The 111849-nt window shown below is 71.4% G+C and carries 104 protein-coding genes and 4 tRNA genes; 43 read left to right on the top strand and 65 right to left on the bottom strand.

Annotated elements, in window-relative coordinates:
• The first annotated feature begins 93 nt into the window (after positions 1–93).
• Complete coding sequence (locus J3P36_RS12295; RefSeq protein WP_210508607.1) at positions 94–1038, top strand: NADP-dependent oxidoreductase; 945 nt, start codon at positions 94–96, stop codon at positions 1036–1038.
• On the opposite strand, the gene J3P36_RS12290 is transcribed toward J3P36_RS12295, so the two are convergent.
• The 7 genes from J3P36_RS12290 to J3P36_RS12260 form a co-directional block, all read right to left on the bottom strand.
• Positions 1025–1804, bottom strand: coding sequence for a glycoside hydrolase family 16 protein (locus J3P36_RS12290; RefSeq protein WP_210508465.1), 780 nt, complete (start codon positions 1802–1804; stop codon positions 1025–1027). The two genes, J3P36_RS12295 and J3P36_RS12290, sit on opposite strands and share 14 nt — an antisense overlap.
• Before the next feature lie 19 nt (positions 1805–1823).
• Complete coding sequence (locus J3P36_RS12285; protein ID WP_210508464.1) at positions 1824–2351, bottom strand: GNAT family N-acetyltransferase; 528 nt, start codon at positions 2349–2351, stop codon at positions 1824–1826.
• A gap of 69 nt (positions 2352–2420) precedes the next feature.
• Positions 2421–3110, bottom strand: a complete 690-nt coding sequence (gene rplA, locus J3P36_RS12280) for a 50S ribosomal protein L1 (protein ID WP_210508463.1) — start codon at positions 3108–3110, stop codon at positions 2421–2423.
• Positions 3111–3121: 11 nt separating this feature from the next.
• Complete coding sequence (gene rplK / locus J3P36_RS12275) at positions 3122–3553, bottom strand: 50S ribosomal protein L11 (protein ID WP_210508462.1); 432 nt, start codon at positions 3551–3553, stop codon at positions 3122–3124.
• Between the two features lie 114 nt (positions 3554–3667).
• Entirely contained in the window at positions 3668–4600 is a 933-nt protein-coding gene (gene nusG / locus J3P36_RS12270; RefSeq protein WP_210508461.1) for a transcription termination/antitermination protein NusG, read from the bottom strand.
• 44 nt (positions 4601–4644) lie between these two features.
• On the bottom strand, positions 4645–4926 hold the full coding sequence (gene secE / locus J3P36_RS12265; protein ID WP_210508460.1) for a preprotein translocase subunit SecE: 282 nt from the start codon (positions 4924–4926) through the stop codon (positions 4645–4647).
• A gap of 94 nt (positions 4927–5020) precedes the next feature.
• Positions 5021–5093 (bottom strand) — tRNA-Trp (locus tag J3P36_RS12260).
• 149 nt (positions 5094–5242) lie between these two features.
• On the opposite strand from J3P36_RS12260, the gene J3P36_RS12255 reads away from it, so the two are divergent.
• Positions 5243–6466 (top strand): pyridoxal phosphate-dependent aminotransferase, encoded by a 1224-nt coding sequence (locus tag J3P36_RS12255; RefSeq protein WP_210508459.1) that lies wholly within the window; start codon positions 5243–5245, stop codon positions 6464–6466.
• Positions 6467–6600: 134 nt separating this feature from the next.
• On the opposite strand, the gene J3P36_RS12250 is transcribed toward J3P36_RS12255, so the two are convergent.
• The 3 genes from J3P36_RS12250 to J3P36_RS12240 are packed head-to-tail and all read right to left on the bottom strand — an operon-like array spanning position 6601 to position 8602.
• Entirely contained in the window at positions 6601–7740 is a 1140-nt protein-coding gene (locus J3P36_RS12250; protein WP_210508458.1) for a UDP-N-acetylmuramate dehydrogenase, read from the bottom strand.
• Entirely contained in the window at positions 7737–8150 is a 414-nt protein-coding gene (locus J3P36_RS12245) for a MaoC family dehydratase (RefSeq protein WP_210508457.1), read from the bottom strand. Before J3P36_RS12245 ends, J3P36_RS12250 begins: the two co-directional genes overlap by 4 nt.
• A complete protein-coding gene (locus J3P36_RS12240; RefSeq protein WP_210508456.1) occupies positions 8147–8602 on the bottom strand; it encodes a MaoC family dehydratase N-terminal domain-containing protein in 456 nt (151 codons plus the stop codon). The genes J3P36_RS12245 and J3P36_RS12240 overlap by 4 nt, the downstream gene beginning before the upstream one ends.
• Positions 8603–9045: 443 nt before the next feature.
• Between J3P36_RS12240 and J3P36_RS12235 the strand changes: the two genes are divergently transcribed.
• Positions 9046–10773 (top strand): glycosyltransferase, encoded by a 1728-nt coding sequence (locus J3P36_RS12235; RefSeq protein ID WP_210508455.1) that lies wholly within the window; start codon positions 9046–9048, stop codon positions 10771–10773.
• Between the two features lie 279 nt (positions 10774–11052).
• On the opposite strand, the gene J3P36_RS12230 is transcribed toward J3P36_RS12235, so the two are convergent.
• Positions 11053–11129 (bottom strand) — tRNA-Met (locus J3P36_RS12230).
• Between the two features lie 35 nt (positions 11130–11164).
• Positions 11165–11236 (bottom strand) — tRNA-Thr (locus J3P36_RS12225).
• Between the two features lie 109 nt (positions 11237–11345).
• Here J3P36_RS12225 and J3P36_RS12220 point away from each other — a divergent pair.
• Positions 11346–13094, top strand: coding sequence for a glycoside hydrolase family 13 protein (locus tag J3P36_RS12220; RefSeq protein ID WP_307807089.1), 1749 nt, complete (start codon positions 11346–11348; stop codon positions 13092–13094).
• 137 nt (positions 13095–13231) lie between these two features.
• Here J3P36_RS12220 and J3P36_RS16820 read toward each other — a convergent pair whose 3' ends face one another.
• The 3 genes from J3P36_RS16820 to J3P36_RS12205 all read right to left on the bottom strand — a co-directional run bounded on the left by J3P36_RS16820 (position 13232) and on the right by J3P36_RS12205 (position 16119).
• On the bottom strand, positions 13232–14047 hold the full coding sequence (locus tag J3P36_RS16820) for a M23 family metallopeptidase (protein WP_210508454.1): 816 nt from the start codon (positions 14045–14047) through the stop codon (positions 13232–13234).
• A 228-nt stretch (positions 14048–14275) separates the two neighbouring features.
• The gene (locus J3P36_RS12210; RefSeq protein ID WP_210508453.1) at positions 14276–15145 is read right to left on the bottom strand and encodes a M23 family metallopeptidase; all 870 of its coding nucleotides are present in this window, start codon (positions 15143–15145) and stop codon (positions 14276–14278) included.
• Between the two features lie 158 nt (positions 15146–15303).
• Positions 15304–16119: an inositol monophosphatase family protein gene (locus tag J3P36_RS12205; protein WP_210508452.1), complete on the bottom strand. Its 816-nt coding sequence runs from the start codon at positions 16117–16119 to the stop codon at positions 15304–15306.
• 136 nt (positions 16120–16255) lie between these two features.
• Here J3P36_RS12205 and J3P36_RS12200 point away from each other — a divergent pair.
• Positions 16256–16337: transfer RNA gene (locus J3P36_RS12200), tRNA-Tyr, on the top strand.
• A 69-nt stretch (positions 16338–16406) separates the two neighbouring features.
• On the opposite strand, the gene J3P36_RS12195 is transcribed toward J3P36_RS12200, so the two are convergent.
• Together J3P36_RS12195 and J3P36_RS12190 are read right to left on the bottom strand one after the other, a co-directional pair.
• Complete coding sequence (locus J3P36_RS12195; protein ID WP_210508451.1) at positions 16407–16781, bottom strand: DUF1304 family protein; 375 nt, start codon at positions 16779–16781, stop codon at positions 16407–16409.
• Positions 16778–17449 carry a hypothetical protein gene (locus tag J3P36_RS12190; RefSeq protein WP_210508450.1) on the bottom strand — a complete coding sequence of 224 codons (672 nt, stop codon included), beginning with the start codon at positions 17447–17449 and terminating at the stop codon, positions 16778–16780. Before J3P36_RS12190 ends, J3P36_RS12195 begins: the two co-directional genes overlap by 4 nt.
• Positions 17450–17557: 108 nt before the next feature.
• Between J3P36_RS12190 and J3P36_RS12185 the strand changes: the two genes are divergently transcribed.
• Both J3P36_RS12185 and cls read left to right on the top strand, forming a co-directional pair.
• Positions 17558–18046 (top strand): YajQ family cyclic di-GMP-binding protein, encoded by a 489-nt coding sequence (locus J3P36_RS12185; RefSeq protein WP_210508449.1) that lies wholly within the window; start codon positions 17558–17560, stop codon positions 18044–18046.
• A 131-nt stretch (positions 18047–18177) separates the two neighbouring features.
• On the top strand, positions 18178–19641 hold the full coding sequence (gene cls / locus J3P36_RS12180) for a cardiolipin synthase (protein ID WP_210508448.1): 1464 nt from the start codon (positions 18178–18180) through the stop codon (positions 19639–19641).
• A 640-nt stretch (positions 19642–20281) separates the two neighbouring features.
• Here the strand turns inward: cls and J3P36_RS12175 are convergent.
• Genes J3P36_RS12175 through J3P36_RS12165 form a run of 3 tightly spaced genes read right to left on the bottom strand, consistent with a single transcriptional unit; the run spans position 20282 to position 23439 of the window.
• Positions 20282–21631, bottom strand: a complete 1350-nt coding sequence (locus J3P36_RS12175) for an FAD-dependent oxidoreductase (RefSeq protein ID WP_210508447.1) — start codon at positions 21629–21631, stop codon at positions 20282–20284.
• Between the two features lie 33 nt (positions 21632–21664).
• Positions 21665–22726, bottom strand: coding sequence for a polyprenyl synthetase family protein (locus J3P36_RS12170; RefSeq protein WP_210508446.1), 1062 nt, complete (start codon positions 22724–22726; stop codon positions 21665–21667).
• Complete coding sequence (locus J3P36_RS12165) at positions 22723–23439, bottom strand: class I SAM-dependent methyltransferase (RefSeq protein WP_307807080.1); 717 nt, start codon at positions 23437–23439, stop codon at positions 22723–22725. Before J3P36_RS12165 ends, J3P36_RS12170 begins: the two co-directional genes overlap by 4 nt.
• Positions 23440–23529: 90 nt before the next feature.
• Between J3P36_RS12165 and J3P36_RS12160 the strand changes: the two genes are divergently transcribed.
• Positions 23530–24759 (top strand): isochorismate synthase, encoded by a 1230-nt coding sequence (locus tag J3P36_RS12160; RefSeq protein ID WP_307807079.1) that lies wholly within the window; start codon positions 23530–23532, stop codon positions 24757–24759.
• A gap of 337 nt (positions 24760–25096) precedes the next feature.
• On the opposite strand, the gene menD is transcribed toward J3P36_RS12160, so the two are convergent.
• Together menD and J3P36_RS12150 are read right to left on the bottom strand one after the other, a co-directional pair.
• Positions 25097–26749, bottom strand: coding sequence for a 2-succinyl-5-enolpyruvyl-6-hydroxy-3-cyclohexene-1-carboxylic-acid synthase (gene menD / locus J3P36_RS12155; RefSeq protein WP_210508445.1), 1653 nt, complete (start codon positions 26747–26749; stop codon positions 25097–25099).
• Positions 26742–27137 (bottom strand): PLD nuclease N-terminal domain-containing protein, encoded by a 396-nt coding sequence (locus J3P36_RS12150; protein ID WP_210508444.1) that lies wholly within the window; start codon positions 27135–27137, stop codon positions 26742–26744. Before J3P36_RS12150 ends, menD begins: the two co-directional genes overlap by 8 nt.
• A 53-nt stretch (positions 27138–27190) precedes the next feature.
• On the opposite strand from J3P36_RS12150, the gene J3P36_RS12145 reads away from it, so the two are divergent.
• Positions 27191–27478 carry a DUF4229 domain-containing protein gene (locus J3P36_RS12145; protein WP_307807078.1) on the top strand — a complete coding sequence of 96 codons (288 nt, stop codon included), beginning with the start codon at positions 27191–27193 and terminating at the stop codon, positions 27476–27478.
• A gap of 8 nt (positions 27479–27486) precedes the next feature.
• Here J3P36_RS12145 and J3P36_RS12140 read toward each other — a convergent pair whose 3' ends face one another.
• The 3 genes from J3P36_RS12140 to J3P36_RS12130 form a co-directional block, all read right to left on the bottom strand.
• Entirely contained in the window at positions 27487–28485 is a 999-nt protein-coding gene (locus J3P36_RS12140; protein WP_210508443.1) for a 1,4-dihydroxy-2-naphthoate polyprenyltransferase, read from the bottom strand.
• 205 nt (positions 28486–28690) lie between these two features.
• Positions 28691–29830 carry an AMP-binding protein gene (locus tag J3P36_RS12135; RefSeq protein ID WP_210508442.1) on the bottom strand — a complete coding sequence of 380 codons (1140 nt, stop codon included), beginning with the start codon at positions 29828–29830 and terminating at the stop codon, positions 28691–28693.
• A gap of 5 nt (positions 29831–29835) precedes the next feature.
• On the bottom strand, positions 29836–30720 hold the full coding sequence (locus J3P36_RS12130) for a 1,4-dihydroxy-2-naphthoyl-CoA synthase (protein WP_210508441.1): 885 nt from the start codon (positions 30718–30720) through the stop codon (positions 29836–29838).
• Positions 30721–30868: 148 nt separating this feature from the next.
• On the opposite strand from J3P36_RS12130, the gene J3P36_RS12125 reads away from it, so the two are divergent.
• The gene (locus J3P36_RS12125; RefSeq protein ID WP_210508440.1) at positions 30869–31189 is read left to right on the top strand and encodes a hypothetical protein; all 321 of its coding nucleotides are present in this window, start codon (positions 30869–30871) and stop codon (positions 31187–31189) included.
• A 122-nt stretch (positions 31190–31311) separates the two neighbouring features.
• Here J3P36_RS12125 and J3P36_RS12120 read toward each other — a convergent pair whose 3' ends face one another.
• On the bottom strand, positions 31312–31854 hold the full coding sequence (locus tag J3P36_RS12120; RefSeq protein WP_210508439.1) for a MarR family winged helix-turn-helix transcriptional regulator: 543 nt from the start codon (positions 31852–31854) through the stop codon (positions 31312–31314).
• A 63-nt stretch (positions 31855–31917) separates the two neighbouring features.
• Here J3P36_RS12120 and J3P36_RS12115 point away from each other — a divergent pair, with 63 nt between their 5' ends.
• A complete protein-coding gene (locus J3P36_RS12115) occupies positions 31918–32889 on the top strand; it encodes an o-succinylbenzoate synthase (protein WP_374100722.1) in 972 nt (323 codons plus the stop codon).
• A 20-nt stretch (positions 32890–32909) separates the two neighbouring features.
• On the opposite strand, the gene ccsB is transcribed toward J3P36_RS12115, so the two are convergent.
• Genes ccsB through J3P36_RS12090 form a run of 5 tightly spaced genes read right to left on the bottom strand, consistent with a single transcriptional unit; the run spans position 32910 to position 37458 of the window.
• Complete coding sequence (ccsB, locus tag J3P36_RS12110; RefSeq protein WP_307807077.1) at positions 32910–33875, bottom strand: c-type cytochrome biogenesis protein CcsB; 966 nt, start codon at positions 33873–33875, stop codon at positions 32910–32912.
• Positions 33876–33884: 9 nt separating this feature from the next.
• On the bottom strand, positions 33885–35498 hold the full coding sequence (locus J3P36_RS12105; protein ID WP_210508437.1) for a cytochrome c biogenesis protein ResB: 1614 nt from the start codon (positions 35496–35498) through the stop codon (positions 33885–33887).
• Positions 35482–36231, bottom strand: coding sequence for a cytochrome c biogenesis protein CcdA (locus J3P36_RS12100; RefSeq protein ID WP_210508436.1), 750 nt, complete (start codon positions 36229–36231; stop codon positions 35482–35484). The genes J3P36_RS12105 and J3P36_RS12100 overlap by 17 nt, the downstream gene beginning before the upstream one ends.
• A 1-nt stretch (position 36232) precedes the next feature.
• Positions 36233–36823 carry a TlpA disulfide reductase family protein gene (locus tag J3P36_RS12095; protein ID WP_210508435.1) on the bottom strand — a complete coding sequence of 197 codons (591 nt, stop codon included), beginning with the start codon at positions 36821–36823 and terminating at the stop codon, positions 36233–36235.
• Positions 36820–37458, bottom strand: a complete 639-nt coding sequence (locus J3P36_RS12090; RefSeq protein ID WP_210508434.1) for a histidine phosphatase family protein — start codon at positions 37456–37458, stop codon at positions 36820–36822. Before J3P36_RS12090 ends, J3P36_RS12095 begins: the two co-directional genes overlap by 4 nt.
• A gap of 144 nt (positions 37459–37602) precedes the next feature.
• Between J3P36_RS12090 and aspS the strand changes: the two genes are divergently transcribed.
• Positions 37603–38913 carry an aspartate--tRNA(Asn) ligase gene (gene aspS, locus J3P36_RS12085; RefSeq protein ID WP_307807076.1) on the top strand — a complete coding sequence of 437 codons (1311 nt, stop codon included), beginning with the start codon at positions 37603–37605 and terminating at the stop codon, positions 38911–38913.
• Positions 38914–39000: 87 nt separating this feature from the next.
• On the opposite strand, the gene J3P36_RS12080 is transcribed toward aspS, so the two are convergent.
• The 4 genes from J3P36_RS12080 to J3P36_RS12065 form a co-directional block, all read right to left on the bottom strand.
• A complete protein-coding gene (locus J3P36_RS12080; protein ID WP_210508432.1) occupies positions 39001–39255 on the bottom strand; it encodes a glutaredoxin family protein in 255 nt (84 codons plus the stop codon).
• 74 nt (positions 39256–39329) lie between these two features.
• Positions 39330–39428: a 30S ribosomal protein bS22 gene (locus J3P36_RS12075; RefSeq protein WP_003792170.1), complete on the bottom strand. Its 99-nt coding sequence runs from the start codon at positions 39426–39428 to the stop codon at positions 39330–39332.
• 106 nt (positions 39429–39534) lie between these two features.
• Entirely contained in the window at positions 39535–39723 is a 189-nt protein-coding gene (locus tag J3P36_RS12070; protein ID WP_210508431.1) for a helix-turn-helix domain-containing protein, read from the bottom strand.
• A gap of 157 nt (positions 39724–39880) precedes the next feature.
• Positions 39881–40345, bottom strand: a complete 465-nt coding sequence (locus J3P36_RS12065; protein WP_210508430.1) for a helix-turn-helix transcriptional regulator — start codon at positions 40343–40345, stop codon at positions 39881–39883.
• Between the two features lie 61 nt (positions 40346–40406).
• Here J3P36_RS12065 and J3P36_RS12060 point away from each other — a divergent pair, with 61 nt between their 5' ends.
• Positions 40407–41822 carry a TrkH family potassium uptake protein gene (locus J3P36_RS12060; protein ID WP_210508429.1) on the top strand — a complete coding sequence of 472 codons (1416 nt, stop codon included), beginning with the start codon at positions 40407–40409 and terminating at the stop codon, positions 41820–41822.
• Positions 41815–42483: a TrkA family potassium uptake protein gene (locus J3P36_RS12055; RefSeq protein ID WP_210508428.1), complete on the top strand. Its 669-nt coding sequence runs from the start codon at positions 41815–41817 to the stop codon at positions 42481–42483. The genes J3P36_RS12060 and J3P36_RS12055 overlap by 8 nt, the downstream gene beginning before the upstream one ends.
• Positions 42484–42525: 42 nt before the next feature.
• Here the strand turns inward: J3P36_RS12055 and proC are convergent, their stop codons facing one another.
• Entirely contained in the window at positions 42526–43377 is an 852-nt protein-coding gene (proC, locus tag J3P36_RS12050; RefSeq protein WP_210508420.1) for a pyrroline-5-carboxylate reductase, read from the bottom strand.
• Between the two features lie 35 nt (positions 43378–43412).
• On the opposite strand from proC, the gene J3P36_RS12045 reads away from it, so the two are divergent.
• Positions 43413–43709: a hypothetical protein gene (locus J3P36_RS12045; protein ID WP_210508419.1), complete on the top strand. Its 297-nt coding sequence runs from the start codon at positions 43413–43415 to the stop codon at positions 43707–43709.
• A gap of 6 nt (positions 43710–43715) precedes the next feature.
• Here J3P36_RS12045 and tadA read toward each other — a convergent pair whose 3' ends face one another.
• Positions 43716–44150 carry a tRNA adenosine(34) deaminase TadA gene (tadA, locus tag J3P36_RS12040; RefSeq protein ID WP_210508601.1) on the bottom strand — a complete coding sequence of 145 codons (435 nt, stop codon included), beginning with the start codon at positions 44148–44150 and terminating at the stop codon, positions 43716–43718.
• A gap of 68 nt (positions 44151–44218) precedes the next feature.
• Between tadA and upp the strand changes: the two genes are divergently transcribed.
• The 4 genes from upp (at position 44219) to J3P36_RS12020 (ending at position 47954) form a co-directional block, all read left to right on the top strand.
• Positions 44219–44854 (top strand): uracil phosphoribosyltransferase, encoded by a 636-nt coding sequence (upp, locus tag J3P36_RS12035; protein WP_210508417.1) that lies wholly within the window; start codon positions 44219–44221, stop codon positions 44852–44854.
• A gap of 319 nt (positions 44855–45173) precedes the next feature.
• On the top strand, positions 45174–45869 hold the full coding sequence (locus J3P36_RS12030) for a winged helix-turn-helix domain-containing protein (protein ID WP_210508415.1): 696 nt from the start codon (positions 45174–45176) through the stop codon (positions 45867–45869).
• Positions 45870–46265: 396 nt separating this feature from the next.
• Positions 46266–46718: a MarR family winged helix-turn-helix transcriptional regulator gene (locus tag J3P36_RS12025; protein ID WP_307807074.1), complete on the top strand. Its 453-nt coding sequence runs from the start codon at positions 46266–46268 to the stop codon at positions 46716–46718.
• Between the two features lie 420 nt (positions 46719–47138).
• Positions 47139–47954 (top strand): hypothetical protein, encoded by an 816-nt coding sequence (locus J3P36_RS12020; protein ID WP_210508413.1) that lies wholly within the window; start codon positions 47139–47141, stop codon positions 47952–47954.
• Between the two features lie 26 nt (positions 47955–47980).
• On the opposite strand, the gene J3P36_RS12015 is transcribed toward J3P36_RS12020, so the two are convergent.
• A complete protein-coding gene (locus J3P36_RS12015; protein ID WP_210508411.1) occupies positions 47981–48979 on the bottom strand; it encodes a hypothetical protein in 999 nt (332 codons plus the stop codon).
• 66 nt (positions 48980–49045) lie between these two features.
• On the opposite strand from J3P36_RS12015, the gene J3P36_RS12010 reads away from it, so the two are divergent.
• Positions 49046–50086: a class I mannose-6-phosphate isomerase gene (locus J3P36_RS12010; protein ID WP_210508409.1), complete on the top strand. Its 1041-nt coding sequence runs from the start codon at positions 49046–49048 to the stop codon at positions 50084–50086.
• Between the two features lie 64 nt (positions 50087–50150).
• Entirely contained in the window at positions 50151–52220 is a 2070-nt protein-coding gene (locus tag J3P36_RS12005) for a hypothetical protein (protein ID WP_210508407.1), read from the top strand.
• A 57-nt stretch (positions 52221–52277) separates the two neighbouring features.
• On the opposite strand, the gene J3P36_RS12000 is transcribed toward J3P36_RS12005, so the two are convergent.
• The 3 genes from J3P36_RS12000 to J3P36_RS11990 form a co-directional block, all read right to left on the bottom strand.
• Entirely contained in the window at positions 52278–53108 is an 831-nt protein-coding gene (locus J3P36_RS12000) for a carbohydrate ABC transporter permease (RefSeq protein WP_210508405.1), read from the bottom strand.
• Positions 53105–54043: a carbohydrate ABC transporter permease gene (locus J3P36_RS11995; protein WP_210508403.1), complete on the bottom strand. Its 939-nt coding sequence runs from the start codon at positions 54041–54043 to the stop codon at positions 53105–53107. The genes J3P36_RS12000 and J3P36_RS11995 overlap by 4 nt, the downstream gene beginning before the upstream one ends.
• 85 nt (positions 54044–54128) lie before the next feature.
• On the bottom strand, positions 54129–55457 hold the full coding sequence (locus tag J3P36_RS11990; protein WP_210508401.1) for an ABC transporter substrate-binding protein: 1329 nt from the start codon (positions 55455–55457) through the stop codon (positions 54129–54131).
• A 276-nt stretch (positions 55458–55733) separates the two neighbouring features.
• Here J3P36_RS11990 and J3P36_RS11985 point away from each other — a divergent pair, with 276 nt between their 5' ends.
• From J3P36_RS11985 to J3P36_RS11975, 3 genes are all read left to right on the top strand, one after another.
• Positions 55734–56789 carry a LacI family DNA-binding transcriptional regulator gene (locus J3P36_RS11985; RefSeq protein ID WP_307807073.1) on the top strand — a complete coding sequence of 352 codons (1056 nt, stop codon included), beginning with the start codon at positions 55734–55736 and terminating at the stop codon, positions 56787–56789.
• Positions 56790–56885: 96 nt separating this feature from the next.
• The gene (locus J3P36_RS11980; protein WP_210508397.1) at positions 56886–59588 is read left to right on the top strand and encodes an alpha-L-rhamnosidase; all 2703 of its coding nucleotides are present in this window, start codon (positions 56886–56888) and stop codon (positions 59586–59588) included.
• The gene (locus J3P36_RS11975) at positions 59585–62395 is read left to right on the top strand and encodes a family 78 glycoside hydrolase catalytic domain (RefSeq protein WP_210508395.1); all 2811 of its coding nucleotides are present in this window, start codon (positions 59585–59587) and stop codon (positions 62393–62395) included. Before J3P36_RS11980 ends, J3P36_RS11975 begins: the two co-directional genes overlap by 4 nt.
• A 104-nt stretch (positions 62396–62499) precedes the next feature.
• Here the strand turns inward: J3P36_RS11975 and J3P36_RS11970 are convergent, their stop codons facing one another.
• The 4 genes from J3P36_RS11970 to J3P36_RS11955 form a co-directional block, all read right to left on the bottom strand.
• Positions 62500–63495, bottom strand: a complete 996-nt coding sequence (locus J3P36_RS11970; RefSeq protein ID WP_210508393.1) for an aldo/keto reductase — start codon at positions 63493–63495, stop codon at positions 62500–62502.
• Between the two features lie 103 nt (positions 63496–63598).
• On the bottom strand, positions 63599–64480 hold the full coding sequence (locus tag J3P36_RS11965; RefSeq protein ID WP_246854636.1) for a carbohydrate ABC transporter permease: 882 nt from the start codon (positions 64478–64480) through the stop codon (positions 63599–63601).
• Complete coding sequence (locus J3P36_RS11960; RefSeq protein WP_210508391.1) at positions 64477–65358, bottom strand: carbohydrate ABC transporter permease; 882 nt, start codon at positions 65356–65358, stop codon at positions 64477–64479. The genes J3P36_RS11965 and J3P36_RS11960 overlap by 4 nt, the downstream gene beginning before the upstream one ends.
• Positions 65359–65430: 72 nt before the next feature.
• Positions 65431–66699 carry an ABC transporter substrate-binding protein gene (locus J3P36_RS11955; protein ID WP_210508389.1) on the bottom strand — a complete coding sequence of 423 codons (1269 nt, stop codon included), beginning with the start codon at positions 66697–66699 and terminating at the stop codon, positions 65431–65433.
• 151 nt (positions 66700–66850) lie between these two features.
• On the opposite strand from J3P36_RS11955, the gene J3P36_RS11950 reads away from it, so the two are divergent.
• Positions 66851–67822, top strand: coding sequence for a LacI family DNA-binding transcriptional regulator (locus J3P36_RS11950; protein ID WP_210508387.1), 972 nt, complete (start codon positions 66851–66853; stop codon positions 67820–67822).
• 34 nt (positions 67823–67856) lie between these two features.
• Here J3P36_RS11950 and J3P36_RS11945 read toward each other — a convergent pair whose 3' ends face one another.
• Complete coding sequence (locus J3P36_RS11945) at positions 67857–68933, bottom strand: family 43 glycosylhydrolase (RefSeq protein WP_210508385.1); 1077 nt, start codon at positions 68931–68933, stop codon at positions 67857–67859.
• A gap of 80 nt (positions 68934–69013) precedes the next feature.
• On the opposite strand from J3P36_RS11945, the gene J3P36_RS11940 reads away from it, so the two are divergent.
• The 9 genes from J3P36_RS11940 (at position 69014) to J3P36_RS11900 (ending at position 80341) form a co-directional block, all read left to right on the top strand.
• A complete protein-coding gene (locus J3P36_RS11940) occupies positions 69014–70021 on the top strand; it encodes a LacI family DNA-binding transcriptional regulator (RefSeq protein WP_210508383.1) in 1008 nt (335 codons plus the stop codon).
• 79 nt (positions 70022–70100) lie between these two features.
• Complete coding sequence (rhaI, locus tag J3P36_RS11935) at positions 70101–71267, top strand: L-rhamnose isomerase (protein ID WP_210508381.1); 1167 nt, start codon at positions 70101–70103, stop codon at positions 71265–71267.
• Positions 71255–72175, top strand: a complete 921-nt coding sequence (locus J3P36_RS11930; RefSeq protein WP_374100721.1) for an alpha/beta hydrolase — start codon at positions 71255–71257, stop codon at positions 72173–72175. Before rhaI ends, J3P36_RS11930 begins: the two co-directional genes overlap by 13 nt.
• Complete coding sequence (locus J3P36_RS11925; protein ID WP_210508378.1) at positions 72172–74208, top strand: bifunctional aldolase/short-chain dehydrogenase; 2037 nt, start codon at positions 72172–72174, stop codon at positions 74206–74208. The genes J3P36_RS11930 and J3P36_RS11925 overlap by 4 nt, the downstream gene beginning before the upstream one ends.
• Entirely contained in the window at positions 74208–75647 is a 1440-nt protein-coding gene (locus J3P36_RS11920; protein WP_210508377.1) for a rhamnulokinase family protein, read from the top strand. Before J3P36_RS11925 ends, J3P36_RS11920 begins: the two co-directional genes overlap by 1 nt.
• 306 nt (positions 75648–75953) lie before the next feature.
• Positions 75954–76589 (top strand): DUF2291 family protein, encoded by a 636-nt coding sequence (locus tag J3P36_RS11915; protein WP_210508376.1) that lies wholly within the window; start codon positions 75954–75956, stop codon positions 76587–76589.
• Entirely contained in the window at positions 76586–78154 is a 1569-nt protein-coding gene (locus tag J3P36_RS11910) for a sugar ABC transporter ATP-binding protein (RefSeq protein ID WP_307807072.1), read from the top strand. The genes J3P36_RS11915 and J3P36_RS11910 overlap by 4 nt, the downstream gene beginning before the upstream one ends.
• On the top strand, positions 78151–79293 hold the full coding sequence (locus J3P36_RS11905) for an ABC transporter permease (RefSeq protein WP_246854635.1): 1143 nt from the start codon (positions 78151–78153) through the stop codon (positions 79291–79293). The genes J3P36_RS11910 and J3P36_RS11905 overlap by 4 nt, the downstream gene beginning before the upstream one ends.
• 55 nt (positions 79294–79348) lie before the next feature.
• Positions 79349–80341 (top strand): D-ribose ABC transporter substrate-binding protein, encoded by a 993-nt coding sequence (locus tag J3P36_RS11900; RefSeq protein ID WP_210508375.1) that lies wholly within the window; start codon positions 79349–79351, stop codon positions 80339–80341.
• A gap of 233 nt (positions 80342–80574) precedes the next feature.
• Here J3P36_RS11900 and J3P36_RS11895 read toward each other — a convergent pair whose 3' ends face one another.
• Positions 80575–81864 (bottom strand): MFS transporter, encoded by a 1290-nt coding sequence (locus J3P36_RS11895; protein ID WP_307807071.1) that lies wholly within the window; start codon positions 81862–81864, stop codon positions 80575–80577.
• Between the two features lie 408 nt (positions 81865–82272).
• Between J3P36_RS11895 and J3P36_RS11890 the strand changes: the two genes are divergently transcribed.
• Positions 82273–83877, top strand: coding sequence for an ABC-F family ATP-binding cassette domain-containing protein (locus tag J3P36_RS11890; RefSeq protein ID WP_210508373.1), 1605 nt, complete (start codon positions 82273–82275; stop codon positions 83875–83877).
• A gap of 93 nt (positions 83878–83970) precedes the next feature.
• Here the strand turns inward: J3P36_RS11890 and J3P36_RS11885 are convergent, their stop codons facing one another.
• The 9 genes from J3P36_RS11885 to J3P36_RS11845 all read right to left on the bottom strand — a co-directional run bounded on the left by J3P36_RS11885 (position 83971) and on the right by J3P36_RS11845 (position 91011).
• Positions 83971–84579 (bottom strand): hypothetical protein, encoded by a 609-nt coding sequence (locus J3P36_RS11885; protein WP_246854634.1) that lies wholly within the window; start codon positions 84577–84579, stop codon positions 83971–83973.
• A 14-nt stretch (positions 84580–84593) separates the two neighbouring features.
• Positions 84594–85745: a zinc-dependent alcohol dehydrogenase gene (locus J3P36_RS11880; RefSeq protein WP_210508370.1), complete on the bottom strand. Its 1152-nt coding sequence runs from the start codon at positions 85743–85745 to the stop codon at positions 84594–84596.
• Positions 85746–85857: 112 nt separating this feature from the next.
• Positions 85858–86691, bottom strand: coding sequence for an ABC transporter permease (locus J3P36_RS11875; protein ID WP_210508369.1), 834 nt, complete (start codon positions 86689–86691; stop codon positions 85858–85860).
• Positions 86688–87524, bottom strand: coding sequence for an ABC transporter permease (locus tag J3P36_RS11870; protein ID WP_210508367.1), 837 nt, complete (start codon positions 87522–87524; stop codon positions 86688–86690). The genes J3P36_RS11875 and J3P36_RS11870 overlap by 4 nt, the downstream gene beginning before the upstream one ends.
• The gene (locus J3P36_RS11865; protein WP_210508595.1) at positions 87521–88447 is read right to left on the bottom strand and encodes an ABC transporter ATP-binding protein; all 927 of its coding nucleotides are present in this window, start codon (positions 88445–88447) and stop codon (positions 87521–87523) included. Before J3P36_RS11865 ends, J3P36_RS11870 begins: the two co-directional genes overlap by 4 nt.
• 108 nt (positions 88448–88555) lie before the next feature.
• Positions 88556–89575, bottom strand: a complete 1020-nt coding sequence (locus tag J3P36_RS11860; RefSeq protein WP_210508365.1) for a PHP domain-containing protein — start codon at positions 89573–89575, stop codon at positions 88556–88558.
• Between the two features lie 26 nt (positions 89576–89601).
• Positions 89602–89928 (bottom strand): transcriptional regulator, encoded by a 327-nt coding sequence (locus J3P36_RS11855; RefSeq protein ID WP_307807070.1) that lies wholly within the window; start codon positions 89926–89928, stop codon positions 89602–89604.
• Positions 89918–90340, bottom strand: coding sequence for a hypothetical protein (locus J3P36_RS11850; protein ID WP_210508357.1), 423 nt, complete (start codon positions 90338–90340; stop codon positions 89918–89920). Before J3P36_RS11850 ends, J3P36_RS11855 begins: the two co-directional genes overlap by 11 nt.
• A gap of 71 nt (positions 90341–90411) precedes the next feature.
• Positions 90412–91011 carry a hypothetical protein gene (locus J3P36_RS11845; RefSeq protein ID WP_210508355.1) on the bottom strand — a complete coding sequence of 200 codons (600 nt, stop codon included), beginning with the start codon at positions 91009–91011 and terminating at the stop codon, positions 90412–90414.
• Positions 91012–91207: 196 nt separating this feature from the next.
• On the opposite strand from J3P36_RS11845, the gene J3P36_RS11840 reads away from it, so the two are divergent.
• The 3 genes from J3P36_RS11840 to J3P36_RS11830 all read left to right on the top strand — a co-directional run bounded on the left by J3P36_RS11840 (position 91208) and on the right by J3P36_RS11830 (position 94734).
• On the top strand, positions 91208–92527 hold the full coding sequence (locus J3P36_RS11840) for a S1C family serine protease (RefSeq protein WP_210508353.1): 1320 nt from the start codon (positions 91208–91210) through the stop codon (positions 92525–92527).
• A gap of 43 nt (positions 92528–92570) precedes the next feature.
• Positions 92571–92978 carry a DUF1801 domain-containing protein gene (locus tag J3P36_RS11835; protein WP_210508351.1) on the top strand — a complete coding sequence of 136 codons (408 nt, stop codon included), beginning with the start codon at positions 92571–92573 and terminating at the stop codon, positions 92976–92978.
• A gap of 106 nt (positions 92979–93084) precedes the next feature.
• Entirely contained in the window at positions 93085–94734 is a 1650-nt protein-coding gene (locus J3P36_RS11830; protein WP_210508350.1) for a sulfatase-like hydrolase/transferase, read from the top strand.
• A gap of 14 nt (positions 94735–94748) precedes the next feature.
• On the opposite strand, the gene J3P36_RS11825 is transcribed toward J3P36_RS11830, so the two are convergent.
• From J3P36_RS11825 to J3P36_RS11815, 3 genes are read right to left on the bottom strand one after another with little or no spacing between them, the layout of a single operon-like run.
• Complete coding sequence (locus tag J3P36_RS11825) at positions 94749–95762, bottom strand: formylglycine-generating enzyme family protein (protein ID WP_282595164.1); 1014 nt, start codon at positions 95760–95762, stop codon at positions 94749–94751.
• Positions 95763–95776: 14 nt separating this feature from the next.
• Positions 95777–96115 carry a DUF202 domain-containing protein gene (locus tag J3P36_RS11820; RefSeq protein ID WP_210508348.1) on the bottom strand — a complete coding sequence of 113 codons (339 nt, stop codon included), beginning with the start codon at positions 96113–96115 and terminating at the stop codon, positions 95777–95779.
• Positions 96112–96471, bottom strand: coding sequence for a YidH family protein (locus J3P36_RS11815; RefSeq protein ID WP_210508346.1), 360 nt, complete (start codon positions 96469–96471; stop codon positions 96112–96114). Before J3P36_RS11815 ends, J3P36_RS11820 begins: the two co-directional genes overlap by 4 nt.
• A gap of 97 nt (positions 96472–96568) precedes the next feature.
• On the opposite strand from J3P36_RS11815, the gene J3P36_RS11810 reads away from it, so the two are divergent.
• A complete protein-coding gene (locus J3P36_RS11810; protein WP_307807069.1) occupies positions 96569–97189 on the top strand; it encodes a TetR/AcrR family transcriptional regulator in 621 nt (206 codons plus the stop codon).
• 59 nt (positions 97190–97248) lie between these two features.
• Here J3P36_RS11810 and J3P36_RS11805 read toward each other — a convergent pair whose 3' ends face one another.
• The 6 genes from J3P36_RS11805 to J3P36_RS11780 form a co-directional block, all read right to left on the bottom strand.
• On the bottom strand, positions 97249–98763 hold the full coding sequence (locus J3P36_RS11805) for a family 43 glycosylhydrolase (protein WP_307807068.1): 1515 nt from the start codon (positions 98761–98763) through the stop codon (positions 97249–97251).
• Complete coding sequence (locus J3P36_RS11800; RefSeq protein ID WP_210508344.1) at positions 98760–101228, bottom strand: beta-glucosidase; 2469 nt, start codon at positions 101226–101228, stop codon at positions 98760–98762. The genes J3P36_RS11805 and J3P36_RS11800 overlap by 4 nt, the downstream gene beginning before the upstream one ends.
• Positions 101229–101362: 134 nt before the next feature.
• On the bottom strand, positions 101363–102241 hold the full coding sequence (locus J3P36_RS11795; protein ID WP_210508342.1) for an ABC transporter ATP-binding protein: 879 nt from the start codon (positions 102239–102241) through the stop codon (positions 101363–101365).
• Positions 102238–104064 carry a dipeptide/oligopeptide/nickel ABC transporter permease/ATP-binding protein gene (locus J3P36_RS11790; RefSeq protein ID WP_210508337.1) on the bottom strand — a complete coding sequence of 609 codons (1827 nt, stop codon included), beginning with the start codon at positions 104062–104064 and terminating at the stop codon, positions 102238–102240. The genes J3P36_RS11795 and J3P36_RS11790 overlap by 4 nt, the downstream gene beginning before the upstream one ends.
• On the bottom strand, positions 104061–105002 hold the full coding sequence (locus tag J3P36_RS11785; protein ID WP_210508336.1) for an ABC transporter permease: 942 nt from the start codon (positions 105000–105002) through the stop codon (positions 104061–104063). The genes J3P36_RS11790 and J3P36_RS11785 overlap by 4 nt, the downstream gene beginning before the upstream one ends.
• Positions 105003–105074: 72 nt before the next feature.
• Positions 105075–106610 (bottom strand): ABC transporter substrate-binding protein, encoded by a 1536-nt coding sequence (locus J3P36_RS11780; RefSeq protein ID WP_210508331.1) that lies wholly within the window; start codon positions 106608–106610, stop codon positions 105075–105077.
• A gap of 191 nt (positions 106611–106801) precedes the next feature.
• Here J3P36_RS11780 and J3P36_RS11775 point away from each other — a divergent pair, with 191 nt between their 5' ends.
• The 4 genes from J3P36_RS11775 to J3P36_RS11760 all read left to right on the top strand — a co-directional run bounded on the left by J3P36_RS11775 (position 106802) and on the right by J3P36_RS11760 (position 111785).
• Positions 106802–107734: a nucleoside hydrolase gene (locus J3P36_RS11775; RefSeq protein ID WP_210508329.1), complete on the top strand. Its 933-nt coding sequence runs from the start codon at positions 106802–106804 to the stop codon at positions 107732–107734.
• Positions 107735–107841: 107 nt separating this feature from the next.
• Positions 107842–108444 carry a PadR family transcriptional regulator gene (locus J3P36_RS11770; RefSeq protein ID WP_210508327.1) on the top strand — a complete coding sequence of 201 codons (603 nt, stop codon included), beginning with the start codon at positions 107842–107844 and terminating at the stop codon, positions 108442–108444.
• Positions 108441–109865: a sulfatase gene (locus tag J3P36_RS11765; RefSeq protein ID WP_210508325.1), complete on the top strand. Its 1425-nt coding sequence runs from the start codon at positions 108441–108443 to the stop codon at positions 109863–109865. The genes J3P36_RS11770 and J3P36_RS11765 overlap by 4 nt, the downstream gene beginning before the upstream one ends.
• A gap of 78 nt (positions 109866–109943) precedes the next feature.
• The gene (locus tag J3P36_RS11760) at positions 109944–111785 is read left to right on the top strand and encodes a glycoside hydrolase family 3 N-terminal domain-containing protein (RefSeq protein ID WP_210508323.1); all 1842 of its coding nucleotides are present in this window, start codon (positions 109944–109946) and stop codon (positions 111783–111785) included.
• Positions 111786–111849: the final 64 nt, after the last annotated feature.

Here is a 111849-nt window from a genome sequence, read left to right as displayed (position 1 = left end):
CGCCACGCCCCGGGAAGGAGGACGCCCATGCTGACCGGAGGCAGCGTTCCGAGGATCGCACCGGTGACCACCGTCGTCGAGGTGCCGGGCACCATGCGCGCGATGACGATCGCGGAGCCGGGCGGACCCGACGTGCTGGCGGCGGCCGACGTGCCGACTCCCGTGCGAGTCGGCAGCGAGGTGCTCGTCCGCGTCGTCGCCGCCGGCGTGAACCCGGTGGACGCCAAGACCCGCGCAGGCCGCGGCGTCTCGAGGGCTGCCACCGCGCCGGTCGTGCCCGGCTTCGACTTCAGCGGAGTCGTCGCGGAATCCCCGTACGACGCGTTCCCGCTGAAGCCCGGCGACGAGGTGTTCGGGATGACGGCCTTCCCCCGCGGCACCGGCAGCTACGCGGAGTACGTCTCGGTCCCGGCCCTCAATCTCACCCGGAAGCCGAGCGTGCTCTCCCATGCGGAGGCGGCCGCCGTGCCGCTCGCGGCGCTCACCGCGTGGGGCGCCGTCGTGGAGCTGACGAAGGCGCACGAGGGACAGCGTGTGCTCGTGCACGCCGGAGCCGGCGGGGTCGGCCACTTCGCCGTGCAGTTCGCCGCCTACTTCGGAGCCGAGGTGGCGACCACCGCGTCCGCACGGAACGCGGCCTGGCTCGCCTCGCTCGGCGCGACGACGGTCATCGACTACCGGAACGAGCGATTCGACGAGGCGCTCGATTCCCTCGACGTCGTCATCGACGCCATCGGCGGCGACACCGGGCGGCGTTCGCTCGACGTGCTGCGGCCCGGGGGCTCGATCGTCACCCTGCCGTCGGGCAGCTGGGCGAGCTGGCGCGAGGACGCGAAGACTGCCGGGGTGCGGGCGACGGACTTCTGGGTGGTGCCGGACGGCGGCACGCTGTCCGTGATCGCGCGGCTGATCACCTCCGGCGACGTGAAGGTCACCGCGGACGCGGTGTTCCCCCTCGAGCGGGCGGCGGATGCGCACCGACTGCTCGAGGAGGGGCATGTGCGCGGCAAGGTCGTGCTCCAGGTCAGCGACTACTGACCGGCGCCCACGCCCGCACACGCTCGACCGCGAACTCCTTCGGATACTCGGCCGCAGGGTCCGGCTCGAACTCGAACACGTCGAGCATCAGCTGCAGCGGGTAGTCCGGCGCCTGCCGGCTCTCCTTGACGAGCACTCCGTCGACGTACCAGCGCGCCCGGTTCCAGCCCCACTCCACCGCGTACTCGTGCACCGCCGTCAGGTCGTCGGTGACCGGCACCTTCTCGAAGTCGTCGGCGATCCGGCCGTCGCCGAAGGGGTGGAAGCCCATCCCCACGAGTCCGCGGGCCGGGCCGACCTCCCTCCCGAAGACCTCCATCACGCAGAGCTCGGCGCTCTCCTCGGGGATGCGCTCGACGCCGATCAGCCACAGCGCGGTCATCGTCCGCGGATCCGGATTCGCCCGGCACGTGATCGCCACCGCTCCGCCGCTCGGCGTGAAGGTCCAGCGCTCCGCCTGCTCCTCGCGGACGACGAGGTCGGGCCGGAACCGGTGCTGCCCGTCCGACGACCCGATGGGACCCGACCGGACGCCCGTCTGCAGGTTCGAGACCCGGAGCGGGCCATCCCACTCCGGGGCCCACGGCTGCTGGTCGGCCTCGATGAGCAGCCGCAGGCCGCCGCAGTCGAGCCGATAGCGGGCGCGCGAACGCTCCCTGCTCGACCACTGCGGCAGGTAGTGCGGGATCCACCGCTCCTCGAACGCCGCCGGATCCTGGAAGTCCTCGTCGAGCACGAGTTCGCCCTCGGGCCGGAACGCGGTCATTCCGCCATCATGCCTGGAGCTAGGGCCGAGCGACCATGACGTGGTCGTGCATCAGCTGCGGTCCCACCCGGTAGGTGCGGACACCCGCGATGCCGAACCCGCTCTTCGAGTAGAAGCGGATGGCGCGCGCGTTCCCCTGGTTCACTCCGAGCCACACGGATGCGGCACCGTCCCCGGCCGCCCGGGCGAGGGTCGCCGCCATCAGCTGAGCCGCCACTCCCCCGCCGTAGCGGTCGGCGAGCAGGTACACCTTGCTGAGCTCGACGGTGGGCCGCGCCTCGACGGCGGCCGCCACGTCCGGGTCCGGCGGGTCGCACGCCACGAGCATGGTGTAGCCGATCAGCTCGCCGCCGTCGTCGACGACCAGCACCGTCGTCGCCGGATCCGCCAGGTAGCGGGTGAAGGCGTCCGCGCTCAGATGGGCCGCGATGTGCGCGGCGATGGACTCGGCCGTCGCCTCCGGCGGGCAGGCGAGCGGGAACGTCGCGGCGGCCAGCTCGGCCAGCGCCGCGGCGTCGCCGGGCCCCGCGATGCGGATGCGAGTCATCTGCGTCCTCCGAATACGGAAGAAGCGCCCGGCCCCGTGAGGGACCGGGCGCTTCCCGATGCATGCTGCTTACAGCGCGTTGACGTCCAGGGGAATGCCGGGGCCGAACGTGGTCGACACCGAGCCCTTCTGGATGTAGCGGCCCTTGGCGGCCGACGGCTTGAGCCGCACGACCTCCTCGAGTGCCGCCTTCAGGTTCTCGCCGAGCTGCTCCTCCGAGAAGCCGGCCTTGCCGACCACGAAGTGGACGTTGGCGTGCTTGTCGGTGCGGAACTCGATCTTGCCGCCCTTGATGTCGGACACCGCGCCCGCCGCGTTCGGCGTGACCGTGCCGGTCTTCGGGTTCGGCATGAGACCGCGGGGACCGAGGACGCGGCCGAGGCGGCCGACCTTCCCCATCATCTCCGGCGTGGCGACAGCCGCGTCGAAGTCGGTCCAGCCGCCGGCGACGCGCTCGATGAGCTCGTCGCCGCCGACCTCGTCGGCGCCCGCGGCGATGGCGGCCTCAGCCGCGGCACCGGTCGCGAAGACGATGACGCGGGCGGTCTTGCCCGTGCCGTGCGGGAGGATGACGGTGCCGCGCACCATCTGGTCCGCCTTGCGGGGGTCGACGCCGAGCTTCAGCGCGACCTCGACGGTGGAGTCGAACTTCTTCGACCCGGTGACCTTGGCGAGGCCGACGGCCTCGTTGGGGCTGTAGAACTTGCCGTCCTCGATCTTCTCGGCGGCGGCGCGGTAAGCCTTGCTCTTCTGTGCCATGTTCCTCGTCCTCAGCCTTCGACCGTGATGCCCATGGAACGAGCGGTGCCGGCGATGATCTTCGCCGCGGCATCGATGTCGTTCGCGTTGAGGTCGGGCTGCTTCTGCTCCGCGATCTCGCGCACCTGCGCGGCGGTCAGCTTCGCGACCTTGGCGGTGTGCGGGGTGGCCGAGCCCTTCGCGACGCCGGCTGCCTTCTTGATGAGCTCCGCGGCGGGCGGGGTCTTGAGGACGAACGTGAAGGTGCGGTCCTCGTAGACGGTGATCTCGACGGGGATGACGTTGCCGCGCTGCGCCTCGGTGGCCGCGTTGTACGCCTTGCAGAACTCCATGATGTTGACGCCGTGCTGACCCAGCGCCGGCCCGATGGGCGGGGCGGGGTTCGCGGCGCCAGCCTTGATCTGGAGCTTGATCAGCCCCGTGACCTTCTTCTGACGTGCCATGTGTGTGTTTTCCCTTTCATCGAGCGGCCGGAGCCGCTCTCCCGCGTCCCCGGCGGATCCGGGGTGCGGTGGTCTGGAGGTGCAGCGCCCGAGGCGCCGGAAGTATTCCCCTGCTTAGAGTTTCGTGACCTGGTCGAAGCTGAGCTCGACCGGCGTCTCGCGCTCGAACAGGGAGACGAGGACGGTGAGCTTGCCGCTCTCCGGCTTGATCTCGCTGATCGTTCCGGGCAGGCCCGCGAACGACCCCTCCTTGATGGTGATGGTCTCACCGATCTCGAAGTCGACCTCGGCGGGCAGAGCGCGGGCCTGAGTGGCCGAGCCCTTGGTGCCGGTGGCGCCCTTGGCCGGGGCCTCGGCGACCTGCACGGTGCTCTTCAGCATGTTGAACGCCTCTTCGAAGCGCAGCGGGGTCGGGTTGTGCGAGTTGCCGACGAAGCCGGTGACGCCCGGGGTGTGGCGGACGACCGACCACGACTCCTCGTTGAGGTCCATGCGGACGAGCACGTAGCCGGGGATCCGCACGCGGTTCACCAGCTTGCGCTGACCGTTCTTGATCTCGACGACGTCCTCCATCGGCACCTGGACCTCGAAGACCGAGTCCTCCTGGCCGAGGCTGCCCTTGCGCTGCTCGATGTTCTGCTTGACGCGCTTCTCGAAGCCCGCGTACGAGTGGATGACGTACCACTTGCCGAGCTTCCCGCGCAGCTCGCGGCGGAACTCCTCGTAGGGGTCGAGCGCCGCCTCCTCCGCCTCGTCGTCGGTGGCGGCCACGGCGGCGTCGGCCTCGTCGAGGGAGTCGATCTCGAGAGCCTCGTCGATGACGGCGTCGGCCTCGGGGTCGGCGGCCTGCTCGACGGCGTCGAGGACCTCCTCGAGGTTCTCCTCGTCGTCGGTCACGATGTGGATGTCACCGGGGCCTTCGGGGGAACGCCCGACCTCGCCGACGCCCTGGAGGTCGCCCTCCTGCACCTCGCCGACCTCGGAGTCCTGCTCCTCGGCGGGGACGACGTCGAGGTCGCCGCGGTGGTCGCGATACTCGTTCGACACTTGTTGCTCTTTCTCTGCTGCCGCCTGGGTAGGGCGGGGAGGAATCAGCCGGCGGCGGCCGGATCGCCGAAGACGAACACGACCAGCCAGCTGAAGACGAAGTCGAGGCCGCCGACGATCGCCATCATGATGATGACGAACACCAGCACGACCGCCGTGAACCCGAACAGCTCGCGCCGCGTCGGGGTGACGACCTTCTTCAGCTCGCCGAACACCTGGCGGATGAAGAGCGCGATGCGGGCGAACGGCGACCGTCTGGCCTGCCGCTCCTGCCTCGCAATGGCTACGACGTCCTCGCTGGGCTCGTCGACGACCTTCCGCGCCACGACAACTCCTTGTGTTCCACCTCGGCCGGTTCGAATGGACCGGACCCGGATCCGCTCGATCGCGGATCCATCCGCGCGGTTGCGCGGACGGCTGCAGGGCGGACAGGACTCGAACCTGCAACCTGCGGTTTTGGAGACCGCTGCTCTACCAATTGAGCCACCGCCCTAGGAGGGAAGACACCTCGCCTGCCCCGGAGGGACTGCGCCCGCTGGGCACGGCAAAGGCTGGCTGCTTCCGACCAGTGCCGACAAGTCTAACAGAGGCCGGGTTGCGCCCGACCGCCGTGCGAATCGGCGCCTCGATAGTCTTGCAGACATGGCCGAGCGCACCCGCATCTCCCCCCGAATCGCCGCGATCAGCGAGTCCGCCACCCTCAAGGTGGACTCGAAGGCGAAGGCGCTGCAGGCCGAGGGCCGCCCGGTGATCAGCTTCGCCGCCGGCGAGCCCGACTTCCCGACCCCCGGGTTCATCGTCGAGGCGGCGGAGCGCGCCGTTCGCGACCCCAGGAACCATCGCTACACGGCTGCAGCCGGACTGCCCGATCTGCGGGAGGCGATCGCCGCGAAGACGCTGCGTGACAGCGGGCTCGAGGTGTCGCCGTCGCAGGTGATCGTGACGAACGGCGGCAAGCAGGGCGTCTACCAGGCGTTCGCGACGATCGTCGGCGAGGGCGACGAGGTGCTGCTGCCCGCGCCGTACTGGACCACCTATCCCGAGGTCGTGAAGCTCGCGGGCGGGGTGCCCGTCGAGGTGTTCGCGGGCGCAGACCAGGACTACCTGGTGACGGTCGAGCAGCTCGAGGCGGCCCGGACGGAGCGCACCAAGGTGCTGCTGTTCGTCTCGCCCTCGAACCCGACGGGCGCCGTCTACAGCGCCGACCAGGCGAAGGCCATCGGCGAGTGGGCCGACGAGCACGGCCTCTGGATCATCGCGGACGAGATCTACCAGAACCTCGTCTACCCGGAGGGCCTCGCTGAGGGCGAGAGCCCGGAGGCGGCGGTGTCGATCGTGCGGGCCGTCCCCTCCCTCGCCGACCGGACGATCCTCGTCAACGGCGTCGCCAAGTCCTACGCGATGACGGGCTGGCGGCTCGGCTGGATGGTCGGCCCCGCCGACGCCATCAAGGCGGCGGGCAACCTGCAGTCCCACCTCAGCTCCAACGTCTCCAACATCTCCCAGCGCGCGGCCATCGCGGCGCTCACCGGTCCGCAGGACGAGGTGGAGGCGATGCGCCGCGCCTTCGACCGTCGCCGACGCACGATCGTCGACGAGCTCAACAAGATCGAGGGCGTCGTCACGCCCACTCCCGAGGGCGCCTTCTACGTCTATCCGGACGTGACCGGGCTCCTCGGCCGCGCCCGGGACGGGATCACGCCCACCACCTCGCTCGAGCTGGCCGACCTCATCCTCGACAAGGCCGAGGTCGCGGCGGTGCCCGGCGAGGCCTTCGGCCCGAGCGGCTACCTCCGCTTCTCCTACGCCCTCGGCGACGACGCGCTCCTCGAGGGGATCCAGCGCCTCCAGCGCCTCTTCGCCTGACGCCCCTCGTCCGCCACTTGCGCGGATCAGGAGATTTCGCGCGGATCAGGCTCGGCGCCCGGTTTCGCGCGTGGTTCAGGACGACACGCCGGCGCGGCGGAGGGATCTCCTGATCCGCGCCGAAAGGGCAGCGCCTAGATGCGCACGCCGCCCACCAGGACCGGCTCCGGCTGGAGGAGGACCCCGTACTCGGTCTGCACGAGGGCCCGGACGAAGCGCGCGAGCTCGGCGATCTCCTCGGCGGTCGCCCCGCCGCGGTTGACGATCGCGAGAGAGTGCTTGGTCGAGATGCTCGCCTTCGAGCCGGGCAGCGTGTAGCCGCGGGGGATGCCGGCGTGCTCGATGAGCCACGCGGCGGACAGCTTCACGCGGTGCTCGTGCTCGGCCGGAGCGGGGATCGGCTCGCCGAGCGACGCGATCGTGTCGGCGTCCTCCCCGCTCGTGGGCCAGCGCGGGGCCGCCTCGGGAAGGGTTCGCGCGAACCGCTCGGTCACCACCGGGTTGGTGAAGAACGAGCCGGCGCTCACGGAGTCGGCGTCGGCCGGATCGAGCACCATCCCCTTGCTGCGCCGCAGTGCGAGCACCGCCTCGCGCAGCTCGGCGAGCGGCACCCGATCGCCGAGGGGCACTCCGAGCGCGGACGCGAGCTGCGCGTAGGCGATCGGCGAGCTGAGCGGAGCGCCGCCCGCGGTGGGCGCGTCGAGCTCGAACTCGACCGCGGTGACGATGCCCTGGCGGCCGCGCTTGAAGATGGAGGTGCGGTAGCCGAGCCCGAGCTCGGCGACCGGCAGCCGCATCAGGTCGCCGGTGAGGTAGTCGAGGAAGTGGACGGCGACGACGCTCGTGCCGACCTCCTGGCCGTAGGCGCCGATGTTCTGGATCGGCGCCGCTCCCGTCGACCCGGGGATGCCCGACAGCGCCTCGATGCCCGCGAGGCCGCGCTCGACGCAGTAGGCGACGAGGTCGTCCCAGGGCTCCCCCGCCTCGACGCGGAGGCGGACGCGTCCCGCGGGAGCTCCGGACAGGTCCTCGATGCCGCGCGCGCTCGGCACGAGGACGGTGGCATCCACCCCGTCGTCGCCCGCCACCAGATTCGAGCCGCCGCCCACGACGAGCACGTCCTCCCCCTCGCCCCAGAGGGCGAGGGCGGTCTCGACGAGGTCGTCGGTGGTGCCGGCGCGGACGAGACGGCGCGCGGGGCCGCCGACCCGGAGGGTCGTGAGGGCGGAGAGCGGGACGTCCGTCTCCTCGGAGCTGGCGGAGGAGAGGCTCATGCGGCGGTGACGACGACGACCTGCGCCTTGCCCAGCACGGTCTGGCCCGCGGAGCGCACGGTGAGGTCGATGCGCGCGGTCCCCGCCTCCTCGTCGAGCGCCCCGACCTTCGCGGTCACCTCGAGCTCTGCACCCGTCTCCGGGTCGACGACCACGGGACGCGTGAAGCGCACCTGGTAGTCGCGGACGCGGGCGGCGCCGCCCGCCCAGTCGACGACGGCCTGCACCGCCGCGCCCATGGTGAGCATCCCGTGGGCGAGGACGCCGGGCAGTCCGACGCTCGCGGCCACGTCGTCGCGGTAGTGGATCGGGTTGAAGTCGCCGGAGGCACCGGCGTAGCGGACGAGGGAGTCGCGGGTGAGCGGGATCGTCCGCTCGGCCACGACCTGCCCGACGGTGAGCTCGGTCATCGCTCCTCCTCCTCGGCCCGAACCACGAGAGTGGAGATGGCGGTGACCACGTGGGCGCCCGCGGCGTCGTGGATGGCGGACTCGGCGGTCACCATCGAGTTGCCGCCGAGGCTCTTGACGCCCGTGACGGTGAGGGTTGCGGTGAGCTCGTCCCCGGCGACGATGGGGCGGGTGAAGCTGAAGCGCTGGTCGCCGTGCACGACCCGGCTGAAGTCGATCCCGGCGTCGTCGTCGGCGAGGAGCTGCGCGAGGGTGTGCTCCTGGACGACCACTGCGAAGGTGGGGGGAGCCACCACGTCGGCGAAGCCGGCCGCGCGGGCCGCCTCGGGGTCGAGGCTCACCGGGTCGGCGGAGAACACAGCGCGAGCGAACTCGCGCACCTTCTCCCGGCCGACGAGGTAGGACTCGGTGGGCGGATAGCTTCGGCCCTGGATCGCCGGATTGACTGCCACCTCGTCAGTCTATTTGCGACGTACCCCGATGCCCGGCAGCGGGTGGACGGCGGAGCCTTTCCACGCTCGGGCCGCGCTGCGTGCCGCGCTCCCCCAGCGCGTGTGCGCCCGGAAATGCGAGAGCCCCCGGCGCCAGGCGCTCGGGGGCTCTTCCGCAGTGGTCAGATGCTGCTCACTGGCAGCTGTCGCACTGCAGGAGGTCCATCGGGTCGACGGGAACCGCGTACCCCAGGTCGTTGTCGAAATCCATGAGCTATCTCCCCTTCGATGAGCTGCTGTGTGTCCACCTCGTCGGCTGGTCTCCACTATATAACGGGAATGACAGTCCTGTCATTCCCCTAGATGTAGTGTTTCGCGTCCCGGGCGTGTCCCCAGTTCGGGAGCCTTGATTTCGACCGCGTAGGCTGACCGCGGCCCTTGCGCGGGGCTCGGAAGGGGGCCGATTGAGCATTCCATCAGGACCTCTGCCCAGCGGTCGCCAGTTCGCCCTCACCTGGGGGCTCGAGCGGACGTACGGGGGCATGACCAGCGCCATGCTGCGGCGCTCCCGCGGCTTCGCGCGATTCTCCGGCACCCCCGTCGAGGTCCTCACGTTCGACGCGCGGGACGACTACCCGCAGATCGAGGCGGACCTGCGCAGCGACGGCCGCCTCTCGCCCGAGCTCACCGTCCGCAACCTCTGGGACGATCTCACCCGGATGGCCGCGCCGGCCTCTGCCGCCGGCGCGAACCGGTCGGCTCTGGACGGCTTCGACCCGCTCCCGCCCGGGGGCCGCACCAGCGTGCGTCTCTCGGCGCGGGGAGCCGTCCTGCAGGTCGATCGCCGGAGGGACGACGGGACCCTCGCCGTCAGCGACCGGCGCGACGTGAACGACCCCGGAAAGCCGGGCGGACGCTCGATCGTCCTCTGCGACGCCGAGGGCGAGCCGGTGCTCGGCTTCCCCCGGGCGAACGCCCTCTACTCCTGGTGGCTCGACACGGTGATCGACGGAGAGGAGTCCTTCCTCCTCGTCGACAGCAAGACCGCGGCGGGCGTGGTGGCCGGCTATCGCTCGCCCTCCGCGACGCGCGTCCACATCCTGCACAACTCGCACCTGGCGGGCGAGTCCCGCCCCTGGGGCCGCGTGCGCTCGAGTCGCCGACAGACGCTCACCCGTCTCGAGGACTTCGACGCCGTCGTGGTGCTGTCCGAGCGGCAGCGGGCGGACATCGAGCTCCTCCTCGGCCGCACCTCCGGCCTCGAAGTCGTGCCCAATGCGGCGCCCCTCCCCGACTCCCCTCCGACCAGCCCCCGGGACCCGGCCCTCGGGGTCGTGCTCGCGAGCCTCGACGACCGCAAGCGGATCGGTGACGCCGTGCGGGCGATCGCGGCCGCGCGCGCCGCAGGATCTCCGGTCCGGCTCGACGTGTACGGCGACGGACCGCGTCGCGGCGAGCTCGAGAGCCTCGCGACCGAGCTCGGCGTCGCCGAGCACGTGCGCTTCCGGGGCTACCAGCCTGACGCGGTCGAATCCTTCGGCACCGCGTCGTTCCTGCTGCTCACCAGTCGCGCCGAGGGGTTCCCGCTCGTCCTCGCGGAGGGGATGTCCCGAGGCTGCATCCCGATCAGCTACGACATCCCGTACGGGCCCGCCGACATCATCGATGACGGGCGCAGCGGATTCCTGGTGCCGCCGGGTGACATCGCCGCCCTCGCCGCGCGGATCGCCGACGTCGCGAGCGGCGGTGCCGAGAGGATGCGCCCGGATGCAGTCGCCGCGGCCGCCCGCTTCTCCGACGAGGCGGTCACCGCCCGCTGGGGTGAGGTGCTGACGCGGGCGAAGGAGCGGCACGACCGCCCCGCGCCCGACTTCCGGGTCGAGGTGAAGCGCACGCGGGTACGGCGCAGCCGCTCCTCCCTCGCCGCAACCGTCGACTTCTCGCTGCGCGGGGTGCACGTTCCACCGGCGGACGTCACGCCCGCGGTCGCCCTGCACGGGCCCCGCTCGATCGAGCTGCGCGCGACCGGGTCGGTGCGCCGCACGCTGCGCCATGGGACCTGGCGCGCCGAAATCCGCTTCCCGGCCGAGGCGGCGTCCTGGCTGCCCGAGGACGTCGCCCTCGAAGCCGAGTTCGAGTTGAGGATCGGCGGAGCTGTCCGGCGGACCCCGCTCGGAGGTGGGAACTCCTAGAACTGCGGACTGCCCAGGATCGCTCCCAGACAGTCCGCAGGTTTCCCGAAGGCAACGCCCCGGCTACCCAGAGGGAGCGTCCCCGCCAAGCTAGTGGGGGGAACTCCGCAAATCCACCCCGTTCGGGGGACATTAATCCCCCTGGGATCTCCGATAGGAGCACCCAACCGACCCTTCGGGGACGAGATGCGGGGGCGGGGGCCCACCGCTGGAAGCGTTTCGCGCGGCTGCCCTGCCTCCAGAAACACCAAAGGCCCCTGCCGGGGCCTTTGCCGTTTCTGGTAGCGGGGGCGGGACTTGAACCCGCGACACCACGATTATGAGCCGTGTGCTCTAACCACCTGAGCTACCCCGCCGCGTCTCCACTGCACCTGGCGGCGCGTGGAGGTCGAGCCCCGAAAGGGGATTGAACCCTTGACCTTCTCCTTACCATGGAGATGCTCTACCACTGAGCTATCGGGGCGTGACCCGAGGCTGTAGGACGAGCCCGGCCTCAGGCACCGTACGAGGGTAGCACCTCCCGAGACCCGCTCTTGTCGCAAGCCACGCCTCGTTAGGGTGCTGGGGTGACGATCGCCGAGAACCCTCGCCCGAAGACGCCTGCGGACCTCCCGGCCGCCGAACCGACGGCTACGCGACCGGCCGACGAGTGGTGGCGCTCCGCCGTCATCTACCAGATCTACCCCCGCTCCTTCGCGGACGGGAACGGCGACGGCATGGGCGACATGTCGGGCATCACCGAGCGCCTCGACGCCCTCGCCGAGCTCGGCGTCGACGCGGTGTGGCTCTCCCCCTTCTACCGGTCGCCCCAGCGCGACGGCGGCTACGACGTCGCGGACTACTGCGACGTCGACCCGATCTTCGGGACGCTCGGCGACTTCGACAGAATGCGCGAGCGCGCCCACGGGTTCGGTCTCAAGGTGATCGTCGACCTCGTCCCCAATCACACCTCCTCCGAGCACGAGTGGTTCCAGCAGGCGCTCGCCTCGCCGGAGGGCAGCCCCGAGCGTGCGCGGTACATCTTCCGCGACGGCAAGGGCAAGAACGGCGACGTGCCGCCCAACAACTGGGAGTCGGTGTTCGGCGGCGCCGCATGGACGCGGACCGTGAACGCCGACGGCACCCCCGGCCAGTGGTACCTGCACCTCTTCGACTCGAGCCAGCCCGACCTCGATTGGAACAACCCCGAGGTACACGCGGAGTTCGTCCGCATCCTGCGCTTCTGGCTCGACCGCGGAGTCGACGGTTTCCGGGTCGATGTCGCGCACGGACTCGTGAAGGCGGACGGGCTGCCCGACTTCGAGAAGCCGCTCACCGGCGGCTCGATGGGTGGCGCGGGGGTGCCGCTGACCCCCGAGATCGAGGGCGCCGCGGAGCCGGAGCTCCCCTCGACGCCGTACTGGGCGCAGGAGGGCGTGCACGAGATCTACCGCGAGTGGCGGCGCGTCCTCGACGAGTACGAGGGCGACCGCATCCTCGTCGCCGAGGCCTGGGTCGACCCGCTGACGAAGCTCGCCGACTGGGTGCGCCCCGACGAGATGCACCAGGCGTTCAACTTCGTTTACCTCGAGACGCCGTGGGAGGGTCCGGCGCTGCGCCGCGTCATCCGCGACTCGCTCGACGCGTTCGGCGGCGTCGGCGCGCCGAGCACCTGGGTGCTCTCCAACCACGATGTCGTGCGGCACGCCAGCCGGCTCGCGCTCACCGCCGAGAACCCGCAGGGCGCCGGCATCGGCCCGAACAGCGAAGGCAAGCCGATCCCCGAGGTCGGGATCCGCCGCGCTCGGGCCGCCTCCCTGCTGATGCTCGCCCTCCCGGGCAGCGCGTACGTGTACCAGGGCGAGGATCTCGGCCTGCCCGAGGTCATCGACCTGCCCGACGAGGCGCGCCAGGACCCCACCTGGTACCGCACCGGCGGCGAGCGCTACGGCCGCGACGGCTGCCGGGTGCCGATCCCGTGGGAGGCGGCCGCGCCGGCGTACGGCTTCAGCCACACCGGCGAGTCCTGGCTGCCGCAGCCCGAGGAGTGGGCGGAGCTCGCCCGGGACGTCCAGACCGGCACCCCCGGCTCGACGCTCGAGCTGTACCGCGCCGCTCTGCGACTGCGCCGCGAGCACGGGCTCGGCATCGGCCGCCTCGAGGAGCTCGACGGCTACCCGGACGACGTGGTCGCGGTGCGGATCGGCGACGTGACCGTCATTGCGAACACCGGCGAGACCCCGATCGAGCTTCCGGCGGGCGAGCTGCTGCTCTCCAGCGAGCCGGTCGGCGAGGCCGCTCTCGCGCCGGACACAACGATCTGGCTGCGCCTGCAGGACTGAGCCGCCCCGGCTCCGGCTCCCGGCTCGGGGGCCGGCTGCTCCTCTCGCACAACAGGCGGAAATCCCTCCAACAGGCGGGAGTCGCCTGATCCCGCCTGTTGACGGGATCTCCGCCTGTTGAGGGAGAGGGAGGGCGCTCAGCCCGCGTGGCGCTCGAGCCAGGCGTAGGCGTCGACCGCCTTCGTGCCACCGAGGCGGAGCTCGAAGTGCAGGTGCGGCCCCGTCGAAGCGCCGGTATTGCCGACGAGTCCGACCAGGTCGCCCACGCCGACGGCCTGACCCTCGGAGAGCGGCACCGAGCCGAACTGCATGTGGGCGTAGGTGCTCGTCACGAGGTCGCCGTCGATGAGGTGCTCGATCACGACGTGCACGCCGAGGCCCGAGTCGGACTCGACGACCGTGCGGACGACGCCGTCGGCGATCGCCTGGATCGGGGCGCCGTTGCCGGGGGTGAAGTCGGTGCCCTGGTGCATCGAGGAGCAGCCGGCGCACGGCGACCTGCGGTAGCCGAACCCGTCCGTGACCGGCACGGTCACCGCGAAGGGCCACTGCACGGCCGACTGCCGGTTGTTCCTGAAGCTCTCGACGCCGCCGAAGCGCGCAGCCATCCGGTTCTCCGCCGCGGTGCGGACGGCGTAGCCGTCGCGGACGATGGGACCGGTCTCGGCGAGCGTCGACTCGAGCTGCTGCGCCTCACCGTTCGCGTACTGGGCGAGGCGGACGCTCACGAGGTCGTCGTCGCTCAGCAGCGCGTTCGCGGGCACCGAGGTGACGAACGCCATCGACGCCGCCGCGAGCATCGTCAGGGCCGTGAACAGCGGTCGCGCTGCTCGACGCGCAGGCGAGCGGCGCACCGGGGCCGGCGGAAGCGCGGCCGAGCGGCGGACCCGCGAGCGGCGCACGAGGCTCCGCTGCTCCTCCTCCAGCCGCCGCAGCGAGCGCCGCGAGAGCACCGGGTCTCCTGAGCCGTGCGGGCGCGAACCCGGAGGCGCGGAGAGGGACGGCTGCATCGGTATCGGCGCTCACAGGGGCACGGCGGCGGAGCCGCGGCGGACAGGGCTGGGAGCACCCCCGTTTGCGGGCCCCCTCGACCACCGTAACTCGGCGACATCGATTTCCGCGACGCGGTCGGCTTTCGGCCCCGGCGTGGCGCCGGATCCGAGAGCCGACCTCCGCGAGGCCTAGCCGATGCGGGAGGAGATCCAGGCGTACGCGTCGACCGGCTCCGTGCCGCCGAGCCGCAGCTCGAAGTGCAGGTGCGGGCCGGTGGAGGCGCCGGTGTTGCCGACACGGCCGATCTGGTCGCCCGCACGCACTGCCTGGCCCACCGACACGACGATCGAGCCAGCCTGCATGTGGGCGGAGGTCGTGGTGACGAGCTGGCCGTCGACGATGTGGTCGATGGTCACGTGGTAGCCGAGGCCGCCCGTGGACTCGACGCCGGTCACGACGCCGTCGGCCATCGCCACGACGGGGTTGCCCTCGCCGGGGAGGAAGTCGGTGCCGAGGTGCATGGTGGAGCAGCCGGAGCACGGGGAGACGCGCGGGCCGAACCCGTCGGAGAGCTTGAGCGCACCCTGGAACGGCCACACGATCGCGGTCTCGGTGTTGTTGACGAAGCTCTCGACCTGGGCGAACTCGTCGGCGACCGCCTTCTCGACCGGCGTGCGCTCGGTCACCGTGTAGCCGTCGCGCTCGATGGCGGCGGCCTCGGCCTCGGTGGCCGACAGCGTCTGGGCGGGCTCACTCGGAGCGGCGGCCTGCACGGCGGCGGAGGAGCCGGTCTCCGAGTAGAAGGCGTTGGCCGGCAGCGACGTGACCACGGCCATCGAGACGACGGCGAGCATGGTCCCGGCGGTCAGGACCGGTCGCGCGAAGCGGGCGAAGCGGCGGGGACGACGGGTCTCGTTCGCGATGCGGACGTCGAGGGGCGCGTCGACCCAAGTTGTGCGGCGCCCCTTCTGACGAGCGCCGGGGCCGCCCGCGGGAGGGGCGACCGAAGTGATCTCGAGTTCGGGCAGACGGACGTTCGGATGAGGAGAAGGCAGCACTGAGTACGGTTCTGGATCGGCGCGGCGGAAGTTCCGCCGGAGACGGCAAGATTCGGGCTACCCCCCTTTCGGGGGCCGTCGTAAACCGTAGGTGCGGATCGTGTCAATCCCAATCGAATGATCGGGATTTGGATGTAACACACAGGTTCGCTTCCGCGCTAGGGGCGAAGCGCAGTGATAAGTGTAACGATTTGGTCAGCCAGCGCAGGAGCGGCCGCGACCAGCAGCTCTCGGCTGCCCGGGGCGCCGTTCCGGCCGACGACGGCGGCGCCCGCCTCGCGGGCGATGAGCGCTCCTGCGGCGTGATCCCAGGGGTGCAGCCCCCACTCGTAGAAGCCGTCGAGCCGGCCATCGGCCACGCCGCAGAGGTCGAGTGCGGCGGAGCCGATGCGGCGGAGGTCCCGAGTTCTGCGCAGCATCTCGGCCGCCACCTCGATCTGCGGCTCCCGCGACTTCATGGAGTAGGCGAAGCCGGTCGCGACAAGCGCGCGGTCGAGCGCGACGCCGGTCGTGGCCTGCAGCTCCCGCTCCCCCAGCCGCGCCCCTCCGCCCGCTCGCGCGGTGTACACCTCCTGCGTCACCGGGTTCACCACGGCACCCGCGAGGGCCCGCCAGGTGGCCGGATCGGGGTCGCCCTCGACCACGGCGATGCTGACCGCCCACGCCGGGATCCCGTACAGGTAGTTGACGGTGCCGTCGATCGGGTCGACCACCCACGTGAGTCCGCTCGTGCCGCCTCCGCCTCCCGACTCCTCGCCCAGGAAGCCGTCGTCGGGCCGCGCGTCGGAGAGGAGGGAGCGGATCAGCTGCTCCGTGTCCCGGTCCGCCTGGGTGACGATGTCGATGGGCGCGCTCTTGGTGGCGGCGACGGACACGCCCTCCTGCCGGCGCTGCAGGGCCAGGGCTCCCGCGGCGAGCGCGGTGTCCCGCGCGATGAGCAGCAGTTCGTCGAGTCCGTTCGGCGCGAGCGTCATGCGTCCATCCAATCGCTCCCGGCGGGGCGGCGCGCGTTCCGGGGCGGACGACGGCGGCGATTTCGCGACGGTCGCGGCGACTTGTATCCTTGTCCAGCGCCTCCGGTCAGTTCGCACGATCGGGCCGGAGCAGCCTGGCGAGTTACCCAAGCGGCCAAAGGGATCTGACTGTAAATCAGCCGGCATAGCCTTCGGGGGTTCGAATCCCTCACTCGCCACCGCAACGAAGAGGACCGTCCCGCGAGGGGCGGTCCTCTTTCGTTCCCGGGCCCGTCCACCTCGGGGGCCTACAGCAGCGTCGCCACCAGCGTCGCCGCGGCCACTCCCGCCTGCCCGACCGCTCCTCGCCACAGCTTCGGCTCGCTCACCACGAGAACGATGCCGAGCACCACGTGGGCGGCGGCGACGAACAGCACGAGTGCCCGCCCGACGGCCTCCTGTCCGGTGTTGGCGAGGATCACGCCGACGAGCGCCCCGACGCCGTACGTCATGTTGTAGAAGCCCTGGTTGATGACCCACAGCCGCACCGCCCGCTGGTCGTCGGGCCGGATCCGGAAGATCGGGAACAGGCGCGGGTTCCGGTAGAAGAACGACTCGAGGATGCCGACCGCGATCAGCATCAGCCCGAGGACGACGGCGAGGATCTGCGCGACGGCGTTCACTGCTGCTCCTCGGTGGTGGGTGTCGACCTGAGGGGGCGGTAGGTGCGCCAGAACGAGAAGAACTGGCGACCGCCCGTCGCCATCGCGGCGAGGAGGTGGAGAAGCCCGACCACGAGCCCGATCGTGATCGCCAGCCACATCGGGGCGCCGAGGGCCGAGGTGAGGACGCTGCCGAGGAGCCCGAGCAGCATCGAGACGACCACGATGATGAACATCATGCTGCTGCCCGCCAGCTGGCTGAACGACGACCTGGGGCCGAGGAAGAAGTAGGTGCGGCCCATCCCCTCGTAGTCGTCGTAGGGCGACGCCATCAGGTAGGGCTCGACGCCCGGGTCGAGGTCGAGGTACGCCCCGCGCAGCCGGTTCATGGCGAGGACGTACATGAGGTCCTCCGAGCCGACGTTGAGGACGCGGATCTGGGTCAGCAGCCCGACGATGCAGATGAACGCGAGCACGATGATCGCGAACAGCCGGAACATGTCGCTGAACCCCATCGCCTGACCCACGAGGGCGAGACTCACGAGTCCCGCGGAGACCAGCGTGAGGAACATGTTGATGCGCACCAGCACCTCGCTCTGCGTGGTGCTGCGGGAGGCGAGCAGGCTCCAGTGCTCGGTGGCGAGCAGCTGGGCGCGGTAGGGCGGCGGGGTGTCGTCGGGTTCCGGCATGGTCGCGCGTCCTTCCACCCCCCGCCGAATGCGGCCATGATGCACCCGGCGCCTGCCTCGGGACAATGGCCGTCCGCCTCGGCGCGGGCCGCTGGCTACCATGACTGCATGGCAGATTCCTCGTTCGACATCGTCAGCAAGGTCGACCGGCAGGAGGCCGACAACGCCCTCAACCAGGCGCGCAAGGAGGTCGAGCAGCGCTACGACTTCAAGGGCACCGACGCGTCCGTGGAGTGGACAGGCGAGGACATCCTCATCAAGGCCAACAGCGAGGAGCGGGCCAAGGCCGTGCTCGACGTCCTCCAGTCGAAGATCATCAAGCGCGGCATCTCCCTGAAGAGCCTCGACGCCGGCGAGCCCCAGGCGAGCGGACGCGAGTACCGGATCGTCGTGAAGCTCAAGCAGGGCATCGACCAGGAGCACGCGAAGAAGATCGGCAAGATCATCCGCGACGAGGCGCCGAAGAGCGTCAAGAGCCAGATCCAGGGCGACGAGCTGCGCGTGCAGTCGAAGAGCCGCGACGACCTGCAGTCGACGATCGCGCTCCTCAAGGGCGCCGACCTCGACGTCGACCTGCAGTTCGTCAACTTCCGCTGAACCGGGCCGGATCTGCTCATCCAGGCCGCCTCGGCGGGTCCGGGAACGCCGGATCAGCCCGCCTTGTCGCCGCCTGGCACCCCCCGAAGACGTGAAAGTGCCGCCGCATCAGCGCGGATAGACTCGCGGGCATGAACACCGCCAGTGCCACTCTGGCGGTCACCATCTTCCTGATCGTCGTCGACCTGATCATCCGCATCGGGGCGGTGATCATCATCCCGCGCAACCGGAAGCCGACCTCGGCCACCGCGTGGCTGCTCCTCGTGCTCTTCCTGCCCTACGTCGGGCTCATCCTGTTCCTGCTCATCGGCAGCCCGCACCTGCCGCAGAAGCGGCGCGAGCGGCAGAAGGAGATCGACCGGATCATCCGGGGCACCACCGAGGGCATGGACCGCGTCAACAAGACGCCCACCTGGCCGCCGTGGCTGGAGTCGGTGGCCGAGCTCAACCGCACGCTCGGCTCGATGCCGCTCGTCGGCGGCAACAGCGCCACGCTGCTGCCCGACTACGACGAGTCGATCCGCGCGATGGCGGACGAGGTGGGCCGCGCGCGCCGCTACGTGCACGCGCAGTTCTACATCCTCTCCTCGGACCCGACGACCGAGCCGTTCTTCGCGGCCCTCGAGGCGGCCGTGAAGCGCGGCGTCACGGTGCGCGTGCTGCTCGATCACGTCGCGTCGCTGCAGTACCCCGGCTACCGGAAGACGATCCGCCGCCTGAAGCGGTCCGGCGTCGAGTGGCGCCTGCTGCTGCCGGTGCAGCCGCTGAAGGGCCGCTGGCAGCGGCCCGACCTGCGCAACCACCGCAAGCTCCTCGTCGTCGACGGCACGGTCGCCTACATGGGCTCGCAGAACATGATCGACCGCAGCTACAACCGGTGGATCAACCGGCGCCGGCACCTGCAGTGGAAGGACCTGATGACGCGCCTGCGCGGCCCCATCGTGGCCGGCATCAACGCGATCTTCATCAGCGACTGGTTCGGCGAGACCGGCGAGCTGCTCGTGCGGGAGACGGAGGCGATGGACGACCAGATCGCCGCGCACATGCTCGACTGCCAGGTGGTGCCGAGCGGGCCGGGCTTCGAGGGCGAGAACAACCTGCGCCTCTTCAACGCCCTGCTCTACTACGCGCAGGAGCGCATCATCATCACGTCGCCGTACTTCGTGCCCGACGAGTCGATGCTCTACGCGATCACGACCGCCGTGCAGCGCGGCATCCACGTCGAGCTGTTCGTGTCCGAGATCGGCGACCAGTTCCTCGTCTACCACGCGCAGCGCTCGTACTACCGGACGCTGCTCGAGGCCGGCGTCGTCATCTGGATGTACCGGCGGCCCACCATCCTGCACGCCAAGCACTTCACGATCGACGAGGAGGTGGCGGTGATCGGCTCGAGCAACATGGACATCCGCTCGTTCAGCCTCAACGTGGAGCTGTCCCTCATGGTGCGCGGCCGCGACTTCGTGCAGCAGCTCCGCCGGCTCGAGGACGACTACCGCCGAGCCAGCCGCCGCCTCACCCTCGAGGAGTGGGACGAGCGCCACCCCGTCGGCTCGGTCGTCGACAACCTCGCGCGGCTCACCTCGGCGCTGCAGTAGGCGGCGGGCGTCCTTCCCTCCGCCCAGGAGGAGGCAGGGCCGGGTTCAGCAGGAACGCCGCACGGGTTCAGCAGGTACGCCGCGGTGGGGCTCAGCAGGCACGCTGCGGGGCTCAGCAGGCACGGAGGCGCTTCAGCAGGCAGAACTCAGCCGGTTTCGCCTGCTGGTACCGCTTCGTTCCTGCTGAAGCTATCGGCATCGGCAGGGGTCGGCGAGGACACGAGGACAGGGCCGATCCGCCGCTCATCAGTCCTGCAGCGGCAACGGCCCGGCGTTCAGCAGGCAGGCAGGCGCTTCAGCAGGCAGAAGTGGCCCGGATTCGCCTGCTGAAGCCACTCCGTTCCTGCTGAAGCTGCCGGCATCGGCAGCGGTCGGCAAGAAACGGGCCGATCCGCCGCTCATCAGTCCTGCAGCAGCAACGGCCCGGCGTTCAGCAGGCAGGCAGGCGCTTCAGCAGGCAGAAGTGGCCCGGATTTGCCTGCTGGAGCCCCTCTGTTCCTGCTGAACCCTCGCGGCGTGCCTGCTGGAGCCCTTCCGTTCCTGCTGAACCCGCCCCCGGCTCCTGCTGAACCCGCCCGCCGTTCCTGCTGAATCCGCCCGAAGTTGCTGCTGAACCCCAAGCCCGAACCCGCGGCCGCCGTCAGGAGGCGCGCGAGATCCGCGTCATGTCGTCGCGCGGGACGACCTTGATGCGGGTGCGGCCGACCGCCTCGCCGAGCGAGAGCTCGTGGGCGTCCAGGCGGTGCCAGCCGTCGATGGTGGTGTACGGGACGCCGCGGGCCTCGAGCAGCGCGGGCACCGACTCCTCGGCCGGGTCCTCAGGCGTCCACCAGTTCGCCTGGTCCGACAGCACGTGGCCCAGCGTCTCCATGGCGTCGCTCTTCGTGTGGCCGATGAGGCCCACCGGCCCGCGCTTGATCCACCCGGTGGCGTAGACGCCGTTCACCGGCTCGTCGGCGTCGTCGAGCACCTGGCCCTCCCGGTTCGGGATGACGCCGCGGCGCTCGTCGAACGGGACCTCGGGCAGCGGGGAGCCGAAGTAGCCGACCGCACGGTACACGGCCTGCACCGGCACCTCGCGGATCTCCCCCGTGCCGCGGACGCCGCCCTCGCCGTCCGGCTCGGTGCGCTCCCAGCGGAACGCCTCGACGCGGCCGTTCCCGACGATCTCGAGCGGCTTCGCGTACCAGTGCAGGTGCAGCCGCCGGCTGGCCTTGCCGACCTCGCGCTTGCGCCACTGCTGCAGCACGCGGTCGATGACGAGCACCTGCTTGTTGGTGGCGATCGCGTTCTTGGACGCCTCGTCGTAGTCGAAGTCCTCGTCGTGCACGATCATGTCGACGTCGCGGATCTCGCCCAGCTCGCGGAGCTCGAGCGGGGTGAACTTCACCTGCGCGGGTCCGCGGCGGCCGAAGACGTGCACGTCCGTGACCGGCGACGCCTTGAGGCCGTCGTACACGTTGTCGGGGATCTCGGTCGGCAGCAGGTCGTCGGGGTGCTTCGCGAGGATGCGGGCCACGTCGAGCGCGACGTTGCCGTTGCCGATGACGGCGACCTCCTTCGCCTCGAGCGGCCACTCGCGCGGCACGTCCGGGTGCCCGTCGTACCAGGACACGAAGTCGGCGGCGCCGTAGGAGCCGGGAAGGTCGATGCCGGGGATGTCGAGCGACGCATCCCGCGTCGAGCCGGTCGCGAAGATGACGGCGTTGTAGTGGTGCTTGAGGTCGTCGAGCGTGATGTCGACGCCGTACTCGACGTTGCCGAAGAAGCGGATGTCGCCCCGGTCGAGCACCTCGCGCAGGGCCGAGATGATGCCCTTGATGCGGGGGTGGTCGGGCGCCACGCCGTAGCGGACGAGGCCGTAGGGGGCGGGGAGACGCTCGAACAGGTCGATCGACACGTCGAAGCTGCGCTCGGCCTTCCGGACGAGGTCGGCGGCGTAGATCCCTGCGGGACCCGCGCCGATGATGGCCAGCCGAAGCTTGGTCATGGATTGTTCCTCACTTGTGTTGTCGCGGCCGGGTCAGCTGGACCGCTCGACCATCACGTCCGCGAAGCGCGTGAGCGCCTTCTTGACAGTGCCCTCCGGCAGCGGCTGGATCGCCGCCACGGCGCTCTCGGCCCAGCGGTGCGACTCGGCGAGCGTGATCGCCGTCGCCTCGTGCCTGCGGAGCTCCTCGATGGCCGCAGCCAGGTCGGAAGAGCCGGGGGTCGCGATGCCGGCCTCGATGCGCGCGAGCAGCGCGGCTGCCGCGCCGTCCTGCTCGGCCTGGCGGCGCAGGTGCAGCAGCGGCAGGGTCGGCACACCGGCGCGCAGGTCGGTGCCGGCGAGCTTGCCGGTCTCCTCGGAGCGGGGCGAGAGGTCGAGCACGTCGTCGACCAGCTGGAAGGCGACGCCGATCCGCTCGCCGAAGAGCATCACGGGCTCCTCGTACTCGCGCGGGGCGTTCGAGAAGACGACGCCGAGCTGGGCGGCTGCGGAGATGAGGGAGCCGGTCTTGTCGGACAGCACCTGCAGGTAGTGCTCGACGGGGTCGTCGCCGGGCTGCGGACCGACGGTCTCGTGCAGCTGACCGAGGACGAGGCGTTCGAAGGTGCCCGCCTGCAGCCGGATGGCCCGGTCGCCGAGACCCGCGATGAGGTTGCTCGCGCGGGCGAAGAGGAGGTCACCGGTGAGGATCGCGACGGAGTTGCCCCACACGGCCTGCGCGGTCGGCACTCCGCGTCGCTGCTCCGCCTCGTCCATGACGTCGTCGTGGTACAGCGAGGCGAGGTGCGTGATCTCGACGGCCTCCGCGGCGGTCAGCACGTCGGGGATGATGCCCTCGCCGAGCTGTGCGGTGAGCAGGGTGAGCATCGGCCGCACCCGCTTGCCGCCCGCGGACAGCAGGTAGCGGGTGGCGACGTCGGCGACACTGTCGGCGAAGGACACCTCGCGGAGGATGCCCGCCTCGACCTGCTCGAGACCCCGCTCGATGGCGGCGGCGGTGGCGCGGTCCTCGGCGTTGGTGAAGATGCGCTCGGTCAAGCCGATCTGCGAGGAGAGCGCCTTGCTGCGCCGCGCGACCGGCACTGCGGGGCTCACCGGCCTGCCGTGGCCGGCCGCCGGCCGCGGTGCAGGGCGACGATGCCGGCGGTGAGGTTGCGGTAGGTGACGTCCGCGTAGCCGGCATCCCGGATCCAGCCGCTGAGCGTGCGCTGGTCCGGCCAGTCGAGGATGGAGTCGCCGAGGTAGTCGTAGGCGGGTGCGTTCGAGCTGGTGACCTTGGACACCATCGGCAGCACCCGCTTCAGATAGAGGGAGTAGCCGCGACGGATCAGCCCGTTCGGCGGCGTCGAGAACTCGCAGATCACGACGCGGCCGCCCGGCTTGGTGACGCGGAACAGCTCGGCGAGCGCCCTCTTCGGCTCCTGGACGTTGCGCAGTCCGAAGGACATGGTGACCGCGTCGAACTCGCGGTCGGCGAACGGCAGCGCCTGCGCGTCCGCGTGCACGAACTCGAGGTTGCGCACGCCCGCCTGCCGTCGCCGGCCGACCTCGAGCATGCCCTCGGAGAAGTCGGCGGCGATCACGGTCGCGCCGGACCGGGCCAGGGCGGCGCTGGAGGTGCCGGTCCCCGCGGCGAGGTCGAGGATGCGCTCCCCGCGGCGGGGCGCGACGGCGCGTGTGGTGGCCGCGCGCCAGATGACATCGTTGCCGACCGAGAGGACGGTGTTGGTGCGGTCGTACCGCGCCGACACCTTGTCGAACATCGCGGCGACGTCCGCGCCCCTCTTGCTGAGGTCGGCCTGGTTCACGCGTCAATTGTAGGGGGCGCGGTTCCGCCCCCTCCTGCCCCTTCAGGCTCCTCCCGGGGGGCGAGAAGGGGGCGGCAGTAGGCTGATCCGGTGCTTCCCGCGCCGGCGTCCACCCTGTCGGTGACGACGAGCCCCTACTCGCCGGACGCCCTCCTCCCCCTCGCCGATCCCCGGCGCCCGCTGCTCTGGCTGCGTGACGGCGACGGCTTCGTGGGTCTGGGGGAGGCGCTGCGGCTCGAGTTCTCCGGCCCCGACCGCTTCCGAGACGCCCGGCGGGCGTGGACGGAGCTCGCGGCCCGGGCGGTGGTCGACGACGCCGTCGGCCTGCCCGGCACGGGCCTCGTCGCCTTCGGCGCCTTCGCGTTCGCGGGGTCGTCCGAGAGCGTCAGCGCCCTCATCGTGCCCCGCGTCGTCGTCGGCCGCCGCGGCGGAGTGGGCTGGATCACCCGGATCGACGACGACGGGGACGAGGTGGCCGCCCCCTCGCCGCTCACGACGGAGGGCTACGGGGTCGGCTTCACGGCGGGCCGCATGACCCCGGACGGGTACCGGGCAGCGGTGCGCTCCGCGCTGGGGGACATCGACGGAGGCGAGCTCGGCAAGGTGGTGCTCTCCCGCGACGTGGTGGGCCGACTGCCGGTGGGCGCCGATCTCCGCACCGCGCTGGACCGACTCGCCACCGGCTACCCGGACTGCTGGACCTTCGCGGTCGACGGGCTCGTCGGTGCCAGCCCCGAGACGCTCGTCCGCGCCCGAGGCGGCCGCGTCGCCGCCCGGGTCCTCGCCGGCAGCACGGCCCGCGGAACGGACACCGCCTCGGACGCAGCCCAGGCGAACGCGCTCCTCATCTCGGCGAAGGACCTCGACGAGCACGACTTCGCGGTCGTGAGCGTCCTGTCCTCGCTCGCCCCGTACGCCGGCGAGCTGCGCTCCAGCCCGGCGCCCTTCCCGCTGATGCTCCCCAACGTGTGGCACCTCGCGAGCGACGTCGACGGCCGCCTCGCGAACGGCACCGGCACGCTCGACCTCCTCGAGGCCCTGCATCCCACGGCGGCGGTCGCCGGGAGCCCCACCGACGAGGCGCTGTCCCGCATCGCGGCGCTGGAGCCGTTCGACCGGGGCCGATACGCCGGTCCGGTCGGCTGGGTCGACGCGAAGGGCGACGGCGAGTGGGCGGTCGCGCTGCGCTGCGCCCAGGTCGACGCCGACGGCACGGTCACCGGGTATGCGGGCGCCGGCATCGTCGGCGGCTCGGACCCGGAGCGCGAGCTCGCGGAGACGTCGCTCAAGCTGCGCCCCGTGCTGGAGGCGTTCAGCTAGCGCCCGCCGTCCCCGCACCCTGATGGAGGCCGGGCGGCACGCCCGTCCCGAGATCGCACGAGGTCCCGCGGGACGCGAGCAGCGACCGGCCGGCCCGCAGGCGAAGGTCAGGCGATCGTCGAGGCGCCGGGAAGGCGCTCGGAAGGACTAGTCCCGGCGGCGGCGGAGCTGGGGGGCGAACTGGCGTACGAGGCCGATGACCATCGCACTGCCCGATACGAGCAGGATCGTGAAACCGAGAATGTCGTCCGTCGCCATGGTGCCCCCTTCCGGCCACACCGTACGTGGGGGCCGGAGGGCCGTCCGGCAGACACGCCGCCCTGAGGAAGACGCGCCGTCAGCGAGGCAGCGGCACCTCGAGGATGCTGAGCCCCGGTGGCGGGGCGGTCAGGGCCTTGTCGAGGTCGCCGCGCGAGGTGGCGCGGGCGTGCTGCCAGCCGTACGCGGCGGCGAGGTGAGCGAGGTCGACCTCCTGCGGCGTGAACAGGACGCGGTCGAAGGCGGACCGATCCGCGGTCGCCGCGACCTCGAGGCCGTCGAAGATCGTGCCGCCGCCGTCGTTGCCCACGATGAGCTGCACGCGGGGCCGCCTCTCCCCCGGGGGCAGGAGCAGGCCGCCCACATCGTGCAGCAGCGTCAGGTCGCCGAGGAGCACCCGCGTCGTGCCCGCTGCCGACTTCGGGTCGTCTCCCGCCCCCGCCGCGACGCCGAGCGCGGTCGCCACGGTGCCGTCGATGCCGGAGAGGCCCCGATTCGCATGCACCCGGATCCGCTTGCCCGGCACGTGCCGGTCCGCGTCGCGGATGAGGCGGGAGGCGCCGAGGACGAGGCGGTCGTGCGGCCACGTGGCGCGCCACACGGCTTCGACGAGCGACTGGCGGGTGACCGGCGAGCGCAGGGCGGCCATCTCGGACCGCGCCAGCCTCCCGGCTGCGGAGGGCGACGAGACCGACGGGTCGCCGAGGTAGGGGACGTCGTCCTCGGGCACCGCGGCCCGGCGGCCGGCGAGGATCCACGCGCGGAGCCACGCCGGGTCCTGCGGTGCGTCCGGCAGGACGAGCGCGTCGACGATGCGGGCGGATCGCCCCGGGTCGAACTGCTCAGCGCCGGGACGGCGCACCACCACGGACGGCACACGGGCGACAAGGGCGGGCAGCTCGCGACTGAGCGTCGGCCTGCCGAAGACGACGACCTGCTCGATGGCGGCGGCGAGGTCGGGGTCCGCGAGCACCGCGCGGTAGGCGGGCACGAGGTTCGGTCCGAAGCGGGCGCCGCTCGTGACCTCGGCGATCAACGGCAGCCCGGCGGCCCGCGCGAACGCCTCCGCGGCCGGTCCCGCGCCGCCGCCCGCGAGCACGACCGTGCGCTCCGGCAGGGCGATGCGCTCCGCGGCGGCAGCCGGCCGCTCGGGCAGCTCGACGGCCTCGGCGCCGACGCCCGCCTCCGCAGCCCCGGACAGCGGGTCGCGGAAGGCGAGGTTGACGTGGACCGGGCCGTCCTGGGCGTGCTCGAGCACCTCCCGGGCGAGGGCGGATGCGCGCTGCGGTGCTGCAACCCCCTCGGGCGCCGGCTCGTCCACCGACCACACGGCGGCGGGGCCGAAGATGCCGGGCTGGCGGGTCGCCTGGTTCGCGCCGACCCCGCGCAGCTCGTTGGGGCGGTCGGCGGTGAGGGCCACGAGCGGCACGCCGGAGTGCCAGGCCTCGAGCATCGGCGGATGCAGGTTCGCGACGGCGGTGCCGGAGGTCACGATCACCGGGACCGGCGCGCCGGTCTCCGCGGCGATGCCGAGGGCGAGGAAGCCCGCGTCCCGCTCGTCGATGCGGACGTGCAGGCGGATGCGCTCGTCCTGCTCGAGCCGCGCCGCGGCGAGCGCGAGCGCCTGGGAGCGGGAGCCGGGGGCCACGACGACGTGGCGGACTCCACCCGCGACGAGCTGCCCGAGGAGGGCGGAGGCGAAGCTGCTCGCGGGGCTCGCGCCCTCAGGCATCACGCCGGTCGGGCTTGTCGCCGCCGTCCGTGTCCTTGTCGGGCTCCGGGAGACGCTCCCCGGGAGGAGGCCCGTCCGCGTCGAGGTCGGCGAGCTCCTGCTCGAGGCGACGGATGCGCTCCTCCTGGTCCGCGTCGTGCGCGAGGCGGCGGAGGAACGCGGGATCGTCGTCCGGGGCGACCGAGCGGGCCGCCGGGCGGGCGGGTCCGCGACCGCGGCCGACCAGGAACCAGAGCACGCCGCCGATCACCGGCAGCAGGATGATCAGGAACCAGAGACCCTTGCGCGGCCCGCGCACGCGAGCGCGATCGGTCATCGCGCAGTCGACGAGCGAGTAGATCATGAACGCGGCCGCGATGACTGCCGCGATCACCCAGAACCGGGCCATGGTGTCAACGATAGACGAGCGGCCTGTGCGCGGACCGTGCCTACACTGTCGGGGTGGAGAAGCAGGAGCGGCCGGGCCTCGCCTGGCTGTGGTTCACCCTGCTCCGGGTCGGCATCTTCGCGGTCGTCCTGGCGATCCTCCTCGCCGTGATGCCGGTGGAGCCCTGGATCTCGACGATCGTGGCCGCGCTGATCGCGCTGTGCATCTCGTTCATCTTCCTCAGCCGCCCCCGCGAGAAGCTCGCCGGGCAGCTGCACCGCGCGCGCCGCGGGGAGGCGGAGCCGGTCGGCGACGACGAGGCCGAGGACGCCGCCTTCGACGCTCCCGACAGTTCCCGCTGAGCTGAGGCTCACAGGATGAACGCCGCGGCCAGTCCGGCGCCGTAGACGAGGGCGAGCGCGCTGGTCAGGGCGAGGGCGAGGATGTACTCGCGCGCGGTGCGCGCGGTCGCGACGATGAGCACGGCCGGCCCCGCGAGGAGCAGCCCGAAGAACACGAGGTACGCGAACGGGTAGAAGACGGCGAAGAAGCCGACGATGCCGAACGCGAGCAGCAGCAGCACGCCGAACAGCACGCGGGACGCCGTCCGCCCGATCAGCACGCTGAGGGTGCGCTTGCCCGCCTGCCGGTCCTGGTCGATGTCGCGGATGTTGTTCGCGATGAGCACGGCGCAGGCCAGGAGGCCGATGCCCACGCCCGACAGCCAGGACTCGGTGTTGACCTCGCCCGCCTGGACGTAGGTGGTGCCGGCGGTCGCGACCAGGCCGAAGAACACGAAGACCCCGACCTCGCCGAGGCCCGCGTAGCCGTAGGGGCGCTTGCCGCCGGTGTAGAACCAGGCGGCGGCGATGGCGGCGGCCCCGACGGCGAGCAGCCACCACTGCTGGGAGAGCACGACGAGCGCGAGACCCGCGAGCGCGGCCAGCGCGAAGAACGCGAGCGCGACGAGCAGGACGGTGCGCGGGCGGGCGGCGCCCGCTCCGGTGAGGCGGGCCGGTCCCACCCGGTAGGCGTCCGTGCCGCGGATGCCGTCGGAGTAGTCGTTCGCGTAGTTCACGCCGAGCTGCAGCAGCACGGCGACCGCGAGGCAGAGCGGGATCCGGTACTCGTGGAACACGCCGCCGTCGGCGACGTACGCGGCTCCCGTGCCCGCGAGAACCGGGGCGACCGAGAGGGGCAGGGTCCGCCAGCGGGCCGCGGCGATCCAGTCGGCCGCGGTCGCCTTGCGCGGCGGGGCGACCCGGACGGCGGCGGGACGCCCGGAACGTCCCCTGCCCGCGACGGTAGCCGCGGTGCGCGGGCCCGGCTGGGGTCGTCGCTGCGGGGGACGCTTCTTGCTCTGGGCCACCGGGAAATCCTAGGGCGAGCGGGCTCCGCCTCCTGTCAGCCGGGGGCCGCCGGGTTGCGCCGTCGAAGGGGTGACGAATCAAGGAGATTCGGCGGGAATCGCCCCTGCATCCGCATGACCAGGGTGCCGAGGGGCCGGATCTCCTTGATTCGTCACCACCACGTCCGTGAGCGGCACGCCGGCGTGAGAACGGGCCGCGGTCGGATCAGGCGCCGGAGCGCTCGGTGACGCGGGCGGTGAGGGCCACCCTGTCGGGCTTTCCGCTCGGCAGCAGGGGCAGCGGCGACACCGTCGCGATGCGGTCAGGGCGGGCGGCGGGGCCGAGGACGGCGCCGACCGCGCCGCGGATCACCTCGAGCAGCCCCGGATCGGCGGGTCGCGGCAGGACCACGACCGGCGCCTCCCCCCAGCGGGCGTGCGGCGCGGGCACCACGACCGCGTCGGCGAGGCCGGGGAGCTCGCGCACCACGGCCTCCACCCGGCCAACCGACACCTTCTCGCCGCCGGAGACGAGGACGTCGTCGAGTCGCCCGGTCACCCGCAGCACGCCCTCGCGGAGCTGGCCGGCATCGCCCGTGCGGTACCAGCGGAGGCCGTCCTCATAGACGAACGCGGCTGCCGTGCGCTCGGGATCGCCGAGGTATTCCTCCGCCAGCATGGGTCCGGCGAGCCGCACCTCCCCGTCGACGACGCGCACCTGGGCGGGGCCGACCGGCTGTCCGTCGTAGACGCAGCCGCCGCTCGTCTCGGTCGAGCCGTAGGTCCGGATCACCCGGACGCCGTGGTCGAGCGCCGCCTCCCGCAGCTGGTCGGGCAGGCGCTGGCCCCCGACGAGCACCGCGTCGAGCCGCCGCAGCGCCTCCCGCACCCGGTGGTCGGGAGACGCGAGGAGGTCGCCGAGCTGCGCCGGGACCAGCGCGGTGTAGGCCCGCTCCACCCGCGGCACGGCGAGCACCGCGTCCGCGAAGGCCGTCGGCTCGAGCCGTCCGCCGGGCAGGAGGATCGGGTCCGTCCCCGATGCGATCGCACGCACCAGCACCTGGAGTCCGGCGATGTAGTGCACCGGCAGCGCGAGCACCCAGTGCCCGGGCCCGCCGAGCGTCGCCTCGGTGGCCCCCGCCGCGGAGAGCAGTGCGTTCGCGGTGAGGGCCACGCGCTTCGGCCGCCCGGAGCTGCCGGAGGTCTGCACGACCACGGCGATCCGCTTCGGCACCTGGTCCGGCACGCCCTCCGCGCTCGCGCCCCGCGCGAGCGGCAGGATCGCCGGACCGTCGCCGGACAGCGCGAGCCGGAGGGCGCCGAGCACCTCGGCCGGATCGGCGGGGAGGACGGCGAGGTCGCGCATGACGGTCAGTAGTGCCAGGGGAAGGCGGACCAGTCGGGCGCGCGCTTCTCGAGGAAGGAGTCGCGCCCCTCGACCGCCTCGTCGGTCCCGTACGCGAGCCGGGTCGCCTCGCCGGCGAACACCTGCTGGCCGACCATGCCGTCGTCGACCGCGTTGAACGCGTACTTGAGCATGCGGATCGCCGTCGGCGACTTGCGGATGATCTCGCGCGCCCACTCGAGGGCGGTCCGCTCGAGCTCGGCGTGCGGGACGACGGCGTTCACCGCGCCCGCCTCGAGATAGCGCTGCGCGTCGTGCTCGCGGGCGAGGAAGAAGACCTCCCGCGCGAACTTCTGGCCGACCTGCCGGGCGAAGTAGGCGCTGCCGTAGCCCGCGTCGAAGGAGCCGACGTCGGCGTCGGTCTGCTTGAAACGGGCGTGCTCGGCGCTCGCGATGGTGAGGTCGCAGACCACGTGCAGCGAGTGCCCCCCGCCGGCGGCCCAACCGGGCACGACGGCGATCACGACCTTCGGCATGAAGCGGATGAGCCGCTGCACCTCGAGGATGTGCAGGCGTCCGGTGCGGGCGGGGTCGTCGCCGTACTGGTAGCCGTCGCGTCCGCGGATGCGCTGGTCCCCACCGCTCGAGAACGCCCAGCCGCCGTCCTTGGGGCTCGGGCCGTTGCCGGTGAGGAGCACGACGCCGACGCGGGGGTTCTGCCGGGCGTCGTCGAGCGCGCGGTACAGCTCGTCGACGGTGCGGGGCCGGAACGCGTTCCGCACCTCCGGGCGGTCGAAGGCCACGCGCGCCACCTGCCCGCGCACGTCCAGGTGATAGGTGATGTCCGTGAAGTCCTCGGATCCGGGACCCGGGACCCACTCGCTTTCGTCGAAGAGCTCGGACACGGACATGCCCTCATGCTAGGCCGCGGCGCCGTAGCGCGTGCCGGCTGGTCGAGGCTTACACCACCGGACGCCGGAACACCAGCCCCGCGACCTTGCTAGATGCTCTAGGTAAGTTCTTCCTGTACCGATCAACCTCCCCCGGAAGGGAAGAACCATGACGACCACGCTCGCCACTCGCGCCCCCCGCTGGACCAAGGTCAGCGACGACCTCACGAGCGGAGCCTTCGACGGCAACTACGCGGGGATGATCGAGCGCGTCGGCGAGAAGTGGGAGGCGCGCGACCCCTTCGGCGCCCTCGTGGGCCGCTTCGACACCGAGCAGGACGCCCGCGCCGCCTTCGAGCCCGCCGCACTAACCGCCTCCTACAACGCCCGGGAGCGCCGCGAGCGCATCCTCGCCTCCGTCACCGCGGTGTTCGCCGCCGGCGCCACGCTGATCACCGCGGCCGGCTTCCTCACCCTCGCCGGAGCGTAGAAGCTCCTTCCTGCGACGCCTTCCACGCCGGGTCCATCCGGAGTGGGAGGCGTCGTTCGCGTCCGGCCCCCTCGCCGACCGGAACCGCGTCGACGTGTCCGGAGAAGGGGTGCGCGGGCGGGTCAGGCCTCGGAGTCGGCCGGCCGCGCACTCTCGGACGCGGCCCCGTCGGGGACGTCGATCGCGTCCACCGCCTCCCGCATGCCGTCCAGGAACCGGATCACGACCGCGGCCTCGTCCACGCTCAGCTGTGCCGCGACCTCGAGCATCCGGGCGTGCATCCGGCCGAGGGTGGCGCGGACCTCGTCGTCGGAGGCGCCCGTCGAGGTCACCACGAGGGCGCGCCGGTCCGTCGGATGCGGCGCGCGGCGGATGTGCCCGCTCTTCTCCAGCCGGTTGAGCAGGACGCTCGTCGACGCGGTGGAGATGGCCAGATAGTCGGCGAGGTCCTTCGGGGTCACCGCTCGGTGCTCGCGCTCCGCCCGCAGCAGATAGCGCAGGGCGAGCAGATCGCTCTCCCCCATGTGCATCGACTCGCGGGTCCGCCGGCGCATCGCCGTCTCGGCCGCCCGGTAGGCCCGCAGCGACTCGAGCACCGCGGCGCTCGGCATGCGGTCGTCGGCCCCGTACCAGTAGTGCGGTGCGTCGACGGGATCCGCGGCCATCCGCCCACTCTAGTCGGAACGCTAGAGCGTCTAGCGATCGCCGCCGCCACCAGAATGGGTGTCGTGGCCGCGCCCGCCGATCTGCTCGACAGCCTGCACGTCGTCGACCTGCCGATGCGCCGCCGGTTCCGCGGCCTCGACCGGCGGGAGGCCGCCCTCGTGCGCGGCCCGGAGGGCTGGGCGGAGTTCTCGCCCTTTCCCGAGTACGACGACGCCGAGTCGGCGCGCTGGCTCGCGGCCGCGATCGAGTTCGGGTGGTCCGCTCCCCCGACTCCGCGGCGCGACGTCATCCCCGTCAACGCCACGGTGCCCGCGGTGCCCGCCGACGACGTCGCCGCCGTCCTCGCCCTGTACCCCGGATGCCGCACCGCGAAGGTGAAGGTCGCGGAACCGGGCGGCACCGCCGACGACGACGTCGACCGGGTGCGCGCCGTGCGTGCGACCCTCGGCCCGGAGGGGCGCATCCGCCTCGACGCGAACGGGCGCTGGAGCGTCGACGAGGCCGAACGAGCCGTCCACCGGCTCGCCGAGTTCGACCTCGAGTACCTCGAGCAGCCCTGCGAGAGCGTGGAGGAGCTCGTCGAGCTGAACCGGCGGATCCGCTACCTCGACGTCCCCGTGGCCCTCGACGAGGCGGTGCGCAAGGCCGACGACCCCGCCGCCGCGGCCCGCGCCGGCGCCGGCGGGGTGGTCATCCTCAAGGCCGCACCGCTCGGCGGCATCCGGCCGGCGCTCGCCGTCGCGGCGGCGACCGGACTGCCGGCCGTCGTCTCGAGCGCGCTCGACACGTCGGTCGGCCTCGCGATGGGGGCCGCGCTGGCCGCCGCGCTGCCCGAGCTGCCCTACGACTGCGGTCTCGGCACGGGGTCGCTGCTGGCGGCCGACGTGGCGACGGACCCCCTGGTGCCGGTCGACGGCGTCGTCCGCGTCGGCCGGGTGGAGCCGGACCCGGCGCTGCTCGAGCGCTGGGCGGCTCCGCCGGAGCGGGCCGCGTGGTGGCGCGACCGCATCACCCGCTGCGCGGCGCTCCTGTAGTCAGATCCGGTGAGATCGGATCAGAGGCCCGAGTAGGCGTGCAGGCCCTTGAAGAAGACGTTGACGATGCCGAAGTTGAACAGGACCGCCGAGTAGCCCACGATCGCGAGCCACGCCGAGCGGGAGCCCCGCCAGCCGCGGGTGGCGCGGGCGTGGATGTAGCCGGCGTAGATCGTCCAGATGATGAACGTCCACACCTCCTTGGTGTCCCAGCCCCAGTAGCGGCCCCAGGCGTGCTCCGCCCAGATGGCGCCCGCGATGAGCGTGAACGTCCAGAAGATGAAGCCCACGATGACGACGCGGTAGGCGCTGTTCTCGAGCGCGGTCGAGCTGGGGATCGAGGCCGGCATCCGGAACCTCACCTGCCGCCCCGCCTCACGCCGTGCCTGCATGAGCTGCACGAGGGAGAGGGCGAAGCCGACCGTGAAGAACGCGGTGGCGAGGATCGCGACGAGCACGTGGATGACGAGCCAGTAGGACTGGAGCGCCGGAGGCAGCGGCACGACCTCGACGCGGAAGCCGACGGTCGAAATGCCGAGCAGGAGCACGACGAGCCCGGTGATGATCGCGCCGAGGAAGCGCAGGTCGCGGCGGACGAGCAGCACCAGGAAGACGCCCATGATGAGCAGGGTGCCCGTCATCGCGAACTCGTACATGTTCGCCCACGGCACACGAGCGGCGGCCACGCCACGGAGCACGGTGGCGCCGAGGTGCAGCAGCCAGCCGAGGACGGCGAGCGTGACGCCGACCCGGAGGCTGGCGGATGCCCGCTCCGCGGGCGCCGCGGCGACCGGCGGCCTCTCCAGCGTCGCCGTGCTTCCGCCGGCGCGGGCGCGCGCGATGCGCTCGGCTCCGCTCTCGGCGACGACGTCCGCACGGGCGGAGCGGCGGGCGAGATCGAGCGTGAAGGCGATGAACGCGAGCGCGTACACGCCCATCCCCGAGAAGAGGAGGATCGCGGAGATCTCGTCGAGGGTCTGCGTCACGGCCACAGCCTACGTCGTCCTGCTGAGGGCCGGATCCGCGCCCGCATGCTCCTCGGCCAGCTCGGCGACCGCTGCGGAGAGGCCCGGGTCGTCGCCGCGCGCGAGGCCGGCGTACTCGACCCGCAGGCGACCATCCCCCTCCGTCAGGACCTTCACCCACATGCGGCGGCGGGGCACGAAGAGGGAGGTGAGCAGCCCCGCCAGCACCAGGATCGCGAACAGGAGCACCCAGCCCTGGCTGGGGTCATGGTGGATCTCGAGGGACGCATACCGGCTCACCCCGTCGAACGTCACGCTGCCGAGGCCGTCCGGCAGGTCCGCGGTCTGACCCGGCGCGAGGTCGACGGCGGGCACGTCGGTGCCGCGGCCGGCGATCTGGGTCAGATCGTCCGTCTCGAGCGTGTAGACGGAGACCGGCACACCCTCGTCGAGGCCGAGGTCGCCCTCGTAGACGTTCAGCTGCAGCACCGGATCGGTCAGGTCCGGGTAGGCGGACGTGAGAGCGCCGGTGTCGAGCTGGCCGACGGTCGGATAGAAGAACCCGATCATGCCGAGCTGCTCCGGCAGGCCGTCCGGCACCTTGACGACGCCGATCGAGGTGAGGTTCGTGTCCTGCGGCAGGAACGGCACCGCGCCCGAGAACGCGACGTCGCCGTCGGCGTTCCGCACGGTGATACGCGGCGCGTACCCGTTGCCGAGCAAGTAGACGGTGGTCCCGTCCACGCGCAGGGGCTCGTTGACCTTGATCGTCGACGTCGCCGTCCCCGACTCGCCCGGCTGCTGCACCGTCACGTTGGCCGTGTAGTCGAGCGCCTGGCCGACCGCGTGCTCGTTCTCGGTCTCGTAGACGACGTCGAGGCTGTCGAGGGTGATCCGGTAGGGGTCGAGCGCGACGTCGCTGACGAGCCGGCCGCGGGTGAACGAGTCGTAGCCGGCCACGTAATTGACGAAGGGCTCACCCTCGACGACGATCTTCTGCCCGCTGTAGCCGAAGCTCCCCCCGAGCGCGACCGCCAGGAGGATGCCGACGAGCGAGGCGTGGAAGACGAGATTGCCGGTCTCGCGGAGGTACCCGCGCTCGGCGGAGATCGAGGCGCCGTACCGCTCCGTCCGGTAGCGACGGCGCCGAAGCAGCTGCTCGGCACGGTCGAGCGCGGTGGCGGGGTCGTCGGCGAGGGAGCGCACCTGCACGTCATCGAGCCGCGTCAGCCGGGCCGGCGTGCGCGGCGGCTTCGCGCGGAGCGCCTGCCAGTGGTGCTTCGTGCGCGGCAGCACGCATCCGATGAGCGACACGAACAGCAGCAGGTAGATGGAGGAGAACCACACCGACGTGTAGACGTCGAAGCCCTGCAGCGCGTCGACGATCGGATACAGGTCCGGATGGTCGACCCGGTACTGCACGACGCCGTTGGGGTCGGAGCTGCGCTGCGGGACGAGCGAGCCGGGCACCGCGGCGATGGCGAGCAGCAGCAGCAGGAACAGCGCCGTCCGCATGCTCGTGAGCTGCCGCCAGAAGAAGCGGAGCGAGCCGACGAAGCCGAGCTTCGGTCCGCCGACCGGCTCTCCCGCGTCGTCCGACTCGATGTGGTCGCTGGGGCGGGCGAGGTCAGAGGACCGTGACATAGCCGCCGATCACCGCCCCCAGCTGCAGCATCCAGGTGTTCCAGATGCCCGTGAGCATGAGCACGCCGATCGCGACGAGCAGCACGCCGCCCGCGACGTTGATGGCGCGGATATGCCGGCGCAGGAATGCGACGGAGCGCGTGGCCCAGCCGAAGCCGAGCGCGACCACGAGGAACGGCAGGCCGAGCCCGAGCGCGTACGCGAGGCCGAGGGCCGCGCCGTGCCAGGGCGATCCGCCGTCGAGGCTCAGGCCCAGGATGGCGGCGAGGGTGGGGCCGATGCACGGCGTCCACCCGATCGCGAACACCGCGCCGAGGATGGGGGCGCCCGCGATGCCCGCCACCGGCTGCCAGCGCGGCCGGATCGTGCGCTGGAAGACGCCGAGCCGGCCGACGAAGACGAGACCGAGAGCGATGACCACGACCCCCGCGATGCGGGTGAGCAGGTCGCGCCACTGGATGAGCCAGAACCCGGCCGCGCCGAACGCGATCCCGAAGGCCACGAACACGACCGCGAACCCGAGCACGAAGAGCCCGACGCCCGACGCGAGGCGCAGCCGGCCCTTCCGATCCGCGGCGCTCGACCGGCCGTCCGCGAACCCGCCGATGTACGCCAGGTAGCCGGGCACCAGCGGCAGCACGCACGGCGATGCGAAGGACACGAGGCCGGCGAGCAGCGCGACCGGCAGGGCGAGCACCAGCGGCCCGGTGACCGCGTCCGAGACGGGGCCCATGTCAGTCCGTCTCGGCGACGGTGTCGGTGATGATCGCCCGCAGGATGCTCGGCTCGGTGACCTGACCGAGGATCCGCGCGGCGATGCGGCCCTCGCGGTCGAGCACGAGGGTGGTCGGCACCGCGTTCGGCGGGATCGCGGCGCTGAAGGCGAGCTGCACCGCAGCCGTCCTGTAGTCGAGGAGCGACGGATAGGTGAGGCCGAACGTGTCGGCGAACGCGGCCGCCGTGCCGGCCTCGTCGCGCGTGTTGACGCCCACGAACTGCACGCCGTCGTCGGCGAACTCGTCGGCGAGCGCCTGCAGGTCCGGGGCCTCCGCGCGGCAGGGCGGGCAGCCGGCGTACCAGAAGTTGAGGACGGTGACCTCGCCGATCAGCTCGCCGGAGGACAGGGTGCCCCCCTGGTCCGTCTCACCGCTGAAGTCGTCCGGCGAGCGCCGCTGGTCGGCGACATACGTCTCGACCGTGCCGTCACCGGCGATGTAGTCCTTCTCGCTGCCGGCCCGGTACTGCTCGGCCAGCGGATCGGTGCCGCAGCCGGCGAGGGTCGACGCGGCGAGCACGACGGCGACCGCCGCGAGCAGACGTCTCACACGGCTCCCTCGTCGACGGCGGCGCGGAGCAGGGGTCCGGCCGGGTTGCGGTAGCCGGTCTCGACGAAGCGCTCCCCGCGCTTCGCGACCGTCGTGATGCTCGAGAGGTCGCAGCGGCGGCGGCGCGGGTCGTGGTACAGCCGCTGGCCCGTGAGGGCGCGGTGCACCATCCAGATCGGCAGCTGGTGCGAGACGAGCACGACCTCGCCGTCGTCGACGGAGGCGTGCGCGTCGGCGATCGCGGCCAGCATGCGCGCCGAGATGCTGAGGTACGGCTCGCCCCAGCTCGGCCGGAACGGGTTGCTGACCCAGGGCCACGCCTCCGGGTTCGAGAGCAGGCTGGGGCCGAACTCGAAGCGCTTGCCCTCGAAGCGGTTGAACGGCTCGATGATGCGCTCGTCGGTCTCCACCTGGAGGCCGAAGGCGGCGGCGATCGGAGCGGCCGACTCCTGGGTGCGCTGCAGCGGGGAGGCGATCACGCGGCGCACCGGGCGGTCCTGAAGGGCGTCGGCGGCGCTCTGCGCCATCCGGTGCCCCAGGTCGGAGAGACGGAAGCCGGGGAGACGCCCGTAGAGCACCCGTCCCGGGTTGTCCACCTCGCCGTGGCGCACGAGATGGAGAGCGCTGGCGACCACGATGCAAGTGTACGGACCGCTACGCTGTGCCGATCCTGGGCGGCTCGTCCCGTCGAACCCTACGTTCCTGCGGTCGGGCCGCGTGTTCCTGCGGCCGGGCCGCGGCGGAAGCGGGCGGGTCGGCGACGGCTAGGCTTGTCCGCCGTGAGCGCCCGCACCCTTGTCAAGAACCTCGCCCCCCTCGAGGACGGCCCCGTCAGCGTGGCCGGCTGGGTGGAGAAAGTCCGCGACCAGAAGAAGGTGCAGTTCGTCGTGCTCCGCGACGAGTCGGGCGCCGTGCAGCTCGTCCGTCCCCGCCCCGAGGGCGACGACGACATCTCGCGCGCCATCTCGGGCCTGGCACTCGGCAGCTTCGTCCGCGTCGACGGCGCTCTGAAGCACGACGAGCGCGTCAAGCTCGGCGGCATCGAGGTGAGGATCGAGGGCCTCGACGTGGTCGGCGCCTCGCTCCCCGAGAGCCCGATCGCCGACGACAGCAGCATCGACAAGCGCCTCGACTGGCGCTTTCTCGACCTCCGCCGCCCCGAGCAGAACCTCGTCCTGCGCGTGCAGACCACGTTCGAGCACGCCCTCCGCACCTGGTGGGTGGAGAACGACTTCGTCGAGATCCACACGCCGAAGCTGATGGCGAGCGCGAGCGAGTCCCGAGCCGAGCTGTTCGAGGTCGGCTACTTCGGCGGCACCGCCTACCTGGCGCAGAGCCCGCAGTTCTTCAAGCAGATGGCGCAGCCCGCCGGGCTCGGCCGCGTGTTCGAGATCGGACCCGCCTTCCGCGCCGACCCGTCGTTCACCTCCCGCCACGCGACCGAGTTCACGAGCATCGACGCCGAGATCAGCTGGGTCGACAGCCACGAGGACGTCATGCGCATGCACGAGGAGCTCCTGGTGGCCGGCCTCACGGCGGTGAAGGAGAAGCACGGCGAGGAGATCGAGGCGCTGTTCGGGGTGCAGGTCACGGTTCCGGCGACGCCGTTCCCGCGCATCCCTCTCGCCGAGGCGAAGCGCATCGTCGCCGAGCACGGCTACACGGTGCCCCGCCACGACGAGGACATGGACCCGGAGGGCGAGCGCCGCATCGCGGCCTACGTCAAGGAGACGTACGGGCACGAGTTCGTGTTCCTCACCGACTACGCGTCGAGCATCCGGCCCTTCTACCACATGCGTCACGAGGGCGACGCGGCGCTCACCAACAGCTACGACCTCATCTTCAACGGCACCGAGATCTCGACCGGAGCCCAGCGCGAGCACCGGATCGACGTGCTCGAGGCGCAGGCGCGGGAGAAGGGCCTCGACCCCGAGGAGCTCGGCTTCTACCTCGACTTCTTCCGCTACGGCGTCCCGCCGCACGGCGGCTTCGGGATGGGCCTGAACCGCGTGATCATGCTGCTGCTCGGGCTGCCGAGCATCCGCGAGGTGACGTACCTGTTCCGCGGACCGAACCGCCTCCTGCCGTAAGGGGCGACGCTGCCGCGGGTCGTACGGACAAGTCACGATGGTCTACGGGCGGCGGATGTCCGCAGGACCCGCGGCGCCTCGAAGCGGCTAGCGGAGGGCGTCGTCGACCGTGCGGCGGAGGCGCTCGGGGTCGACGCGCCAGTAGGTGTGCACGCGGCCCGCGACGAGGACGACCGGGATGTCGTCGGCGTAGCGCTCGAGCAGGCCGGGATCGTCGAGGATGCTGCGCTCCTCGAACTCGACCGCGTCCGCCGGGAACTCCTCCAGGACCCGCAGCACCGCCGTCCTCGCGTCGTCGCAGAGGTGGCAGCCGGGCTTGCCGAGCAACGTGACGGGAACCACGGCGAAAGCCTAACCGGGCCCGGAAAGCACGAACGCCGGCTCCCGAGGGGAACCGGCGCGGTGCGAGAGCGCGTCTACTTCTTGTTGCGACGCTGGTGACGGGTCTTGCGAAGCAGCTTGCGGTGCTTCTTCTTCGCCATGCGCTTGCGGCGCTTCTTGATGACTGAGCCCATGAGGCCTACCTTCTTCGGAACGTACGGAGAGCCCTGGTTCCGTACAGAACCGGGAAAACGTGACGGTCCAGTGTATCCGACGTGCGCAGGAGCGTCCCCGGCGAGATCAGGAGGCCCGGTTCACCAGGTTCTGCAGGGCCTCCTCGACGGCCGACTCGGGCACGCGGAAGGACCGGCCGAAGCGGATGGCGGGCAGATCACCGGAGTGCACGAGGCGGTAGACGGTCATGCGGGAGACCCGCATCATGTCGGCGACCTCGGCGACGGTCAGGAAGCGGGCGTCGGCGAGGGACATGGGCCTCTCCTCGATCTGGTGCAGGGTGGGGCAACTCTAGGCGCGGCCGAGAAGCGCTGTAAAGCCGTCCGAAAGGGTGGTATCCGCGCTGAATCCGTGCGAACGGCGCCCCATCGGTCGGGTCAGGGCTGGGCGAGAGCCGCCTGGGGGAAAACGTCTACCGCATGCGCCGGAGCGCCCGAGTCCGGCCGGAGAGCGGGCGCAGCGCGCCCCGCGTCCGGTGCAGAGCGGATGCGCCGCCGGCGCCGATGCCGTGCGCGAGCCGCCGGAGGCGCTCCGGCAGGACGAGCACCGGGGTCGGCTCGAGGAGCGCGACGTCCTCCTGCGGGAGGTCCGCGGTGAGGAACGGCACCAGCCAGTCCTCCAGCTGGCGCAGCGGGCCGAGGTCCAGCCTGTAGTACCGGTGCTGGCCCTGGTCGCGAACGGTCACGAGCGCGGCGTCGCGCAGGACTTTGAGATGCTTCGAGACGGTCGGCTGACTGAGGCCGAGCCGCTGCACGAGTTCACCGACGCTCGACTCACCGCCGTGGGGCGCGCCCGCGCCCTCGACGTACCGCTGCAGGAGAATCTGCAGGAGATCGCGCCGGGTCGGGTCGGCCACGACGTCGAAGATGTCCGCCATGGTGCAAGGGTAGGGGGCGGCATGGGATTGCCCCAGGGCCTTTGTGGATAGAGGAGTCGGCATGAGCGAGGCGCGCGTGGTGCGCGAGCCGCTGCGTGAGCGGCTGAGGGACGGCTTCGCCCATTTCGTGTCCGGGACGCCCGCGCGTTTCGCGATCGTGGTGTTCGTCGCGCTCATCACCCTCTGGACGGTGCTGCTCTCGCTGCCCGTCATGTCGAGCCGCGGCGAGATGACGGGATTGGCGGACTCGCTGTTCACCGCCACGTCCACGATCTGCGTCACCGGACTCACGACGGTCGACATGTCGACGCACTGGTCGCTGCTCGGCCAGATCGTGATCGTCATCGGCACCCAGCTCGGCGCGGTGGGCGTGCTCACCATGGCGTCCGTCATGGGTCTCGTCGTGACCCGCCGGCTCGGCCTCCGCCAGCGCCTGCTCGTCGCCGGCGACGTGAACCCGATGGCGATGCGCAAGGGCGGCAGCGCCAGCACCGGGCTCAGCGAGGTCGGCACCCTGCTCCGCACGGTCGCGCTCAGCACCGTGGTGATCGAGGCCGTGATCGCGGTGATGCTGTACCCGACGATCCTGCTCGAGGGAGTCGATCCGCTCACCGCGGCCGGTGACGCGGTGGCGTTCTCGGCCATGGCGTTCACGAACACCGGCTTCGTGCTGCCGAACACGGGCTTCGAGCCGTTCCTCGACGACCACTGGTTCCTGTCCTGGCTCATGGTGGGCGTCGTGCTCGGCGCCATCGGCTTCCCGGTGATCTACGCGCTGACGACGAACCTGCGACAGCCGCGGCGCTGGTCGGTGCACGTCAAGCTGACCATCGTCACCTCGCTGCTCCTCGTGTTCGGCGGGGCGATCGTCTACATGATCCTCGAGGCCGGCAACTCGGAGTCCTTCGGCACCGAGGGCCCGGCGGAGCTCGCGTTCCAGTCCCTCTTCCTCTCGGTGATGACCCGCTCGGGCGGCTTCGCGACGTTCGACCTCGCCGACATGCGGGAGTCGAGCCTGCTGGTCACCGACATGCTCATGTTCGTCGGCGGCGGCTCCGCCTCGACCGCGGGCGGCATCAAGGTGACGACGCTCGCGGTCCTCTTCCTCGCCGCGTTCGCCGAGGCGCGCGGCGCCGAGTCGATGGAGGCGTTCGAGCGCAAGATCCCGGGCGACGTGCTGCGCCTGGCGGTCGCCATCGTGCTGTGGGGCGCGACCACGGTGGCAGTCGCCACCATCATCCTGCTGCAGCTCTCCGACGCGACCCTCGACTACGTCCTCTTCGACGTCATCTCCGCCTTCGGCACCGCGGGGCTCAGCTCCGGCTTCACCGCGACCCTCGACGATCCGGGGAAGTACGTGATGAGTGCGACGATGTTCATGGGCCGGATCGGCACGGTAACGCTCGCCGCCGCCCTCGCCGCGAGCCAGCGGCGGCAGCTGTTCAACAGAGCCGAGGAGAGGCCGATCGTTGGTTGATCGCATCCCGCACAACGCCCCCGTCCTGGTGATCGGCCTGGGCCGATTCGGAGCGGCGACAGCCGGTCAGCTCGACCGGCTCGACCGAGAGGTGCTCGCCGTCGACGCTGATGCGGGCCTCGTCCAGAAGTGGTCGGAGCGCGTGACGCATGCCGTGCAGGCGGACGCGCGCAGCATCGACGCCCTCCGCCAGCTGGGCGCTCGGGACTTCTCGATCGCGGTGGTGGCCGTCGGCTCGTCGATCGAGGCGAGCGTGCTCATCACCGCCAACCTCGTCGACCTCGGCGTCCCGCAGATCTGGGCGAAGGCGATCTCCCGCTCACACGGCAAGATCCTGGAGCGGATCGGCGCCAACCACGTCATCTACCCGGAGGCGGAGGCCGGCGAGCGCACCGCGCACCTGGTCTCGGGCCGCATGCTCGACTACATCCAGTTCGATGACGACTTCGCGATCGTGAAGATGCACCCGCCGAAGCCGATCCGGGACCTGCCCCTCGGCGAATCCCAGGTGCGCCGCAAGTACCACGTCACCGTCGTGGGCGTGAAGTCGCCGGGTCGCCCGTTCACCTACGCGACCGCCGAGACGGTGGTGTCGACGCACGACCTCGTCATCGTCTCCGGCCACACGACCGACATCGAGCGCTTCGCCGCCATCGCCTGAGGGGCGCGCTCCGAGTCCACCAGTGGGCCGGTGGCGAGGGCCTCACGCGAGGTCGCGGGCCAGCTCCTCGGCGCGGGCCTGAGCGGCGGCGGTCGCCTCGTCGAACACGGCGGCCAGATCCGCGCGCTCGAGCACGGCGATCGCGCGCTCGGTCGTGCCGTTCGGGCTGGTGACCCGGCGACGGAGCTCCTCCGGGGCGACGCCGCTCGAGGCGAGCAGCTCGACGGCGCCGCGGAAGGTGCCCTGAACGAGGAGGGCGGCCTCGTCGTCCGTGAAGCCGCGAGCGCGGGCGGCCGCCTGCAGCTGCTCGATCAGATAGAAGACGTAGGCGGGTCCGGAGCCGGAGATCGTGCTCAGGGCATCGATGCGGTCCTCGGACAGGTCGAGCACCGAGCCGACGGTCTCGAACAGCGTCCGCGCAAGCTGCAGGTGCTCGGCGGAGGCGCGGCTGCCCGCGCTGATCCCCGTGACCCCCAGTCCCACGGTGGACGGCGTGTTCGGCATGGCGCGGACGACGGCCACCGTGTCGGGGAGCCGCCGCTCGATCGCCGCGGTCGTGACCCCGGCCGCGACACTGATGACGAGCGTGCCGGGCGCCAGGTCGCCCGCGATCTCCTCCGCCAGCGCCGCGATGCCGACCGGCTTCACCCCGAGCAGCACGATGGCGGCGCCCTCGACGGCGCGGCGGTTCGCTGACTCGTCCTCCTCGAGGGCGTAGGCGGTGACGCCCGGATGGCGGCCCGGATCGGCGCGGCGGGTGGTGATGCGGATTCCGCCGTCCACGGTGACCCTCGGCTGGCGCAGACCCTGCAGGATCGCACCGCCCATCGACCCTGCACCGAGGATCGCGATGGTCGGCAGTGCGATTTCAGCGGCGTCGGTCACCCTGCCCATCCTAGAATCGCGGCAAGAACGGTCAGGAGGTTCACATGGCTCAGGTGTCCGCCGAGCTGGCCGAGATCGAGCAGGCCATCCTCGAGGTGCCGCAGGTGCGGGGAGTGTCCGCACTGCACGCGCTGGACCGCGGCGACGACGGGCTCGTCATCGTCACGCGGGTCGGCCTCTCGCCGACCCTGCGTCTCGCCGACGTGGTGCTCGCCATCGCCGACGTCGAGCACAAGGTGAAGACGACGGACTCGCGGGTGGCCGCGGTCTTCGTCGAGCCGGACATCGCCGCCGACTCGGGCACGCCGACCGAGACGATCGTCATCCGCGCCCTCGACTGATCGCGGTCAGAGTCGCCGAGCGCGGAAGAAGTCGGTGAGCAGCCGGGCGCTCTCCTCGGCGTCCACGCCCGTCACGACCTCGATGCGATGCGGAAGGCGGCGGTCCCGGACCACGTCGTAGACCGATCCCACCGCGCCCGCCTTCTCGTCCCAGGCGCCGTACACGAGGCGCCCGACGCGGGACTGCAGGACCGCGCCCGCGCACATCACGCACGGCTCGAGCGTCACCACGAGGGTGCAGTCGTCGAGGTTCCAGTCGCCCCGCACCGCCGCCGCCTCGCGCAGGGCGAGGATCTCCGCGTGCGCGAGCGGATCGCCGTCCGCCTCCCGGCGGTTGCGGCCGCGACCGAGCACCGCTCCGCCCGCATCGACGACCACGGCGCCGACGGGGACGTCCCCCGTCGCGAGGGCGGCCTCCGCCTCCGTCAGGGCGGCCCGCATCCAGCCCGCGTAGTCCGGCACCCGGCCTCCTCCCCGGAGGCGGCGCGACCCCGGCTAGATTTGAGCTTATGCGAGTGCATGTCGCCGACCACCCTCTCGTCACGCACAAGCTCACGGTGCTCCGCGACAAGGCGACCCCCTCGCCCACCTTCCGCGCTCTCACCGAGGAGCTCGTGACCCTGCTGGCCTACGAGGCGACCCGCGGCGTGCGCACCGAGCCGATCGAGATCGACACCCCGGTGTCGCGCACCACCGGCCTCGCCATCAGCGACCCGAAGCCGCTCGTGGTGCCGATCCTGCGCGCAGGGCTCGGGATGCTCGAGGGCATGGTGAAGCTCATGCCCAACGCCGAGGTCGGCTTCCTCGGCATGGTCCGCAACGAGGAGACCCTGCAGCCGGCGATCTACGCCGAGCGACTCCCCGACGACCTGTCGAACCGGCAGTGCTTCATCCTCGACCCGATGCTCGCGACGGGCGGCTCCCTGCTCGCCGCCATCGAGTACCTCTTCGAGCGCGGAGCGGTGGACGTGACCGCCGTCTGCCTCATCGCCGCACCCGAGGGCCTGAAGGCCGTCGAGGAGGCGACCCAGGGCCGCAGCCTCACCATCGTGCTCGGCGCCCTCGACGAGCGGCTGAACGAGGTCGGCTACATCGTTCCCGGGCTCGGCGACGCCGGCGACCGCCTCTACGGCACGGTCTCCTGACGCCCCTTCCCCCCGAAAGTCCGCCCGGGTCACTTGACACCCGGCTCCGGCGTCGACCAGGATCGACGCCATGTCTGACAACTCGCGCATCCCGACCTCCTTCGAGGCCCTGGGGAACGCCGGCATGATGATGGCCGGCCGCGCGATGTGCTGTCGAATGTGCCGCTGACGCTCCTCCCCCTCAGCCCGTTCGCACGCCTCAGCCCCCTGCCGTTCCCCCGTGCAGGACGACGAGGCGAATCCTCCGGACTCTCCTGAGTCCTCGCCGCAGCACAGCTCCCGGTCACGGCGACCGGTCATCATCGAAGGTTTCCCGTCCATGTCTCTCGCCACTCTCCCCACCGCTTCCCGCCCGACCGCTCCCCGCACCGCCGCTCCTCGCGCCGAGGCTCCCGCCCCCCGCCTCCGCGCGGTGCCCGAGGGCACCGAGGTCCGCGGCTTCGTCCTCTACGTCGGTGTCGACGAGGCGAAGACCGCCGCGGCCGGCACCGATCTCGCCGCTCTCGTCGAGGCCCTCCGCAGCCTCACCACCGAGCTCGTCCCCGGCGCCCAGACCCACGCCGCCGTCGCCCTCGCCCCGCGCGGCGCCGGCGGACGCGACGTCGACGTCGTCCGCCTCGCCCTCCAGGACCCGTCGGCGCTCGCGAGCCGCACGGCGGACGCCCCGTCCCCCGACGTCGTGCAGGGTGTTGTGATCGACCTCTCCCGGAAGCGCGTCCTGCTCGACGAGGAGACCGCGCCCCTCACCTACAAGGAGTTCGAGCTGCTGCAGTACCTCGTGCTCCGCGAGGGCCGTACCGTGGCGAGGGCCGAGATCATCGCGGCCCTGTGGCCCGACCAGGACGCCGATGCGCCGAACGAGCGCACCATCGACGTGCACGTGCGCCGCCTCCGGTCGAAGCTCGGCGACTACCAGGACATCGTGCGCACTGTTCGCGGCACCGGATACCGCTTCGACCGGCACGCGGACGTCGTCGTGCGCCACGACCTTCGCGGCCCCAGCCCCGACCTGTGATCGGCTGACGGGCCCCTCCACGCGCGAGCGCCGGCGGGGCCCATCCGCTCGCCGCGCCGCCCGCCACTTCTCTCCTGCTGGCGTGTCGAGCCGCAGGCGCGAGAGAATCCGGCACGGCCTGTAGTCGGCCGACCCCGCGAGGCTCGGCCCGGGGAAACTCTCAGAAAAATCGGTCGCTCTCCCACTGGCGGGCCGTTACCCAACCGTTATATATTTCTAGAGCGTTAGTTGTTTGCTGTGGCAGCTACCGCGGAATGTGATTGCAGGACACTCTTGGTGCAAGGGAGAGGGCCGGTCGCTAGCCTCTGCGACCGGCCCTCAATCCTGTCCGGCGCACGTTCGGGCTCGGATTCCTTCTCCTGATTTCCCGCCGTCTAGGCTGGCGGCGGAGGAATCGTGGGCACTGCCGTCGACACCTGGGAATCGCTGTTCCGAGCCCAGGTCGCTGTCATGCGCCGGCTCGTGGCCGACTTCCCGCGCGGCATGTCGTTCAACGAGTACGACGTGCTCTTCAACCTCACGCGTCTTCCCGGCAGGCAGGCGCGGATGCGCGACCTCAACGGCGTCGTGCTGCTCAGCCAGCCGAGCATCAGCCGGCTGGTCGATCGACTGGTCGCCCGCGGGCTCCTCGAGCGCCTTCCGGATCCCACGGACCGGCGCGGCACCGTCGTGCACGTGACGGACGAGGGCTTCCGCACCTTCCGCCGCATCGCCGGGGAGCACTCCCGCTCCATCGAGCGCACGGTCGGCGCCGCGCTGCCGGAGGAGGAGCTCGCCGAGCTCCGCCGGCTGACGGACGCGCTGCGCGCTGGTCTCGGCAGCGAACCGACAGGGCAGCGGGAGGACTGACTCTGCCGGTGGCGGTCGCCCGCCACCGGCATCCAGTCAGCGAACGCCTCCCGCTCGGGTGCCGATGGGTGTTCGGCAACGGCGTTCCTGCCACGAGGTCGACTCGACTGCCTGCCCCTTGCGGGACATCGGGTAGCTTTCGTGTCGGCTGTGTCGAGGTCTCTTCGCTTCGCGCTCCGCACCTCGTTGGCACAGAAAATAACGCCCGAATGCATGTCTGGACGAGAATGTCCCCCGACTGGTGGACACGTCGCGGGTAATTGTCCCCCGCAAGGGTGACGATAAGGCGCATACGCCCGACAGAAGGGATAGCCCGGCGGGAATAGAACCAGGCTCTTCCTCTCCCGGCACGGGTCTGGAATTCTGCACCGCCGCGTCTCCTTATTGCCGCGTACCGGATGCCTAACGCATACTTGCCGGATGCGGTACCCCTTGCTGAAGGCACTGTCAGCAGCGGTGACCGCCGGGGCGCTGGTCCTCGCCGGCGCCGCGCCCGCTCTCGCCGCGCCGGAGCAGCCGAAGCCGGTGACGACCTCGCTCGGCAACGACGTGTCGTGGCCCCAGTGCGACTCCCCGCTGCCGAAGAACGCGGCGTTCGCCGTGATCGGCGTCACCGGGGGGCTCGCGGTCGACTCGAACCCGTGCTTCGCCGACCAGCTCGACTGGGCGGAGCAGGCCACCACCGGAGCCACTGCGCAGCCGTCGGTCGCGCTCTACGTCAACACCGCGAACCCCGGCCGCTCGGCGGTCTGGTGGCCCGACAGTGACCGCACCCGCCAGGGCACCGCCGTGGCGAATCCCTACGGCACCTGCGACGGCGGCGAGGGCGCCGCCTGCGCCTATGTGTACGGCCAGTCCGTCGCGCTCGACGACACCACCATCCGCGGCGTCGAGGACCCGTCCTCCTACCTGTGGTGGCTCGACGTCGAGACGATGAACACCTGGCAGTGGGACCGCGGCGCCAACCGCGCGGTGCTCGAGGGGATGGTCGACCACTTCCACGGCATCGGAGCCGAGGTGGGCCTCTACTCGACCGCCCTGCAGTGGATGTGGATCGCCGGCCGCCCCGACGAGGACAGCAACCTCAACGGCCTGCCGAGCTGGCTCGCCGGCGCGGACAGCGCCGCGGATGCTCGGAAGATGTGCACCACCGCCGCACCCCTCACCGCGGACGGCACGGTCGCCATGGTGCAGTTCATCGCCAAGGGCCTCGACTACAACGTGTCCTGCCGCTAGCGCGGCACCCCGCGCTCCGGCCCGTCCTAGCGGAGCCGCTCCTCCGCGCGAGCCACGGCCTCCTGCGCCCGGTCGGCGCTGAGCCGCGCCCGATCCGCCGCGCGAGCCGCCTCGTCCCGGTCCGTCTCGAGCGACTCCAGCTCGTCCTCGACTCCGCCGAGCCGCCCCTCGAGCTCGGCCAGCTCCGCCTTCAGCCGCCGCACCTCCGCACGCACTCGCTCACGCTCGTCGCGCGCCTCCTCGCGGCGCCGCTCCACGTCGCGGAGCCGCCGGTCCGCCCTCCCGGCCTCCCGGTCGGCCTCCTCCGCGCTCCGCCGGGCTTCCGCGAGCGCCTGCTCCGCACGCTCCCGCTCGGCTCGCTCCTGCTCCTTCCGCTGCCGCTCGCGCTCGCGCTCGGCGCGCTCCTCGTCCTCCTCGGGCCGCGGAACCGCCCGCAGCTTGCCGCGGGCCGCTCCGCGTGGCGCGGGCGCGGGCTCCGGTGCAGGCTCGGCCTTCCGCGTCGGGGCCGGGCCGCCGTCGGGGGCGGCGACCGCGTCGGTGAGGTCGACCGCCTCGACGCCGGTGCCGGTGAGCGAGCGGACGAGCCGGCCCGTGCGCAGCGCGTCCGCCGCCGCAGGGTCGGTCATCGCGGCTTGCAGGGTCTGCTCGAGCTCCTCGACCGCCGCGCTGCTCAGCTGCTGCCCGCGCCCGGATGCGAGGCGTGCGGCCTCCCGACCGAGGGCGGCCACGAGCTGGCGACGCTGCCGCGTGAGCGTGCGCAGCGCCTCAGGGTCGAGGTCCTCCTGGGCCTCCCGCAGCAGAGCGCCGAGCGAGAGGACGTCGCCGATCTGGTCGGCGCGCTCCCGGACGAGCAGGTTGGCTCCCCACGCGGCGACGGACGGCTTGGGCAGCTTGGCGACGAGTGCGGCCAGGTCGCGGTCCCCGGCAGCGCGGACCTCCTTGGCGCGGGCGTTCCGCTGCGCGGTGAAGTCGGACGGCGTGAGCCCGTACAGCTCGTCGGCGAGCTCCTGGAGACCGGCGTCCACGTCCGTATCCTCTCGCATCGCCGCTAGCGTTGCGGATGGCCGCACCAGACCCCGAGGACGACGACGATGACGACTGCCCCCTCTCCCCTCCGCCTGGCCCCGAACCAGCCCGACCGTCCGTACCGCGGCGGCGCGGGCATCGCCGCCTTCCGCGGTTCGCCGCAGCCGAGCGAGTTCTCGCCGGAGGACTTCGTCGGGTCGGCGACCGAGATCTTCGCGGGCGGCGGCATCGGCCTCTCCGCGCTCCCCTCGGGCGAGCTGCTCCGCACGGCCATCGAGGAGGACCCGGCTACCTGGCTGGGCGACGAGCACGTCGCCCGCTTCGGCACCAGCACCGAGCTGCTCGTCAAGCTGCTCGACACCGCCGAGCGGCTGTTCGTGCACGTGCACCCCGACGTCGGGTTCGCGCGCGAGCACCTCTCGCTAGGCCACGGGAAGACCGAGGCGTGGATCGTCGTGGCGGTCCGGCCGGAGGGCGAGGGCTACGCCTGCCTCGGCTTCACGCGCGATGTCGGCGCGGACGAGGTCGCCGCGTGGGTCAGCGGGCAGCGTGCCGAGGCGATGCTCGCCGCCATGCACCGCGTGCCGCTTCGCCCGGGCTCCACGCTGCTAGTGCCGGCGGGCATGGCGCACGCGATCGGCCCCGGCATCACGCTCGTCGAGCTGCAGGAGCCGACCGACCTGTCCGTCCTCCTCGAGTGGCAGGGCTATCGCGGTCTGGGCGAGCGTGACGCGTTCCTCGGCCTCGACCGGAACGTGGCGCTTCGCGCGGTCGACCGGTCCGCGACTCCCGTGGGCCGACTGGCCGAGCTGACGGGCGGTCGCGGGACCGGCGCGGAGGACGTCGAGCGCCTGTTCCCGGAGGAGGCCGACCCCTTCTTCCGCGCCGAGCGCATCCGGGCCGGCGAGGCGGAGGTGCACCTCGACGCCGGCTTCTCGATCCTGGTGGTTCTCGACGGGACGGGAGCGCTCGGCTGGAACGGGGACCGGATGAGCATCGAGCGCGGCGACACGCTCGTGGTTCCACACGGCGCCGGCCCGCTGACGCTCCGCGGGGCCGTCACCGCGATCCGCTGTCGCCCGCCGGCTCCCGCCGCGGAGCCGTGACGGGCCGCAGGCACGCTCGCCTCCGTACCGCCGTCCAGCGCGTATACCGATCTACACTGGCGGAGTGACGGAGCGGTACACGAACGGGCGGAGTGCCGCCGAGATCCGGGAGCACGCGCGCGAGTTCTCACCCGACCTGCTCCCCGACTCCCCCGCCCTCCCTCCAGGCGACGGTGTGTCCTGGCTCTACGCGCCGGGTGAGTTCGAGCTCGCCAAGCTGGAGCGCCTCGTCCGCGAGGGCTTCGCGGCCAACCGCTTCGTGCACTACGCCGCCAACTACGGGTCCGTGCAGGGACGGACGACCCTCCGCCGGCGCCTCACCGGCCGGCCCGGCCAGGTCCTCCTGACGGGTGACGGATCGATCGCGGCGGCATTCGACGACGCGGATCCCGCCCCGCTGCCGCCGTCCCACGACGGCGCCCGCCGCCTCGACGTGCCCGACGGCGCCCGGATGCTCGTCCTCGGCATCCGGGCGCCCGAAGGCGAGCCGGCCGCCGTCGCGGTCGCCGACGACGGCGCGCTGCTGCCCGGGGCGCCCTGGGAGGCGCTTGACGTAAGCGGCGTCTGGCGTCCGGCCCTCGAGCGCATCGGCGCGGCCGGTCGGGCACCGCACCAAGACCGGGAGCCCACCGTCGTGCTCCCGGTCCCTCGCGACGCTGACGGGATCTTCTCCCTCGAGGCCCCCGTGCTGGGCCGACCGGTGATCTCCTGCGCCGGGAGTCCGCGCATCTCGACCGGCGAGTCCCGCGACGAGGCCCTGGCCGCGTCGCCGGACGCCGAGTCGCGGCACGAGCTGCGGCGCCTGCCGGACGGCCGCTGGACCTCGGTGCACCGGCTCGCCTTCCGTCACCTCGTGGTCCTCGACGCCGAGGTTGCGGACGTCACGGTGGAGGCCTCCGTGCGGCCGGCCCCCCGGCGCGGCGCCTTCGTCTGCTCCGACGACCTGCTGAACCGCATCTGGGGAACGAGCGCGTACACGCTCCGGCTCTGCCTGCAGGAGCTCGTGCTCGACGGCATCAAGCGCGACCGGATGCCCTGGGCCGGTGACCAGGCCCTCAACACGCTCGCCAACGCATACGCTCTCGGCGACGGCGCGATCGTGCGCGACGGACTCACCGCCCTGGGCCGTCCGCGGCACGGCTACGTCAACGGGATCTCGGACTACTCGCTCTGGTGGGTCGTCAACAGCGCCTCCTATCGGCGCTGCTTCGGCGATCGCGACCATCTCGTCCGCGAGGCGGGCGTCCTCGCCGGGTTCCTGCGGCACCTGGCCGGCTACGCCGACGAGCGTGGCCTGTTCCGACCGCGCGAGGAGCCGGACGGGTTCGGCGACGCGTCGGCCGGCTCGGTGTTCCTCGACTGGGGGGTGACGATCGACCCCTCCCGCACGTCGACTGCCCTGCAGGTGCTGTGGCACTGGGCGCTCCGCAGCGCGGCCGAGCTCCTCGCCGAGACCGGATCGGCCGATGCTGCCCGGTGGGCGGCGCTGGCGGACCGGGTGCGGCAGACCCTCCTCGAGGAGGCATGGGACCCGGCGGCCGGCGCCTGGCGCGAGTACCTGGAGGGGGGCGGAACGGCGTCGCCGCACGCGAACATGCTCGCCGTCCTCAGCGGCCTCACGCCGCCCGACGCTCCCGGTGTCCGCCGCTCCCTGCTCGCCGCGGAACGGGCCGGCACGCCCTTCATGACCTCGTTCACCCTCCGCGCGCTCGCGCAGACGGGCGAGCACGGGACGGCCCTCGACCGCATCCGCGACCTGTGGGGCGCGATGCTCGACGCGGGCGCCACGACGTTCTGGGAGGAGTTCGACGAGCCGGGAGACGGCCGCTACGCGATGTACGGCCGCCCCTACGGCAAGAGCCTCTGCCATGCGTGGAGCTCAGGACCCGCCGCGCTGCTCCCCGAGCTCGTGCTCGGCATCCGGCCCCTCGCGGACGGCTGGGCCGAGTTCGAGGTGCGGCCGCACCTCGGGGCCCTCGCCTGGGCCGACGCGATCGTGCCCGCGCCGGCGGGCGACATCGTGGTCACGGCGGACGCCTCCGGCACGACCGTCGAGATCCCGGCGGGCACCACGCTCGTCGACGGGGAGCGGCGGCACGCGGGCCCGGCGCGGGTCACCCTGGCTCCCGCCTGAGCCGCCCGGGAACGGCGAAGGGGGCCCGCGGTTCTCCGCGGGCCCCCTTCCGGTCGTTCAGCCCTTGACGGAGCCGGCCGTCATGCCGGCGACGATCTGCCGGTTGAAGAAGATGTACATGATCAGCGGCGGCACCGTGATCAGCAGGATGTCCATGAACAGGAGGTTGAGCGAGCTCACCGACTGGGCCTGGAAGTTGTACGTCGTCAACTGCACCGTCGCGTTCTCGTCCCCCGGCAGGAAGTAGAGCGCATAGGTGAAGTCGTTGAAGACGAACACCGCCTGGACGACGATCACCGTGACGATCACCGACTTGAGCAGTGGGAACACGACACGGAAGAACAGGCGCACCGAGCCGGCCCCGTCGATGATCGCCGCCTCGTCGAGCTCCTTCGGGATCGTGGAGACGAACGCCCGGAAGAGCAGGACGCAGAACGGCACTCCGAACGCGACGTGCACCGCGATGAGCCCCGGCAGCGTCTTGAACAGCTCGAGCCCCTGCAGCACCCAGATCGTCGGCACCACCGCGGGCGGGATGATGAGTCCCGCGAGCACCAGACCGTTCACGAGCGGGTTCCAGCGGGACCGCCGGCGCTGGAGGACGTAGCCGACCATGGCGCTGAGGACGACCATGATCGCCACCGCCGCGACCGTGAGGATCGTGCTGTTGACGAACGCGCGCAGCAGCACGTAGTCCCGAGTCTGAACGACCGCGACGAGGTTCTCGAAGAACGCCCACTGCGTCGGCAGCGTGAACTCGAGCAGCGACGCCTCCTGCTGCGTCTTCGACGCCGTGAGGAAGATGAAGACGAACGGGACGATGAACACCACGATCGAGAGCACGATCGCGACGGTGCCTCCTCCCCAGCGCCAGAGCGTGTTCCTCATGCGTCCTTCTCCCCCCGGTTGAGCCACGCCTGCAGCGGGACGATGAGCGCGGCCACGACGACGAACAGCACGACGTTGCCGGCAGTCGAGAGGCCGTAGAAGCCGGCCTGGTACTGCTTGTAGATGACCGACGCGATGACGTCGCTCGTGAAGCCGGGGCCGCCACCCGTCATCGCCCAGATGAGGTCGAAGGACCGCAGTCCGCCGATGAGCGACAGGGTGACCACCGTCGCCGTCGCGGGACGAGCGAGCGGCAGCGTGATGTGCCAGAAGTTCTTCCAGGAGCTCGCGCCGTCCACCCTCGCCGCCTCGAAGTACTCCTGCGGGATGGCGACGATGCCGGCGATGAAGATCAGCGTCGCGAGGCCGACGCCCTTCCACACGTCGACGAGCGCGACGGAGAGCAGCGCCCACTGGGGGTCGGTGAGCCAGCCGGGCCCCTGGATGCCGATCGCGGCGAGGGTCTGGTTGATGAGTCCGTCGAACGGATTCATCAACACCTCGAAGGTGATGCCGACGCCGATCGTGCTGACGAGCACCGGGAAGAAGACGACGCTGCGGAGGAACCCCCGGGCGATGATCTGCGAGGTGAGGAAGACGCCGAGCAGCATCCCCAGGACGACCTTCAGTCCCGAGGTGAGGAAGGCGTAGATGAAGGTGTTGATGAAGCCCTGCACGAGCGCCTGCTCGCGGAAGAACTGGACGAAGTTGTCGAGTCCGATGAACTCCTGCTCGAACAGGGTCCAGCGGGTGAGCGAGAAGTAGAGGGAGGCGCCGGTCGGCACCAGGAACAGGATCACGTAGAAGACCCCGGCCGGCATGTAGAACCACAGGGGGTACGGGCTCTTGATGCCCTTCCGCTTCTTCCCCGCCGCGTCCCGCCCCTGGTCGGGACCGGCGGTGTCCGCGCCGGGGCGCGCCGTCAGTGTGGTCATCGGATCTCCGTCGATCGATTCACGGGGATGGGGCCGGCCGGAGTCCGACCGGCCCCATGGATTTCGTGCGAGGAGGCTGCGCCTCCTACCAGCCCTCGAGTCCGAGCTGCTGGGCCTGCTTCTTCACGTCCTCGTCGTACTGGGCGGCACCGTCCGCGGCGGAGGTGATGCCCGAGCCGACCGCGACCGTGATCTGCTCGAGGGCCGGTCCCTTGATCGGGGAGAGGAACTCGAGCGCGAGGTTCGTCTTCTCCTCGTCGAACCACTTCTGCTGGTCGGACACGATGGCCGGCACGTCCTCGGGCAGGTCGCAGCCCTCGATCACGAACGGGCCCTGCGGCGCGCTCGTCTCGGCCTGGATGTCGCAGCTCTCCGGGGTGGCGAGGAACTCGAGGAAGGTCTTCGCCGCCTCCAGCTTGTCGCCCTCGGTGGACTTCGGGATGTACACGCCGCCCGGCATCCACACCGTGAGCCCGTTGGTCGCCGCGTCGTCGCCCGGCAGCGGGAACACGCCGACGGTATCGGCCGCCTCCGGGTTCGAGGTCATCAGCTGCGACGCCGCGAAGGTCAGGATCGGGTACTGGGCACCCTCGCCGGTGGCGACCATGCGGACGCCGTCGGCGTAGGTGGCCGACGCGAAGTCCTCGTTGAACAGGCCGGCCTTGAAGGTCTCCTCCAGGTGCTCGAAGCCCCGGATCGCGGGCTCGTCGGAGTACTTCGCCTCGTTGTTCGTGTACTTCTCGGCCCAGTCGGGGTCCTCGGCGAGGACGTTGTTGAAGTCGCCGAGCACGAACAGCTGCGACGTCCACGTGTCGCCGTAGGTCTGCACGATCGGCGCCGCAGCGCCGGCGTCCTTGATGGCCTGGCTGTTCGCGATGAACTCGTCCCACGTCGTGGGGACGGTGAGGCCGAGCTCGGCGTAGATGTCCTTGTTGTAGATGACGGCGCCCGCCATGGCCTGTCCCATCGGGACGCCGTAGACGCCGTTGTCGGTGGAGACGGTGTTGACGAAGTTCTCGTCGAGCTTGCCCACCCACTCCTGGTCGTCGAGGTTGACGAGGGTGTTGTCGGGGGCGAGGGCCTGGAAGAGGGAGCCGGAGTTGTAGGCGAAGACGTCGCTCATCTCCCCGGTCGACAGGCGGGTCTTGATCAGGTTGTCGCCCTCGGCGCCCTGCGGACGCGTCTCGACCTCGACCTTGATGTTCTCGTTCTGCGCCATGAACGCGTCGGCGAGCGCCTCGGCCGTGGCGACCGTGGCCTCCTGGTTGTCGACCAGGTAGGAGAGGGTGACGGAGCCGTCAGCGTTGGCACCGCCTCCGCCTCCGCCGCCGCTGCAGCCCGCGAGAGTGAGGGTGAGCGCGATCCCGCTCGCGCTGAACGCGAGCAGAGTGCGCCGTGATTGCCGGGAGAACATCCTTTACCTCCATGTAAAGACAACTTCGCTGTTGGTGCTCTCTTGAGCCGATGAATCGGTTCAATTCCGAGTCAACGTACGGTCAGGCTAGGGCCGTGTCAAACGGTTCCCGCCTAACGATCCAGTAACGTGTAGAGCGATCTACTCCTGACCAGGAGATTTCCGGCGATGTTGCGCACGGGGGCGCCCCCGGGTTGGGGCATGCGGGGATCGCCGACGCCCCCTGGGGCGTCTCTTCGGCGAAGATGTGAGTCCGAGCAGCGGGACGGAGGCGGCGTGCAGGAGCAGAAGCGGCACCCCACCATCGAGGACGTCGCGCGCACCGCCGGCGTCTCGCGCGCCGCGGTGTCCAAGGTGCTGCGCAACGCCTACGGCGTGAGCCCCGCGATGAAGGAGCGGGTGGACGCCGCCATCGAGCACCTGCACTATCGGCCCCGCGTCGCCGCCCGCGCCATGCGCGGGTCGAGCTTCACGCTCGGCATCGAGATCCCCGACTTCGGCAACCACTTCTTCACCCGGCTGCTCGGCGGAGCGACGCGCGCGCTCGTGGGGACGCCCTACCAGCTGATCATCGCGCCGGCCGAGGGCGGCTCCCAGGAGGGTTACCGCGCCATCGAGGCCCTCGCCGACCGGCAGGTCGACGGCATCGTCGCGATCTCCCCGCTCGTCTCCCCCGAATGGCTGGAACGGCTCGCCGAGCGCACGCCGCTCGTGATGCTCGGCCGCCACGACCGCTCCACGGGCTACGACACCGTGGTCGGCGACGACGCCGCCGGCGCGCGGCTCGTGCTCGACCACCTGCTCGGGCTCGGCCACCGGCGCATCGCCCACCTCACGCGCAGCGAGGACGTCACCGTCCCGAGCTCGGGCACGCCGCACTCCATCCGCCTCGCGGTGTACCTCGAGCGGATGCGCGCCGCCGGGCACGAGAACCAGGTTCGGGTGGTGCGCACCGGGGAGGGCGAGGAGGCCGCCGAGGCCGCGGCGGCGGAGCTGCTGCGCAGCGAGCCGACCCCGACCGCGATCTTCGCCGCGCACGACGAGCTCGCCATCGGCGCTCTGCGCGCCGTCGACGAGGCGGGCCTCGACGTGTCCGTCGCCGGCTACGACGACATCCGGATCGCCGCGCAGCCCGGCATCTCGCTCACTACCGTCGACCAGTCGGGCGAAGAGATGGGCGAGCGCGCCGTGCGGCTGCTGCTCGACCGGATCGCCGGGCGGACCGAGCCGGTGCACGAGGTCTTCGCGCCCACGCTCGTACCGAGGCGGTCGACGCGGGCACCGGCCGAGTCCGTGACCGCCGGGAGTCCCGCGGCTGCAGCGGCGGGGTGACCTGCCGCCAGGACCCGCCGGTCACTTCCCCGCTTTTGCTCTTTGAATCGTTCCAGCTACTCTGACCCGCAGCGACGGCGCTACGAAAGGACACCGGTGTCCGACACCCTCCCTCCCCTCGACTCGATCGACTCCACCACCAGCATCACGGCTCTGCGGAGCCAGTACCCGGACGGGCTGCTCGGCGTTCCGGGCGGCGGGCTGAGGCTCTCCTGGCAGGCCCGCAGCGACGATCCCGCGGCCCGCCAGCTCGGCTTCCAGGTGCGCTGGAGCGGCGAGGAGGACGGCGGGACCGACCCCATCGCGGGCTCGGACGCGATCGGAGTGCCCGCCCCCGGCGGAGCCCTCGGCAGCGGGGAGGTGCGCCGCTACGCCGTCCGGATCGCGACCGCGAACGGCTGGACGGAGTGGGGGCCGGTGCTGGAGGTCGAGGCCGCCCTCGCCCCCGAGGACTTCACTGCCGCCGCGATCGGCGGCGAATCCCCCCTCGCGGGGCGCTCGCCTCTGCTGCGGACGACCTTCGACCTGCCAGCCGCGCCCGTTCGCGCCCGGCTGCGGGCGACCTCGCTGGGCGTGTCCGAGCTGCGGCTCAACGGGGCCAAGGTGAGCGACGAGCACCTGAGCCCGGGCTGGACCGCGTACCAGGGCCGCATCGTCGTGGCCACCTGGGACGTCACCGACCTGCTCAGCGAGGGGCGGAACGCGATCGGCGGCTCCCTCGGCGACGGCTGGTATCGCGGCCGGCTCGGCTGGATGGACCGCGACCGGCACTACGGCGACGACCTCGCGCTGATCGCCCAGCTCGACGTCGAGCTCGCCGACGGCTCCACAGTGCGCGTGACGACCGGTCCGGACTGGCGCACGGCGGGCGGGCCCGTCACCGCGTCGAGCATCTACGACGGCACGGACATCGACCTCCGGCTCGTCGAATCGGGCTGGGACACCGCCGACTTCGACGACGGCTCCTGGCAGCCGGTGCGCGAGATCGAGGTCGACCGCGGGCTCCTCGAGCCGCGCATCACAGGGGGCGTGCGCACCGTCGCCGAGTTCGAGATGTCGCAAGAGCAGCACGACGACCGCGTCCAGCTCGACGCGGGCCAGAACATCGCCGGCTGGGTCCGCCTGGTCGTCGAGGGCACCGCGGGCGACACGGTCACCGTCCGTCACGCCGAGGTGCTCGAGCCGGACGGCACGCTGCACACGCGATCGCTCCGGGGCGCCAGGGCCAGTGACGTCTACATCCTCGCCGAGGACGGCCGGACGACCCTCGAGCCGCCCTTCACCTTCCACGGCTTCCGCTACGCCGACGTCACCGGCGCCCGCGTCGTCACGGCCACCGCGGTGGCCATCAGCAGTGCGGACGTGCCGCGCGGCTCCTTCGAGTCCTCCCACGCCGCGCTCAACCGGCTGCACGAGAACGTCGCCTGGTCGCAGCGGGACAACTTCGTCTCGGTGCCCACCGACTGTCCGCAGCGAGACGAGCGGCTCGGCTGGACCGGCGACGCGCAGGCCTTCGCCCCCACCGCGAACACGCTGTTCGACGTCGAGGCGTTCTGGATGTCCTGGCTCCGCGACCTCGAGCTCGACCAGGACGAGACGGGCTCGGTCGCCGCGGTCGTGCCGAACATCGTGCACGACGGCGACTTCCAGGACCACGGCCGCGGCATCTCGATCATGGGCAAGGCGGGGTGGGCCGACGCCGCGACCATGGTCCCGTGGGCGACCTACCTGACGGTCGGCAGCACCGAGGTCCTCGAGCGGCAGCTCGGCAGCATGCGCCGCTGGGTCGACTCCCTCACGGCGCGCGCGACCGACGGCGGGCTCCTCCCGACCGTGTTCCAGTTCGGCGACTGGCTCGACCCGGACGCGCCCGGCGACGAGCCGTGGGCGGCCAAGGTCTCCTCCGACTTCGTGGCCAACGCCTTCTACGCGCACAGCGCCCGACTGCTCTCCCGCACCGAGAGCCTCGTCGGCGATCCGGACCGCGCAGAGCGGTACGGCAGCCTCGCCTCCCAGGTGGCCGCGGCGACCTGGGAGCGGTGGGGCGAGCACGCGGTCACCACCCAGTCGGGCTGCGCCATCGCCCTCGAGTTCCGCATCGCACCCGACGCCGAGCGCGAGCGCGTCGGAGCCGCCCTCGCCGATCTCGTGCGGAGCGAGGACGGCCGCATCTCGACCGGGTTCCTCGGCACCCCCCTCGTGCTCGACGCGCTCGTCGACACGGGACACGTGGACGAGGCGTACCGGATGCTGCTGCGCCGCGAGGCGCCCTCCTGGCTCTACCAGGTCGACATGGGCGCGACGACCATCTGGGAGCGCTGGGACGCGCTGCGTCCCGACGGCTCCATCCACCCCGGCGACATGGCGACGGACGAGGGCGGGCAGATGCTCTCCTTCAACCACTACGCCTACGGAGCGGTCATCGACTGGGTCTACCGCGTGGTGGCCGGCCTCGCGCCGGTGCCCGAGCACCCCGGCTACCGCGTCGTCCGCGTCGCGCCGCGTCCCTCCGCAGCGGTCGACTCCGTGCGCGCGAGCATCGAGACGCGACTCGGGCGCCTGGCGATCGACTGGCGGCTCGACGGCGACCGGTTCGAGGCCCGCCTCACCATCCCCGTCGGCTCGACGGCGCTGCTCGACCTTCCGACGACGCCCGAGTCCACCGTGACGGTGAACGGCGCCGCGCTCGACGGCCTCGAGCTCGGGCACGGCGAGCACACCATCACCGTCACGGCTCCGGCGGTCGCCGATCCGCTGACCCCCAGCACCCCATCCGACGAGGAGGCACTCAGCCGATGAACGACGTCCCCAGCGTCCGCGTGCAGCGCGTCCGCGCCGAGCGCCGCAACGACGGCGCCCCGGTCGCGACTCCCAGCCCCCGCCTCAGCTGGATCTCCGAGACGGAGGTCCCCGGCTGGATCCAGGCCTCCGCCGAGATCGAGCGAGACGGGGCGATCGCCGAGGTCGAGGGGGATGTGTCCGTCTTCGTGGCGTGGCCGTTCGCCCCGCTCGCCCCGCGCGAGGAGGCGGTCGTGCGCGTCCGCGTCACGGGCGGCGACGGCGTCACCTCCGAGTGGAGCGAGCCGCTGACCATCACGGCCGGCCACCTCGCCGAGGGCGAGTGGACCGCCGGCTTCATCGGGCTCGCCGATCCCGAGCGGCCGGCGCAGCCCGCGCTGCTCCGCCGCGAGTTCGAGGTGCGCGGCGGACTGCGCCGGGCGTTCGCCTACTCGACGGCGCAGGGTGTGCACCGGCTGCTGCTGAACGGGCGGCAGGTCGGCGACGCAGAGCTCGGTCCCGGCTGGACGAGCTACCAGTTCCGGCTCCTCTACGACGTCACCGACGTGACCGCGCTGCTCCGCGAGGGCGTGAACGCGGTGGGCGCCGAGCTGGCCGGCGGCTGGTACGCCGAGGAGTACGGCTTCCGGGACAACGTGGCCCGCTTCTACGGCGAGCACCCCTCCGTGGCGGCGCAGCTCGTGCTCGAGTACGAGGACGGCAGCGTCGACACGGTCGTCACCGACGGCGAGTGGACGGCGACCGGCGACGGCCCGCGCACGGCGAGCAGCATCTACCAGGGGGAGTCGTACGACGCCCGCCTCGAGAAGGACGGCTGGGCGGAGCCCGGCTTCGCCGAGGAGTGGAAGCCCGTCCGCATCGACGGCGTCCAGGTCGTGCCCACGCCGCGAGCGGCCGAGCCGGTGCGCCGCACTGAGGAGGTCGCCGTCGCGGAGGTGCTGCGCAGCCCCTCGGGCGCGGCCATCCTCGACTTCGGCCAGAACCTCGTCGGCCGGCTCCGGATCCGAGTGACCGGCGACGCGGGCACCACGCTCACCCTGCGGCACGCGGAGGTGCTCGAGCACGGCGAGCTCGGCATCCGGCCGCTGCGCCGCGCCGCCGCAACGGACACCTACACGCTGAGCGGCCGTGGCGAGGAGGTCTGGGAGCCCGAGTTCACCTTCCACGGCTTCCGGTACGCGCAGATCGACGGCTGGCCCGGCGGAGAGGTCGACCCCGCCGCCGTGACGGCGGTCGTGCTGCACAGCGACATGCGCCGCACCGGCTGGTTCGACAGCTCGCATCCGCTCGTCAACCGGCTGCACGAGAACGTGGTCTGGGGCATGAAGGGCAACTTCCTGTCGCTGCCGACCGACTGCCCGCAGCGCGACGAGCGGCTCGGCTGGACGGGCGACATCCAGGTCTTCACCCCCACGGCCAGCTACCTGTTCGACTGCGACGCGTTCCTGTCGTCGTGGCTCGAGGACCTCGCGCTCGAGCAGGCTGCGCAGGACGGCGTCGTGCCGTTCATCGTCCCGAGCGTGCTGCCGACCCGCGCGTCGGCTGCGGCCGCCTGGGGCGACGCGGCCGCGGTGGTGCCGACCGTGCTCGCCGACCGATTCGCCGACGTGCGCGTGCTCGAGGACCAGTACGAGAGCATGCGTGCCTGGGCGGACGCGCTGCTCCGCCTCGCCGGGGAGCGGATGCTCTGGGAGGGCCACTTCCAGTTCGGCGACTGGCTCGACCCGGACGCCCCGCCCACCCGCCCGGGCGACGCGAAGACCGACGACGACATCGTCGCGAGCGCCTACCTCCACTGGTCGACGCACCTCGTCGCCCTCGCTGCCGAGCGTCTCGGCCGTGCCGAGGATGCGGCGCGGTACGGCGAGCTCGCGGAGCGGGTGCGGGAGGCGTGGGTGCGCGAGTACGTCACGCCCACCGGCCGGATCGTGAGCGATGCGCCGACCGCGTACGCCCTCGCCCTGCAGTTCGACCTGGTGCGCGACGCGGAGCGGCGGACCACGATCGGCGACCGGCTCGCGTTCCTCGTGCGGGCCGCGGGCTACCACATGAGCACCGGCTTCGTCGGCACTCCGCTCATCCAGGACGCCCTGGTCGGCGCCGGCCACGCAGACGTCGCCGGCCGGCTGCTCACCCAGACCGAGAACCCGTCCTGGCTGTACGCGGTCACGATGGGTGCGACGACCATCTGGGAGCGCTGGGACAGCATGCTCGAGGACGGCTCCATCAACCCGGGTGAGATGACGTCGTTCAACCACTACGCCTTCGGCGCCGTGGCGGACTGGCTGCATCGCTCCGTCGGCGGCCTGGCCCCTGCCGCGCCGGGCTATCAGCGGATCGAGGTCCGGCCCGTCCTGCTCGACGAGATCGACTGGGCGAGCACGTCGCACGAGACCCCCTACGGCCTTGCGAGCGTGGAGTGGCGGCGGGAGGGGACGACCTTCACGCTCGACGTCGTCGTTCCTCCGAACACCACGGCCACCGTGCACCTGCCGGGGGTGGACGAGGCGCGCGAGGTCGGCTCCGGCCGGCACACCTTCACCGCGGAGGTGCCCCTGCCCGAGAAGCCGACCCGGAAGGTGTCCCTCGACACCCCGCTGAAGCACGTCATCGACGACCGCGAGGCGTACTCGGCGATCGTCGGCGCCATCGCGGACGAGGACCCGGAGCAGGCGCGCGAGTATCGCCGGCACACCCAGTGGGCGAGCCACATGCCCCTCGGCCGATCCCTCTTCAACCTGCCGACGCACGTCGCCGACGCCGTGGAGCGGGCGCTCGCCGACGTGCGGAACGGATCGCAGAACTGACCGCCCGCCCGCGTTCGGCAGGACTTCCTGCAGTCAGCAGGAGATCCGGGGCCTTCTGGTCCTGCTGACGGCAGGAAGTCCTGTTCAGCGCGGATGCGGCCGGGTCAGTGCCGCTGCAGGTCCTGCCGCATGATCGCGTAGTAGGAGGGGAGGTCCGGCTCGCTCACGGCGGTCAGGGCGGCGAGAAGCTCGGGCGCCACCTCGGCGTCGCTCGCGCCAACGGTCTGCGCGAGCTGGTCCACCGTGCGCGCGCCCACGATCGCGCTCGTCAGGCCCGGACGATCGAGCAGCCAGGCCAGGGCGACCACGGCCTGCGACTGCCCCGACTCCGCCGCGGCGTGCTGGAGCACCTCGAGGATCGACCAGGTCCGGTCGGTGCCGCGCTTGCTCCAGGCCTCGGCCCCGCGCTCCGGATCGTCGCCGAGGCGGCTGCCCTCCGGCGGCGCGACGTCCCGCGCGTACTTGCCCGTCAGCCATCCGGCGGCGAGCGGCCCCCACGCGACAGAGCCCATGCCGAGCAGGCGGGCGGTCGGCAGGACCTCGAGCTCGATGTCCCGCACGATCAGGCTGTACTGCGGCTGCAGCGAGACGACCGGCGGGATGCCGAGCTCGCGCGTCGCCTGGTCCAGCTCGACGAGCGCGGCGGCCGTGAAGTTGGAGACGCCGCCGTACCGCACCTTGCCTGACCGCTGGGCCCCCTCGAGGAACTCGGCGAACTCCGACAGCGGGTGCTCCCCGTCGGCGGCGTGCGCCTGATACAGGTCGACGTGGTCCACGCCGAGGCGCCGGAGGCTCGCGTCGAGCGCCCCGTCGAGGTACCGCTTCGACAGCGACGCCGGCTTCCCGCCGACCGGGAACCGGCCCTTCGTGGCGAGGATCACCTCGTCGCGCGAGCGGCCCGCGAGCCACTCGCCGATGATCTCCTCGCTGGCGCCGTCCGAGTAGACGTCGGCGGTGTCGACGAAGTTGCCGCCCGCCTCGGCATACGCGTCGAGGATCGCGAAGGACTCCTCCCTGCTCGCCTCCCACCCGAAGGTCATGGTGCCGAGCGCGATGCGCGACACCTCGAGGTCGGACGTGCCCAGCCGCGTCGTCTGCATGGCAACACTCAAGTCGCCCGCGGGCACCGGAGCAACCGCGGATCCCGCGGACAGCTGCAACCCCGTGGACCGTCGTGAGCCATCCGCACGACCCGCGGCGGCGTCAGCCCTTGACGGCGCCCTCCGTGAGGCCGCCCATGACGCGCTGGTTGAGCAGCAGGTAGATGGCGAGCGTCGGCACGATCGAGATGCAGATGGAGGCGAACGTCGGACCCCACTCCGTCTGTCCGAACGTGTTCACGAAGTTCAGCAGCCCGGCCTGGATGGTGCGTGAGCTGTTGTCCGTCGTGAAGGTCAGCGCGAACAGCAGGTCGTTCCAGAAGAAGAAGAACTGCACGACCGCGATGGTCATGATCGCGTTGCGGAGCATCGGAAGGGAGATGCTGAAGAACACGCGGTAGATGCTCGCGCCGTCGATCACGGCCGCCTCGATGACCTCGCGCGGGAGCGATCGGTAGTAGCCGGCCATCATGAACACGGTGAGCGGGAGGCCCGTCGCGGCGTAGGTGAGGATGAGCGCGAGCGGGCTGTTGAGCAGTCCGGCACCGACGTACATGGCGAACAGGGGCAGCAGGATCATCTGCAGCGGCACCATGAGGCCGCCGAGGAACAGCAGCAGCACTCCCCCGCGTCCGCGCCATTTGAGCACCTCGAGGGCGAAGCCCGCCATCAGGCCGGTGATCAGCAGGATGGCGATCGCGGGGAACGTGGCGAGGGCGCTGTTGACGATGTAGGTCGCCATGTTGCCCCGCGTCCACGCATCCACGTAGTTCTGCCAGTGGATCCCGTCGGGAAGAGTCCACATCGGCTTGCCACTGAACTCCGCGGGCGCTTTCAGCGAGGACAGGAAGAGCCAGACCAGCGGCACCACCTCGACCAGGATCAGCACAGCGATGCCGAGCATGCCGAGGACCCGCCCCACAGTGACCCGGGCGACGGCGACGCTGCGCCGCGCGGGAACGCTGCCGGCTGTCATCGCGGTCATACCGTCATGTCCTTTCGAGCCCCACGGAAGATGGCGATCGTCACGACGAGGCTGAGGAGGGTGAGCGTCATCGCGATCGTGCTCCCCTCCCCGTACTGCCCGAAGGCGAACGAGGTGCGGAACATCAGCAGCGTCAGCGGCGTGGTGGCGCCGTTGGGTCCGCCGCCGGTCAGCGCGAAGACCGAGTCGAAGACCTTGATGGCCCCGTTGATGCTGAAGATGACGGTGGAGACCAGCACCGGCAGGATCGACGGCAGCACGATGAAGCGCACCAGCTTCCAGCGGTGCGCGCCGTCGAGCCGGGCCGCCTCAAGCACGTCGTCCGGGATCGCGACGAGTCCCGCGTAGAGGAGGACGGCGTAGAAGCCCATCGACCGCCAGACGTCCATGATGATCAGGACGATGAAGGCGATGTCCGGCTGCCCGAGCCAGTTCATGGTCCCGAGGCCGAGGGCCGCCGTGAGCGAGTTCACCGGGCCCTCCTGGGGCACGAGCGCGAAGAGCTGGACGAACAGCTGGGCGACCGCCGCCGTCGGCAGCACGATCGGGAAGAACACGAGCGTGCGCACGAGTGCCGACGAGCGCTTGAGCACGAAGACGTAGAGCAGCGAGAGGCCGAGCCCCGCGGCCACCTGCAGGACGGTCGCGATGATCGCGTAGCGGACGCTGAATCCGGTCGCCTGCCAGAAGCCGGGATCGGCGAGGACGGTGGCGTAGTTGTTGAGGCCGACCCACTCGAATCCGGTGATCGGGTTGCCGTCGAGGAAGGTGTAGCTCGTCGACCACACGATCGGCACGAGCATGACGACCGTGTAGAGCAGCAGCGCCGGGGCGATGAACAGCAGGATGGCGCGGCGGTCGCCGAGCACTCTCTCCATGGGGAACTCCTCGTGATGCGCGCGGGCCCGGGACGCATCGCCCCGGGCCCGCTGTGCAGCGAACGTCCGACGCTACTGGGCGGCCTGCACCTGCTCCATGAACTGCTGGCCGGTGAGTCCGCCCGACACGAGCGACGCCGCGCCGCTCTGCGAGGCGGCCGTGCCCTCGGGCGACTGCAGCGACTCGAACCACGGGATGAACTCCTCGAGGCCGGCGATCCGCTCGGCGGTCTCGGCGACGAGCGGCGAGTCGGAGGTGGCGTCGGTGGTGAAGCCCGTGATGAGGTCGAGGTCCTCCATCGCGACGGTGCCGTAGTTCTCGACGAGGTACTTGAGGAAGTCCTTCACCTCCGGGGTGAGGGTCTTCGCGTTGACCGCCATCGGGAGGCCGACGTTCGCCGGGGTCTGCTCGATGCCGCCTTCGCCGCCCGCGACCTCCGGGATCGGGAACCAGCCGATGTTCTCGGCCCCGATCTGGTTCAGCTCGGCGTTGTTGAAGTCGGAGACGGCCCACGAGCCGGTGTAGTAGATCGCGGCAGTGCCCTGCAGGAAGAGGTCCTGCGCCGGCCCGTAGTCGAGGGCCTCCGGCGCCTCGCCGAACCAGCCCTTCGACGCGAAGTCGGCGATCTTCTCGGCGCCCTCCACGTACTCGGCGTCGGTGAACTTCGCGTCCCCGTCGGCGACCGCCTTCAGCGCGTCCGGTCCGACGGAGCGCTGGATGTAGCCCGAGACGAGCCGCGTGACCGGCCATCCCGCCTTGCCGGAGGTCGCGAACGGCTGGACGCCGGCCTCCTGCAGCTTCGCGGCGGCGGCCTCGAGGTCGTCCCAGGTCTGGGGCGCCTCGATGCCCTGCTCCTCGAAGATCGCCTTGTTGTACCAGAACCCCTCGACCGCGACCTCGAGCGGGAGCCCGAGGAGGTGACCGCCGTAGAGGCCCTTGATCACCTCGATCGAGAAGGGGCTCAGGTTGTCGAGCACCCCGAGCTCCTCCAGCACGGGCTCCAGGTCGGCGATCTTCCCCGCCTCGTACAGGTCCTCGATCTGCGACGGCGTGCCGATCTGGAAGAAGGTGGGCAGCTGGTCCTGGGAGGCGAGCAGCTGGATCCGCTGATCCATGGAGGCGTCGAGCTGCTCCATCTCGAGCGTCACCCCGTTGCCGTAGTCGTCGACGAGCTTCTGCATCGTGTAGTTGCTGCCGGTGCCCTCGCCCGACCCCGTGAGGAACGAGATCTCGAGAGAGCCGCTGTCCGACGACGACGCCGAGCTGCCGCCACCGGCGCAGCCGGCGAGAGTGAGTGCGAGCGCGGCGCCGGCAGCAGTGACGGCGAAGGTGTGCCGCATGAGGACCTCCTGGTGTCCGTCGGGAACTCCATCGTCCCGATCGGGGAAACTGTAGAGCGATCTACTTGCACGTGTCAACGACGGAGGGCGGCGAGTTGCGGAGGTGCACTACGGTGATCGCCATGCCCCCGACGAGGAAGACCGGAATCGCATGAGCGGCCGGGTCACGAGCACCGATGTGGCGCGCGAAGCGGGCCTCTCGCGCGCCACCGTCAGCTACGTGCTCAACGACGATCCACGGCAGACGATCCCCGAAGCGACCCGTCAGCGAGTGCTCGCCGCGGCGGAGCGCCTCGGCTACCGACCCTACGGCCCGGCCCGCCTGCTCCGCGGAGCCCGCAGCACCCTCGTGCTCATGCTCACGCCGGGCCTTCAGCGCGCGACGGACTTCGTCGCCGCGGGCATCGTCACCCAGCTGGGCATGGCGCTGCGCGAGCACGGGCTCCACCTCGTATGGCAGCTCGGCACCGAGGACGACCGGAGCGCCGCGATGGATCTCGCGCCGGCCGTCGTCCTGTCGTCCGCCGGCGAGGGGGAGCCGGCCTTCGCCGAGCTCACGCAGCAGTTCTCCGTGCCGGTGCTCCCCGCCTTCCCCGGGCTCCCGGGGTTCCTCGGCGGCGCGGCCGTCACCCAGGTCGACCACCTCCTCGAGCGCGGCCGCCGCGTTCTCGCCTACGCCGCGCCCCCGCGAGCCGACCTCGAGCCCACCTCGGAGATCCGCTGGCAGGCGATCGTCACCGAGGCCCGGCGGCTCGGCCTCGCCCATCCCGTCCGCCTCACCCTCTCGGCGAACCGGGGAGAGGCGACGGCGCAGCTCCGTGCCCTCCTCGCCGAGCACCCCGAGGTCGACGGCCTGTGCGCCTACAACGACGAGGTCGCGTTCACAGTGCTCGCGGCCGCCCACGACGCCGGGATCGACGTCCCCGGCAGGATCGCCGTCATCGGCGTCGACAACCACCCGTTCGGCTACCTGGCGGTGCCCGCCCTCTCGACGATCGAGTCGGACGTCACCGAGTTCGTCACCGCCTTCGCCAAGAGCGTGGCGCAGGTCGCGCGCGGCGAGGAGGGCAGGGACGTGCTCCTGCCCTCCTCAGCCCGCGCCGTCGCGCGCGCCTCGAGCTGACGCTCCCCGGCAGGAGCCGGGGAGCGTCAGTCGGTCAGTCGAAGTCCTCGACCCTCCACTCGTCGCGCCAGTCGATGACGGCCATGTCGCCGTCGAAGCGGATCGGCAGCCAGACGTAGTCGGCGATCGAGGTGTTCACCTCGGCGAACTCCTCCATCGGCACGCGCAGGTCGTGGCCCGGAGCGAAGTAGGCCTCGAACGCCTCCCGCGCCTGACGTCCGTCCGCGGTGTAGCGCGGCAGCCAGCGGTCACCGAGCGCGATGTAAAGGTCGCTCTTCCCCGGGTGCTTGAAGACCGAGGAGATCTGCGTCCGGAACGACGTCCTGGCGGTGTCGGTGGGGTGCGGGTCGCCGAGCACGCTGTACGGGCCGTGGTACATGCGCGAGACGGCGACCTCCGACTGGTTCGGGTAGTACCCCGTGGTCCCCGACGTCACCAGGTAGTGCAGGTCCCCGCGGCGGAAGTAGGCGGGCGCCTCACGCACGTACGGCGGCTGGGGCTGCGGGAAGTGCGTCGAGTAGTAGCCCGTCACGTCCGTGTAGTCGTCGGTGAGGTCGGCCACGATGAGCTCGGAGTGCACGCGTTCGAAGACGTAGTAGCCCTTGCCGTCGCTCGGGTCGACGACGAGGTCGAAGTCGCCGGCGTTCATGCCGAGCGGGCGGATCCACTCGCGCACGATGCGGTACGGCCCGAGGATCGAGTCGGCGACGAGCACGGTGGAGCGCTGGCTGATCTCGCCCGGCGTCATCACCTTGATCCAGCACACGAACTGCCGGGTCCGCTCGTTGTAGATGATGTGCGGGCGGTCCAGGTACTGCTTCGGGTGCAGGGGCGAGCTCTCGTCGTCCTCGTCCGGCGGGATGATGAGCCCGCGGTCCTCCCAGTTGTAGAGGTCGGTGGACGAGTAGCAGCGCACGCCCCAGTGCCAGACGCCGCTGCCCGGGGTCGTGAACTCCTTGTTCTCGCCGTACCAGTAGAAGACCCCGTCGACGGCGATCACCGAGCCGCCGTGGGCCTGGATCCGGTTACCGGCGGTGTCGAGCCACACCTTCCCGGGACGGATGGAGGTGCGGGTACCGGGAGGGGCGACGTCGCCCTGCTGAAGTGTCATGGCGGCAGTGTGCCAGAAACCACTTGCACGTGTCACTATGTCGCCGCATGCCATCATGAGCATCCCGGGAAGGAGGGCGAGTGCCGACTGCGAGCGTGCGCGACGTCGCCCTGAGGGCCGGCGTCTCCGTCGGAACCGTCTCCAACGTCCTCAACCGCCCCGACCGGGTCTCGCCCGACGCCGTCGACCGCGTGCAGCGGGCCATCGACGAGCTCGGCTACGTGCGCAACGACGCGGCACGACAGCTGCGGGCGGGCCGGAGCAGCACCATCGGGCTCGTGGTGCTCGACGTCAGCAACCCCTTCTTCGCCGAGGTCGCCCGCGGCGCCCAGGAGGAGGCCGCGGGCCACGGCTTCACCGTCGTCCTCGGCAACAGCGACGAGAACGACGCGCGGGAGGACGACTACCTCGACCTGTTCGAGAAGCAGCGGATCCACGGCGTGCTGATCTCGCCGAACGGCGACGTCGAGGAGCGCCTGCGCCGCCTCCGCAGCCGCGGCACGCCCGCCGTGCTCGTGGACCGGAGGAGCGAGGACGCGTCGGTCAGCTCCGTCGCGGTGGACGACATCGCGGGCGGCCGTCTCGCCGTCGAGCACCTCGTTCAGGCGGGACGGCGTCGCATCGCCTACGTCGGCGGCCCGCTCACCATCCGGCAGGTCACGGACCGCCTCGAGGGGGCGCGCCTCGCGGCCGCGGCCGGCGGCGCCGCGCTCGAGGTCGTGGAGGTCTCGTCACTGAGCGTCCTCGAGGGGCGCCGCGCCGGGGAGCACCTGGCGGCGCGCCCGGCCGGCGAGCGACCCGACGCGATCTTCGCCGCCAACGACCTGGTGGCGGTCGGCCTGCTGCAGGCCCTCGTCATGCAGCGGTCGCTGCGCGTGCCCGAGGATGTCGCGCTCGTCGGCTACGACGACATCGACTTCGCGAGCACCGCCGTGGTGCCGCTGACCTCCATCCGCCAGCCGAGCCGGCTGATCGGCGAGACCGCCGTGCAGATCCTGCTCGAGGAGGCGGAGGACCCCGGGCGTCCGCCCCAGGAGGTCGTCTTCCAGCCCGAGCTCATCGCCCGGGCCTCCTCCGCGGCCCGCTGATTCCGGAGTTGACAGCACCGGATCCCCGCCCGCACAATGAATCGATTCATTCGGCAACGAAGCCCCGTAAAGGACGGCCATGACCGACTTCTCCGCCATCACCGCCCAGCTCGCCGATCAGGCGATCGAGCTCCCGTCCTGGGCGTTCGGCAACTCCGGCACCCGCTTCCGCGTCTTCGGCCAGGCCGGCGTCCCCCGCGACCCGTTCGAGAAGATCGCGGACGCGGCGAAGGTCAACGAGCTCACGGCGCTCGCTCCGACGGTCGCGCTGCACATCCCGTGGGACAAGGTCGACGACTACGCGGGCCTCCGGTCGCACGCCGAGGACCTCGGGGTCGGGCTCGGCACCATCAACTCGAACACCTTCCAGGACGAGGCGTACATGCTGGGCAGCCTCGCGCACTCCGACGACGCCGTGCGCCAGAAGGCGATCGACCACCACTTCGAGTGCATCGACATCATGAACCAGACCGGGTCGCAGGACCTCAAGATCTGGCTCGCGGACGGCACCAACTACCCCGGGCAGGACGACATGCGGGGCCGCCAGGACCGCCTCGCCGACTCCCTGCGGCAGATCTACGAGCGCATCGAGGACGGTCACCGCCTCGTTCTCGAGTACAAGTTCTTCGAGCCGTCGTTCTACCACACCGACGTTCCGGACTGGGGCACCTCCTACGCCCAGGTGACGGCCCTCGGCGAGAAGGCGTTCGTCTGCCTCGACACAGGCCACCACGCACCCGGCACGAACATCGAGTTCATCGTCATGCAGCTCCTGCGCCTCGGGAAGCTCGGCTCGTTCGACTTCAACTCGCGCTTCTACGCGGACGACGACCTGATCGTCGGCGCGGCCGACCCGTTCCAGCTGTTCCGCATCCTCGTCGAGGTCATCCGGGGCGGCGGCTACGGCAAGGACAGCGGCGTCGCGTTCATGCTCGATCAGTGCCACAACATCGAGAAGAAGATCCCCGGCCAGATCCGCAGCGTGCTCAACGTGCAGGAGATGACCGCCCGCGCACTGCTCCTCGACCGCGAGGCCCTCGAAGCCGAGCAGCGCGCCGGGAACGTGCTCGGCGCGCACCAGGTGCTCATGGACGCGTTCTACACCGATGTCCGGCCGGCGCTGGCCGAGTGGCGCGAGTCGCGCGGTCTGCCCGCCGATCCGATGAAGGCGTACGCCGAGAGCGGCTACCAGGAGAAGATCGAGGCCGACCGCGTCGGCGGCGACCAGGCGGGATGGGGAGCTTGACGACCGACGAGGTCGGAGCGCTCGAGGTCGTCGACCGCGAGCTCGACGGACCGCACGGGCCTCTGCGCGTTCGCACCTACGTGCAGGCCGACAACCCGCCGCTCGCGGGCTTCGTCTGGGTGCACGGCGGTGCGTTCGCGTTCGGCGACCTCGACATGCCGGAGGCCGACTGGGTCGCGCGCCGGATCGCGGCGAGCGGCATCCCCGTCGTCTCCGTCGACTACCAGCTGGCGGGCACCAGCGGCTTCCCCGCCGACGCCGGCGTCGAGCCGAAGGACGGCGTCCTCTTCCCGGTCGCATCGGAGGAGGTCTCCTTCGCGTTCGAGTGGGCGGCGCGCTCCGGTGAGTTCGGCGTGCCGGAGGGATCGTGGTCGCTCGGCGGCGCGAGCGCGGGAGCGAATCTCTCCGCCGGCGCGGCACTCCGCCTCCGCGACGAGGGCCGCGCGCAGCCGCGCTCCCTCGTGCTCGCGTACCCGCTCGTGCACGCGGAGCTGCCGCCGCACCGACCGGAGCTCGCCGAGAAGATCGCCGCCCTCCCCTCCCCCGACTTCCCGCCGGAGGCCGTGCTCGCGATCAACGTCAACTACGTCGGCGACCCGGCCGTGCTCGCCTCGCCCTACGCCTTCGCCGGGACGCAGGACCTGCACAGGCTCCCGCCGGTCTTCATCCTCAACTCCGACGCCGACAGCCTCCGGTCCTCCGGTGAGCTGTTCGCATCGGAGCTCGCCGCTGCGGGCGTCGACCTGCTCCTCATCCGCGAGGACGACACACGCCACGGCCACCTCAACGAGCCGGGCACCCTCGGCGCCGTGCGCAGCATCGAGCGCCTCGTCGCCTGGCTCATCCCGAACCCGCTCGTGGGCGTCGCCCATGAGACCTCCCGATCCTCAGGAGCAGCTGCATCATGACCAATCCGACCGTCGCGGCCCTGCTGGCCCGTTCCAACCGGCTCGGCGCCAACCCGAAGAACACGAACTACGCGGGCGGCAACACGTCCGCGAAGGGCAGGGAGACAGACCCGGTCACCGGCGAGGACGTCGAGCTGATGTGGGTCAAGGGCTCCGGGGGCGACCTCGGCACCCTGAAGGAGTCGGGCCTCGCGGTCCTCCGCATCGACCGCCTCCGCGCGCTGAAGGGCGTCTACCCCGGCATCGAGCGCGAGGACGAGATGGTCGCCGCGTTCGACTACACGCTGCACGGCAAGGGCGGAGCCGCGCCGTCGATCGACACCGCCATGCACGGTCTCGTGGACGCCGCGCACGTCGACCATCTGCACCCCGACTCCGGCATCGCCATCGCGACCGCCGCGGACGGCGAGGCGCTGACAAAGGAGATCTTCGGCGGCAAGGTGGTGTGGGTGCCGTGGCGCCGTCCCGGCTTCCAGCTGGGCCTCGACATCGCCGCCATCAAGGAGGAGAACCCCGAGGCGATCGGCACCATCCTCGGCGGCCACGGCATCACCGCCTGGGGCGACACGAGCGACGAGGCGGAGGCCAACTCGCTCTGGATCATCGCAACAGCCGAGAAGTACATCGCCGAGAACGGCCGCAAGGACCCGTTCGGCGACGTCCTCCCCGGCTTCGAGGCGCTGCCCGAGGAGGAGCGGCGCGCGAAGGCGGCCGCCCTCGCGCCGACGCTCCGCGGCCTCGCCTCGATGGACCGCCCGATGGTCGGCCACTTCACCGACTCGGACGTCGTCCTCGACTTCCTCGCCTCCGCGGAGCACCCCCGCCTGGCGGCGCTCGGCACCAGCTGCCCCGACCACTTCCTCCGCACCAAGGTCAAGCCGATGCTGCTCGACCTGCCGGCGAGCGCGTCGGTCGAGGACTCGATCGCGCGGCTCAAGGAGCTGCACGAGGAGTACCGGGCCGACTACCAGGCGTACTACGAGAAGCACGCGACCGCCGACTCTCCTGCCATGCGCGGGGCGGACCCCCTCATCGTGCTCGTGCCCGGCGTCGGCATGTTCAGCTACGGCGCGAACAAGCAGACCGCCCGCGTCGCCGGCGAGTTCTACATCAACGCCATCAACGTGATGCGCGGCGCCGAGGCGCTCTCGACGTACTCCCCCATCTCCGACGAGGAGAAGTTCCGGATCGAGTACTGGGCGCTCGAGGAGGCGAAGCTCCAGCGGATGCCGAAGCCGAAGTCGCACGCGACCCGCGTCGCGCTCGTCACCGGCGCGGCGTCCGGCATCGGCAAGGCGATCGCCACGCGCCTCGCCGCTGAGGGCGCGTGCGTCGTCATCGCGGACCTCGACCTGGAGAAGGCGCAGGCCGCCGCCGCGGAGCTCGGCAGCAGCGACGTGGCGATCGGCGTGCGGGCGAACGTCACCGACGAGGCGCAGGTGCAGGCCGCGATCGACGCGACCGTGCTCGCTTTCGGCGGCCTCGACCTGGTCGTCAACAACGCGGGCCTGTCGCTCTCGAAGCCGCTGCTCGAGACGACGGCCGCCGACTGGGACCTGCAGCACGACGTCATGGCGAAGGGCTCGTTCCTCGTCTCGAAGGCCGCCGCCCGGGTCCTCATCGACCAGCAGCTCGGCGGCGACGTCATCTACATCTCCTCGAAGAACTCCGTCTTCGCGGGGCCGAACAACATCGCGTACTCGGCCACCAAGGCCGACCAGGCCCACCAGGTGCGCCTGCTCGCGGTCGAGCTCGGCGAGCACGGCGTCAAGGTCAACGGCATCAACCCCGACGGCGTCGTCCGCGGCTCCGGCATCTTCGCGAGCGGCTGGGGCGCCAACCGGGCGAAGACCTACGGCATCCCGGAGGAGGAGCTCGGCAAGTTCTACGCGCAGCGCACGATCCTGAAGCGCGAGGTGCTGCCGGAGACGGTCGCGAACGCGGTCGCCGTGCTCACCGGTCCCGACCTGACCCACACCACCGGCCTGCACGTCCCCGTGGACGCCGGCGTGGCCGCGGCGTTCCTCCGCTGATGACGCGGGCGGTCGCCGCGATCGACCTCGGCGCCACGAGCGGGCGGGTCATCCTCGGCACGGTCGGGCACAACGAGCTGCACCTGCGGCACGTCGCCCGCTTCCCGAACACCCCGGTCCGCACGCCGGACGGGCTGCACTGGGACGTCCTCTCCCTCTACTCGGCCGCCATGGCGGGGCTCGGGACGGCGTCGCGGGAGGAGCCGGGACTGCTCGGCGCCGCCGTCGACTCGTGGGCGGTCGACTACGCGCTGCTGCGCGGCGGCCGGATGCTCGGCAATCCGTACCACTACCGGGACGATCGGACGGCGGCGGGCGTCGACGCGGTGCATGCACGGGTGGACGCGGCCGAGCTGTTCCGCCGGAACGGGCTGCAGCACCTGCCGTTCAACACGGTGTTCCAGCTGGCCGCCGAGGCTCGGGACGGCATGCTCGACCTGGCCGACCGGCTGCTGCTGATCCCGGACCTCATCGGCTACTGGGCCACCGGACGCGCGGTGGCCGAGCTCACCAACGCGACCACCACGGGTCTCGTGCCGGTGGGCAGCACCGACTGGGACCGCGAGCTGCTCGGGACTCTCGGGCTGCCGGATGCGCTGCTGCCGGAGATCGTGCCGCCGGGCACGGACCTCGCCGCGGTGTCCGCGGAGGCACGGGCCGAGTTCGGCATCGCGCGGGAGCTCCGCTTCACCACGGTCGGCTCGCACGACACCGCCTCCGCGGTGGTGGGCGTGCCCTCCGCCGGCGAGGACACCGTCTACATCTCCTGCGGCACCTGGTCGCTGGTGGGGACCGAGCTGCCAAGACCGCTCGCCACCCCCGAGGCGCGCGCCGCGGCGTTCACGAACGAGGGCGGCGTCGACGGCCGCACCCGCTTCCTGAAGAACGTGATGGGGCTGTGGCTCCTGAGCGAGTCGCTGCGGACCTGGGCGAAGGGAGGCGAGCAGGAGGACCTCGAGCACCTGCTCGCGGCCGCCGCGGACGCGCCCGTCGACGTGCCGACCTTCGACGCCAACTCCCCGTCGCTGCTCGCGCCGGGCGACATGCCGGCGCGCATCGAGGCGCTCTTCGCCGAACAGGGCGTCGCCGCCCCCGCCACCCGCGGGGAGTTCGTGCGCAGCATCCTGCAGAGCCTCGCGAACGCCTACGCGGACACCATCCGCGACATCGAGCGACTCACCGGTCGCACGATCGGCACCGTTCACCTCGTCGGCGGCGGCGCCCAGAACGCGCTCCTCTGCCAGCTGACCGCGGACGCCGTGGGCGTGCCGGTCGTGGCGGGCCCGGTCGAGGCGACCGCGATCGGCAACCTGCTCATCCAGGCGCGCACACACGGCCTCGTGTCGGGCGACCTGGAGGCGCTGCGCTCGATCGTCGCGTTCTCCTTCCCGCCGCGGGCCTACGCCGCGCGCACCCGCGCCCAGCGCCGCGCGGGCTGAGGTTCTGCACCGGAACCACCCCGGTGATTGAGGAGCCGGCCGCAGGCCGGCGTCTCGAAATCTCGTGACGTGCCCTGCGACGAACCACGGAACGACTGAGTTCTCAGGGAGAGCTCGGCTGATTTCGAGGCGCGCCCTGCGGGCGCTCCTCAATCACCGGGGGGAGGCCGGTAGCGGCGCTCCGCGCGCCTGGGAACGGTCACGACACGCGTTCAATTCGGCAAACCGGTTGACCGGTGCCGGCCTTCTGCCACTAGTCTGGGCACCGCGCGGGGACCACCGCCGCTGTACTGCAAAGGAGCAGCAATGCCCCGTCGAAGCCCGGTTCGGCCCTGGATGGTCGCCGTCGTCGCGCTGGTGATCCTGGCCGTCGCCGCCGCCCTCTCCACCAAGGTCGTCTCCACCGAGCAGGCCCAGGCCGGCGCCGCCGACACCTTCGACCCGGCCACCTACGCGCAGGACCACTTCGAGGCGGACATCGTGCCGTACATCGAGGAGAACGCGGTCGACCTGACCACGCTGCTGACGGACCTCGCGGGCGGCGCCGACGAGGCCGAGTTCGGCAACACGTCGGGCGCGAGCAGCGCCTACGCCTTCCCGGTCACCTTCACCGCGGTCGCCGGCGCACCGACCCCGCCGACCCTCCCGCTGACGGTGCAGGGCGTGCCGGAGGGCACGACGGTCCTGCTGCAGGTGGGGCCCGCGCTCAACGGCACCGCACTGCGCGACGTGAGCGGCACGGTCTCGTTCAACGAGTTCAAGAACCAGCTGGAGTACCAGCAGGTCGCGACCGAGCTCAACGAGCTCGTGAAGTCCGAGGTCCTCGCGAACCTCGACGTGGCCGCCCTCGAGGGCAAGACGATCCAGGTCACCGGCGCGTTCCTCCGCGTGAACCCGGCGCTCGTGTCCGTGGTCCCGACCGCCGTCGAGGTGGTCGAGTGACGACCGCGGCCGCCACCGACGTCGTGATGCGCGCGGTCGGCATCACGAAGGTCTACGGCGGCACGCACGCCCTCAAGGGCGTGGACTTCGAGGTCCGTCGCGGCATGGTCACCGTGCTCTTCGGCGAGAACGGCGCCGGCAAGTCGACGCTCATGAAGATCCTCTCCGGCGTCGAGACGCCGACGAGCGGGCGGCTCGAGCTCGACGGCGAGCCGGTCACCCTCCGGAACACGGTCGACGCGAGCAACCGCGGCATCGCGATCATCCACCAGGAGCTCAGCCTCGCCCCCAACCTCAGCGTCCGCGACAACATCTTCATGGGCCGCGAGACCACCAAGGGCGGTCTCCTCGTCGACTACAAGAGCGAGAACGCCGAGACCTCCCGCCTCCTCGAGCACCTCGAGGAGGAGCTCAGCCCGAAGACCCTCGTCGCCGACCTCCGGCTCGGCCAGCAGCAGGTCGTCGAGATCGCGCGCGCCCTCGCCGGCAACGCCCGGGTCCTGATCATGGACGAGCCGACCTCGGCCCTCTCCGGCAGCGAGGTCGAGGTGCTGTTCCGGGTCATCCGCGAGCTCACCGCCGCGGGCGTCGCCATCGTCTACATCTCCCACCACCTCGAGGAGGCGCTCGAGATCGCCGACCGCGCGGTCGTGTTCCGCGACGGCGCCCTCGTCGCCGAGGCGGATGCCGCGGACATCGACATCGAGTGGATCATCTCCAACATGGTCGGCCGCAGCGCGGAAGGCCTCGCCCCCGACCTGCTCGACGAGTTCGGCGAGCCCGCCCTCGAGCTGCGCGACATCACGATCGCCGACCCGTCCAACCCCTCCCGGCTGAGCGTCGACCGCCTCAGCCTCACCGTGCGCGCCGGCGAGATCGTCTGCCTCTACGGGCTGATGGGCGCGGGCCGCACCGAGCTGCTCGAGGCTCTTGCGGGACGGCTGCCGATCCAGAGCGGCACCGTCACCGTCAAGGGCACTCCGATCGCCAAGCAGAGCATCGCGGAGCGCATCCAGCTCGGCCTCGCGCTCGTCCCCGAGGACCGGCAGCGCGACGGACTCGTCCAGACGATGAGCGTCGGCGAGAACATGTCGCTCGCGAGCCTCCTCTCCTACGTGAAGCGGATGCTGCTCTCCGGCAAGGCCGAGCGCACGGCCGTCGACGGCGGCGTGAAGGACGTCCGGGTGAAGACGTCCAGCCCGTCCGCCTCGATCACGTCCCTGTCCGGCGGCAACCAGCAGAAGGTCGTCATCGGCAAGGTGCTGCTCACCGACCCGCAGGTCCTGCTGCTCGACGAGCCGTCGCGCGGGATCGACGTCGGCGCGAAGGCCGAGATCTTCGGGCTGATGGCCCGGGAGGCCCGCCGCGGCCTCGCCGTCCTGTTCGCCACCAGTGAGGTGGGCGAGGCGCTCACGACCGCGAACCGCGTCGTCGTGATGTCGAAGGGACGCATCGTGCGCGAGATCGACCCGCGCACCTCCAACCGTGAAGAGCTGATGGTGGCGTCCGGCGAGGCCGTCCACGAGGCCGACGCCGGCCACGAGACAGAAGGGGGACAGCGATGACCGCTGTCGACACGCAGACCACCGCACCGGGATCCCCGTCGCCGGGCCCCGGCCGTGCCCGCACCGGCATGCGCAGCGTCGACATCGGCGCGGTGCTGCTCGAGGGCCGCGCGTTCATCGCCCTCGCGGTGCTCATCGTCGTGTTCGCGCTGCTGTCCGACTCGTTCCTGTCGGTCAACAACCTCATCACGATGACGAAGCACGTCGCCTACAACGCGATCCTCGCGCTCGGGATGCTGTTCGTCATCCTCAAGGGCGGCATCGACCTCTCCGTCGGCTCGACGGTCGGCCTCTCCGGCATCATCGCGGGCGTCCTCCTCGAGGGCCTGCAGATCGAGAGCTTCGACGTCGTGCTCTACCCGGCCGTCTGGGTCGTCGTGCTCGCGTCGCTCGCGATCGGCACGCTCGTCGGCTTCATCAACGGCATCCTCGTCACCCGGTTCAACGTGGCGCCGTTCATCGCCACGCTCGGCATGCTCTACGTCGCCCGCGGCGCAGCCCTGCTCATCTCGAACGGCACCACGTATCCGCGGCTCGGCGGCGACCCGGCGCTCGGCAACACCGGCTTCGGCTTCATCGGCGGCGGGCGCCTGCTCGGCGTGCCCAACGGCATCTGGATCATGATCGTCTTCGCCCTCGTCGCGATGTTCGTGCTCCGCAAGACGCCGTTCGGCCGCTGGGTGTACGCGACCGGCGGCAACGAGCGCGCCGCGGAGCTCGCCGGCGTGCCCGTGCGCAACGTGAAGCTCTGGGTCTACATGATCAGCGGCTTCTGCGCCGCGACCGCGGGCATCATCCTCACCTCCGAGCTGACGAGCGCCGCCCCGCAGCTGGGCGAGTCCTTCGAGCTGAACGCGATCGCGGCCGTCGTCATCGGCGGCGCGGCCCTCACCGGCGGCCGCGGCAACGTGCGCGGCGTGCTGCTCGGCGCGTTCGTCATCGGCTTCCTCAGCGACGGCCTCGTCATCGTCGGCGTCTCCACGTTCTGGCAGATCCTCATCAAGGGCGCCGTCATCGTGCTCGCCGTGATGCTCGACCAGGCGCAGCAGCGCATCCAGCGGAACAAGAACGCCGCCCTCGCCGCGGCCAGCAAGTCCGCACCGAAGAAGGATTCCGACACGGCGGTTCCCGCGCCGTGACGGACAGCGACCGGCGATGAGGTCGGTCGTCCCCCACCAAGGAAAGGCACCTCACATGCTCAGACGAACGAAGCTCGCGGCCGCGGCCGCGGCGGCGCTCCTGCTCGCCGGCTGCGCCGGTGGCGGCAACTCCGGTGACAGCGCCGGCAGCGGCGGCGACAGCGGGGGCGGAGACAGCGCCGGCGGCGGCCTGATCGCGATCATCACGCCCGCTCAGGAGAACCCGTTCTTCAAGGCCGAGGCGGACGCCGCCAAGGCCGAGGCGGAGAAGCTCGGCTACGAGACGTCCGTCGCCTCGCACGACGACGACCCGAACAAGCAGTCGGAGCTCATCGACGCCGCCATCAGCCAGGGCGCGGCTGCGATCGTCCTCGACAACGCGGGCGCCGACGCCTCCATCGGCCCGATCCAGAAGGCGACCGACGCGGGCATCCCCGTGTTCCTCATCGACCGCGAGATCAACGAGACCGGCATCGCGAAGGCGCAGATCGTCGCGAACAACGCGCAGGGCGCTGCCGCGGTCGCCGAGGAGTTCGTCGCCGCCCTGCCCGAGGGCGGCAACTACATCGAGCTCACCGGCAAGGAGTCGGACACCAACGCCGGGGTCCGCTCGGAGGCGTTCGCGAGCGTCATCTCCCAGTACCCGAACCTCGTGCAGGTCGCGAAGGAGACGGCGAACTGGAGCCAGGACGAGGCCTTCGCCAAGATCGAGACGCTGCTCCAGCGCGACAGCAACATCCAGGGCATCATCGCCGGCAACGACACGATGGCGCTGGGCGCCGTCGCCGCCGTCGAGGCCGCCGGCCTGCTCGACCAGATCAAGATCGTCGGCTTCGACGGCAGCCCCGACGCGGTCGAGGCGATCAAGGCCGGCAAGCTCGTCGCGACGGGCCTCCAGCCCGCCGTGCTGATCTCGCAGCTCGCGGTGCAGCAGGCCGACAAGTTCATCAAGACCGGCGAGACCGGCGAGGACGAGAAGCAGTCGATCGACTGCGTCGTCATCAACGCCGAGAACGCCGACAGCTACACCCTCTTCGCGCTCGAGTAGGACTCGCTCGCACGACGGATGGCCGGTCCCTTCGGGGGCCGGCCATTCGTCGTTTCGGGTGCGCCTGGCGCCCACTCCGGTGATTGAGGAGGCCGCGCAGCGGCCGTCTCGAAATCACGCGACCTCGCCTGTGGAGCCGGCCGACAGGGGGCAGTCCAGAGGTGCGTCGCGTGATTCCGAGACGCCGACCTGCGGTCGGCTCCTCGATCACCGGCGGGCGGACGCCCTTCCGCTCAGCGGAGCGCAGGCAGCGGCCGTGGTCCTCGCGCGATGCCGACGCTGACGATCGCCGCGACCGCGCAGAGGGCGGCGGCCCCGAACCAGGCGCCCGCGTAGTCACCGAACGCGTCGCGCAGCATCCCCGCGCCGATGGCGGCGAGCGCGGCGCCGAGCTGGTGGGAGGCGAACACCCAGCCGTAGACCACAGCGCCCTCGTCGCCGAACACCTCGCGGCAGAGCGCGGCGGTCGGCGGCACGGTCGCCACCCAGTCGAGGCCGTAGATGACGACGAAGAGGATCATCGGCGGCTGGACCGTCGAGGACAGCAGGAACGGCAGCAGCACGAGCGAGACGCCGCGGCCCGCGTAGTAGATCGCGAGGAGGATCCGCGGGTTCACCCGGTCGGTCAGCCAGCCGGACGCGATGGTGCCGACCACGTCGAAGATGCCGACGACGGCGAGCAGGCCGGCGGCCGTCGTCTCCGGGACGCCGTGGTCGTGCAGGCTCGGGATGAAGTGCGTGCCGACGAGGCCGTTGGTCGTCGCGCCGCAGATCGCGAAGCCTACCGTGAGCGCCCAGAAGGTGCGGACACGCATCGCCCGCCCGAGGACCTCGACCGCCCGGCGAGCGGGGTTGATCGGGCTCTTCGGCGGGTGCACCGGCACCGCGTCGTCCGGCGACCCGAACGGCGTGACGCCGAGATCGGCGGGCGAGTCGCGGAGGAGCGTCGCCACGAGCGGAACAACCGAGATGGCGATGAGGGCGATGATCAGCGACGCGTACCGCCAGCTCTGGTCGGAGGCGACGGCCGCCACGATCGGCAGGAACACCAGCTGCCCGGTCGCGCTGCCCGCCGTGAGCACGCCGGTGACGAGACCCTTCCGCCGCAGGAACCAGCGGTCGGCGACCATCGCGGCGAACACGAGCGCCATCGAGCCCGTGCCGAGGCCGATCAGCAGACCCCAGGTGAGGATGAGCATCCACCAGTCGGTGACGAAGATGCTCGATGCGGCCCCGGCGGCGATGAGCACGAGCGCGGTGCTCGTCACCCGGCGCAGTCCGAAGCGCTCCATGAGCGCGGCGGCGAACGGGGCGGTGAGCCCGAACAGCAGGATGTTGAGGCCGATCGGGATCGACAGCTCGCTGCGCGACCACCCGAACTCGGTCTCGAGCGGCACCACGAGCGCGCTCGGCGCACTGCGGAAGCCGGCCGCGCCGACGAGCGCCAGGAAGGCGACCGCTGCGACGATCCACGCGGGGTGGAGTCGGCGGCGGGTCTTCGGTCGCTCGGTCTGCGCGGTCACCGGACGATTCTGCCCGTCGGGCAGGGCACCTCCGTCCGGTTGGCGGAAGGTCGCCGAAGAATGGCCGACGTCGCCCGTGCTCAGATCCCATTCCGGTGATTGAGGAGGCCGCGAAGCGGCCGTCTCGAAATCAGGCGACGGGCCCGGGGACTCGGCCACGCGCTGGCTGGGTCCAAGGACAAGGTCGGGTGATTTCGAGACGCCGCCTGCGGCGGCTCCTCGATCACCGGAGGGGCGAAGTGTTGCCGGATCCCCATCGCGACTGGCAGACTCGTGCCCGCCCATTCGAGGAAAGGCCTCCGGTGAAGATCGTCGACGGTTCCGCGCCCCTGTCCGCGCGCTGACTCCCGTCGATCCGGCCGCCTCGGCCTCCGCGAGTCAGTGCACCACTGATTCCTCGGGAGCCGCATGTCCTCGGCACGCACCTCATCGCTCGTCCTCTCGGACGTCTCGTTCAGCTGGCCCGACGGGTCCATCGCGCTCGACGGCATCACGGCCGCGTTCGGCCGGGGTCGCACCGGCCTCGTCGGCGCCAACGGATCCGGCAAGTCGACCCTGCTCCGGCTGATCTCCGGCGAGCTCACCCCCACCTCCGGCACGGTGGTCGCCGACGGCATCGTCGACCGCCTCCCGCAGACGCTGACCCTGCAGGTCGGGGAGACCATCGCCGGGCTGCTCGGCGTCCGAGCCAAGGTGGACGCCCTCCGCGCCATCACCGCGGGCGACGCCGACCCGGCGCACTTCGACGTGCTCGGCGACGAATGGGACATCGAGACCCGCGCCGAGGAGGCCCTGCGGGACGCCGGCCTCGGCGGCATCGACCTCGACCGGCCCGTCGGCGGGCTGTCCGGCGGGGAGGCGGTGCTCGCCGCGATCGCGGGCCTCCGCCTGCGCCGCTCCGGGATCACGCTGCTCGACGAGCCGACGAACAACCTAGATCGGGCGGCCCGGGGCCGGCTCGCGGCGCTCGTCGACACGTGGCCGGGGACGCTCATCGTCGTCAGCCACGACGTGGCGCTGCTCGACCGACTCGACGAGACCGCGGAGCTCCGGGACGGCGAGCTCAGCGTGTTCGGCGGCCCGTACTCCGCCTACCGGGAGGCGCTCGAGACCGAGCAGGCGGCCGCCGAGCAGGCCGAGCGCACCGCCAAGCAGGCGCTCTCGGCGGAGAAGCGGCAGCGCCGCGAGGCGGAGGCGAAGATCGCCCGCCGATCCCGAGCCGGCGCGAAGGCGGCCGAGAGCATGCCGAAGATCCTCGCAGGCGCACTCAAGCGGTCGGCCGAGGTGTCGGCGGGCAAGACCCGCGGCACCCTCGACTCCCGGGTGCAGTCCGCGCAGGAGCGGCTCAGCGAGGCGGAGGGCAGGGTCCGCTCCGACGACCGGATCGCGATCGACCTGCCGGATCCGGGCGTTCCCGCCGGGAGGCGCCTCGCCAAGCTGAGGAGCGCGGATGGCAGCCGCGAGATCGTGCTGCAGGGGCCCGAGCGCGTGGCGCTCACGGGCGCGAACGGCGCCGGGAAGACGACCCTGCTCGAGGTGCTCCTCGGCCTCCGCGACCCGGCCGAGGGCCGTCCGTCGGCGACGGCGCACACCGAGCGGATCGCGTACCTGCCGCAGCGGCTCGACGGGCTGGACGACGCGGCGAGCGCGCTCGACAACGTGCGGACGCTCGCACCGACCGTGCCGCCCGGCGAGATCCGGAACCGCCTCGCGCGGTTCCTGCTGCGGGGCGACGCGGCACTGCGTCCGGTGGGCACCCTGTCCGGCGGCGAGCGCTTCCGGGTGGCGCTCGCCCGGCTCCTGCTGGCCGATCCTCCCCCGCAGCTGCTGGTGCTCGACGAGCCGACCAACAACCTCGACCTCGCGAGCCTCGACCAGCTGGTCGACGCGCTCTCGAGCTACCGGGGCGGCCTCCTCGTCGTGAGCCACGACGACGCGTTCCTCCGCCGCCTCGGCATCACGACCGCCGTGGAGCTGACCCCGGACGGCGACCTGAGGCGCTTCGACCTCTGACTCTCCCCGCACGTGAAACGTCCTCCCGGCGGGTGGAACGACACCCGCGGCGAGGACGTTTCTGCCGCGGCGACCGGCCGCAGCGCACGCGGATCAGCGGCGGCGGCGCTTGCCGCGGACGACGCGGAGGACCGCCCAACCGGCGAGGATGTACGGGCCGCCGATGAGGATCGGGTCGAGCCACAGGTGCTTCACGTCGGTGCGGTTGCGGCCGTACCGGGAGGAGAGCCCGTGCCGGCGGACCTCGCTGAGGATGCCCGTCTCGGTGATCGGGTTGTCCGGACGCAGCTGCAGGATCGACGTGAACTGGCTCTCGATCGAGTCGACCCGGTCCGCAAGGATCAGCAGCGCCCAGTGCGCGAACTTCGCCTCGCTGTGCCGCGCGTACGAGTAGCGGCGGATGACCCCCGAGACGCCCTTCGGCGGCTGGGCGGTGCCGAACACCGGGGTCAGGAACGCGTGCTCGATCGAGCGCTCCCGCGGATACGTCTCCGGCTGGTCCTCCGGCGTGGTCCAGTGCGCACCGGTCTCGATGCCCGGCTGCTCCCGCGGAAAGGACGGACGGTCGGCGGGGTCGAGGTCCGCTCCCCAGCCGGGGATGCGGGCGCGGAGAGACTCCGAGCTCTCCCGGGGCGTCGGCTTCTCGGCGGGATAGGCGCCGCGGCCGGGGCCTCCCGGACGCTCTTCGATGATGCTCGCCATGACGGTGCTCCTTCCTAGGCGGCGCTCGGCGGCACGACGACGGTCTTGATGCAGTCGTCGAGCTTCGAGGAGAACATGTGGTACCCCTCCGCGATCTCGTCGAGCGGGATGCGGTGGGTGATGATGTCGCTCGGCTTGAGGTAGCCGTTGCGGATGTGCTCCATCAGCCGCGGCCACTGGCGCTTGACGGGCGCCTGGTTGCCGCGGATGGTGAGGCCCTTGTTGAGCGCGTCGCCGTACTTGACCGCGTTCGGCACCGGTCCGTAGGCGCCCATCACGGAAATGGTGCCGCCCTTGCGCACCGAGTCGATCGCCCAGTTGAGGGCGATGGGCGAGCCGCCCTGCAGCTTGAGCTTCACGCCGGTGATGTGCATGAACAGGTTGCCGTCGGCCTCGGCGCCGACGGCGTCGATCGCCCGGTCGGCGCCGAGGTTGTCGGTGAGCTTCTTCATCAGCATCACGATGTCGTCGTATTCGACGAAGTTGTAGGTCTCCGCGTGGGCGAAGGTCCGCGCCTTCTCGAGCCGGTAGTCGAGGTGATCGATGACGATCACGCGGCCGGCGCCCATCAGCCACGACGACTTCGCGGCGTAGAGGCCCACCGGTCCTGCACCGAACACGACGACCGTGTCGCCCTCGTGGATATCGGCGAGCTGCGCGCCGAAATACCCGGTCGAGCACGCGTCGGTCAGCATCAGCGCGTCCTCGTCGTCGATGTCGTCGGGGATGATCGACGGTCCGACGTCGGCGAACGGCACGCGCACGTATTCGGCCTGGCCGCCGTCGTAGCCGCCCGTCGTGTGCGAGTAGCCGTAGATCCCGCCCACCGCCGTCGCGTTCGCATTGACGTTGTGGCAGTTGGAGAACAGGCCGCGCGCGCAGAAGAAGCAGGTGCCGCAGTAGATGTTGAACGGCACCATCACCTTGTCGCCGACCTTGAGGTTCTGCACCGAGGAACCGACCTCGTCGACGATGCCGATGAACTCGTGGCCGAACGTGTGGCCGACGCGGAGGTCGGTCATCACCCCGTGGTACAGGTGCAGGTCGGAGCCGCAGATCGCCGCGCGGGTCACCTTCACGATCGCGTCGTTGGGGTGCTCGATCTTCGGTCTGTCCTTCTCCTCGACTCGGATCTTGTACGGACCGCGATAGACCATCGCACGCATCGGCGCCTCCTGGATGTCGGGATGCATGCCACGCTGTCACCCGCTCCCACAGGCGCTCAAGGGCTTGCCCTCGCCGCGCGATCGCGACAGTGGGCGCCGGGGCGGGCCCGCCTCAGTCGAGGAACAGGGCGCGCAGCCGCCGGGTGGTGAAGACGATGCCGAGCGCCACCATGACCACGTAGTAGAGGACGTGCAGCAGCATCCCGGGCTCGAGGATTCCGGTCGTGAGCCCGCGCACGAGCTCGACCCCGTGGTAGAGCGGGAACACCTGCACGAGCACCTGGATCGGCGGCGGATACACGGTGATGGGGTAGAACGTCGCCGAGAACAGGAACATCGGGAGCAGGAAGAACTGGATCCACTCCATCTGCTGGAACGTCTTCACGAAGCTCGTGACCGCCATCCCGACGCTCGCGAAGCCCGCGGCGATCAGCAGGATGGCCGGCAGCGCGAGCAGCGCGGTCCAGGCCAGGTTGAGGCCGAGCGCCTGCATGATGACGAGGAAGCCGAGCGCGTACAGGGCCCCGCGGAGCAGGGCGAGGGCGATCTCGCCGAGCGCGACGTCGAACGGGCCGAGCGACGTGGACACCATGCCCTGGTACAGCTTCGAGAAGTGCATCTTGAAGAAGACGTTCCAGGTGGAGTCCATGATCGCGCCGTTCATCGCCGACACCGCGAGGAGGGCGGGGGCGATGTACGCGGCGTAGCCGATCTCGGCGCCGCTGCCGGCGCGCACCGTGCCGATGACGGAGCCGAGGCCGATGCCGAGCGAGAGGAGGTACAGCACCGGCTCGAGGAAGCCGCTGAGCACCACCACCCAGTTGCTGCTCCGCGTCGCGGTGAGGCCGCGCGCGAGCACGGCCCGCGCGTTGCCGGCGTAGAGCGCGCCGAGCAGCCGGCCCGAGCGGGGAACCGGGGCGGCGGAGCGCTGCTCGAGGGCGGTCATCCGCCGAGCCTCCGCCGCGTGATCCGCACCGCGAGCATCCAGCCGATCGCGATCACCGCGAGCAGGTAGAGCACGTGCGCGGCCGTGAGCCAGATCGGCTCGACCATCCCGTAGTTGAACACGCGTCCCAGCTCGGTCGCGTGCCAGAGCGGCGACACCCAGCCGATCGGCTGCAGGAACAGCGGCAGCGACGCGAGCGGGAAGAAGGTGCCCGAGAAGAGCATCATCGGGGTGATCACGAAGCGCATCACGAGCGCGAGCGGGCTGTCCTCCCCCTTCAGCGAGGACGAGAACGCGACCAGGCATGCGGCGACCGCCGTGCCGCCGAGCGTCGCGGCGAGGATCGTGAGCCAGCCGAGCGGGGATGGCACCGCCCCGAAGGCCAGCAGGAACAGGTGGTAGACCGTGCACGCTGCGAGGAGGCGCAGCACCACGACGAGGACGTTGCCGGTGGCGATCTGCGCGGGCGACAGCGGCGCGGCGTTCATCGCGAAGTAGGTGGCGTCCCACTTGAAGCCCGCCATGACGGCGTACGTGGACTCGTCCATCGCCGCGGTGACCGCCGCGATACCGAGCAGGGCGGGGGCGACGAACGTGAGGTAGCCGTGCCCGTCCGCGGTGATCTCGCCCGCGCTCCGGTCGACGAGGCTCGCGAGCCCGACGCCGAGCGCGAACAGGTAGATGACCGGGTTGCCGAAGGTGGCCGCGAGGATCGTCCCCGCGTACGCGCGCATCCCGAGCAGGCGGTGCTCCGTCGCGTACCAGAACCCCCAGCGGCGGGCGCGGCGGGCCGCCTCCGCGTGATCGACCGGGGCGCCGAGCACGGTCGTCATTCGACGAGGCTCCGGCCGGTGAGGCGGAGGAACACGTCCTCCAGCGAGGAGCGCCGCACGAGGCTCGTGATGGGCGAGAGTCCCTGCCCGACGATCGCAGCCAACTCCCGCTCGCCGTTGTCGGTGTAGACGAGGATCCGGTCGGGCAGCACCTCGACGCGGTCGCCGAGGCCGGTCAGCTGCTCGGCGACGCGGACGTTGTGCTCGGAGCCGAAGCGGACCTCGAGCACCTCGCGGCTCGAGTAGCGGGCGATGAGCTCGGCGGGCGACCCCTCCGCCATGATGACACCCTTGTCGACGACGACGAGCCGGTCGCAGAGCTGCTCCGCCTCGTCCATGTAGTGCGTCGTCAGAACGAGGGTGGTGCCCTGCTCCTTGAGGCGGAACAGCCGGTCCCAGAGGATGTGCCGGGCCTGCGGGTCGAGGCCCGTCGTCGGCTCGTCGAGCAGCAGGATGCGCGGATCGTTGACGAGCGCCCGCGCGATCGTGAGGCGGCGCTTCATGCCGCCGGAGAGCTCGTCGACCTTCGCCTTGGCGCGGTCCGCGAGCTGCGCGAACTCGAGGAGGGCGTCGGCCCTCGGGCCCAGGTCGCGGCGCGACATACCGAAGTAGCGGCCGTACACGAGCAGGTTGTCCCGCACCCGCAGCTCGCGGTCGAGGTTGTCGGTCTGCGGCACGACGCCCAGCTGGGCACGGATCTCGGGCCCCGACCGGTCAGGGTCGAGGCCGAGGATCGAGAGCGTGCCGCCGGTCCGGCTCGACACGGCGCCGAGCATCCGCATCGTCGTCGACTTGCCGGCCCCGTTCGGACCGAGCAGGCCGAACGCCTCCCCCGCCTGCACCTCGAACGAGATCCCGTCGACGGCGGCGACGTCGCCGTAGCGCTTCTCGAGTGCCTCGGCGGCGATCACGGCGGTCACGATCCACGATCCTTCCAGTTCTCCCGGCCGGCCGAGTTGCCACTTTCCGCCCGGCAACCGCCGGATTAGGGGCGGAAAGTGGCAACTCGAGCACTGGGAAAGGCCAGGGGGTCAGCGCTTGGCGCGCGTCCAGGCGAGGAGGCGGTCGAGGGGCCACGTCGTGACGATGCGGTCGACCGGGACGCCGTTCCGCGCCGCGCGCTCGGCGCCGTAGTCGAGGAAGGCGAGCTGCCCGGGCGCGTGCGCGTCGGTGTCGATGCTGAACAGGCAGCCCATCTCGACCGCGAGGCGGAGCAGGTCGTCGGGCGGATCCTGGCGCTCGGGACGGGAGTTGATCTCGACCGCGACGTCGTGCTCCACGCAGGCGGCGAACACCGCCTCGGCGTCGAACTCGGACTGCGGCCGGGTGCCGCGGGTGCCCTGCACGAGCCGGCCGGTGCAATGGCCGAGCACGTTGGTGTGCGGGTCGCGGATGCCGCCGAGCATCCGCTGCGTCATCACGTCCCGCGGCGAGCGCAGCTTCGAGTGCACGCTCGCGACGACCACGTCGAGACGGCCGAGCATGTCCGGCGTCTGATCGAGCGTGCCGTCCTCGAGGATGTCGACCTCGATGCCGCTGAGCAGGCGGAAGTCCTCATACTGCGCGTTGATGCCGGCGACGACCCGGAGCTCCTCCTCGAGCCGCTCGCTCGTCAGCCCGTTCGCGATCGTCAGGTTCGGGGAGTGGTCGGTGAGCGCCTGGTACTCACGGCCGAGCACCCGCGCCGCGTCGACCATCTCCTGGATGGGCACGGTGCCGTCGGACCATTCGCTGTGCGAGTGCAGGTCGCCGCGCAGGGCGGAGCGGATCTCGCCGCCGCCCTCGACGAGTGGCGCCGCGCCGCGCTCCCGCAGCGCGACGAGGTAGTCGGGAACCTGCCCGTCGACCGCCTGGCGCACCACCTCGTAGCTGCGCCCGCCCACGCCCTTGAGGCTCTTCAGCCGGCCGTCGCGCGCGCGGCGCGCGGCCTCCTCGGCGTCGAGGGTCGCGACGGCGGCGGCAGCACGGCGGAACGCCTGCACCTTGAAGCCGGGCGCCTGCTCCCGCTCGAGCCAGAACGCGATCTCGTGCAGGGCGGCGACCGGATCCATCCCGCCATCCTGCCGCAGCAGCTGTGCTAGCGCGCTTCGGGAGGTGCCGCGACGATCGCGCGCAGCGCGGCCAGGTGGGCGTCGTAGCCGGTGCGCCCGGACTCGGTGAGCCGCACCCAGGTGCGAGGGTACTTGCCCGCGAACTCCTTGCGCACCGCCACCAGGCCGCTCTGCTCGAGCAGCGCGAGCTGCTTGCTCAGCACCGAGTCGGTGACCTCCACGACGTCACGGAGCATCGCGAACTGCACCTCGTCGGCGGCGGCGAGCATCGCGAGGATCGAGAACCGCACGGGCTGGTGGATGAGCGGGTCCAGCGCGTGCCGAGGGTGCCGCTCCTCCGGCTCAGCGGGCACGGGCCTCGCGCCGCGCGGCGAGCGCGAGCGGCAGGGCGGTCACGATGCCGGCGGGGATCCAGTAGGCGAGCTCGGCGCGGAAGAACAGCAGCCCGACGCTGAGCAGCACGCCGAAGACGGCGCCCCAGACGAGCATCGCGGGCACGAATCGGCGGGTGAACCCGGTCGGAAAGGCGCGGACGCCGAGCAGCAGCCCGCTGAGCGCGAGCACGACTCCGGCGAAGACGAGGGCGACGGCGAGGATGCCCGGCTCCCCGCGGGCGGCGCCGATGCCGGTGAAGGCGACCGGCATGAGGGCGGCCATCGCGGCGAACCAGCCGACGGCGTGCGGGGCGGCTTCCGCCCGCGTCGCGGCCTCGAGTCGAGCCGAGCGCTCCAGCATCACCGCCGGGTCGAGGACCTCGTCGTCCATCGCTCCTCCTTCAACTACTTTCCTATTTGGAAAGTAGTGTCGCACCGGCGAAGAAGGAGCGCAAGGGGCCCTCAGCGCCGCACGCCCGCCGCCCGCAGCTCCAGGTCGGCGAGGGCCCGCACGACCTCCGGGTCCCCGCGGCGCCAGCCCTCGACCGCGTCCGGCGCCGCCGCCACCACCCGCGGAGACGGCGCCCCGGCCAGCGCGCGGAGGGCGAGCAGCTCGAGCCCCGCCGGTGACGCGGCGAGCGCCGAGACCCGCCGGGCGCGGCGGACGAACGCCAGACGCCGCCGCAGCCAGACGGTCAGCACGAGAGCGATCGGCAGGAGGGCGACGAGCAGCCCGGCGACGATGCCAAGGGTCGTCATGAGCCGCTGCTGCTCCTGCCCGGACGCGACGAGGGAGGCGCCGACCCCGCTCGCGTCCCGGAAGGGCGCCGACACCGCCGACCCCACCACCGGGAGGTCCTCGAGGGTCGAGGCGGCGTCCGACATCGAGCGCTGCAGCCCCGCGCCCGCCTCCTCGACGCTCCGCCCGAAGCGGCCGAGCGCGGCGAACGCGAGCCCGACGGTGATCCCCAGCGCCGTCGATCCGACGACGACGGCGAGTGCCAGCAGGTCGGAGACGATCTGGCGGCTGCGCACGAGCGGGGACACCGAGTAGAGCTGCATGCATCCACCCTCCCCTGTCCGCGGCGCGGATCGCAGGACCTGGACAGCCGAGCCGCCGCGAGTGCCCGCGCGAGCGGCGTGCGCGATCGGTGCGTTCTCGATGTCCGCCGACCTCATAGGAAGCGCCGAGGAGCGCCATCGGGTCCGCATAGCGCGGACGCGTTTCGTATCCGCAGAACGAGCGGAAGGACATCCCATGAACGCCGACAGCACCCCCGGTCCCGAGCAGGACGGCGCGCCTCAGGCCGGCTCGCCCCAGCCCACCGGAGCGACCACGGCCGATCAGACGCCAGGCGAGCGTGATCAGGCCGCGCCAGCGCACACCGGGAGCGAGCCGGCCCCGTCCGAGCCGACTCCCGCCCACACGCTCGAGAAGCGCACGCCCTCCCGCCGCCGCGTCCTGGCGCTCGCCGGCGGGGTGGCGGCGACCGCCCTCGCGCTCGGGCTCGGCACCGGATTCGCGGCCGGCACGAACAGCGTCGCCGCCGCCGACGGGAGCTCCACCGCGGCGAGTGTGATCCTCCCCGCGGACCCCGGTACGCGCTACGCCTACCCCTACCGCAACGGCACCGACACGGGCACCGCGAGCACGCAGGAGACGCCAGTCACCGCGTCGGACGAGCAGATCGCGGGTGTCGTCACGATCGTCACCGAGGTGGACTACGGCGCCGGCGAGGCGGCCGGCACCGGCATCATCCTCACAAGCGACGGCACGATCCTCACCAACAACCACGTCATCGACGGCGCCACGAGCATCGAGGTCACGGTCGAGTCGACCGGGGAGAGCTACTCCGCCTCGGTCGTCGGCTACGACGCGTCGGAGGACGTCGCCGTGCTGCAGCTCGACGGCGCGAGCGGTCTCGCGCCCGCGACCCTCGACTCCGACGGCGACCCGGCCGTCGGCGACGCCGTCACCTCCGTCGGCAACGCGGACGGCACCGGAACCCTCGTCGCGGCGTCGGGCAGCGTGAGCGGACTCGACGAGAGCATCACCGCGGGCGACGCCTCCGGCGGGGACAGCGAGCAGCTGACCGGTCTCATCGAGGTCGACGCGTACGTCGTGTCGGGAGACTCCGGCGGCCCGCTGCTCGACGCGGACGGCGAGGTCGTCGGCGTCGTGACCGCGGCCTCGTCGGGCACTCCGGTGGTGACCGGCTATGCGATCGACATCGACACCGCCCTCGCGGTGGTGCAGCAGATCGAGTCCGGGGAGGAGAGCGGCACCGTCCAGATCGGCCTGCCCGCGTTCCTCGGCGTGCTCCTCTCCGGGCAGCAGGCCGCGGGCGCCGGTGCGGTGCTCGGCGGAGTCGTCGACGGCTCCCCCGCCGCTGCCGCTGGCCTGGCCGCGGGAGACGTCGTCACCGCCGTGGACGGCACTGCGGTCACCTCGCCCGACGAGCTGAGCGCGGCCATCGCAGCTCACGAGCCGGGCGACAGCGTGACGGTCACCTACACGGACGCGATGGGCGCCTCCATCGACGTCACGGTGACCCTGGTCGAGGGCCCGGCCGCGTAGCGGGGTCGGTACGCTCGGCAGGAGCGAGCAGGAAGGACCGGAGATGGGCGGCGCAGCAGGGGTCGTGACCTCCGGTCCTTCCGAGTTCCGCGCCATGGTCGACGAGTTCGCGGAACCGATCCCCGCCCTGGCCCTCGGCTCGCGCGCCCTCATCCTCGACGTGTTCCCCCGCGCCGTCGAGGTGGTGTGGGCTCAGCAGCGCACGGCCGGCTACGGCACCGGTCCGAAGAAGATGACCGAGCAGTTCTGCTGGCTCGCCCCCTACCCGAAGCACGTGGTGTTCGGCTTCTACTACGCCACCGAGCTGCCGGACCCGGAGGGCATCCTCGAGGGCACCGGCCGGCTCATGCGGCACGTGAAGATCCGGAGGCCGGAGGACTTGGACCGGCCGGCCCTGCGGGAGCTCGTCACCCTCGCATCGACACACCGAGTGCCGCCGCCGCTCGACTGACCAACGCGTGGCGAGGACGCGGGCACGCCTGGCAGCCGTCTTCCGCCCAATCCCTAGTCGTCGTTAGAGTTTCAGGAACCTGCTCGACGCGCACCGAGGGAAGTCGATGACGACTCGTCCGAACATCCTGTGGATCTCCACCCACGACATCAGCCCGCACCTCGGCGCCTATGCGGGCGTGTGGCCCGGGGCCGAGCAGGCGGTCACTCCGCATCTCGATGCTCTCGCCGACGAGGGGGCCCGCTTCGACGCCGCCTTCGCCGCCGCGCCCGTCTGCGCCCCCTCGAGGGCCGCCATCATGACGGGCTGCTATCCGACGGCGATCGGCACGATTCACATGCGGACGAAGGCGGTGCCGCCGCCGGAGGTCAAGCTGTTCCCCGAGTACCTGCGCGCCGCCGGCTACTACACGACCAACAACTGGTTCACCGACTTCCAGATGGAGACGCCGCCGACGGCGTTCGACGACTGCAGCGAGACCGGCCACTGGCGGAACCGCCCGACGCCGGAGACGCCGTTCTTCGCCGCCTTCCACGGCATGGTCACGCACGAGTCGCAGATCTACCTCGACGACGACGCGTTCCTCGCCGCGACCTCCCACGTATCCGACGAGCAGCGGCACCGGCCCGAGGACGTCGAGCTGCCGCCCTACTATCCGGACACCGAGGTGTTCCGGAAGTCGTGGGCCCGCTATCTCGACCTCATCACCGAGATGGACGCCTGGGTGGGCGGACTGCTCGCGGAGCTCGAAGGGGACGGCCTCCGGGACGACACCATCGTCGTGTTCTGGAGCGACCACGGCCTCGGGATGCCCCGCGCCAAACGCTGGGCGCACGAGGCGGGGCTGCGGGAGCCGCTGCTCGTCCGCTGGCCGGAGCGGATCGCGCCCGGCAGCGTCCGGACCGAGATCGTGCAGCTGATGGACCTCGCGCCGACCATGCTCGCCGCCCTTGACCTGCCGGTGCCCGAGCACATGCACGGCGCTCCCCTCTTCGGCAGCGACGGCGGCTTCCGGTCGCCGAACATCTACGCATTCGGTGCTCGCGAGCGGATGGACGAGCAGGAGGACTCCGTGCGAACCGTCCGGGACGCCCGCTACCGCTACATCCGCAACCTGCACCCCGATCGATCCGAGCTGCAGCACAACGAGTACGCGGACCACCTGGACACGTGGAAGGAGTTCCGGCGCCTCGCCTTCGAGGAGGCGGGGCAGCTCGCCCGCGGCGAGCGCCCGAATCGGCTCACCGACCTGCAGCGGGCGATCGTCGCGCCCGCGAAGCCGGCCGAGGAGCTGTACGACATCGAGTCCGATCCGCACGAGACGGTGAACCTGGCGGGCGACCCCGCGCTCGCAGGGAAGCTCGGCGAGCTGCGCGCGGCCCTCGACGAGTGGACCGAGCACTACGGCGACCTGGGGCTCCTGCCCGAGCGCGAGCTGATCGAGACATGGCGGCCCGGAGGTCGCACGGCGGAGACGGCGGCACCCGAGCTGCTCCTCGAGGACGGCCGCGTCGCGGCGACGTGTGCGACCGAGGGCGCCTCCCTCGCCTGGACCACGGACCCGCCTCGCGAGGCCGCCGGCGGACCGCCGTCCTGGACGGCGGCTCTGGGCCTGCCCGACACCGGAGGCCGCCGCTGGCGCCTCTACACGGGGCCGTTCGAGCCGCCGGTCGGCGAGCGGGTGTGGATGGGGGCGTGGCGGATGGGGTTCACGGCGAGCGAGGTGGTCGAGGCGCCGCTGCTCCCCTCCCGGTAAGAGGAGCCCCCTCCTCAGGCGAGGGCGACCGTGCGGAAGCCCGCGTTGCCCATCGACGAGTCCGGCGTGTTCGAGGAGCGGGCCGAGTTGCGGTACCGGTTGCAGTAGGAGGAGTGGCACAGGTACGAGCCGCCGCGGAGGATGCGGGCCTGACCGGACTCGGGGCCGGCAGGGTCCACGCGCGGTGACGCGTCGTAGTAGCCGGCGTCGAACCAGTCCGAGCACCACTCCCACACGTTGCCGACCGTCTGCCACAGCCCGAACCCGTTCGGCTCGAAGGTGCGCACGGGCGCGGTCGTCGGCCAGCCGTCCTCGGTGGTGTTCGCGGCAGGGAAGCGTCCCTGGAAGATGTTGACGCGCCAGGATTCGTCGCCGGCCATGAGGCCGTCGCCCCACGGGTAGCGCGCACCCTCCCGCCCTCCGCGGGACGCATACTCCCATTCGGCCTCCGTGGGCAGCCGGCGTCCCGCCCAGGCGCAGTACGCGACGGCATCGTTCCAGCTGACGTGGACGACCGGGTGGTCCTCGATGCCGTCGATCCCCGAGTCCCGCCCTCCGGGATGCCGCCAGTCGGCGCCTCGGACGCCGAACCACCAGGGAGCGCCGGCGGCGGAACCCATCACGTCGGCCGGCGGGGCGGCGACCGCGAGATGGAAGACCGCGGAGTAGCCGAATGCTTCAGCCTCGGTGGCGTACCCGGTCGTCTCGGCGAACTCGGCGAACGCGGCGTTCGTCACGCTGGTCGCATCGATGCGGAACGGGGCGAGCTCGACCTCGTGCACGGGCGTCTCGCCGTCCATGCGGTTCCCGTCGCCTGACGCGTCCCCCATCAGGAAGACGCCGCCGGGCAGGTCCACCTGCTCGATCGAGTGCCGCGCCGTGCCGGTGCTCGGCTCGGCGGGTGCGGAGCCGCCGCCGAACCCGCTTCCCCTCGCCGGCGCGCAGCAGGAGCCGGGCGCCGAATGGTTGTCGGGCGCATTCGACCGCTCCGCCTCGGGCGGCTCCTGACGCATCGGGGAGTCCGGCATGGACCGATTCTCCTTCACTGCCCGGCGGCGAGGCCGAGCACGTACACCAGGGCGGCGAGAGCGAGCGCGCCCACCGCTGCGGCGGTCACGGCGAGCGGAGCGCCTCCCGTCGGCAGCCGGTCACCGGAGGTCAGAGCCCGGTGGGCGCGGTGATACCGGCGACTCGCGGCCAGGTAGGACACGAGGGCGGCGAGCACGCCGAGCACGCCCACGACGACGGCACCCGATCCGAGGACGGGAAGGGCCAGCCGGGCACCGACTGCGCTGCCGACGCCGAGCGCGAGCGCCGTCCTGCGCCACGCCAGCAGGGTGCGCTCCGGCTGCAGTCCCGGGTCGAACGGGCGATCGCTCACTGCAGCAGGAACCCGAGGGAGACGAGGATGGTGGCGGCGACGACGCCGACCGTGATGGCCGCGCCGAGCGTCGGCCCCGGCAGCGCACGCTGCGCGCGCAGCGACCGCTCGGTGGCGGCCCAGCCGAACCAGGACTGAAGCGCCGCCAGGAGTCCCAGCACGATGAACAGGACCGACGCGGCGATGCGCAGTCCGGGCTGGATCGGCAGCTCGAGGGCCTCGAGCGCCACCCCGGCCGCGAGGAGGGCCAGCGAGGTGCGGATCCAGGCCAGGAACGTGCGCTCGTTCGCCAGGCTGAAGCGCGGGTCGGGCTCCTCGCCGCGTCCGTACACCGAGGCGGGGAATCTCGTCCTCATCCCACTCCATCCGGGTCGGTGACACCTTCCCCGATCAATACCGAACGGGTACTCTGTATTGAGAGTAGCCCTCTGACGAGGGAGCAAGGAGCCCGACGTGGTCGTCGAACAGCCCCCGATACGGCGCGGACCGCGCGGACCGTACGCGAAGAGCGAGCAGACGCGGAAGGCCATCCTCGACGCCGCCCTGAAGGTCTTCGCCGAGTCAGGGTACCGGAGCGGGTCACTGCGCAACGTCGCGGATCGCGTCGGCATGAGCGAAGCCGGGCTGCTGCACCACTTCCCCAGCAAGAGCGCCCTGCTTGCCGCCGTTCTGGAGCGGCGCGACGAGCAGACGCAGGAGCAGTTCGACTTCGACCCGAGCCACGGCGCCGAGATCCTCCGCTCCCTGGTGAAGCTCGCCGACTACAACGCCTCAACGCCCGGCGTCGTCGAGCTCTTCTGCACGCTCTCGGCGGAGGCGACATCGCCCGAGCATCCCGCCCACCAGTGGTTCCGTGACCGCTACGAGTTCACGCGGAGCATGACCCTCAAGGGCTTCCAGGATCTCGCGGAGAAGGGCGAGCTGCGGGCGGGCGTCGAGCCGGAAGCCGCGTCCCGCGGGGTCATCGCGCTGATGGACGGCCTCCAGATCCAGTGGCTCCTCGACCGCGACTCGGTCGACATGGCGGCCGATCTGCGCAGCTACGTCAACACCCTCGTCGAGCACCCGCTCTGAACGACGAAGCGCCCCGCCGGTTCCTGCCGGGCGGGGCGCTTCCGTCTTTCCAGGAGGGGTCAGCGCTCCGAGCCGCTGTACCGATAGCCGTCGAAGACCACATCGCCCGTGACCGCGAAGAGCCCGAGCACGCGTCCGGTGAAGGACGCCGCGGTCTCGGCACTGAGGTAGCGGCCGTCGACGCGGGCGAGCTCGACGTCCTCGTCGCCCGAGCGGGCGACGAAGCGGACGAAGTCGCTCGTCATCACCTCGGCCCAGTCGCCACCGAGCTCCATCCCGGGCGCGGGCTCCGAGATGAGTGAGAGCTCTACCGGCCCCGACGGAAGCGTGGCGCTCCAGGACTGCACGATGCCCGGCACCCGCGCCTCGGCGGTCACCGTGGTGGAGGTCCCATCGTCCTCGGCGAGCAGGCTGTAGACGGTCTGCTCGTCGTAGCGGACGGCGATGCCGCCGCGTCCGGCGCGCGCGTCGACAGTGGACGCCACGGTCGCCGTCTGATTCAGCTGCCGGCGTCCGAGGAACACCGGATGCGAGGACGTCAGGTCGCCCGCACCGTGCAGCGTCAGCCGGCCAGGAGCGGAGTCGAGATCGGCGATCGATTCCGGCGTCCGGCGGATGGCGAGCCAGCCGGCGTCGAGCGGCGCATCGAAGGTCAGCGACTCCTCGACCTCCCCCTGGCGCGGGTCCAGGTGCACCGGATCGGCGGTCGGCCAGCCGTCCTCACGCCAATGCACCTCGGTCGCGAAGGTCTCGCGGCCGAGGGCCGAGAACGCCTGCGTCCCACCCCGGGGACGCACGCCGAGCAGCACCATGAGGGTGCGCCCGTCCGGCGTGTCGACGAGGTCGCCGTGCCCGGTGTTCTGGATGGGCCGGTTGGTGCTGCGCGCCGAGAGGATCGGGTTGGCGGGACCGGGCTCGAACTGAGCACGCGGGTCCCGCGAGCGCGCGATCGAGACGCCGTGGCCGCGCTCGGTGCCGCCCTCGGCGATCATCAGGTACCACCAGTCGCCACGACGGTACAGGTGCGGCGCCTCCGGGAACTTGAACCCGGTTCCGGACCAGAGGTCCCGCGGGCCTGCGAGCGTCTCGCCCGTTGCGAGGTCCACGTCCACCTGGCGGATGCCGCCGTGCTTGCCGATGTCGGGCCCTTTCATGACGAGACCGGAATACGTCACCAGCGCGACGCCGTTCTCGTCCCAGTTGAGGTCGGGGTCGATGCCCTCGACGCCCTCGAGCACGAGACCGTCCGACCAGGGGCCCTCCGGGCGCTCCGCGGTGTAGACGACGCAGCCGCGTCCGCCCGCGATGGTCACGATGACGTAGAAGAGGCCATCCCGGTGCCGAATGGTCGGGGCCCACACGCCGAGACCGGTGGGCGCGTTCTCCAGCTCGCCCTGCTCGGGACGGGTGAGCACGTTCCCGATCCGCTCCCAGTTCTCGAAGTCGGTGCTCGCGTAGACCGGGATGCCCGGCAGGTACTCGAACGTCGACGTGACGAGGTAGAAGGTGCCGTCGACGAGGACGGCGCTCGGGTCGGGGTTGAAGCCGGGGATCAGCGGGTTGGGCAGGGTCACGAATCGCTCTCGAGCTCGATCGTCGTGGCGAGGGGCAGCTCGTCGGCGGTCGTGCCGGCGCGCAGCGTGTACTCGCCCACCTCGTACTGCCAGCCGTCCCGCCAGTGCGCGAGCAGCTTCGACGGCACGGGAACGTGCACCTTCGCCGACTCACCCGGGGCGAGCCGGACCGGCGCGAAGCCGACGAGCCAGCGCACCGGGCGCTCGACCTCGGAGTCGGGCCGCTCGGCGAAGACGAGCACGACCTGCTTCCCGGCGCGGTCGCCCCGGTTCGTGGCCGTGACGGTGACCTGCGCCGCGTCACCCTCGATGAGGAAGGCCGGCGCAACGAAGTCGCTCAGCTCGATGTCGCTGTAGCCGAGGCCGTGCCCGAACCAGTAGGCGGGCTCCTCGTCCGAGCGGAGCCACGCGCGGTAGCCGATGTGGATGCCCTCGGTGTACTCGAGCACGCCGTCGGCGGGCGTGGTCTCGAGCACGGGCACGTGCTCCTCCTCGGCCGCCCAGGTGGTGGGCAGGCGGCCGCCCGGCTCGGCGACCCCGAGCAGCACGTCGGCGACGGCGTTGCCGAACTCCTGCCCGCCGAACCAGCCGACGAGGACCGCGGCGACGTCGTCGCGCCACGGCAGCAGCACCGGGGATCCGGCATTGACGAGGACCACGGTTCGCGGGTTGGCGGCGGCGACCGCGCGGACGAGGTCGTCCTGGCGGCCGGGCAGACGCAGGTCGGTGCGGTCGAAGCCCTCCGACTCCACCTTGGAGTTCGTGCCCACGACGACGAGTGCGACGTCGGCGCTCCGCGCCGCCTCGACGGCCTCGGCGATCAGCTGGTCCTCGTCGACGGACGACGGCTGCGTTCCGACGGTGAGGAAGAGTGCGTTCGAGAGCGCGTCGTCCCGCTCCGGCTGGTCGTAGACGAATCGCACGTCGACGCTTCCGCCCTCGGTCAGCTCGACCGGGACGGTCTTCGTTCCCGGGGAGAGGAGCGCGGCGCCGAGGTCGTCGCCCTCGGGCTCCACGACCTCGTCGATCGACAGCTTCCCGTCGATCCAGAGCTGGGCGTGGCCGACGGCCGCGAAGCCGAGGTCGAGTCGCTCCGTCCGCGCCGGCTGGAGGGTGAACGCGATCTCGACCTGGCGGGCCTTCGCGATCGGCACGTCGCCACCGAACCACACGAGCTCGGTGGCGAGCCGGTCCTCGGTGAAGATGTCCTCGCCCTCGCCGTTCCGGAAGGTGACCCGGGCACCGGGGCCACCGGTCACCGGGTTGGTCATCCGCTCGCGCGGGATGCCGGCGAGGCCGGTCTGGTTCACCGCGCCGAGCGAGTAGCGGATGTCGACGCCGGGCAGCGCATCCGTCAGACCCTCGAGCGGCGAGACGGTGCGCTCGGGCAGGACGGTGGCGCTGCCGCCGCCCTGGGTGCGGGCGTGCTGGGCGTTGTTGCCGATCACGGCGACACTCGTCAGGGCGGCCGCGTCCCACGGCAGCTCGCCCCTGTTCTCGAGGAGCACCATGCCGTCGGCGGCCGCCTCGCGGCTGAACGCGATGCCGTCCTCGACGTGGACGAGCGGAGCGGGGGTGCTGTCGCCGAGCGCGCCGACGCGGGCGGCGAGGCGGAGGATGCGGCGCACCTTGCGGTCGACGACCTCCTCGGCGATGCGGCCGTCGCGGACCGCTGCGACGAGGGCCTCGCCCCACGGGCCGTCCGGGCCCGGCATGACGAGGTCCTGCTCGGCCTCGGCGGAGCGGAGGCTGCGCACGGCGGTCCAGTCGCTGATGACGACGCCGTCGAAGCCCCAGTCGGTCTTGAGCGGCGTCTCGAGCAGCTCGTGCTCGGTGGCGGTGACGCCGTGGATCGAGTTGTACGCGCTCATCACGAGCCAGGCGCGCGACTCGGTGATGGCGACCTCGAAGGCGCGGAGGTAGAGCTCGTGCAGCGCGCGCGGCGGGACCTGCACGTCGACCGTGAAGCGGTCGGTCTCGGAGTCGTTCGCGATGTAGTGCTTGGGCGTCGCGCCGACGCCGTTGTCCTGCAGGCCGAGGACGTAGGTCCGGGCGAGCTCGGCGGTGAGCACCGGGTCCTCGCTGAACGCCTCGAAGTGACGGCCTCCCCGCGGCGAGCGGTGCAGGTTGATCGTCGGGCCGAGCACGACGTCGACGCCCTTGCGGCGGGCCTCGCACGCCGCCACCGCGCCGTAGCGGCGGGCGATCTCCGGGTCGAACGAGGCGGACAGGGCGGACGCCGAGGGCAGGTTGAGGGAGGGCGACCGCTCGTCCCAGACGGGTCCGCGCACACCCGAGGGGCCGTCGGACACGACCATGCTGCGCAGCCCGATCCGCTCGATCGGCCAGGTGCTCCAGAAGTCCTTGCCGGTGAGCAGGAGGACCTTCTCCTCGAGGGTGAGCTCGCCGAGCGCGCTGTCGACTGCCGCCTCGATGCGGTCGGTGGTTGTGGTGGTGTCGCTCATCGCGATCTCTCCTTGTTCTCGGGGGACGGGGCGGAGGGCGCACTCGTCCCCCGCGCCGATGCACGGTCTGCTCCGGGTCGCCCCGGTCGTTGTGGTCGCCGCCGGGGTGGCGGCGGGGCGGATGAGGGCCGGGATCAGACGCCGGCCTGGACCTCCATCTCGCGCTGCGACTCGAGCAGGCGCCGGCGATCCGCGCGGCGCTGCTCCTGCCGCAGCGGGTCCGGCACCGGCGCCGCCAGGAGGAGGCGCTGGGTGTAGGGGTGCTCGGGCTCGCTCGTGACCTGCCCGCCGTCGCCGTACTCGACGATCTCGCCGTGGTACATGACCGCGACCCGATGGCTGAGATGGCGCACGACCGCGAGGTCGTGCGAGACGAACAGGTACGCGACGCCGGTCTGCTCCTGGATGTCCTTGAACAGGTCGAGCACGCGGGCCTGCGTCGACAGGTCGAGCGCGGACACCGGCTCATCGCAGACGATCAGCTCGGGCGAGAGCGCGAGCGCGCGGGCGATCGCGATGCGCTGGCGCTGCCCGCCCGAGAACTCGCGGGGCAGGCGGTCGGCCGCGTTCGAGGGCAGGCCCACCTGGTCGAGCAGGGTGCGGATCCGCTTCGACGCGTCGCCGGCCGACATCTTCTTCACCCGGAGCGGCTCGGCGAGGGTCTGCTCGATGGTCAGCGACGGGTTGAGCGACGAGTACGGGTCCTGGAACACGACCTGGATCTCGTCGGCCAGCGCCCGGCGCTGCTTCCGCTTCAAGTGGGAGATGTCCCTGCCCTTGAAGCGGACGCTGCCGCCGGTGACCGGGGCGAGGCCGAGCACGGCGCGACCGAGGGTGGTCTTGCCGGAGCCCGACTCCCCCACCAGGCCGACGCACTCGCCCGGATGGATGTCGATGGAGACGCCCTTGAGGGCGCGGAACGGCTTCTTGCCGAAGCCCTTCGCGGGGTACTCGACGACGAGGTCGTCGACGACGAGCAGCGGCTCCCGGCTGTTCGCGGTCTGGGCGGTCATCGGGCACTCTCCTCGGTGAGGGTGTGGCGGTCGGCGGAGTGGGCGAGCGGGCCGCGGGCGGCGCCGTCCTCGAGGATCGCGTCGAACAGCGATTTCGTGTACGGGTGCCGGGGACCGGCGAAGATCGACCGCGCCGGGCCGGTCTCGACGATCCGGCCGTGCTGCATGACCGACACCCGATCGCACAGGTCGGCGACCACGCCGAAGTTGTGCGTGACGATCAGCACGCTGACGTGGAGGTCGTTCTGCAGCTCGCGGAGCAGGTCGAGGATCTCGGCCTGCACCGTGACGTCGAGCGCGGTGGTCGGCTCGTCCGCGATGATGAGGTCTGCCTCGCAGGAGACGGCGCCGGCGATCAGCACGCGCTGCGCCTGTCCCCCGGACACCTCGTGCGGGTACGAGTCGAAGGTCTTCTGCGGGTCCGGCAGGCCGACCCGGCCGAGCAGGGCGAGGGCGCGCTTCTTCGCCTCCGCCTTCGAGATGCCGAGGGTCACCGTCATCGGCTCGACCAGCTGGCTGCCGATCGTGAACGAGGGGTCGAGGTTCGACATCGGCTCCTGCGGGATGTACGCGATGCGCCGCCCGCGGATCTTCGTCATCTCCTTCTCCGACAGGTGCGCGAGGTCCTTGCCGTCGAAGAGCACGGTGCCCGCGACGATCCGTCCGCCGCCCGGCAGCAGGCGCAGGATGCTCCACGCCGTCTGCGTCTTGCCGGAGCCGGACTCGCCGATCAGGCCGTGCACCTCGCCCTTCCGCACCTTCAGCGAGACACCGTTGACCACCTGCTTCACGGTGCCGTCGGGCTGGTCGTAGCCGACGACGAGGTCGTTCACCTCGAGCAGCACCGGCCGAGCGTCGTCGCGCTCCTCGGCGTGCACGACCGGCGCGGGGCCGGACGCGTCCGGCGTGTACGCGGCGGCGCCGCGGCGGCGCTTCTTCGGCTTGCCGGCGGCGCGCTCCAGCTCGTCGCGGAGGGCATTGCCGAAGAGCACGAGGGCGACCGAGGTGAGCGCGATGGCGAGTGAGGGCCACACGAGCAGGACGGGCTGCTGATACATGCGGGAGAACGCGTCCGAGAGCATCTGGCCCCAGGTCGGCACGTTGGTGTCGCCGAGCCCGAGGAAGTCGAGCCCCGCCTGCACCGCGATGCCGATGCCGGCGAGCAGCGCGGCCTGGATGATGATCGGGGCGCGCACCACCGAGAGGATGTGGCGGCCGATGATGCTCGCGTCTCCGACCCCGGCGACGCGGGCGGCGTCGACGAACAGCTCGTTCCGCACCCCGACGACCGCCGTGTAGGTGAGCCGGTAGAAGGCGGGCGAGAGGATGACGCCGAACACGGCCATGATGAGCCAGATCGAGGGGCCGACCACCGCGCGGGCGGCGAGCAGCACCACGATGCCGGGCAGCGCCTGGATGATGCTGATCACCCACACGGAGACCGACTCGAACCACTTCTGGTAGTAGCCGGCGATCAGGCCGCTCGTCACACCGATGACCGCGGCGATGAGGACAGCCCATAGGGCGCCGGCGATGCTGAACCGCGTCGCGAACAGCAGACGGGAGAGCACGTCCCGGCCGGCGCTGTCGGCGCCGAGGGGATGCGCGCCGCCGGCGGGGGCGAGCACGTCCTGGATGTTGGCCTTGTTCGGGTCCATCGGCGCCAGGAAGTCGGCGAAGACGGCCAGCAGGATCATGACGACGAGGACGAGAAGGGCCGTGAGTCCGGTCGGGTTCTTCAGGAGACGGCGGCCGAGGTGCGAGCGGGCCGCCCGGAGCTCGGTGGCGACCGCGGGGGTCGGCGTGGCAGCTGATTCGCTCATGAGATACGCGCCTTCGGGTTGAGGAAGCCGTGCAGGATTTCGATGACGATGTTGACGATCACGACGATCGAGGCCGTGACGACGACGAGGCCCATCACGAGCGGGACGTCGCCCTGGGCGGTGGACGTGGTGGCGACGGGGCCGAGGCCGGGGATCGCGAAGATCTGCTCGACGATGATCGCGCCGCCCAGCAGGCCGACGAACTGGACCGCGAGGACCGCGAGCGCAGGGCCGCCGGCGTTGCGGAGGACGTGCTTGTAGAGGACGCGGTTCTCCGACAGGCCCCGGCTGCGCAGAGTGCGCACCCAGTCCTGGCGCATCGTGTCGATGACCGAGCCGCGGATCTGCGCGGCGATGGCGGCGATGGCGCCGATCGCGAGAGCGATGATCGGGAGGGTCACCGTGCTGAGCCAGCCGGGGAAGGAGACGCCCAGCTGCACGAATCCCGTGGGCTTGAACCACTTGAGGTTCAGCGCGAACACGTTGACCAGGAAGATCGCGATGAGGAAGCCGGGGATCGCGAAGCCGAGCACGGACACGATCTGCACCGTCCGGTCGGCGGCGCCGCGCTTCCGTGCGGCCCAGACGCCGAGCGCCGTGCCGACGACCGCGGTGAGGATCGTCGTGCCGATGACGAGCGAGAGGGTGACGGCGAGACGGGACGTGATGGCGGCGACGACCGGCTGGCTGGTGAACCAGGAGGTGCCGAAGTCGCCGGTGACGGCCGAGGTGAGCCAGTCGAAGTAGCGGGGGATCAGCGGCTGGTCGAGGCCGAGCTGAGCGGTCTTCTGGGCGACCTGCTCCTCCGTGGCCGAGACGCCGAGGATCTGGCGTGCGATGTCGCCCGCGCCCAGGTAGAGCAGGAGGAACGCGACGCTCGAGACGACGAAGAGGAGGATCACGCCGGCGAGCAGGCGGCGGAGTATGAAGCGGAGCATCATCGGTCCTTCGGAGGGGGAAGCAGAAGGGGGAGGGTGCCGGGCCGGGGCCCCGGCCCGGCACCCGGGGCACTACTTGGGCTGGACGTTCCAGAGGTACGGCACGGCGTTGCCGACCTGCGTCTCGACCTGCGTGTTGGCGTCGCTCATGAAGATCGACGTCGGGCGGTACATGGGCGCGAACCAGGCGTTCTCGACCAGGTACTTGTTGAGGGCCTGACCGGCCTCGGCCGCCTCATCCTCGGTGCCGGTCTGGATCGTCTTGATCCAGGCCTCCACCTCGGGGGTGGTCTGGTGCAGCACGTTCCAGGTGGACGCTCCCGAGATCTGGAAGGACGCCAGCTGGTAGTCGGTCGGATCCTGCTGCAGCGTGAACCAGGTCATCGGGAACTCGCCGCCGATGATCGAGGGGATGAACTCGGTGGCCTGGAGCTCCTGGTAGTTGACCGTGATGCCGATCTGCGCGAGCTGGTCGGCGTACAGGGTCCAGTGCGCCTCCGGGATGGCGGCCGCGCGGGGCATCGTGATCTCGAAGCCGTCCGCGTAGCCCGCGTCCGCCATGAGCTCCTTCGCCTTGTCGAGGTCGTAGGTGTAGTAGTCGTCCAGCGACTCGTCGTAGGACGGCGAGAAGGTCGGGAAGATCTGCGACGTCGGGGTGCCGTAGCCGTTGCCGACCGTCTTGACCAGCGCCTCCTTGTCGAGGGCGTAGTTGATCGCCTGGCGGACCTCGACCTTGGCGAGCGGCGGGGCGAGCTTGCCCTCGCGGTCGCTCAGCATGAAGCCCCACCAGTTGAGCGCGAACTCGTTGGCCGTGAAGCCCGCGGACTTCATCTGGTCGACGGAGCTCGTGTCGATGATGTTGGTGACGTTGACCTGGCCGCCCTGCACCGCGTTCAGCAGCGAGGTCGGGTCGGCGTAGTACTGGAGGACGAGCTTGTCGTAGTGCTGGTCGTCCGGGTTCCAGTAGTCGGGGTTCTTGTCGAACACGTAGCTGCTGCCCGCGACCGTCTCGCCCGCGTTGTAGACGTACGGGCCGGAGCCGACCGGGTTGGTCGCGGTCGCCTCGTCGCCGGCGGAGGAGGCCGGGGCGACGACACCGCTGTTCTGCGTCAGGAACGTGAGCATGGCCGGGTCGGGAGCCGACAGGGTGAGCTCGAGAGTGGTGTCGTCGACGGCCTTCGCGTCGGCGAGGTTGATGAGGTTCGAGGCATTGGGCGAGTTGCCCGCCTTGAACGCCAGCAGGCTCGCCGCGGCATCGGCGGCGGTGAGGGTGTCGCCGTTCGTGAAGGTGACGTCGTCGCGGAGCGTGAGAGTGAGGACGGTCTTGTCCTCGTTGTACTCCCACTCGGTCGCGAGACCCGGCTCGACCTCACCCTCGGGCGTCGCCCGGAGCAGGGTGTCGTAGACGGCCTGGATGTAGGGCGACTCGTTCGCCCAGTTGGCGCCCTCGGCCGCGAGGGTCGTGGGCTGGGCGATGACGCCCCAGGTGAGGGTTCCGCCGCCGGCCGAGTCCCCGGACCCGCCGTCGCCCGACCCGCCGGCGCAGCCGGTGAGCGCCAGAGCGGCGGCAGCTGCCGCGGCTACCGCGGCGCGCTTCCACTTGAACATCGTTGTCCTTCCAATGCTGTGCGACCCGTCCTCGGACCGTCTGATCTGGAACTGTAAGCGCAATTCCTAGTAGCGACAAGGTTTTGAGGGCCCCAATTTCTAGCGGTTGGTAACGTTTTGCTGTGAACCGGTTGACCGGTTAGCCTGGCGCCCGAACCGGGAGCGCCGACGCTGCCGAGACAGGAGGCGACATGGGGCCGCGGTACCGCGTCATCATCGACAACGACTTCTCGGGCGATCCCGACGACCTCTTCCAGCTGGCGCACCATGTGCTCAGCCCCTCGGTGGAGATCCCGTTCGTCATCGGCTCGCATCTCGCGCCCGGCGACTTCTTCGACCCCTCCGACCGCCAGGCGGAGAACGCCGCGGACATCGCACGCGAGCTGCTCCGTCTGCTGGACAGCAGCATCCCCGTGCTCGCCGGCAGCAACGTCGGTCTCGCGGATGCGGGCGAGGCGCGGCCGTCCGCCGCCTCGGACGCGATCGTGCGCGAGGCGATGCGGGACGACACCGACCTGCCGCTGTTCCTCGCGCTCGGGGCGGGCCTGACCGAGCTCGCGAGCGCACTGCTCACCGAGCCGCGGATCGCCGACCGCCTCACCGCCGTCTGGATCGGCGGCCCCGAGCACGAGGGCATCGGACTCCCCTTCCCCCTCGAGGGACGGGTCGAGTACAACCTGGCGATCGACATCCCGGCCGCGCAGACCGTGTTCAACGACTTCGACGTGCCGATCTGGCAGGTGCCGAGGAACACCTATCGGCAGGCGCTCGTGAGCACCACCGAGCTGGAGATGCGCGTGCGCCCCCACGGCCCCCTCGGCCGGCGCCTGGCCGACAGCATCGCGGACCTCACCGCCACGGCTGCGGGGCACGGGCTGCTGATGGGCGAGACGTACGCACTCGGCGACCAGCCCCTCGTCCTGCTGACCGCGCTGCACTCGTCCTTCGAGGCGGATCCGTCGTCGAGCGACTACGTCACGGTTCCGACGCCCCGGATGACGGAAGCCGGCTGGTACGAGGACCGCCCCGACGGCCGGCCGATGCGCGTGTACTCGCGTCTCGACACCCGGCTCATGTTCGAGGACATGTACCTGAAGCTGGAGCGCTTCGCCTCCACCCGTTGAGTATTCCACTCGACCACCGCGCCACCCTGTTGCGCTCCGGCGCGCGTCAGCGTACGGTCGCCTCGAACTATTCCACTTGAGGAATAGCGGAACCTCGAGGGAGAGCGATGCTGCAACGGCTCGACGTCATCACCCTCGGCCTCCTTCGGGAGCGCCCCCGCACCGGCTACGACGTGCGGAAGTGGCTCGACCGCTACGGCTGGGCGCTCGGCTACAGCGCCCAAACCTCGCAGATCTACCGGCAGCTGGGCCGCCTGGTCGAGCGCGGCTGGGCCGACACGACCCCGGACCCGCGGCGCACCGGCCCGGACGGGAAGCTCTACGCCGTGACCGAGGACGGCCGCACCGCCTTCGAGGAGTGGGTGGATTCGCCCTACGAGCCGGCGATGCGGCCCATGGACCCCGACTTCCAGGTGCGGATGCACTTCTCCCGTCATCGGGGGCCCGCCACGGTCCTGGACCTGGTTCGCACCGAGCTGGCCTTCCGACGCGCGCAGCACGACCGGCGGACGTCCTTCGACCCTGCGCTGCTGCCCGCCGGTGCCGACGACGCCGCCTGGGCCCGCGAGGTGCACCTGCTGCTCGAGGGCCGTGGCCGGCTGCTCAGCGCCAACCTGATCGCCTGGCTCGAGGCGGCCGAGGAGCGGCTCGCGCTCCTCGCCTCCTCCCCCGCACCCTCCCTCCCCCTCCGACAGGAAGAGCCCCGATGAGCGAACGCCGGCCCAACATCGTCATGGTCCTCACCGATGACCATGGCACCCAGACGATCGGCGCATACGGCTCCGTGGTGAACACCACTCCGCGCATCGACGAGATCGCACAGGCGGGCGTCCGGTTCGACAGCTGCTTCGTCGCGAACTCCCTGTGCTCGCCGAGCCGCGCCTCGATCCTCACCGGCACCCACAGTCATGTGAACGGCGTCACGACGCTGTGGACGGCGATCGATGCGAGCCAGCCCACCTTCATCAGCCAGCTGCGGGCGGCGGGGTACCGCACGGCGATGATCGGCAAGTGGCACCTCGGCATCGGCGACGGTCACAACCCGCAGAACTTCGACCACTGGGAGGTGCTGAGCGGCACGCACGGCCAGGGCGAGTACTGGAACCCCACCTTCCTCTCCGAGAACGGCGAGCGGGTGGTTGAGGGCTACGCGACCGACATCATCACCGACCTCGCCACGGAGTGGGTGGAGAGCCTCGAGGGCGACGACCCCTGGTGCGTCCTGATCTACCACAAGGCCCCACACCGGTCGTGGGAGCCCGACACCAAGCACATGGACCTCTACTCCGAGCCGATCCCCGTGCCGGAGACGTTCTTCGACGACTACTCGACCCGCTCGGTCTCGATGCGGCGGGCTCGCATGCGGGTGGCGGACGACCTCAGCTCCTCCGACCTCAAGGAGAACCCGCCCGAGAACCTCGGCTACGAGGACCAGGCGCTGTGGAAGTACCAGCGGATGATGGAGGACTACCTCCGCTGCGTCGCATCGGTCGACGACAACGTCGGCCGCGTCACCGACTGGCTCCGCGAGCGCGGCGACTTCGACGACACCCTGCTGATGTACTCCTCGGACCAGGGCTTCTTCCTCGGCGAGCACGGCTGGTTCGACAAGCGATTCATGTACGAGGAGTCCCTGCGGATGCCGCTGCTGCTGAGCTACCCCCGCAGGCTCGCCGGCGGGCGGGTCTTCGACGGCATCGTCACCAACGTCGACTGGGCGCAGACGATCCTCGACGCCGCGGGCGTGGAGCACCACCCCCGCATGCAGGGCCGCAGCTTCTGGGGTGACCTCCTCGGCGCCCCGGACTCGCCGCCGGCGGAGGGGGCGTACTACCGGTACTGGGAGAACGACGACATCATCCACAAGGCGTCCGCGCACTACGGCTACCGCACCCAGCGGTACAAGCTCATCTACTTCTACAACGACGGGCTCGGACAGCAGGGCGCAGGCTTCTACAGCTACCCGCCGGAGTGGGAGCTCTACGACCTGCAGGCCGATCCGGGCGAGGTGCGCAACGTCTACTACGATCCGGAGTACGCGGAGATCCGGGAGGAGCTCACGCGCGCGATGTGGCGGGAGCAGGAGCGCCTGGGGGATGCTCCGCACAGCTCGCAGCCGTCGCCCTTCTGAAAACCTAGCCCTCGCTCGCTTTTGTCTGTTAGCGTCGATCCGGCGTCCGACGAGGGGCGCCGGCGAAGGACGACAGCGATGAACCGCAGCAGGGCAGTGGCGCCGGACGGCGTGGAGTTCCGTGACCTCAACGGCAACGGCGAGCTCGACCCGTACGAGGATCCCCGGCTCAGCCCCGAGGAGCGGGTCGCCGATCTCGTCCCCCGCCTGTCCCTCGAGGAGAAGGCGGGTCTGCTCTTCCACTCGATGATCGGCGTCGGCGAGCCCGGCGCGCACGACGAGCCCGCCGGCTTCTCCCCCTCCACGCCGCGAGAGCTCGTGATCGGCAAGCTGCTCAGCCACTTCAACGTGAGCGCGCTGCCGTCCGTCCGGGACACGGTGCGCTGGCACAACGCCCTGCAGGAGCTCGCCGAGGAGACCCCGCACGGCATCCCGATCACGCTGTCGACCGACCCGCGGCATGCGTTCAGCGAGAACGCGGGGGCCTCCATCGCGGCCGGCGACCTGTCGCAGTGGCCGGAGCCGCTGGGGCTCGCAGCAATCGGCGATATCGACCTCGTCCGCCGCTTCGCCGACATAGCCCGACAGGAATACGTCGCTCTCGGCATCCGCGCAGCGCTGCATCCGCAGGTCGACCTCGCCACCGAGCCGCGCTGGGCTCGCCAGATGCAGACGTTCGGCCAGGACGCGGCGACCGCCTCCGCGTTCGTCAACGCCTACCTCGAGGGCTTCCAGGGACCACGGGTCGGCCCCGGCAGTGTCGCGTGCACGACCAAGCACTTCCCCGGCGGCGGCCCGCTGAAGGACGGCGGTGACTCGCACTTCGTCTACGGCCACGACCAGGTCTATCCGGGTGGGCGGTTCGAGGAGCACCTCGCCCCGTTCCGAGCCGCGATCGCGGCGGGCACGAGCGCGATGATGCCGGCGTACGGCAAGCCGATCGACCTCGAGCTCGACGGGGAGCCCATCGAGGAGGTCGCCTTCAGCTTCAACCGGCGCATCATCACGCGGCTGCTTCGCGAGGAGCTCGGCTTCGACGGCGTCATCGTCACCGACTGGGGACTCATCACCGACGTCGAGATCATGGGGCTGCCGTTCCCCGCCCGCGCTTGGGGAGTGGAGGATCTGACCCCGCTCGACCGGATGGAGCGCATCTTCGAGGCGGGCGCCGACCAGTTCGGCGGCGAGGAGCGCACCGACCTGGTGCTCGACCTCGTCACCTCGGGTCGCGTTCCGGAGTCCCGGATCGACGAGGCGGTGCGACGCCTGCTCCTCGTCAAGTTCGAGCTGGGTCTCTTCGACGACCCGTACCTCGACGAGGACGAGGCGGAGCGCATCGTCGGATCCGCCCAGTTCCGGGAAGCCGGCCACCGGGCGCAGGGCGAGTCGGTGACCGTGCTGAAGAACGGGGCCCTGCCCGATGGCGCGCCGGTGCTGCCGCTGCGCCCGGGACTGCGCGTGTACCTCGAGGGTGTCGCCTCGGAGGCGGTCGGCGACTGGGGCACCGTCGTGAGCGACCCGGCCGGGGCCGACGTCGCGCTCGTCCGGCTCGCCGCCCCCTTCGAGCCGCGCAACGACTACTTCCTCGAGGCGATGTTCCACCAGGGCTCCCTCGACTTCCCGGCCGAGGTCGTCGACCACGTCCGCTCGCTCGCCGCCGTGGTCCCCGTCGTGGTCGACGTCACGCTCGACCGGCCGGCGATCCTCGCCGACATCGACGAGGCCGCAACGGGGCTGGTCGCGACCTACGGCGCTTCGGATGCGGCCCTTCTCGAAGCCCTCAGCGGTCGCATCGCGCCGCGCGGTCGGCTGCCCTTCGAGCTGCCCCGCTCGATGGTCGCCGTGGAGGCGAGCCGCCCCGACGTCCCCTCCGACACGGTGGACCCGCTGTACCGGTACGGGCACGGCCTGACCCTCTGACCTCCCCGCTGCAGAAACGTCCTATTGGTCGGGGGGGTCAGACGCCCGGGGGGGGCGGCATCGG

The organism is Naasia sp. SYSU D00057, from assembly GCF_017916505.1.
Taxonomy (GTDB): Bacteria; Actinomycetota; Actinomycetes; order Actinomycetales; family Microbacteriaceae; genus Naasia.
Note: the sequence above shows the minus strand (reverse complement) of the source record. Positions and strands in the feature narration are given on the sequence as shown.

What these genes read in the sequence shown, in the direction of transcription:
- J3P36_RS11835 (WP_210508351.1), top strand. Translation starts at nt 92,571, where the DNA reads ATGGGCGGCGCAGCAGGGGTCGTGACCTCCGGTCCTTCCGAGTTCCGC.
- J3P36_RS11845 (WP_210508355.1), bottom strand. Translation starts at nt 91,011, where the DNA reads ATGCAGCTCTACTCGGTGTCCCCGCTCGTGCGCAGCCGCCAGATCGTC.
- J3P36_RS12075 (WP_003792170.1), bottom strand. Translation starts at nt 39,428, where the DNA reads ATGGGCTCAGTCATCAAGAAGCGCCGCAAGCGCATGGCGAAGAAGAAG.
- J3P36_RS11785 (WP_210508336.1), bottom strand. Translation starts at nt 105,002, where the DNA reads ATGCTCCGCTTCATACTCCGCCGCCTGCTCGCCGGCGTGATCCTCCTC.
- J3P36_RS11880 (WP_210508370.1), bottom strand. Translation starts at nt 85,745, where the DNA reads ATGCGTGCGATGGTCTATCGCGGTCCGTACAAGATCCGAGTCGAGGAG.
- cls (WP_210508448.1), top strand. Translation starts at nt 18,178, where the DNA reads ATGAACACCGCCAGTGCCACTCTGGCGGTCACCATCTTCCTGATCGTC.
- J3P36_RS11975 (WP_210508395.1), top strand. Translation starts at nt 59,585, where the DNA reads ATGAACGACGTCCCCAGCGTCCGCGTGCAGCGCGTCCGCGCCGAGCGC.
- J3P36_RS12175 (WP_210508447.1), bottom strand. Translation starts at nt 21,631, where the DNA reads ATGACCAAGCTTCGGCTGGCCATCATCGGCGCGGGTCCCGCAGGGATC.
- proC (WP_210508420.1), bottom strand. Translation starts at nt 43,377, where the DNA reads ATGGGCAGGGTGACCGACGCCGCTGAAATCGCACTGCCGACCATCGCG.
- J3P36_RS11765 (WP_210508325.1), top strand. Translation starts at nt 108,441, where the DNA reads ATGAGCGAACGCCGGCCCAACATCGTCATGGTCCTCACCGATGACCAT.
- J3P36_RS11790 (WP_210508337.1), bottom strand. Translation starts at nt 104,064, where the DNA reads ATGAGCGAATCAGCTGCCACGCCGACCCCCGCGGTCGCCACCGAGCTC.
- J3P36_RS11825 (WP_282595164.1), bottom strand. Translation starts at nt 95,762, where the DNA reads ATGCCGGACTCCCCGATGCGTCAGGAGCCGCCCGAGGCGGAGCGGTCG.
- J3P36_RS11830 (WP_210508350.1), top strand. Translation starts at nt 93,085, where the DNA reads ATGACGACTCGTCCGAACATCCTGTGGATCTCCACCCACGACATCAGC.
- J3P36_RS11965 (WP_246854636.1), bottom strand. Translation starts at nt 64,480, where the DNA reads ATGACCGCGATGACAGCCGGCAGCGTTCCCGCGCGGCGCAGCGTCGCC.
- J3P36_RS12285 (WP_210508464.1), bottom strand. Translation starts at nt 2,351, where the DNA reads ATGACTCGCATCCGCATCGCGGGGCCCGGCGACGCCGCGGCGCTGGCC.
- J3P36_RS11860 (WP_210508365.1), bottom strand. Translation starts at nt 89,575, where the DNA reads ATGGATCCGGTCGCCGCCCTGCACGAGATCGCGTTCTGGCTCGAGCGG.
- J3P36_RS11905 (WP_246854635.1), top strand. Translation starts at nt 78,151, where the DNA reads ATGACCGCTGTCGACACGCAGACCACCGCACCGGGATCCCCGTCGCCG.
- J3P36_RS12245 (WP_210508457.1), bottom strand. Translation starts at nt 8,150, where the DNA reads ATGACCGAGCTCACCGTCGGGCAGGTCGTGGCCGAGCGGACGATCCCG.
- J3P36_RS11780 (WP_210508331.1), bottom strand. Translation starts at nt 106,610, where the DNA reads ATGTTCAAGTGGAAGCGCGCCGCGGTAGCCGCGGCAGCTGCCGCCGCT.
- J3P36_RS11995 (WP_210508403.1), bottom strand. Translation starts at nt 54,043, where the DNA reads ATGACCACACTGACGGCGCGCCCCGGCGCGGACACCGCCGGTCCCGAC.
- J3P36_RS12205 (WP_210508452.1), bottom strand. Translation starts at nt 16,119, where the DNA reads ATGACGCTCGCGCCGAACGGACTCGACGAACTGCTGCTCATCGCGCGG.
- J3P36_RS11795 (WP_210508342.1), bottom strand. Translation starts at nt 102,241, where the DNA reads ATGACCGCCCAGACCGCGAACAGCCGGGAGCCGCTGCTCGTCGTCGAC.
- rplA (WP_210508463.1), bottom strand. Translation starts at nt 3,110, where the DNA reads ATGGCACAGAAGAGCAAGGCTTACCGCGCCGCCGCCGAGAAGATCGAG.
- J3P36_RS11760 (WP_210508323.1), top strand. Translation starts at nt 109,944, where the DNA reads ATGAACCGCAGCAGGGCAGTGGCGCCGGACGGCGTGGAGTTCCGTGAC.
- J3P36_RS12070 (WP_210508431.1), bottom strand. Translation starts at nt 39,723, where the DNA reads ATGTCCCTCGCCGACGCCCGCTTCCTGACCGTCGCCGAGGTCGCCGAC.
- J3P36_RS11915 (WP_210508376.1), top strand. Translation starts at nt 75,954, where the DNA reads ATGCCCCGTCGAAGCCCGGTTCGGCCCTGGATGGTCGCCGTCGTCGCG.
- J3P36_RS11775 (WP_210508329.1), top strand. Translation starts at nt 106,802, where the DNA reads ATGGGGCCGCGGTACCGCGTCATCATCGACAACGACTTCTCGGGCGAT.
- J3P36_RS12065 (WP_210508430.1), bottom strand. Translation starts at nt 40,345, where the DNA reads ATGGCGGACATCTTCGACGTCGTGGCCGACCCGACCCGGCGCGATCTC.
- J3P36_RS12125 (WP_210508440.1), top strand. Translation starts at nt 30,869, where the DNA reads ATGACGACCACGCTCGCCACTCGCGCCCCCCGCTGGACCAAGGTCAGC.
- J3P36_RS11890 (WP_210508373.1), top strand. Translation starts at nt 82,273, where the DNA reads ATGTCCTCGGCACGCACCTCATCGCTCGTCCTCTCGGACGTCTCGTTC.
- J3P36_RS11850 (WP_210508357.1), bottom strand. Translation starts at nt 90,340, where the DNA reads ATGGACGACGAGGTCCTCGACCCGGCGGTGATGCTGGAGCGCTCGGCT.
- J3P36_RS11920 (WP_210508377.1), top strand. Translation starts at nt 74,208, where the DNA reads ATGACGCGGGCGGTCGCCGCGATCGACCTCGGCGCCACGAGCGGGCGG.
- rplK (WP_210508462.1), bottom strand. Translation starts at nt 3,553, where the DNA reads ATGGCACGTCAGAAGAAGGTCACGGGGCTGATCAAGCTCCAGATCAAG.
- J3P36_RS11900 (WP_210508375.1), top strand. Translation starts at nt 79,349, where the DNA reads ATGCTCAGACGAACGAAGCTCGCGGCCGCGGCCGCGGCGGCGCTCCTG.
- J3P36_RS12185 (WP_210508449.1), top strand. Translation starts at nt 17,558, where the DNA reads ATGGCAGATTCCTCGTTCGACATCGTCAGCAAGGTCGACCGGCAGGAG.
- J3P36_RS11990 (WP_210508401.1), bottom strand. Translation starts at nt 55,457, where the DNA reads ATGTTCTCCCGGCAATCACGGCGCACTCTGCTCGCGTTCAGCGCGAGC.
- rhaI (WP_210508381.1), top strand. Translation starts at nt 70,101, where the DNA reads ATGACCGACTTCTCCGCCATCACCGCCCAGCTCGCCGATCAGGCGATC.
- J3P36_RS11925 (WP_210508378.1), top strand. Translation starts at nt 72,172, where the DNA reads ATGACCAATCCGACCGTCGCGGCCCTGCTGGCCCGTTCCAACCGGCTC.
- J3P36_RS12045 (WP_210508419.1), top strand. Translation starts at nt 43,413, where the DNA reads ATGGCTCAGGTGTCCGCCGAGCTGGCCGAGATCGAGCAGGCCATCCTC.
- J3P36_RS12030 (WP_210508415.1), top strand. Translation starts at nt 45,174, where the DNA reads ATGTCTCTCGCCACTCTCCCCACCGCTTCCCGCCCGACCGCTCCCCGC.
- J3P36_RS12100 (WP_210508436.1), bottom strand. Translation starts at nt 36,231, where the DNA reads ATGGGCCCCGTCTCGGACGCGGTCACCGGGCCGCTGGTGCTCGCCCTG.
- J3P36_RS12060 (WP_210508429.1), top strand. Translation starts at nt 40,407, where the DNA reads ATGAGCGAGGCGCGCGTGGTGCGCGAGCCGCTGCGTGAGCGGCTGAGG.
- J3P36_RS11945 (WP_210508385.1), bottom strand. Translation starts at nt 68,933, where the DNA reads ATGACACTTCAGCAGGGCGACGTCGCCCCTCCCGGTACCCGCACCTCC.
- J3P36_RS12130 (WP_210508441.1), bottom strand. Translation starts at nt 30,720, where the DNA reads ATGTCCGTGTCCGAGCTCTTCGACGAAAGCGAGTGGGTCCCGGGTCCC.
- J3P36_RS12120 (WP_210508439.1), bottom strand. Translation starts at nt 31,854, where the DNA reads ATGGCCGCGGATCCCGTCGACGCACCGCACTACTGGTACGGGGCCGAC.
- J3P36_RS12250 (WP_210508458.1), bottom strand. Translation starts at nt 7,740, where the DNA reads ATGAGCCTCTCCTCCGCCAGCTCCGAGGAGACGGACGTCCCGCTCTCC.
- J3P36_RS11770 (WP_210508327.1), top strand. Translation starts at nt 107,842, where the DNA reads ATGCTGCAACGGCTCGACGTCATCACCCTCGGCCTCCTTCGGGAGCGC.
- J3P36_RS12150 (WP_210508444.1), bottom strand. Translation starts at nt 27,137, where the DNA reads ATGGCCCGGTTCTGGGTGATCGCGGCAGTCATCGCGGCCGCGTTCATG.
- J3P36_RS11970 (WP_210508393.1), bottom strand. Translation starts at nt 63,495, where the DNA reads ATGCAGACGACGCGGCTGGGCACGTCCGACCTCGAGGTGTCGCGCATC.
- J3P36_RS11840 (WP_210508353.1), top strand. Translation starts at nt 91,208, where the DNA reads ATGAACGCCGACAGCACCCCCGGTCCCGAGCAGGACGGCGCGCCTCAG.
- J3P36_RS11800 (WP_210508344.1), bottom strand. Translation starts at nt 101,228, where the DNA reads ATGAGCGACACCACCACAACCACCGACCGCATCGAGGCGGCAGTCGAC.
- tadA (WP_210508601.1), bottom strand. Translation starts at nt 44,150, where the DNA reads ATGCGGGCCGCCCTGACGGAGGCGGAGGCCGCCCTCGCGACGGGGGAC.
- J3P36_RS12295 (WP_210508607.1), top strand. Translation starts at nt 94, where the DNA reads ATGCGCGCGATGACGATCGCGGAGCCGGGCGGACCCGACGTGCTGGCG.
- J3P36_RS11815 (WP_210508346.1), bottom strand. Translation starts at nt 96,471, where the DNA reads ATGAGGACGAGATTCCCCGCCTCGGTGTACGGACGCGGCGAGGAGCCC.
- J3P36_RS11960 (WP_210508391.1), bottom strand. Translation starts at nt 65,358, where the DNA reads ATGGAGAGAGTGCTCGGCGACCGCCGCGCCATCCTGCTGTTCATCGCC.
- J3P36_RS11955 (WP_210508389.1), bottom strand. Translation starts at nt 66,699, where the DNA reads ATGCGGCACACCTTCGCCGTCACTGCTGCCGGCGCCGCGCTCGCACTC.
- J3P36_RS12010 (WP_210508409.1), top strand. Translation starts at nt 49,046, where the DNA reads ATGACGACTGCCCCCTCTCCCCTCCGCCTGGCCCCGAACCAGCCCGAC.
- J3P36_RS11930 (WP_374100721.1), top strand. Translation starts at nt 71,255, where the DNA reads ATGGGGAGCTTGACGACCGACGAGGTCGGAGCGCTCGAGGTCGTCGAC.
- menD (WP_210508445.1), bottom strand. Translation starts at nt 26,749, where the DNA reads ATGCCTGAGGGCGCGAGCCCCGCGAGCAGCTTCGCCTCCGCCCTCCTC.
- J3P36_RS11950 (WP_210508387.1), top strand. Translation starts at nt 66,851, where the DNA reads ATGAGCGGCCGGGTCACGAGCACCGATGTGGCGCGCGAAGCGGGCCTC.
- J3P36_RS12290 (WP_210508465.1), bottom strand. Translation starts at nt 1,804, where the DNA reads ATGACCGCGTTCCGGCCCGAGGGCGAACTCGTGCTCGACGAGGACTTC.
- J3P36_RS12190 (WP_210508450.1), bottom strand. Translation starts at nt 17,449, where the DNA reads ATGCCGGAACCCGACGACACCCCGCCGCCCTACCGCGCCCAGCTGCTC.
- J3P36_RS11875 (WP_210508369.1), bottom strand. Translation starts at nt 86,691, where the DNA reads ATGACCGCCCTCGAGCAGCGCTCCGCCGCCCCGGTTCCCCGCTCGGGC.
- upp (WP_210508417.1), top strand. Translation starts at nt 44,219, where the DNA reads ATGCGAGTGCATGTCGCCGACCACCCTCTCGTCACGCACAAGCTCACG.
- J3P36_RS12255 (WP_210508459.1), top strand. Translation starts at nt 5,243, where the DNA reads ATGGCCGAGCGCACCCGCATCTCCCCCCGAATCGCCGCGATCAGCGAG.
- J3P36_RS11870 (WP_210508367.1), bottom strand. Translation starts at nt 87,524, where the DNA reads ATGACGACCGTGCTCGGCGCCCCGGTCGATCACGCGGAGGCGGCCCGC.
- J3P36_RS12135 (WP_210508442.1), bottom strand. Translation starts at nt 29,830, where the DNA reads ATGCGCGACCTCGCCGTCCTCCCCGCCGATCCGGCCGAGGTGCTCGGC.
- J3P36_RS11885 (WP_246854634.1), bottom strand. Translation starts at nt 84,579, where the DNA reads ATGGCGAGCATCATCGAAGAGCGTCCGGGAGGCCCCGGCCGCGGCGCC.
- J3P36_RS12000 (WP_210508405.1), bottom strand. Translation starts at nt 53,108, where the DNA reads ATGAGGAACACGCTCTGGCGCTGGGGAGGAGGCACCGTCGCGATCGTG.
- J3P36_RS12020 (WP_210508413.1), top strand. Translation starts at nt 47,139, where the DNA reads ATGCGGTACCCCTTGCTGAAGGCACTGTCAGCAGCGGTGACCGCCGGG.
- J3P36_RS12105 (WP_210508437.1), bottom strand. Translation starts at nt 35,498, where the DNA reads ATGTCACGGTCCTCTGACCTCGCCCGCCCCAGCGACCACATCGAGTCG.